Annotated in this window: 85 protein-coding genes; 53 read left to right on the top strand and 32 right to left on the bottom strand. The window is 45.4% G+C overall.

Going from position 1 to position 97,019, the window contains the following annotated elements; genetic code table 11:
- Both ABDV94_RS18980 and ABDV94_RS18975 read left to right on the top strand, forming a co-directional pair.
- A partial coding sequence (locus tag ABDV94_RS18980; RefSeq protein WP_343748802.1) for a hypothetical protein occupies positions 1–953 on the top strand: 953 nt, incomplete at its 5' end.
- Complete coding sequence (locus ABDV94_RS18975) at positions 937–2,700, top strand: hypothetical protein (RefSeq protein WP_343748801.1); 1,764 nt, start codon at positions 937–939, stop codon at positions 2,698–2,700. The genes ABDV94_RS18980 and ABDV94_RS18975, both read left to right, overlap by 17 nt.
- Positions 2,701–2,759: 59 nt before the next feature.
- Here ABDV94_RS18975 and ABDV94_RS18970 read toward each other — a convergent pair whose 3' ends face one another.
- The 6 genes from ABDV94_RS18970 to ileS all read right to left on the bottom strand — a co-directional run bounded on the left by ABDV94_RS18970 (position 2,760) and on the right by ileS (position 13,081).
- A complete protein-coding gene (locus ABDV94_RS18970) occupies positions 2,760–3,197 on the bottom strand; it encodes an SUKH-3 domain-containing protein (protein ID WP_343748800.1) in 438 nt (145 codons plus the stop codon).
- Positions 3,198–3,358: 161 nt separating this feature from the next.
- Complete coding sequence (locus ABDV94_RS18965) at positions 3,359–4,237, bottom strand: exopolyphosphatase (RefSeq protein ID WP_343748799.1); 879 nt, start codon at positions 4,235–4,237, stop codon at positions 3,359–3,361.
- Positions 4,238–4,348: 111 nt separating this feature from the next.
- Positions 4,349–6,907, bottom strand: coding sequence for a T9SS type A sorting domain-containing protein (locus ABDV94_RS18960; protein WP_343748798.1), 2,559 nt, complete (start codon positions 6,905–6,907; stop codon positions 4,349–4,351).
- 4 nt (positions 6,908–6,911) lie between these two features.
- Positions 6,912–7,226 (bottom strand): hypothetical protein, encoded by a 315-nt coding sequence (locus ABDV94_RS18955; RefSeq protein ID WP_343748797.1) that lies wholly within the window; start codon positions 7,224–7,226, stop codon positions 6,912–6,914.
- A gap of 179 nt (positions 7,227–7,405) precedes the next feature.
- Positions 7,406–9,430: a recombinase gene (locus ABDV94_RS18950; protein ID WP_343748796.1), complete on the bottom strand. Its 2,025-nt coding sequence runs from the start codon at positions 9,428–9,430 to the stop codon at positions 7,406–7,408.
- Between the two features lie 156 nt (positions 9,431–9,586).
- Positions 9,587–13,081 carry an isoleucine--tRNA ligase gene (gene ileS, locus ABDV94_RS18945; protein ID WP_343748795.1) on the bottom strand — a complete coding sequence of 1,165 codons (3,495 nt, stop codon included), beginning with the start codon at positions 13,079–13,081 and terminating at the stop codon, positions 9,587–9,589.
- A gap of 299 nt (positions 13,082–13,380) precedes the next feature.
- Between ileS and ABDV94_RS18940 the strand changes: the two genes are divergently transcribed.
- The 6 genes from ABDV94_RS18940 (at position 13,381) to ABDV94_RS18915 (ending at position 19,999) form a co-directional block, all read left to right on the top strand.
- Complete coding sequence (locus tag ABDV94_RS18940; RefSeq protein WP_343748794.1) at positions 13,381–13,935, top strand: sigma-70 family RNA polymerase sigma factor; 555 nt, start codon at positions 13,381–13,383, stop codon at positions 13,933–13,935.
- Positions 13,926–14,783, top strand: a complete 858-nt coding sequence (locus tag ABDV94_RS18935) for an anti-sigma factor (RefSeq protein ID WP_343748793.1) — start codon at positions 13,926–13,928, stop codon at positions 14,781–14,783. The genes ABDV94_RS18940 and ABDV94_RS18935 overlap by 10 nt, the downstream gene beginning before the upstream one ends.
- 218 nt (positions 14,784–15,001) lie before the next feature.
- Positions 15,002–15,895 (top strand): LD-carboxypeptidase, encoded by an 894-nt coding sequence (locus ABDV94_RS18930; RefSeq protein ID WP_343748792.1) that lies wholly within the window; start codon positions 15,002–15,004, stop codon positions 15,893–15,895.
- A 69-nt stretch (positions 15,896–15,964) separates the two neighbouring features.
- The gene (locus tag ABDV94_RS18925; protein ID WP_343748791.1) at positions 15,965–16,624 is read left to right on the top strand and encodes a hypothetical protein; all 660 of its coding nucleotides are present in this window, start codon (positions 15,965–15,967) and stop codon (positions 16,622–16,624) included.
- Positions 16,625–16,756: 132 nt separating this feature from the next.
- Positions 16,757–18,652: a hypothetical protein gene (locus ABDV94_RS18920; RefSeq protein ID WP_343748790.1), complete on the top strand. Its 1,896-nt coding sequence runs from the start codon at positions 16,757–16,759 to the stop codon at positions 18,650–18,652.
- Positions 18,653–19,999 (top strand): hypothetical protein, encoded by a 1,347-nt coding sequence (locus tag ABDV94_RS18915; RefSeq protein WP_343748789.1) that lies wholly within the window; start codon positions 18,653–18,655, stop codon positions 19,997–19,999.
- 139 nt (positions 20,000–20,138) lie between these two features.
- Here the strand turns inward: ABDV94_RS18915 and ABDV94_RS18910 are convergent, their stop codons facing one another.
- The 5 genes from ABDV94_RS18910 to ABDV94_RS18890 all read right to left on the bottom strand — a co-directional run bounded on the left by ABDV94_RS18910 (position 20,139) and on the right by ABDV94_RS18890 (position 27,308).
- The gene (locus ABDV94_RS18910; protein WP_343748788.1) at positions 20,139–21,581 is read right to left on the bottom strand and encodes an aldehyde dehydrogenase; all 1,443 of its coding nucleotides are present in this window, start codon (positions 21,579–21,581) and stop codon (positions 20,139–20,141) included.
- Between the two features lie 234 nt (positions 21,582–21,815).
- Complete coding sequence (locus ABDV94_RS18905) at positions 21,816–23,390, bottom strand: OmpA family protein (RefSeq protein ID WP_343748787.1); 1,575 nt, start codon at positions 23,388–23,390, stop codon at positions 21,816–21,818.
- Positions 23,391–23,470: 80 nt separating this feature from the next.
- Entirely contained in the window at positions 23,471–24,163 is a 693-nt protein-coding gene (locus tag ABDV94_RS18900; protein ID WP_343748786.1) for a response regulator transcription factor, read from the bottom strand.
- A gap of 2 nt (positions 24,164–24,165) precedes the next feature.
- Positions 24,166–25,782 (bottom strand): HAMP domain-containing sensor histidine kinase, encoded by a 1,617-nt coding sequence (locus ABDV94_RS18895; protein WP_343748785.1) that lies wholly within the window; start codon positions 25,780–25,782, stop codon positions 24,166–24,168.
- Between the two features lie 194 nt (positions 25,783–25,976).
- Complete coding sequence (locus ABDV94_RS18890; protein WP_343748784.1) at positions 25,977–27,308, bottom strand: DEAD/DEAH box helicase; 1,332 nt, start codon at positions 27,306–27,308, stop codon at positions 25,977–25,979.
- 266 nt (positions 27,309–27,574) lie between these two features.
- Between ABDV94_RS18890 and ABDV94_RS18885 the strand changes: the two genes are divergently transcribed.
- Positions 27,575–29,815: a T9SS type A sorting domain-containing protein gene (locus tag ABDV94_RS18885; RefSeq protein ID WP_343748783.1), complete on the top strand. Its 2,241-nt coding sequence runs from the start codon at positions 27,575–27,577 to the stop codon at positions 29,813–29,815.
- Between the two features lie 103 nt (positions 29,816–29,918).
- On the top strand, positions 29,919–31,289 hold the full coding sequence (locus ABDV94_RS18880; protein ID WP_343748782.1) for a hypothetical protein: 1,371 nt from the start codon (positions 29,919–29,921) through the stop codon (positions 31,287–31,289).
- 97 nt (positions 31,290–31,386) lie between these two features.
- Here ABDV94_RS18880 and ABDV94_RS18875 read toward each other — a convergent pair whose 3' ends face one another.
- The 9 genes from ABDV94_RS18875 to ABDV94_RS18835 all read right to left on the bottom strand — a co-directional run bounded on the left by ABDV94_RS18875 (position 31,387) and on the right by ABDV94_RS18835 (position 42,100).
- Positions 31,387–31,941, bottom strand: coding sequence for a fasciclin domain-containing protein (locus ABDV94_RS18875; protein WP_343748781.1), 555 nt, complete (start codon positions 31,939–31,941; stop codon positions 31,387–31,389).
- A gap of 256 nt (positions 31,942–32,197) precedes the next feature.
- Complete coding sequence (gene mgtE / locus ABDV94_RS18870) at positions 32,198–33,547, bottom strand: magnesium transporter (protein ID WP_343748780.1); 1,350 nt, start codon at positions 33,545–33,547, stop codon at positions 32,198–32,200.
- 158 nt (positions 33,548–33,705) lie between these two features.
- Complete coding sequence (locus ABDV94_RS18865; RefSeq protein ID WP_343748779.1) at positions 33,706–35,247, bottom strand: O-antigen ligase family protein; 1,542 nt, start codon at positions 35,245–35,247, stop codon at positions 33,706–33,708.
- Positions 35,248–35,330: 83 nt separating this feature from the next.
- Positions 35,331–36,968 carry a S41 family peptidase gene (locus ABDV94_RS18860; RefSeq protein ID WP_343748778.1) on the bottom strand — a complete coding sequence of 546 codons (1,638 nt, stop codon included), beginning with the start codon at positions 36,966–36,968 and terminating at the stop codon, positions 35,331–35,333.
- A gap of 281 nt (positions 36,969–37,249) precedes the next feature.
- Complete coding sequence (rnpA, locus tag ABDV94_RS18855) at positions 37,250–37,636, bottom strand: ribonuclease P protein component (RefSeq protein WP_343748777.1); 387 nt, start codon at positions 37,634–37,636, stop codon at positions 37,250–37,252.
- 87 nt (positions 37,637–37,723) lie between these two features.
- A complete protein-coding gene (cysS, locus tag ABDV94_RS18850) occupies positions 37,724–39,193 on the bottom strand; it encodes a cysteine--tRNA ligase (protein ID WP_343748776.1) in 1,470 nt (489 codons plus the stop codon).
- 230 nt (positions 39,194–39,423) lie between these two features.
- A complete protein-coding gene (locus ABDV94_RS18845; RefSeq protein ID WP_343748775.1) occupies positions 39,424–39,852 on the bottom strand; it encodes a hypothetical protein in 429 nt (142 codons plus the stop codon).
- 10 nt (positions 39,853–39,862) lie between these two features.
- Entirely contained in the window at positions 39,863–40,411 is a 549-nt protein-coding gene (locus ABDV94_RS18840) for a hypothetical protein (protein WP_343748774.1), read from the bottom strand.
- A 447-nt stretch (positions 40,412–40,858) separates the two neighbouring features.
- Positions 40,859–42,100 carry a cystathionine gamma-synthase family protein gene (locus tag ABDV94_RS18835; protein WP_343748773.1) on the bottom strand — a complete coding sequence of 414 codons (1,242 nt, stop codon included), beginning with the start codon at positions 42,098–42,100 and terminating at the stop codon, positions 40,859–40,861.
- Positions 42,101–42,263: 163 nt separating this feature from the next.
- Between ABDV94_RS18835 and ABDV94_RS18830 the strand changes: the two genes are divergently transcribed.
- From ABDV94_RS18830 to ABDV94_RS18810, 5 genes are all read left to right on the top strand, one after another.
- Entirely contained in the window at positions 42,264–42,704 is a 441-nt protein-coding gene (locus tag ABDV94_RS18830; RefSeq protein ID WP_343748772.1) for an Lrp/AsnC family transcriptional regulator, read from the top strand.
- A gap of 290 nt (positions 42,705–42,994) precedes the next feature.
- Entirely contained in the window at positions 42,995–43,324 is a 330-nt protein-coding gene (locus tag ABDV94_RS18825; RefSeq protein WP_343748771.1) for a YtxH domain-containing protein, read from the top strand.
- Position 43,325: 1 nt separating this feature from the next.
- Entirely contained in the window at positions 43,326–43,676 is a 351-nt protein-coding gene (locus ABDV94_RS18820) for a competence protein (RefSeq protein WP_343748770.1), read from the top strand.
- Positions 43,676–43,915: a DUF6327 family protein gene (locus ABDV94_RS18815; RefSeq protein ID WP_343748769.1), complete on the top strand. Its 240-nt coding sequence runs from the start codon at positions 43,676–43,678 to the stop codon at positions 43,913–43,915. Before ABDV94_RS18820 ends, ABDV94_RS18815 begins: the two co-directional genes overlap by 1 nt.
- A 30-nt stretch (positions 43,916–43,945) precedes the next feature.
- Positions 43,946–44,914: an NAD(P)-dependent oxidoreductase gene (locus ABDV94_RS18810; RefSeq protein ID WP_343748768.1), complete on the top strand. Its 969-nt coding sequence runs from the start codon at positions 43,946–43,948 to the stop codon at positions 44,912–44,914.
- Positions 44,915–44,979: 65 nt separating this feature from the next.
- Here ABDV94_RS18810 and ABDV94_RS18805 read toward each other — a convergent pair whose 3' ends face one another.
- Entirely contained in the window at positions 44,980–45,528 is a 549-nt protein-coding gene (locus ABDV94_RS18805; RefSeq protein ID WP_343748767.1) for a 4'-phosphopantetheinyl transferase superfamily protein, read from the bottom strand.
- 74 nt (positions 45,529–45,602) lie between these two features.
- On the opposite strand from ABDV94_RS18805, the gene ABDV94_RS18800 reads away from it, so the two are divergent.
- On the top strand, positions 45,603–47,267 hold the full coding sequence (locus ABDV94_RS18800; protein ID WP_343748766.1) for a C45 family peptidase: 1,665 nt from the start codon (positions 45,603–45,605) through the stop codon (positions 47,265–47,267).
- On the top strand, positions 47,255–48,508 hold the full coding sequence (locus ABDV94_RS18795; RefSeq protein ID WP_343748765.1) for an AMP-binding protein: 1,254 nt from the start codon (positions 47,255–47,257) through the stop codon (positions 48,506–48,508). Before ABDV94_RS18800 ends, ABDV94_RS18795 begins: the two co-directional genes overlap by 13 nt.
- A gap of 399 nt (positions 48,509–48,907) precedes the next feature.
- Here the strand turns inward: ABDV94_RS18795 and ABDV94_RS18790 are convergent, their stop codons facing one another.
- The 4 genes from ABDV94_RS18790 to ABDV94_RS18775 all read right to left on the bottom strand — a co-directional run bounded on the left by ABDV94_RS18790 (position 48,908) and on the right by ABDV94_RS18775 (position 57,109).
- Positions 48,908–50,128 carry an NAD(P)/FAD-dependent oxidoreductase gene (locus ABDV94_RS18790; RefSeq protein WP_343748764.1) on the bottom strand — a complete coding sequence of 407 codons (1,221 nt, stop codon included), beginning with the start codon at positions 50,126–50,128 and terminating at the stop codon, positions 48,908–48,910.
- Complete coding sequence (locus ABDV94_RS18785; protein ID WP_343748763.1) at positions 50,121–51,644, bottom strand: NAD(P)/FAD-dependent oxidoreductase; 1,524 nt, start codon at positions 51,642–51,644, stop codon at positions 50,121–50,123. The genes ABDV94_RS18790 and ABDV94_RS18785 overlap by 8 nt, the downstream gene beginning before the upstream one ends.
- A gap of 3 nt (positions 51,645–51,647) precedes the next feature.
- Positions 51,648–55,427 carry a 1-acyl-sn-glycerol-3-phosphate acyltransferase gene (locus tag ABDV94_RS18780; RefSeq protein WP_343748762.1) on the bottom strand — a complete coding sequence of 1,260 codons (3,780 nt, stop codon included), beginning with the start codon at positions 55,425–55,427 and terminating at the stop codon, positions 51,648–51,650.
- An 80-nt stretch (positions 55,428–55,507) separates the two neighbouring features.
- Complete coding sequence (locus ABDV94_RS18775) at positions 55,508–57,109, bottom strand: NAD(P)/FAD-dependent oxidoreductase (RefSeq protein WP_343748761.1); 1,602 nt, start codon at positions 57,107–57,109, stop codon at positions 55,508–55,510.
- 419 nt (positions 57,110–57,528) lie between these two features.
- Here ABDV94_RS18775 and ABDV94_RS18770 point away from each other — a divergent pair, with 419 nt between their 5' ends.
- The 16 genes from ABDV94_RS18770 to ABDV94_RS18695 are packed head-to-tail and all read left to right on the top strand — an operon-like array spanning position 57,529 to position 69,803.
- A complete protein-coding gene (locus tag ABDV94_RS18770) occupies positions 57,529–58,578 on the top strand; it encodes a methyltransferase (RefSeq protein WP_343748760.1) in 1,050 nt (349 codons plus the stop codon).
- Between the two features lie 27 nt (positions 58,579–58,605).
- Complete coding sequence (locus ABDV94_RS18765; protein ID WP_343748759.1) at positions 58,606–60,135, top strand: aromatic amino acid ammonia-lyase; 1,530 nt, start codon at positions 58,606–58,608, stop codon at positions 60,133–60,135.
- Positions 60,132–60,863, top strand: a complete 732-nt coding sequence (gene fabG, locus ABDV94_RS18760; protein WP_343748758.1) for a 3-oxoacyl-ACP reductase FabG — start codon at positions 60,132–60,134, stop codon at positions 60,861–60,863. Before ABDV94_RS18765 ends, fabG begins: the two co-directional genes overlap by 4 nt.
- A 3-nt stretch (positions 60,864–60,866) precedes the next feature.
- Positions 60,867–62,090, top strand: a complete 1,224-nt coding sequence (locus ABDV94_RS18755; protein WP_343748757.1) for a beta-ketoacyl-[acyl-carrier-protein] synthase family protein — start codon at positions 60,867–60,869, stop codon at positions 62,088–62,090.
- Between the two features lie 18 nt (positions 62,091–62,108).
- A complete protein-coding gene (locus ABDV94_RS18750) occupies positions 62,109–62,354 on the top strand; it encodes a phosphopantetheine-binding protein (RefSeq protein WP_343748756.1) in 246 nt (81 codons plus the stop codon).
- 6 nt (positions 62,355–62,360) lie between these two features.
- Positions 62,361–63,233 carry a lipid A biosynthesis acyltransferase gene (locus ABDV94_RS18745; protein WP_343748755.1) on the top strand — a complete coding sequence of 291 codons (873 nt, stop codon included), beginning with the start codon at positions 62,361–62,363 and terminating at the stop codon, positions 63,231–63,233.
- Entirely contained in the window at positions 63,223–63,642 is a 420-nt protein-coding gene (locus tag ABDV94_RS18740) for a hypothetical protein (RefSeq protein WP_343748754.1), read from the top strand. The genes ABDV94_RS18745 and ABDV94_RS18740 overlap by 11 nt, the downstream gene beginning before the upstream one ends.
- Positions 63,639–64,067, top strand: coding sequence for an acyl-CoA thioesterase (locus ABDV94_RS18735; protein WP_343748753.1), 429 nt, complete (start codon positions 63,639–63,641; stop codon positions 64,065–64,067). The genes ABDV94_RS18740 and ABDV94_RS18735 overlap by 4 nt, the downstream gene beginning before the upstream one ends.
- Positions 64,060–65,124 carry a beta-ketoacyl synthase N-terminal-like domain-containing protein gene (locus ABDV94_RS18730; RefSeq protein WP_343748752.1) on the top strand — a complete coding sequence of 355 codons (1,065 nt, stop codon included), beginning with the start codon at positions 64,060–64,062 and terminating at the stop codon, positions 65,122–65,124. Before ABDV94_RS18735 ends, ABDV94_RS18730 begins: the two co-directional genes overlap by 8 nt.
- Positions 65,121–65,729 (top strand): 3-oxoacyl-ACP synthase, encoded by a 609-nt coding sequence (locus ABDV94_RS18725; protein WP_343748751.1) that lies wholly within the window; start codon positions 65,121–65,123, stop codon positions 65,727–65,729. The genes ABDV94_RS18730 and ABDV94_RS18725 overlap by 4 nt, the downstream gene beginning before the upstream one ends.
- A complete protein-coding gene (locus ABDV94_RS18720; RefSeq protein WP_343748750.1) occupies positions 65,722–65,976 on the top strand; it encodes a phosphopantetheine-binding protein in 255 nt (84 codons plus the stop codon). Before ABDV94_RS18725 ends, ABDV94_RS18720 begins: the two co-directional genes overlap by 8 nt.
- Entirely contained in the window at positions 65,977–67,152 is a 1,176-nt protein-coding gene (locus tag ABDV94_RS18715) for a beta-ketoacyl-[acyl-carrier-protein] synthase family protein (RefSeq protein WP_343748749.1), read from the top strand.
- 1 nt (position 67,153) lies between these two features.
- On the top strand, positions 67,154–68,074 hold the full coding sequence (locus tag ABDV94_RS18710; protein ID WP_343748748.1) for a beta-ketoacyl synthase chain length factor: 921 nt from the start codon (positions 67,154–67,156) through the stop codon (positions 68,072–68,074).
- Complete coding sequence (locus ABDV94_RS18705; protein WP_343748747.1) at positions 68,064–68,831, top strand: polysaccharide deacetylase family protein; 768 nt, start codon at positions 68,064–68,066, stop codon at positions 68,829–68,831. Before ABDV94_RS18710 ends, ABDV94_RS18705 begins: the two co-directional genes overlap by 11 nt.
- Complete coding sequence (locus tag ABDV94_RS18700; RefSeq protein ID WP_343748746.1) at positions 68,815–69,438, top strand: outer membrane lipoprotein carrier protein LolA; 624 nt, start codon at positions 68,815–68,817, stop codon at positions 69,436–69,438. Before ABDV94_RS18705 ends, ABDV94_RS18700 begins: the two co-directional genes overlap by 17 nt.
- Positions 69,438–69,803 (top strand): hypothetical protein, encoded by a 366-nt coding sequence (locus tag ABDV94_RS18695; RefSeq protein ID WP_343748745.1) that lies wholly within the window; start codon positions 69,438–69,440, stop codon positions 69,801–69,803. The genes ABDV94_RS18700 and ABDV94_RS18695 overlap by 1 nt, the downstream gene beginning before the upstream one ends.
- Positions 69,804–69,929: 126 nt before the next feature.
- On the opposite strand, the gene ABDV94_RS18690 is transcribed toward ABDV94_RS18695, so the two are convergent.
- Positions 69,930–71,108, bottom strand: a complete 1,179-nt coding sequence (locus tag ABDV94_RS18690) for a DUF2062 domain-containing protein (RefSeq protein WP_343748744.1) — start codon at positions 71,106–71,108, stop codon at positions 69,930–69,932.
- A gap of 152 nt (positions 71,109–71,260) precedes the next feature.
- Here ABDV94_RS18690 and ABDV94_RS18685 point away from each other — a divergent pair, with 152 nt between their 5' ends.
- From ABDV94_RS18685 to ABDV94_RS18645, 9 genes are read left to right on the top strand one after another with little or no spacing between them, the layout of a single operon-like run.
- Positions 71,261–72,172: a hypothetical protein gene (locus ABDV94_RS18685; protein WP_343748743.1), complete on the top strand. Its 912-nt coding sequence runs from the start codon at positions 71,261–71,263 to the stop codon at positions 72,170–72,172.
- Positions 72,173–72,175: 3 nt separating this feature from the next.
- Positions 72,176–73,324, top strand: coding sequence for a beta-ketoacyl-ACP synthase III (locus tag ABDV94_RS18680; protein WP_343748742.1), 1,149 nt, complete (start codon positions 72,176–72,178; stop codon positions 73,322–73,324).
- The gene (locus ABDV94_RS18675; protein WP_343748741.1) at positions 73,325–73,723 is read left to right on the top strand and encodes a hypothetical protein; all 399 of its coding nucleotides are present in this window, start codon (positions 73,325–73,327) and stop codon (positions 73,721–73,723) included. It abuts the gene before it with no gap.
- Positions 73,723–74,730 (top strand): BtrH N-terminal domain-containing protein, encoded by a 1,008-nt coding sequence (locus ABDV94_RS18670; protein ID WP_343748740.1) that lies wholly within the window; start codon positions 73,723–73,725, stop codon positions 74,728–74,730. Before ABDV94_RS18675 ends, ABDV94_RS18670 begins: the two co-directional genes overlap by 1 nt.
- 4 nt (positions 74,731–74,734) lie before the next feature.
- Positions 74,735–75,478, top strand: coding sequence for an ABC transporter ATP-binding protein (locus tag ABDV94_RS18665; protein ID WP_343748739.1), 744 nt, complete (start codon positions 74,735–74,737; stop codon positions 75,476–75,478).
- Entirely contained in the window at positions 75,478–76,755 is a 1,278-nt protein-coding gene (locus ABDV94_RS18660) for an ABC transporter permease (RefSeq protein ID WP_343748738.1), read from the top strand. The genes ABDV94_RS18665 and ABDV94_RS18660 overlap by 1 nt, the downstream gene beginning before the upstream one ends.
- A gap of 3 nt (positions 76,756–76,758) precedes the next feature.
- Positions 76,759–77,028, top strand: coding sequence for a phosphopantetheine-binding protein (locus ABDV94_RS18655; RefSeq protein ID WP_343748737.1), 270 nt, complete (start codon positions 76,759–76,761; stop codon positions 77,026–77,028).
- A 4-nt stretch (positions 77,029–77,032) separates the two neighbouring features.
- Entirely contained in the window at positions 77,033–78,232 is a 1,200-nt protein-coding gene (locus ABDV94_RS18650; RefSeq protein WP_343748736.1) for a beta-ketoacyl-[acyl-carrier-protein] synthase family protein, read from the top strand.
- On the top strand, positions 78,223–79,263 hold the full coding sequence (locus tag ABDV94_RS18645; RefSeq protein ID WP_343748735.1) for a beta-ketoacyl synthase chain length factor: 1,041 nt from the start codon (positions 78,223–78,225) through the stop codon (positions 79,261–79,263). The genes ABDV94_RS18650 and ABDV94_RS18645 overlap by 10 nt, the downstream gene beginning before the upstream one ends.
- A 292-nt stretch (positions 79,264–79,555) precedes the next feature.
- Here the strand turns inward: ABDV94_RS18645 and ABDV94_RS18640 are convergent, their stop codons facing one another.
- The 5 genes from ABDV94_RS18640 to ABDV94_RS18620 all read right to left on the bottom strand — a co-directional run bounded on the left by ABDV94_RS18640 (position 79,556) and on the right by ABDV94_RS18620 (position 84,388).
- Positions 79,556–80,218: a sterol desaturase family protein gene (locus ABDV94_RS18640; protein ID WP_343748734.1), complete on the bottom strand. Its 663-nt coding sequence runs from the start codon at positions 80,216–80,218 to the stop codon at positions 79,556–79,558.
- A 155-nt stretch (positions 80,219–80,373) separates the two neighbouring features.
- Positions 80,374–81,048 (bottom strand): uroporphyrinogen-III synthase, encoded by a 675-nt coding sequence (locus ABDV94_RS18635; RefSeq protein WP_343748733.1) that lies wholly within the window; start codon positions 81,046–81,048, stop codon positions 80,374–80,376.
- Positions 81,023–81,934: a hydroxymethylbilane synthase gene (gene hemC / locus ABDV94_RS18630; protein ID WP_343748732.1), complete on the bottom strand. Its 912-nt coding sequence runs from the start codon at positions 81,932–81,934 to the stop codon at positions 81,023–81,025. The genes ABDV94_RS18635 and hemC overlap by 26 nt, the downstream gene beginning before the upstream one ends.
- A 9-nt stretch (positions 81,935–81,943) precedes the next feature.
- A complete protein-coding gene (gene hemA / locus ABDV94_RS18625; protein ID WP_343748731.1) occupies positions 81,944–83,170 on the bottom strand; it encodes a glutamyl-tRNA reductase in 1,227 nt (408 codons plus the stop codon).
- A gap of 459 nt (positions 83,171–83,629) precedes the next feature.
- The gene (locus ABDV94_RS18620; RefSeq protein ID WP_343748730.1) at positions 83,630–84,388 is read right to left on the bottom strand and encodes a membrane metalloprotease; all 759 of its coding nucleotides are present in this window, start codon (positions 84,386–84,388) and stop codon (positions 83,630–83,632) included.
- 255 nt (positions 84,389–84,643) lie between these two features.
- Between ABDV94_RS18620 and ABDV94_RS18615 the strand changes: the two genes are divergently transcribed.
- Both ABDV94_RS18615 and ABDV94_RS18610 read left to right on the top strand, forming a co-directional pair.
- The gene (locus ABDV94_RS18615; protein WP_343748729.1) at positions 84,644–86,188 is read left to right on the top strand and encodes an acyl-CoA carboxylase subunit beta; all 1,545 of its coding nucleotides are present in this window, start codon (positions 84,644–84,646) and stop codon (positions 86,186–86,188) included.
- A gap of 141 nt (positions 86,189–86,329) precedes the next feature.
- Positions 86,330–87,052 carry a hypothetical protein gene (locus ABDV94_RS18610; RefSeq protein ID WP_343748728.1) on the top strand — a complete coding sequence of 241 codons (723 nt, stop codon included), beginning with the start codon at positions 86,330–86,332 and terminating at the stop codon, positions 87,050–87,052.
- A 34-nt stretch (positions 87,053–87,086) separates the two neighbouring features.
- Here ABDV94_RS18610 and recJ read toward each other — a convergent pair whose 3' ends face one another.
- The gene (gene recJ, locus ABDV94_RS18605) at positions 87,087–88,811 is read right to left on the bottom strand and encodes a single-stranded-DNA-specific exonuclease RecJ (RefSeq protein WP_343748727.1); all 1,725 of its coding nucleotides are present in this window, start codon (positions 88,809–88,811) and stop codon (positions 87,087–87,089) included.
- Positions 88,812–88,900: 89 nt separating this feature from the next.
- On the opposite strand from recJ, the gene ABDV94_RS18600 reads away from it, so the two are divergent.
- The 9 genes from ABDV94_RS18600 to pgk form a co-directional block, all read left to right on the top strand.
- Positions 88,901–89,545, top strand: coding sequence for a hypothetical protein (locus tag ABDV94_RS18600; protein WP_343748726.1), 645 nt, complete (start codon positions 88,901–88,903; stop codon positions 89,543–89,545).
- Between the two features lie 297 nt (positions 89,546–89,842).
- Positions 89,843–90,013 (top strand): twin-arginine translocase TatA/TatE family subunit, encoded by a 171-nt coding sequence (tatA, locus tag ABDV94_RS18595; RefSeq protein ID WP_343748725.1) that lies wholly within the window; start codon positions 89,843–89,845, stop codon positions 90,011–90,013.
- Between the two features lie 15 nt (positions 90,014–90,028).
- Entirely contained in the window at positions 90,029–91,435 is a 1,407-nt protein-coding gene (gene gatA, locus ABDV94_RS18590; protein WP_343748724.1) for an Asp-tRNA(Asn)/Glu-tRNA(Gln) amidotransferase subunit GatA, read from the top strand.
- 15 nt (positions 91,436–91,450) lie between these two features.
- Complete coding sequence (locus ABDV94_RS18585) at positions 91,451–93,049, top strand: LysM peptidoglycan-binding domain-containing protein (protein WP_343748723.1); 1,599 nt, start codon at positions 91,451–91,453, stop codon at positions 93,047–93,049.
- Positions 93,050–93,057: 8 nt separating this feature from the next.
- The gene (locus tag ABDV94_RS18580) at positions 93,058–93,813 is read left to right on the top strand and encodes a glycosyltransferase family 2 protein (protein ID WP_343748722.1); all 756 of its coding nucleotides are present in this window, start codon (positions 93,058–93,060) and stop codon (positions 93,811–93,813) included.
- A complete protein-coding gene (locus ABDV94_RS18575) occupies positions 93,800–94,819 on the top strand; it encodes a glycosyltransferase family 9 protein (protein WP_343748721.1) in 1,020 nt (339 codons plus the stop codon). The genes ABDV94_RS18580 and ABDV94_RS18575 overlap by 14 nt, the downstream gene beginning before the upstream one ends.
- Positions 94,820–94,901: 82 nt before the next feature.
- Positions 94,902–95,630, top strand: a complete 729-nt coding sequence (locus tag ABDV94_RS18570) for a hypothetical protein (protein WP_343748720.1) — start codon at positions 94,902–94,904, stop codon at positions 95,628–95,630.
- Positions 95,631–95,734: 104 nt separating this feature from the next.
- The gene (locus ABDV94_RS18565) at positions 95,735–96,538 is read left to right on the top strand and encodes a hypothetical protein (protein ID WP_343748719.1); all 804 of its coding nucleotides are present in this window, start codon (positions 95,735–95,737) and stop codon (positions 96,536–96,538) included.
- Positions 96,539–96,674: 136 nt separating this feature from the next.
- On the top strand, positions 96,675–97,019 hold a 345-nt coding region (gene pgk, locus ABDV94_RS18560; protein WP_343748718.1), incomplete at its 3' end, for a phosphoglycerate kinase.

Raw genomic sequence — 97,019 nt, 5'->3', positions numbered from 1 at the left:
CACATGAAGTCATTCCTTCTTCGGACGGTCAAAAATGCTTCCTGCTTTCCAAAAACCAGATGCTTTTCCGCTACCACCGGGAATTGAACCCGAACGTTCCGGCAGAAACGATTATCAAAGGCTGGGAATTGGTTCACAACAACATTCCATTCCGGGGAGACGCCGCTGTCGGGATCAACAGCCGGGGAGATTCTGTTTTTGCGTTGTACAATTACGACATGAACAAAGGGTATTTGCTCAACACAATCAGCGGCGAAGAAAAAACCTTCTTTTTTGACAAGAACAGCACGAAACATGGACAATTGGGCTTCAAAAACGGAAAGTTCGTTTTCGCGAATTACGGAACGACCTGGTACATCGACCCAACCAGTGCAGAAGTTTCCACCCAAAGCGGACTGGTAGAGGGCAATTTTGAGGTAGACCCCGCTACTGGTGTTGTCAAACAGGTCAATAAAGCTGATGAGGTAAGCATTTACCAACTGACCAATATGCGAAGTGCACTCTTGCAAAAAATGCCGAAGTTCTCCGACTCGCGAACCATTCTGAAAAACATTTCAGCAGTCTTCGTCAATGAAGCCGGAAACCTGGTCTTTAACAAGCACGAGTTTACCTGCACTACTGCGGGCAATTTCAAACTGAGTCACAGACGGGTTATGAAAGAACGGATCAGTGCACACAGACAAAGCGACCAGGAATTTATTTTTACAGACGGAAGTTCAATAGAAGTAAACCCCGCTGGAATGTTGATCTTGAAAAGCAGCAACCCGGAAATTCCGTTTGTGTTTATTCCCACGACGCTTGAAACCAGTTTGGGAGTGGCTACAGAAGGTACATTTTCCGGAAATCCCTTTTACCAGCGTGGTTACGGAAACGTTATTCCTGCAAAGCAATTTTACGAACAGCATGTTCAACCTTTCATCACAACGATTTTAACGTATGGAACTTCGTCTTAAACCTTCGGAACGCAATCAGTATGAACTGAAAGGAATCCTGATCAAAGGTGATTCCGTTAAAACGTGGCTGCCGGAATTGCAGCGCATGAAACTCGATTACCGGCAGGTTTCACTTTACCCTGTTCCGGGATCAGTTCCCAATACACTCTGGGCTTGCCTGGTGTTGTTCCGTCAGGCTCCGGATCCGGCCCTGATCGGGAAAAATGAATGGTGTCAGCAATTGTCATCTTCGTTCTTCATCGCCGAAAGATCACAGGTTTTCCCTGCTATGACGGTTCCCGAAATGGAACAGTTGTTCAAAGACGCGGTTTGGCTCATGCACCCTGAAACCGGGTTGATAGCACTCACCGAAGTGCTTCCGCTGAAGCAATTGCTCGTGCTTCCGGAGAAAGCTCCCGTTGATCCGGTTACACCCATGCAGTCGTTTATTCCTTCGGAGATCAAAAGTTTTCAGCTGGCTCCCGTAAAAGCCGAAGAAGCCTTGCAGAAACTGGAGGAAAGTTTCCCGAAGACTGAAAAAATGGAAGATAAGCCGCTTTCACTGTTGGAAAAAGCACGGCTTTCCTTTTACAAAGCACTTTTCACAAAACCGGGACTAACCGGTAAAAGCGCCGGAGAATCCGATCCCGAAACTCCACGCGAAGAAAGTGCTTTCGGAAACCTGGTGAACTTCATAACCCAACCTTTCATGAAGGGAGGAAAAGACTTCTCTGATCGGGTAGAACCCGATTTAGAGGAATTACAACGCCGCAACCAGAAGCAGATCGACAAATTGCTCGACATGTTGAAGAACAACCCGGAGGAAGCCTTGAAATACGCCATTCCGCTGGATCAGGAAGGCAGTTCACGCGGAACGAATAAAGGAAGCCTGGATTTGTCTCAACGAAGAACGGATTTTTCCTTGTTCTCCAATTCCGGACGTATCGGAGGCGGTGGCGGTGGCTCCGTTGATATCGGCGAGCATTTTTACACCCTGGAACAGCAGTATCGTCAAACGGCAGAACAACTGATCCGGAACGGCAATTTTGAAAAAGCAGCTTTCATCTATATGAAACTACTCAAACTACCACGCGTGGCTGCTCAAACACTGGAAGAGGGAAAATACTATGCCGATGCTGCTTCCATTTACCTGAAGTTTGCCAACGACAAGCACAAAGCTGCGGAGTGCTACGAAAAAGGAAATCTGCATGCCAATGCCATTGAGCTGTATAAAGAACTGAAGAACTACGAGCGCGTGGGCGATCTTTACATACTTATGAACCAGAAAAAAGAAGCTGAGAAGTATTACGAAATAACGGCCGATAACTTGATTCAAAGCAATCAATACATTTCCGCTTCTACTGTTTACCGGAACAAAATGGGCGACGCACCGAGAGCGAATAACCTTTTATTGAAAGGATGGCGGGAAAACAAAGATGGAGCCGGATGTTTGAAAGTTTATTTCACACAGGTTCCCGATCCGGATAAACTCGGTGAAGAATTACAGCAGTTGTATCAGCACGACGTAAACAAACACAACCAGTTGCAATTCCTCCAGGTGTTGAAATCGGATTCGTTAAAACTCCCCGAACTGGAAGAACAGAAACGGGAAATGGCCTTTGAGATCATTGCAGACGGGATTCATCACAATCCGTCTTTGGTAAAGGAACTGCATTTCTTCAACCCGGAAAACAAAGGCTTGCCCAAAGATACCAGCAGATTTGTGATCGGGCAGGCAAAATCGCAGCGAAAGGGCAACAAGCAATAAAGTTAGTCGGGATCAAAAAGCACGACTTTTTTCAATTTTGACTTTTCAATTTTGACTTTTCAATTTTCAATTGAAAAAATTTTCATCATCGGTCTCTGAAAATAAACCGTTTCACAAGCCTCTTCAAAAGAATCCCCGAGTTTGTATATTTCTCCGTCTGCGAGCATGTAACATTTTCCACTGAAAGAAATCAGGAGGCCGGCAAGATCTTCCTGCACACTTCCTACCGGCAGCAAGGGTTCTCCCACAAGTTGTTCCAAAATAGGTAAATCTTCCACATCAATGTATTGCACACCTACATCTGTATTGATACAAATATCGGCGTACAAACCGTCTGGGGTCTTGAATGCGATTCTCAGGTTTCCGAATTCACGGAGAAAATCGGCTATCAACTGATTGGGAGTCTGAAAACCCAGTTGTTTCAAATCCCGGATCATGTATTCAATATCGATTTCCCGATGTGCATACCAACCTGCTTCTTCCAGGAAAGGGGTCATGAGTTCTTGTTTCGGATTTTTATGGTTCAAAGCCGTTTTTTAATGATCGTACATATCAAGCGAGTCCAGCCTGTCCCGATTTCTTGGGGATTAGGCGAGCTAAAATTCGTGCAGTGTTCGACTGAGTTCACTCCGAAGTCCGTGGCAAAGAATATACGGTACTACATTTTCTTCTTATGCAGATCGTAAATGATTCCGTCCGACAAACCGATCTTCGGGACATACATTTCTTTGCACTTGAGTACGTTCATGCAGAAGCGGAAAATTTCAAGTGCCGGAACGATGACATCGGCACGATCGGGCTTCAATTGAAACTGATCCATCCGCTGCCCCACGCTTAACGGTTCCAGCTCAGCATACAGTTGATTCATGGCTCTCAAGGTAACCGGAGCTTTTTCCTTCACACCAAGAATTTTGTGAATTTTATTGATGTTTCCACCCGTTGCATACACCAGGTGCGGATTGTCCTCCACGTGTTCCCTGATCCAAAGCTTCATTTCCTTCCACTGTTTTTTATCGACCTTGTCTTTCAGCATCCGGACGGTTCCGATATCAAAACTCTTGGCTCCTACCCGTTTTCCGTGTTCAAAAACGTTGATTTCGGTAGAACCACCACCCACATCAATGACCAGGTAAGGCTTGCTTCGTTCGATATCCAACAGGGCAAACGTTCCGAAGATCAGCCGGGCTTCTTCATCACCCGAAATGATTTCGATCTGGATTCCCGTACTTCGCTGGATCTGCTGAATGATTTCCGCACTGTTTCGCGCATCCCGCATGGCGCTGGTTGCACAGGCACGAATGGCCGACACGTTAAAAATATCCGCAATCAGCCGGAAAGCTTTGATCGTTTTGATAAAATCATCCGCTTTTCTGATACTGATTTCTCCCGAATCAAACACCTCTTCACCCAGACGCAAAGGCAAACGGGTATAGGAGATTTTTTTCACATACGGATGACCGTTTTCCTTGGAAATTTCTCCGATCAGCAAGCGCGCGGCATTGGATCCGATATCTATGGCAGCGTATCTTTTAGGCATATACTCAATTGCTCCGAAATTAACGAATAAAGCATTAACTCGGTTATTCTCCGGAACAAAAAATGCCGTTCAACAGGTGTCGAACGGCATTTGATGAATGAGTGGGTCTGTTTATTTTACGATTACTTTTTGCACCAGGGATCCCTGAGCGCTGTTAAAGTGAAGGAAATACATTCCTTTTGCCAGGTGTGAAACCTGCAATTGTGTTTCAGAGTTCATGCTCAATGAAGCAAGCGGGTAAACCACTTTTCCATCTTCAGAAATCATCGAGAATGTGACGTCTTTTCCAGCTTTAATTGTCAGGGCTGTAGTAGCAGGATTCGGGTAAATTTCCAGTCCGAAATCAACTGCTTCCTTGATTCCTGCACAGTCTTCTACTACAATGTTCTGAGAAGCCGTTGCTGTACATCCGTTTGCAGTTACCGAATACGTAATCGACTGAGTTCCTTCTCCAGCTGTTGCCGGGTTGAAGTTTCCTCCGCTCACACCTGTTCCGGAATACGTTCCGCCTGTAGGTAAACCACCGGTCAATCCGAATGCGGCAGATTGGATACACACATCTTCAAATGTTCCCAAAGTCACGTTCGGAGCGGCATTCAATGTGAATGTAGAATTCGCCGTTCCGGAACAACCGTTTCCGTCTGTATACGTGTAAGTCAGGGTAATGGAACCAGCTGTCAAACCGGCTGGATCAAATGTTGTTCCTGAAACGCCTGTTGATCCGGAGAAATTACCTCCCGCAGGAGTTCCTACCAGGTTTACCGGAGTTGCATTGCTACACAGATTTGCTACCTGCGTGAACGTTACTGTCGGGTTGGTATTGAAGGTTACTGTTGCAGAACCTGTTCCTGTATTGGAACATCCGCTCATGCTGACATTCGAAACGGTGTATGTTCCGTTGGAAGTTGCATTCACCGTATACGGAGAAGAAGTAATAGCATTTACCGTTGTCGAAGTTGTCCCGTCCGAATACGTGATATCCCAAGGGCCTGAACCGGATAAAGCAACAGATACCGGGATTGTTCCCGTTCCGCACAATTGTCCGCCTCCGGAAACTGTTGCAGTTGGTGCGGCACTAATCGTTACGTCAAATGTTTCTGAAGCAGCCGGACAAGACCCGGTAGCAGCGATCACGTTTGTTACGGTATATGTTCCCGGCGTACTTGCACCCAGGTCAATCACCCCCGTAGAAGCGTTGATCGACAAACCAGTGGTAGAAGTGAAAGCTCCCGCACTTGCACCCGTTCCGAAAACCGGACTTGGGTCAGCAGCGGAAGAACAGTAACTTGCCTGTGCATACGTAAATGACGCATCAGGAGCTCCCGAAATCACAATCGTTTGTGTGGAAGTGTTCGGACAAGACCCGGAAGTGGTGTATGTTACAGAGTAAGATCCGGTAGTACTTCCCGCAACGTTGATTTCACCCGTACTTGCACTTACGAAAGACAAACCAGCCGGTGTCGCAGCGAATGTTCCCGCAACCGAAGTGGTAGGCGTTTGGTTCGGCGATGCATCACAAATCGAGTTGGTCGGGTATGTGAACGCCGCATTATCCAATGGATTTGCCGTAACAGCAATCGTATTGGAAAGCGATTTACATCCGTTGGCATCCGTTAACTGGACATTGTAGCTTCCGGAAGCAGAAGCAGTATAGGAAGAAGCGGTTGCTCCACCGATCGGAGAAGCACCGTTATTCCACGCAAATGTTCCTGTTCCCGTAGAACTCAGGTTCACCGATCCCGGAGTACAGAATGTGGTTGCACCTCCTGCAGAAATAACCGGCGCAGTTGTTGTCATGGTCAATGTTGCCGAATAGTCGTTGTATGTTCCACAAGGATATCCCTGGAACATACTCGGGGCAACGAATGCAACATATGTTCCCGGAGTTGTGAAATTATACGAAAGCACTTTCGGAGCACATCCGTCCGTTAAAGCACTTGTAATGACAGTCGGGCTGGCACAGTTGCTGATGTTTACGAAAAGTAGTGCCGCTGGCATTTCGGAAGCCACCGTCCAGTTTACTGTTGTCGGAGTTGTCACCGTAAAGCGGTACCAGTCTGTATCTCTTGACCCGCCATTTGCCCACAAAGAACCCCAAACGGTTGTTCCGCAGGTAATATCCTGGTAAGCCGGCGAAGGTGTTGCGTTACATCCCGCGTTGGTATTGCTTCCGCAAGCTTCGGTTTCTGCAACAGAACCCGCAGGCTGTGTCAACGTACCGCACGGAGCTGTAATACACAATGAGAATGTCAATGCAGACGGAGGCGAGCTGTAATAATCATAAAGACGCAGGTAGTATGTCTGTCCGACTACCAAACCTGAAACACTTGTAGATTCTTCTTCTCCATCAGCCGTGTTATCCTCACATACCAGTGAAGTCAATGCTCCGCATGTTCCTGAAAACACCTGGAAAACCATATCGAAGTCGCCGTCTCCGATTGCATAAATGTTTGCAACGGTAGAAGTAGCCACAAAACGGTACCACACATCGTCATCAGCGGTTCCGACACATCCGGTCATACTTTGGGTTGCCCCGGCGGTAGTTCCGTAGGTTGCCGTACAGGTGGTTCCCTGTGTAATCAATGGAGCTGTAGCACAGTCATTTCCCTGTGCGAATGCCGCAAGCCCGATCAACGAACTTGACAAGCAAGAAAGTAATAACTTTTTCATCGGGTTATTTGATTAGGGTTTTTCTGCGTTCTTTTAACTCCGCAATTCGGTTGTTTACTGCATTTCTGTCAAATGCCCGATCGTCTTTGTTAATGATCAGCACGTTTTCCAAAACCTGGATTTCCTGGTCAATGGATTCAATGGTATTCAGTGGATTTTGAGAGAGTTTTCCGGGGACCTGCGATTGGCGCGCAACAGTACCTCTTGATTTAGTTGATTCCTTAGTTAACTGTGTTGAGGAGATCTGAGATTCTTGTGCATAAGAAACTGCAGACAACAAGAAAGCAAAGGAACACAGAATGAGTGCTCTTTTTTTCATAGTAAGTTGTTAAATAATTAATGCGAGACGAAAATAGTAAATCGTCCCTTCATTTCTGAACTATTTAACAATTCGGACACCTGTTGTTGAATATTTATGCAATTCCATTGAGCATTTTCGAACCGCTGTCGAGCAACAAACCGGATCAAAACCGCTTTTTCAAGCAAAAACACTTGATTTTACTGGTCTTTCACCGGGAAAAAGAAAGAAACGGGCTTGTATTTGAAGTAGAGCCAAACAGAATGAAAGAGGTACTTCACTTCCGAAAGCGGGATATCACGCGAACGCAGAGCCAGCCAAAGTGATAACGAAAAGCTGACAATGAAGTTGAAAAACCCGATCAACCCGATTCCGATGATTCCCATCAAAATCGTGTACCAGCCAGTTTGGAAGTGTTCCCCAAACAAGCCAATCGCCAGGTTTCCGGCTGCAAAGGTAATGTGCCGGATATCCAGGTTCAAACCGATAAAAATCCCGATAGAAGCGGTCGAACCCATAAAAACACCGAACCAGAAATTGGAAGCTACTCCTGCCCATTTCTCTTCGATCCAGGTTGCAAAACGTTTCGTATTTTCTTTTCCCAGCGAGCGTTTCAAAACCGGATGCTCCTTGATGCGGTTATATACTTTCTGGTGCTTGATCTTGTTTGAAATCGATCCGGAAATGATTCCCGACAAGAACAAAAATACCCCGGCAATCGAAGCATGCAGAATCGCCATCGATGCAACCGGGCTCAAATCTGTGAGCAGCACTTCGCTTTTATGCGCATCCACGATGGGGAATCCTGCCAGTCCCTGCAGTGACCAGATCAGCAGCAGTGCCACCGGAAATGCCACAAATACGTTTCCTACGAAAGCAATAAACTGCGAACGGAACAATTGCGCAAACAACCTGGCGAACGAACGGTGCCGGTCGGCTTCGTCAACAGCTCCCGACATGCCTGCTTCGATGGATTTCACAATCGCGGCGGCAGTCATGGCGGGCTGTTTGGTTGCAAGCGTAAAGCCCAATAAGTAAATCAGGATGAACCCGAAGGCATAATTCAAACTATACAGGAATGCATGTCCGAAATCGCTGACGTGAAACTTTCCAAGCAGTACTTTGAACAAGCATAAAAATCCAACGACCAGTCCCCCGCCCATCGCGGTGAAGAGCATGTGGTAATATTCCTTTTTGGAATGCGTGATGTAATGTTCACCCGTTTTCGCTGTGTGCTGGGTTACTTCGTATGCAATGGCCTGCGTGCTGTCGAGCATCAGGCGGCGGATGTTGTTTTTCTTACAATTGTATTTGATCAGCTTAACGGCGAGGTAAATGGTATTTTCCTGTTTATCGCGATCCGTATCTGCCGCCAGTAGAGGCAAAAGCGCCCCGATGCGGTAGAGTTGCTGACGGATTCGCAGTAAACTTTGATTCACGCGGATCGAGATTCCGAATTTGGCGCTGTTATTAAACGCGGCGTTGATCATTTCATGACAGCTATCCAAAACAGTGAGCAATTCCCGGTAATCCGGATCGGAAAGCGAAAGGGAATAATCATTCTCGCGGATGATTTTGGACACCACCACATCGAGTTTTTTCTCGAACAACTCGAAAGGACTTTGCACATTTTCGTATTCCGGAACCATGATCAGCACATCTTGCTCCAAAGCGCGTCCGCTAATTCGTTGAATCAGCAAACTGATGCCGTTGACCACTTCCGTGATCGCAAAGTTGGTTTCTTCTTCCTCATACATGCTTGGAAGATCAAGCAACGTCACCAACTCGTTGATTTCATCCAGCGAAATCAACTGCACCCATTCAATGTCTTTCTGCTTGTAAAAAATCTGGTTTAGCAAAAACTGCATGGTATCGGGCTCCGGTTGTTCGGGAAGGATTTTAGAGGCCAGTCGTTCCCGCACTTCCCGGATGAAATAAGCATCGCGGATAATCCCCGAATCCGTTAAAATCGATGTGAATTTGCGATTATGAAGCATATTTCCCAGGTAAACCGTCATCGCGTAACGCTTTACGGGGTATTCTTTCAGGTAGTCAATCAATTCGCGGATGCTGACCGGCTGTTCCTTGCCGATCTCTTCCGGGCGGAAATATGCTACCAGGTCGACCAGGAATTCCAGGTTATCGGAAGTGTAATCAGCTGCATGATAGAAATCTTCAAACAACTCATTCAACTGCTTCTTTTTGGCTCTTCTGAATAACTGCATACCTGTTCTGATCTCACGTTTGCCTAAAAATAAGAAGACCTGCCCAAAAAGAAGGACAAAATCTTCGAAAAAGTCCCGTTTCCAACAAAAAACGCCGGGAAATCCCGGCGTTTTCTTCAGTTATTTCAGCAGGCTGAGCGGAGTCGAAGCCTGCTCTTATACTTTCTCTACTTTGATCACCGTATCGGCATCTGCTTCGATATCGGTCGTCAATCCTTCGAACGGCTCTGAGCTGAATTTCAAATCGGAAGCGAGCACTTCTTCACAGATAAACTGTTTGTTTGCTTCGGCAGCGAGTTGAATGAACTCAGAAGATTTCAAGGTCAAATGGATGCGGTCGGTTACTTCCAATCCGGAATCCTTTCTCAGGTTCTGGATTCGATTCACCAATTCGCGCGCCACACCTTCCATGCGCAGACTTTCGGAAATGGTACTGTCTAACGCAACCGTCAAACCGTTTTCAGAAGCCACCAACCAGCCCGGGATATCTTCTGCGCGGATTTCGAAATCGTTCAGTTCCAGAACCACCTCTTCCCCATCCACAACGCCAGTCCAGCCCTGGTTTTTCTCGATTTCAGCAATTGCGTTCTGATCCAATTGTGCAAATAATGCGGCAATTGCTTTCATCTGTTTTCCGTATTTCGGCCCGATCGTTTTGAAATTCGGTTTGATCGATTTCACAAATACCGTGTTGGACGCATCCAGCAATTCCAGTTCTTTCACGTTCACTTCCGAAAGAATCAAATCCTGAACATGCTGGATATTGGTTGCAAAACGCTCATCCAATACCGGAACCATGATCTTCTGCAATGGCTGTCTTACGCGGATTTTCTCCTTTTTACGCAAAGCAAGCACCAGTGAAGAAACATTTTGTGCGATCTCCATTTGTGCTTCCAGCTCTGTATCGATCAATGCCGCATCGGATTTCGGGAACAGCGCCAAATGCACGGAGTTCACCTGGTGACGACCTGAAATGCTGTTCAAATCGGTAAACAACTGATCCAAATAGAACGGTGCAATCGGTGATCCCATGACAGCAACTGCTTTCAAACAGGTATACAGGGTCTGGTAAGCAGAAATTTTATCTGAGGTGTAATCCCCTTTCCAGAAACGTCTGCGGCACAAACGCACGTACCAGTTCGACAACTGATCTGTTACAAAATCCTGGATCAAACGTCCTGCACGTGTCGGTTCGAAAGAAGCATATGCTTCATCTACCTGTGCAATCAATGAGTTCAGTTTCGACAAAATCCAGCGGTCAATTTCCGGACGTTCATTCAGCGGAATGTCTGCTTCCGCATAAGAGAACCCGTCGATGTTTGCATAAAGCGCAAAGAACGAATACGTATTGTAGAGCGTTCCGAAGAACTTGCGCTGTACTTCCGTGATTCCGTCCACGTCAAATTTCAGGTTATCCCACGGCTGTGCATTCGTGATCATGTACCAGCGCGTAGCATCCGGGCCGTATTTCGCCAATGTTTCGAATGGATCAACAGCATTTCCAAGTCTTTTCGACATCTTCTGGCCGTTTTTATCCAATACCAATCCGTTCGATACGACATTTTTGTATGCCACCGAGTCAAAACACATCGTCGCGATGGCATGCAATGTGTAGAACCAACCGCGTGTTTGATCCACTCCTTCCGCGATGAAATCTGCCGGGTAGGATTGATGATTGTCGATCAATTCTTTGTTCTCAAACGGGTAATGCCACTGTGCATACGGCATCGATCCTGAATCAAACCACACGTCGATCAGGTCGCTTTCGCGCTTCATCGGCTTCCCGGAATCCGAAACCAGGATGATTTCATCCACGTAATTTTTATGCAGGTCGATCTGTCCGTAGTTTTCTTTCGAAAAGTCGTTCGGAACAAATGCTTTCAGCGGGTTTTCAGTCATCAGTCCGGCTGCAACAGCTTTGTCGCACTCAGCTTTCAACTGCTCCACCGAAGAGATGCAGATACGCTCGTCGTTGTCTTCCGTAGACCAGATCGGAATCGGAATTCCCCAGTAGCGGGAACGCGACAGGTTCCAGTCGTTTGCATTTTTCAACCATTCACCGAAACGTCCGCTTCCCGTAGAAGCCGGCTTCCAGTTGATGGTATTATTCAGTTCGATCATGCGCTCCTTCACATTGGTCACCTTGATGAACCAGGAATCCAGCGGATAATACAGTACCGGTTTATCTGTTCTCCAGCAATGCGGGTAGCTGTGTTCGTATTTCTCGATTTTGAACGCGCGGTTTTCGATCTTCAGTTTCAGCGTGATGCGCTCATCTGCCGACATGTATCCTTTCAGATCCGGGATGATCGCTTTCAGACTTTCGTGTTGCTTCGCGAATTCCGCTTGTTTCTCTTCTTCACTCAGGTAATCCGCTTTCACGAATTCGCCTCCCAGTCCGAAAACCGGATCGGAAACCTCCATGCGGAAACGCCCGCGCAGGTCCACCAACGGAACCGGGTTTCCCTTGTCGTCCAGTACGAGCATTGCAGGAACACCGGATTCTGCTGCTACGCGCGCATCATCGGCACCAAAAGTCGGCGCAATGTGTACGATTCCCGTACCATCCGAAGTGGTTACAAAATCTCCGGAGATGACACGGAATGCCTGATCCGCGTTTTCGTATGGCAAAGCGCCTTTCAACAGTTGTTCGTAACGGATTCCGACCAGGTCAGAACCTTTGCACGACCCCAGAACCACAAACGGAATGTTTTTCCCTGATTTGTCGTAATCTGCCAAAGCTGCTTCGCTTTCCACTGCTACAAACCCTTTCCCGAAATGGTTTTTCACCAGATCTTTCGCCAGCACCACCTGGATTGCTTCGTGCGTGTACTGGTTGAAAGTCGATACGAGCACGTACTCGATATTCGGTCCCACACACAACGCGGTGTTGGAAGAAAGTGTCCACGGAGTGGTTGTCCAGGCAAGGAAGTAGACTTCGGCTCCGCTCAGTCTTCCTTCAAGGCCAAATTTCTGCAAAGTTGATTGAGCGGAGTCGAAATCAACTTTAAACTGTGCCACCACGGTGGTGTCTTTCACGTCGCGGTAAGCTCCCGGCTGATTTAATTCGTGGGACGAAAGTCCGGTTCCGGCAGCAGGTGAATACGGCTGGATGGTGTATCCTTTGTAGAGCAAATCTTTGTTATACAACTGACCCAAGAGCCACCAAACAGATTCCATGTATTTCGGGTCGTACGTGATGTACGGATCTTCCATGTCCACCCAATATCCCATTTCTTCTGTCAAACGGTTCCAGATATCGGTGTAGCGCATCACCGCTTCGCGGCACGCTCTGTTGTAGTCTTCCACGGAAATTTTCTTCCCGATATCTTCCTTGGTGATCCCAAGTTCTTTTTCAACACCCAATTCCACAGGCAATCCGTGCGTATCCCATCCGGCTTTACGCTTCACCTGTTTTCCTTTCAATGTTTGATAGCGGCAGAAAATATCTTTAATCGAACGAGCCATTACGTGGTGAATACCCGGCAATCCATTCGCTGATGGAGGCCCTTCAAAGAAAACAAACGGCTCAGCCCCTTCACGTGATGTGATGGAAGCCTCGAAAACACGCTCATTTTTCCACTTTTCCAGAACTGCCTGCGCGACATTCGGCAGATTCAGTCCTGAATATTCGTTGTATTTCTGACTCATTCGTCTGGTATTTAAGTGTTTTTTGAACTTACAAAAAGACTGCAAATTTAAGCTTTATAAGTGAGAAGTAAAAAGGTAAAAGGGAGAACTTTCAGAATTGACTACCGAACCGATCAAAGTCCGTAAAAAGGGTGATTTTAAATCGGTTCAACAGAGGAATAACGATCAATCATTTCTTCCCGTCTCTGCACACATTTCGATTTTACAGCGCTAATTCAAACTGAAAAATTCAAAACCCAATCCACGATAAATTTCACATTTTGATTTTTGAATTCATTTAATTTGCTACATTCGTTTCGTTGGATTCATTGAACAGCATAGAAATTACAGACCTCGTTCACAAGGTAAAAGCAGGAAATCAAAGCGCTTTCGGCGAAGTCTATGATCGCTACTGTGGCGCTATTAACAGTGTGATCGGGCGGTTTATCATTGATGAGGATCTTGCCCAGGATGTACTCCAGGACACCTTTATCAAAGTCTGGAAAAACATTCAGATGTACGATGATTCAAAAGGGAGTTTTTTCACCTGGATGCTGAATATTGCGCGCAATACATCGATTGATGCGCTGAGAAAAACGAAAAAAGAATCCAAATCCGAAATCCAAATCCTGGAAACAACCGTAAGTAGTTCAACAACAGTTCAGCAGAATGTTGGAACGATCGGGTTGAAACAACTGGTGGAACAACTTCCTGCCGAACAGCAGACAATGATTGAATACTTATACTTCAAAGGGTATACGCAGCAAGAAGTAGCAGATGAGCTGGATATTCCGCTCGGTACTGTGAAAACCCGCTCGCGCATGGCCATGACGGAGTTAAGAAAATGGTTTACACTTTTGATATTGTGGATATAAACGAATACATAGCGTCAGGAATTTTGGAGTCGGTAACACTCGGACTAGCTTCCCAGCAGGAAGTTCAGGAAGTAGCATGCCTTTCCAAAATCTACCCGGAAATCCGAGAGGAATTTGTCCGCGTGCAAAAACGCTGTGAAGAATTGATGCTGGAAAACGCACAGGCTCCGAATCCGGCAGTCCGGGCTTCGGTACTGGATGCCATTTCGCGCATTCCGCAGGAAAAACCAGCTGCTTCCGATAATTCGGAAACGAAACCCGAAGCGAAAATCATCGCCATGAACACTGCTCCGGAGATCAAGGGTGTGAGTCCGTTGTGGAAAGTAATGGCTGCCGCATCTCTGATCCTGACTTTGGGAATCGGGGCGCTTTGGTTTGTTTCGAACAGCGAAGTAAAACGCATGGATTCAGCACTGGCTTCCATGGAGAAAGATCAACTGGAAAATGAACAAGTTCTGCAGGCTGCAATTCTTGAAAAAGAGCATTTACGCGAAGTTCAGAAAGTATTGACCGAACAAAGCGTGCGCACTGTGATGATGAACGGAACCGCCATGGAACCAACTGCTTCTGTGAAAGTGATGTGGAGCCAGGACATGAAGAAAGCAGTGATGCATGCCGAAAAAATCACTCCGCCACCTGCAAATATGCAGTATCAGCTTTGGGTAATCGCTGACGGAAAACCGGTTTCAGTAGGTCTCTTCAACTACGACGAAGTGGAACAAATGACCGATCCCTTTGATGTAAACGCCAAAAACATTACCGCCTTTGCCATCACGCTTGAAAAAATGGGTGGAAGCCCGACTCCGACCATGGAAAAAATGGTAGTGATGGGACCGATTAACGGATAATTGAAAAGTTAAAATGGAAAAGTATAGAGTCGAGACCTGACTTTTTGGAGTCAGGACTGATCGCGACTCTTATCTCTTAATCTCTCATAAGATGGAAAAGGTAGAGAGCAGACTTTCCGATTCATGACTATTGCCTCTTGATCTCCTGAACATTTCTTTTCAATTCTCATTGCTCCATTTTGAATTTTGAATTCTCCATTTTCAATTACCTTTAGGGCATGATACGTCCTCCCAAACTGGTTCCCGGTGACACCATTGCATTGGTTTCTCCTGCAAAGGCCATTGAAGCTTCTTACATCGATTTTGCCAAAAGTTATTTCGAACAACAGGGATTTGTGGTGCTCATTGGCGCACATGCGGCAGGCGAATACCGTTATTTTTCCGGAACGGATGAGCAACGAGCCGGCGACATGCAGTGGGCGGTAGATCACCCGGAGGTGAAAGCCATTGTGTGCAACCGCGGCGGCTATGGCGCGATCCGTTTGTTTGATACAGTTAATTGGGCCAACCTGCTCCGCGAACCGAAATGGATTCTCGGATTTTCAGACATTACCAATTTCAACTGCCTTGGACTCCGGCTCGGAATCGAAACAGCACATACTACGATGCCACTCAATTTCCGGGAAAATACGCCGGAAGCACTGGAATCCATGTTACACGTATTGCAGGGAACAGAAAACGAATATACCTGGCAGCCCCATCCGGCCAACAAGCCCGGAACGGCAAGCGGAATGGTCGTCGGAGGAAATCTGTCGATTCTTTATTCCCTGCTCGGAACCCCGTACTGTCCGAATTTTGAGAACGCTATTTTATTCATCGAAGATATCGGCGAACAAATCTACCACATCGACCGGATGCTGAGCGCTTTCAGGCTGGCTGGTGTTTTCGACCACATTTCGGGACTGATCATCGGAGGAATGACCGATCTCAAAGATACCGCTAATGCTACCGAATGGACCGTGGAAGAGCTTGTTCTGAAACATACCCGTTTCCGGTCACTTCCGATAGCATTCCAGGCTCCCGTAGGACATATCAATGATAACCGGGCCTTTATCTGCGGTCGTTCGGCCACATTAACCGTCACGGAAAATCACGCTTATTTCGTCCAATAGCAAATAAATATTGTTCTGGTACTGTTTTTGATTCGGGTAGTTCCGTATTTTTGTACCAGAATTTGACATATGCGTATCCTTCTAATTGGTTTCCTGATGCTTACACTGTCCTCTTGTGTAGACATCTTTGACGAAATTATTCTTCATCCTGACGGAAGCGGAACTTACAAGTACACCGTGAACATGAGCGCCAGCAAAGTGAAGATTAATTCCATACTCGCCCTCGACAGCGTGGACGGAAAACGCGTTCCGAAACTTCCCGAAATCAAAGAGAAAATTGAGCTGTACCGCAGTAAACTCGAAGAGAAAGAAGGAATTTCCAACGTAAAAGTAGAGGCCAACTACGACGATTTTATTTTCAAGATCTCCTGCAATTTTGACAACGTAGCAGACCTTCAAAATGGAATCCGCGAAATCGTAAAGGAAGAAAGCAAGGACAAAAACGATCCTGCTTTTGACGAAAACTGGCTAAGCTGGGACGGAAAAATCCTGACGCGTATTACGCCTAATTTCCAAAGCTTCATTCACAAACTGAAGGCTGAAGACCAGGAAAAACTGAAGGAAGGAAAATACATCTCGGTTTCCCGTTTTGACAAACCGGTTTCCAAATGCGATAACGGACAGGCACAAATTTCGCCAACGAAAACTGCAGTTTTAATCAAATCCAGCACCTATTCTGTCGGAACGAATCCTTCCGTACTGAAAAACACCATCACAATTTCCAATTAATAGCCCGAACACAGCGATTTTACTGTATTTTAACACAAGTTATCAACCAAATGCCGGTTGATAAACGAAATAGCCGGTTCAATTCAAAAAATGATTTTTACTTTCGTGTAGAATCCGTTCATTCATTCCTCTATGAAAATTAAAGTTTTAATTCCGATAACCCTGCTTGGAATGGTTTCCTGGGGGCAGAAATCCGAAGATGTTATTCCCAAGGATGCCGTGACGGTATTCAGCCTGAATAATATTTCCATCCTCCAGAAGGTATCGATGGATGAATTGGTTTCTTATGATTTCATGACTGAGTTGCAATCGGAGCTTTTCGATGGGTCTACCCAGGGGAAAACGCTAAAGGATGCCGGGATTGATTTCAACCAGAAAATGAATATTTTCTACGGGAAGAATACGGAATTTGAAATCTCCGGGTTCACGTTCGGAATTACCGACAAGAGCAAGCTGTTCGATGTATTCGATGATTTTGACCGCATGGAAAGCCTGGTTCCCGGAACGGAATATTACAACAACTATTTCAACCACCTGATGATCCAGGGGAATGTAGGTTTACTGATCCGTGTAGATACAGACCAGGAAAAACTCACTGAAATTACAGATTCCATCTGGATTGCGCGCGGTTTCGAACTCCCGTGGTCTTCGGAAGACGAATACTACGACGAGGAAATGGACCAGTACGATGACGAAATTCCGATTGATGATCCGACGATGAACGAAGACGGGGACGAAGTGGAAGAAATCATTGAGGAAGATGTAGAAGACACTCCGGTAGCGGTAGACGAAATGAACGATCTGTTCAAGAATTACTACGAATTGCGCGACAGCATCGAATCGGAATATTCCCGCAGACGCCTGTTTTTGATCACCGAAGAACTCTTCGTGAAAAAGCAGAACCTGAAGGCGATCGATTCACGTTTGGCTAATCAGCTGACACATACTTCTGACGGTATTTTCTACCTCGACAACAGCCGGAACTTTAAGAATACGAACAGTTTGTTCTACCTGCAGGCCATGTTCCCGGACTTGTACCGCGATCTGAACGAGCTGTATACCGGAAACGTCATGCTTGGAGATATTGTTCTGAACCAGAAATCAATTGATCTGAAAATAGAGGCAAATTACGGCGAAGGGCTCGGAAGCATTTACCAGGAACTCAACAGCGCTAAATTCGACAAGAATGTGCTGAAATACATCCCGAAAAACAATACGGGTTTCTTTACGTACCAAATTGACCTGAAAAAGGGATACGAAAAGGCTTACCAGGTGATCATGCCGATCCTGAGCGAAGAGAAAAACGCGCGCATTTCCGCGAATGTACTGACGATCGAATTACTGAATGATTTCATCAATACGGACGAAGTATTCAACACCTACAAGGGAAGTATGTTCGGTACCTTTAACGGAATCAAACGCGTAAAAACCAAACGCATCGAGTTTTTCTACGACGAAGAAACCTTCGAATACGGGGAAAAAGAAATCGAAGCGGAAGAAGATATGCCAATCTTTACTTTAGGGTTTACAACGGCTCGTCCGGATATCCCGAACAAGATTTTGAAGCACATGTCGCGCATCACTTCGCAATTCAAAAACATGGGTGATTACTGGGTATACGAGGAAGCAATCCTGAACTCGGTTCCGCTCTACATGATCAACAAAAACGGCTTGTTCATTTTCACCAATGACGAAGATCTGGCGAAAAACCACTCCAATGGTTACGGTTCGGATGCATTGACGGGAAAACTGGCGAAAAACGCAGCGAAAAGCGGTTCCATTTACGGATATATGAACCTCGGGGACATGATTAACCGTCTTCCGGAATCCATCCTGAATGACCACCGTTTCAATGTGCTTGCTTCAATGCGCGGTAAAAAAGGTGAAATGGAGGTAACTTCTTCCAAAACGAGCCGCCAGAAAACAACGTACAACCTGACTTACAGTTTTGACGGAACATTTGACAATGCAGGAAAATACCTGCTTGATCTCGTAAATACAGCCTATTTGGTGTCTACAAAGCGTTAAATGAAAGCAGAAGGAGTTGGAAATAAGGTCGTATTGATTACATTGCTGTGCGCTGCACTGGCTTTGTTTCTCTATATCCGTCCGCGTTTGTTTGCTCCTGAGCCGCCACCCAGCCTGCTCGACCGTTTACCCGAAAGTGAGATCGTAGGCCGTTACAACCTGCTCGATATTGCCCGGGAAACAAATTCCCTGATGTTTAAGAACAAGGTTCCTTTCCGCGAGTACCTGACGTATGATTTCCTGCTCAGCCAGGCAAAAGGAATCGGGATTGATATCCAGAGCACCGGTTATTTCTTCTCAAACGGAAAAGACGAGTGGGGAACGTTTATGAGCGTTCTCGACAGTTCCAAGATTCAGATCGGATTCAACCGGCTGGAGCAATACATTCATGTTTCCGATACGGTAGTCTACAACCGGAAGGTCAAAAAAATCAAGGATTTGGGATTGTATATCTTTTACGACAAGGATTACATGCTCATTTACAAAGGGTCGAAAGTGAGACGGCGCATTGGGAAGGCTATTTTTGCACGCGAAGGAGATATTGAAAGTTCCTGGGAAAAATTCCTGAAAAAGAAATTATTCCAGGATGAAAAGATCGTGCTTTACTCGAATTCTCCACGCCTCAAAAAGTTTGGTTTCGATTACGCGATGTTTGCGCACGACAGCGACTCGCTGAATGTGAAGCTGAAAACGTACCTGCATTCCAACAAAAACTTAAAGATCAAGGAAAAAGAAGCCGGGATTACGTTCGAACGCAACAAGATTTCTACCAAGGCACTGGAAATCCACCTGGATGTTTCGGAATTCAAAAAAGACAAGGACAATCCGCTTTACCAATGGATTGCTTCACTGGCAAAAAAAGTGAGTTTCCCGACCGCTGCGTTTTTTGATGCCTGGGAAGGAGATCTCTGTTTCCAGGAAGGTGGCACACAACTCATCAACGAAGAAGTGGTGGAAATGAGTTACGACGAAGAATTCAACCGCGTAGAGGTTCGAAAAATCAATCAAGTGGCTGTTCCTGCATATTCGTTGATGTTCTCTGTCAATGAAAACGGGAATAAGCTCGTTTCGGCGCTGTTTGCGAAAGGAATTATTACCAAGCAGGGGAAATACTACCACTTCCTGTTTTCACCGCCTCTGAACTTAAATATTCTACCTACGAGCATCGGCGCGTATACGTACGGAAAGCCTCCGAAAGTAACCACCGGAAATACCTGCAACGGTTTGTGGAAATACAAAGGAACGGATGTGTTCTTCCACATTGATTCCCTGAAGAAAAAAGAAGTCTACGGCTCACTCGAATTCGAAGTTGCGAGTTTGATTAAACGGGGGAAAATCAAGAGATAAATTGAATTGATGCTTCGACTCCACTCAGCATGATATATCAAAATTGAAAAGAAATGTTTAGGACATCAAGAGGCAAGAGCCATGACTCAAAAAGTCTGGTCTTTACCTTTTCAATGCTCCATTTTACATTTTCAATTACTTAGTACGGAATAAACACATTCTTCGCTTCAGTAAAGAAACGCAGGGCTTCCCAGCCGCCTTCTCTTCCCACTCCGGATGCTTTTACTCCTCCGAATGGTGTGCGCAGGTCGCGTACGAGCCAGGAGTTAATCCAAACGATTCCCGCCTGTACTTTATCTGCCGTACGGTGTGCTCTTTTCAAGTCGGAAGTCCAGATGGTAGCGCTCAAACCATATTGCGTGCTGTTTGCCATCATCAATACTTCTTCTTCGGTATCAAACGGTGTTAAGGTAACAACCGGCCCGAAGATTTCTTCCTGGTTCGTTCTGCAATCGTAGGAAAGTCCTTCGATCACAGTCGGAGCAATGTAATATCCTTCGTGGTACGGAGCGTCCAGAACCACACGGTTTCCGCCTGTCAGAATCGTTCCGCCTTCTTCTTTCGCCAGTTCAATGTAAGAAAGCACTTTTTCCATGTGCGGTTTGGAGACCACTGCTCCCATTTTCGCATTCGGATCGGAAGGATTGGAAACGGTGAGTTTTTCCACGCGCTCAATGAAAGCGGTTTTGAAACGATCGTAAATACTGCGTTCGATGAAAATGCGTGATCCGCACAAACAAATCTGTCCCTGGTTTGCAAACGAAGAACGCACTGTTGTTTTGATCATTTCATCGAAATCGCAATCGGCAAAAATGATGTTCGGGTTTTTACCTCCCAATTCCAGGGAAAGCTTTTTGAACATCGGTCCGGCAGTACGTGCAATGTATTCCCCGGTTTTTGTTCCACCGGTAAAAGAAATCGCTTTGATTTTCGGATGTTTCACGATGGCATCTCCGGCAGATTGTCCCAAACCGTGTACAATATTCAGTACTCCGGCAGGCATACCGCTTTCACGCACCACTTCACTCAGCAAATAAGCCGTGTAAGGCGTGATTTCGGATGGTTTTGCCACCACGCAGTTTCCGGAAGCCAGTGCAGGTGCAATTTTCCATGAAAACAAGTAGAGCGGCAAATTCCAGGGAGAAATACATCCCACCACACCGATCGGTTTACGGGTGGTGTAGTTGATTCCCATTCCTTCCATGTAATGCGATTCGGAAGCGTAATGTTCTACTGCCGTTGCGAAAAAATGAAAGTTGGAAACAGCTCTCGGAATATCAACGTGTGCCGCCAGTGAAAGCGGTTTTCCGTTGTCGCGCGATTCTGCAGCCACAAATTCATCCATGCGTTTTTCAATTCCCAGGCTGATCCGCATCATGATTGCACCACGTTCTTCATTCGTCATACCTGACCAAACAGGAAATGCCTTTTCTGCAGCAGCAACCGCCAGCTCCACGTCTTCTTCCGTCGAATCCGGGATTTCTCCGTATACTTTTCCTGTTGCAGGCTCGTAGTTATCGATGTATTTTCCTTTAACCGGAGCAACCAATTCACCGTTGATCAAATTTTGAATGCGTATCATGGATTTTGTTTTTCAATTACAAAGATAGTAATAGTAATTACGTCCGCCGCAGCGGAATGAATGCCGAATTACGAATTGATTCAATCGATCTTTCAAATTTTAAGCTTAACTCTCACGTGCAGATACAAGTGAAAACGCAGCAAACATCCATTGCAGAATAGCATCCTTGCACTCTGAACGCTTATCACATATGAATCTGAGTCTGCATTACTGGCCGGATTCGCGGGCAATCGCTTAGATTTTAAACTTCACTCCTACTTGCAGATACAGGTGGAAACGCAGTCCGTTTGGACGCAAATAATCGGTGGAAACACCGAAATTGGTATACAATCGATCCAATCCGAAGGAAATGGAGTTATTCCGGTAAGCCGCTCCGAGGTAAACGGCATGAAACAAACCTGAATCCGGGTGCTTGCCGATAAAACTCAGATTACTTCCCACATAAGCTGCCAGCGTGGGGTGAAAATCATGAATCATGGAACGGTTTGCATTTCCGATAACCGTTTGCTTGAAGGGATCGAACGAAAAGAACACATAATCAGCCCGGATTGCTCCGATGAACCGTGCTTTCAGATCAATTCCCACATTGATTCCGTATTCTGCACGCGTTCCGGAGTATTGAAGGTAAGCTGTTGCATATCCTACTCGTTCTGCGATATTCAGATACCCGATATCCAGTCCGTATTCCAAAGCATTCACCCCGCCGCGCGATTCGGGGAAACAAACATGTGCCGACATCGTGTCTACCGGGTAAGCGATCTTCACGGAATCTCCCGAAGGTGTGCAGATAGAACGGTTGGAGTAGATATTCCAGTCTGGTCGCTGCAAGTACACCGCCGGAACTTCAGCAAAACAATACGGTCTGTTCCGCACTCCGAATTCGGTTCGCCAGGTTACCGGGAGGTCGTAATTCCGGTCAAAATAATAGCTTTTGCTCTCTGAAACATAAGTTCCCGGCACCAGCAGCAGGTATTCGTCTGTGAGTAATTTTTTCCGAAACTGCAGGTTTTGCATGATATACGTTTCGGGCAGGAGTTCCGATTCCAGCTTCATCGGTGCATTCATGTCCTTGTCGCAAACTACGCAATCGTTGTCATCTTCGCGGATTTGCTTTTTGGTCAATACTCCGTAAGCTTCAAAATCGGCTTCTTTGATGCGGGCCCGGTAACGTTCGTGCTGCCACCAGCCTTCACCGCTTACTTCCAGCTTCCACTTGATGATTTTGGCATACTGTGAGTTCTTCGTAAGCGTATAATACGTTTGGTTTTTCGAAAACAAGTGCGGTTCCATTTCCAGGATCACGTAATTGCTGCGCCCGTCACTGACCCGGATGATGTTGCAGTTCTTCATGACCGAATCCGAAAGCACGAAGCACACTTTGGTATTTCCGAAATACTCGTATTGGTCGGTAGTGTCTTCTGCCAGGCGTTTTCCCGCATAAAACAAGTGAATTTCAACTCTCCGGTGATTTTCATCCGGGTTCCGGAAGCCGTTTTCTTCTCCTTTTGCGTAGCTCGAAACCGGAGTTTTTGCCGGCAGGATTTTTTCCAGGTAGGCTTTCACGCGATCTGCCCGCTTTTGCGAAAGCCGGAAATTGAGCTTTTTCTTCCCGGTCGAATCTGCAAAACCGATGACCTGTAAACTGTCGATTTTCTTCAGGTTGTGCGAAAAGATATAGCGTTGAATCTGCTGTTTATTTTCTTCCTGCAACTTGGAATCACCACTTGGATAATAGACCGAAAACACTTCCTGCGCCGATGCACGCATACTTCCAAACAACAGGAGTAAAAGCAAGAGGCTGGTTTTCATATAGGGTATAAACAAAAAAAGACCCGTCAGCAGACGAGTCCTTTGGTTCTTTTTCCGCATCACAAGAGCGAATATAAAGCTTATTCGTGAACAATGAGTTTAAATCCTTTTCCGTGGATATTCAAAATCTCAATGCGCTCATCTTCTTTCAACAGTTTACGCAGTTTTGCAATATACACGTCCATTGAACGACCGTTGAAGTAATTATCGTCTCCCCAAATAGCGCGCAGTGCCGCTTGTCTGTCCAGGACTTCGTTGCGGTTTTTACACAGTAAATGAAGCAGCTGACCTTCTTTGGTTGTCAATTTCTTTTGTTCTTCCTTCAAATGAAGAATGCGCGAAACCGGTTCGTATTGAATTGTTCCGATCTGCTGCATTTCATTGTCATCATTTTCGATCGTTCCGGTTCTTCTCAAAATTGCTTCGATGCGTGCCACGAGTTCTTCCATCGTAAATGGTTTCGTCATGTAATCGTCAGCTCCGCTTTCAAAACCTTCCAGTTTGTCTTCCTTCATTGCCTTCGCAGTCAGGAATAGAATAGGAACCTTCGGATCGATCAGACGCACCTCTTTGGCCAATGTAAACCCATCCATTTCCGGCATCATCACATCAAAAATACAGAAGTCGAAATGTCCGTCCGTGTATTTTTCATATGCGTGTTTTCCATTGCGCGCAAGCTCAACCTGATACCCCTTCGCCTTCAAGAAAGTCTGTAATAACTGACCCAGGTTATCATCATCTTCTGCTAATAAAATTGATTTTTGCTTAGCCATAATTATCTTTTTATTGTTACACGAAATTCTGAACCTTCTCCTACCTGACTGGTTACATGAAGACTCCACCCGAACATGTCGGCGAGAGCTTTCACATAACTCAATCCCAGACCGAAGCCCTTCACGTTATGAACATTTCCGGTCGGAACACGGTACAATTTATCAAATATTTTCGAGATATGTTCACGTTTAATACCAATTCCTTTATCGATCACGGACAATTCGAGGCGTTCCGGAAATACTTCCAGTTTCACCGTCACATGAATCTTGTCCTTGCTGTATTTTATCGCATTGTCAACCAGGTTGTTTACCATGTTGGTAAAGTGCATGCGGTCTCCCTGGATGTAAATTTCTTCTTTCGGAAGCTGCAGAATTAATTCGCCATCCGAACCTGCAATCCGGAAGGAAGCGGTTTTGGCAACAGACTGGATCACCTCAAGCACCGGCACTTTTTCCATCTTCACCTTCAGTTCTCCCCGATCGATCACCGCGCTTTGCAGAATGGCTTCAACGAGCACACCCAAACGCTTGTTTTCTTCCTGGATCATCTTCACGAACGGAGCCGCGGTTTCCGTTTGTCCCCCCATCATTCCGGGATCGTGCATGGCCTCACAAGCCAATGAAATCGTTGAAATAGGTGTCTTAAACTCGTGGGTCATGTTCGAAATGAAGTCGTTTTTCAGTTCGTATAACTTCTTTTGAGTTAAAATGGTACGGAACATGTACGAAATGGTGATGATGATCATGACTGCCAGCACCAAACTGACAATCAGTAAACTTCCCATCGATTTCAAGACGAAGAAACGGCTGTGCGGGAAATTCAGGTGCAGGGTCAGTTTGTCTTCCAGGATTTTATTCGGGAACAGCATCGTAACCTGAGTTTTCGTTGTATCGAGCTGACTATCATAATCGCTGATACTCTTCTTGAATTTAACCGGTTCGTTGTTTTCCTCAATCACCACGAATTTGAATTCATCCGGCAGTTTATCTGCAATGAGTTCTTTCCGGATAATGGAATCCAGGATGTGAAGGTCGATCCGTTTTTCCGGATCCAGGTACATGTTATCGCGGAAGGTTTCCACCATCAGTTCGTTGATGTACTTCGCTTTCTTGACGATTTTGTGCATCACACGCTGATCGAGGTGATATGCTGCTCTGACGGAATCTTTGTGAAACAGGCTCGGGTTTGATCCGTCGAACAATTCGTGAATTTGGCGAACGTCGCGTGCCAGTACTTCCTGTTTGGAATACAACCCGGAAATCGAGTCGTAACTGTTTCCCGTTACAATCAGGTAATTTTCCAGTTTCCCGTTCAGCGTCAAAACCGTATCGCGGATGGAAATCGATTCTTTGACTTCGAATAAGTTTTGGAATTCTTCTTTCAGCACGTCTTTGTACTGACCCGAAACATCTTTGCTCATCAGGGAAGAATATCTTCTCAGGTCTTCGACTTTCTCATAGCGAATCGCAATCCGCTCCATTGCAGTGTTTACCTTGCTTTTGAAGTCATCTGATTTGCGGTCGTAGAGCTGTAACGTCTGGAAGATTTGAATCAACAAAAGAGCCAGCATGGCAATCCATACTGCAGTAATTACGAGATTGATCCGAATCTTAATCATATGCAAATAACGAATGTAGGCGAAATGTTAAAATTAACGATTCGCTTAACGTTTTTTAGCAGAAATCGGAAAAAATTAAGCCTGTAAAAATGAATACTCTAAACATCAGGAGGCAAGAGACCAGACTTTTGGAGTCAGGATCAATTCAAAATGCAAAAGGAGTTGTTTTTGAATTATCAATTTTACATTTTGAATTATTTCTTCTTACTTCCGCGCTTTTTCGGCTTGCCGTATTTCTCCTGCATGGCCTTTTTGTGATTGTAGCGCACGTTGACCTTTTTGTTTTTTTCCTTCTTTTCGTGGAATGCCGGCCCAGCCTGATCTTTCGGAGGCAGTTTCACCAGCACGTTTTTCATCGCTACCTGTGGTTTCTCAAAATCGAGTACCAATTCGGAAAGTTCTACTTCTTCCGGGAAATCCTGAACAGGAACGCGCTTATCCATGAATTGTTCAATGCGGCCGAAGAACTCGAGGTCTTTCTCTGCCAGGAACGTGATGGCATGTCCTTCCTTATCCTGGCGTCCCGTTCTACCGATGCGGTGGATATAATTCTCCGGGTTGTCCGGAATATCGAAGTTGATCACATGCGAAACGTCTGTTACGTCGATTCCGCGGGCAATCAGATCCGTAGCCACCAAAATGCGGTAAATTCCATTCTGGAAATGGCTCACGGCATTGAAACGGTAGTTCTGTGCTTTGTTGGAGTGAATCACACCGATCTCTACATTGAAAGTCGGTTCCAGTTCTTCAAACACTTTATCAGCCAGTACGCGTGAAGAAACAAAGACCAGCACGCGGCTCATGTCCTGGCCATCTTCCAGCAAGTGTTTCAATAAGTTGATCTTCGAAGTGAAGTTGGGTGCTGCAACCGCTTCCTGCTTGATTTTTTCAAGCGGTGTTCCTGCTCTGGCAGCTTCTACTTTCTCCGGGTTTTCAAAATACGTTTCAATAAATGAAGCTACTTCTTCGGAAAGCGTTGCCGAAAACAGCAGGTTTTGTCTTTTCGCCGGAAGCAGTTCGAAAATGCGCATCAATTGCGGGCGGAATCCCAGGTTCAGGGTTTCATCCACCTCATCGATCACCACTTTCTTAGCGTGTTTCAACTGCAGAGACCCGTTGGCAGCAAGGTCAAAAATCCGGCCGGGAGTTCCCACCAAAATATCCAGACCCTGGAGTACCATTGCAGACTGCGTGTTGATATTCGCTCCTCCGTATACACCGCCCACTGCTACGTTCATGTAAGGAGTGAGTTTTTCTACTTCGCGCACTACCTGCACCACCAATTCCCGGGTGGGAACAATGATCAGGATTTGCGGATGCGGTTCTTTGGAGAATTTCCACATAGACAAACACGGCAGCAGGTAAGCCAGGGTTTTTCCCGTTCCGGTTTGTGCCAGCCCGATGACATCTTTTCCGGACATCATCACGGAGAATCCAGCCGACTGGATTGTTGTAGGAGTTGTATATCCCAACTCATCCAGCGCGGTTAAAATCGGTTTTTTGATATTCAGATCGTGAAATGTCATGCGGAAATTTTTCACAAAGGTAGTGATTCCATTTTTGACGGGCTTGCGTTCCCAACGACTTTCTTTCAGACTCCGGTTTGGTACTGTACTAAACTTCAACTAAAAAATTGATACATCAATGAATTTGAAATCAGACTGTTAAAATCCATATTCTAATCAAAAATTAATTTCACACCCGCAAAAAAGCCCTATATTTGAACCGCGTAAAGCAAAATTACACTACAATTTTAGGTCTACACGGCCTTGAAACCTACAATACTCTTGCTATGTTGAAGTACCTGTCTACTGCACTACTTGCATTCCCTTTATCTGTACAATTAACCGCCCAGGTCACCGTTTTCGACCCAATGTCTTCACAAATCGAATTCATTTCACAGCGAACGTATTCCGCAGATGCCGGAAAAAAATACAATTCGCCGGTCTTCTACAATCACCCCGACTTCGGGAAATTGACGTTTGATGCTCCGTTCGGGAAAAACGTGGTAGAAGATTTGAGCAAACGAACAGATGATTCGCGCTATTACGTGGACCTGGACAAACCGACTTTTTTCTACATCCAGAAATCAAGCGGTGCAATTAATTTGTATCAAAACGGAACCTGGCGTGCCATCGATCCCACCCTGCATCCTGTTTCTGCACAAGTGTATGAATCGGGAATACAGCACTGGCCCACCAAGCTGGATTTGGCGAACAAACTTACTTCGTTCCGGTTAAACGGATCTGAATTCAAGTTCAATCATTATGCACTGAAAGTGATTCACAACGACAATTCACAGACGATGCACCAGGCAAACTGGTCCCAGGCGCGCGTCGGAAACGAAGGCGCTTATATCACGGACATTTTTCCGGGGATTGACATGAAAATCATCTTTTCAGAAGGAAAGATCAAATCCGATTTCATTATCCGGGAAAACCTGCATGTCAAACGATTGATTTTCACGGATCAACTTGAGGTACCGGCTCATTTAAACGGGTTCGTGTACACCGATGAATTTATCTCTCACGGACCGGTTATTTTCGAAGACATTCACACCGGGGAAGCTGTTATCAAGTTCAACAGTGCGCGCTGTTATGATGCATCTGCAAACAAACAATCCTGGCTCAATCCGTATACCCTGCAGGGAAATGCCCTTGAGATTCTGTGTGATTCGGCGCAGTTGAATGATCCGTCCAAAGTGTACCCGATCACAATCGACCCTTTGGTTACTGTCGTTGGCCCTGTGAACTCAGCAGCAAATATCATCGGTTCACGACCAACTCCTGCTTCCTGTACCAATACCATCAATGTGACCTTTCCGGGTGGAACCACTCCGTGGGATGTCTCTGCAGGCTGGGTGGTTGTTACGGATTACTGCTACCTGACTTCTTACCCGTTCTGGGGAATTTACGACGACTGCTGGCGTTCCGAAGCACGAATCTGGATTACTTCTTCCTGTGGGGGAGGCACTCCGGCTGGATTTCCAGGCACCATCTGGACGTGCAGCGGTTGTAACAGTATCGGAACCTGGAATCCGGTCCTTCCTTTTGCCAGTTCGGGAACTCAAACCCTGGCGCAATGCTATACACCTTCCTGCTCCAATCAAACATTGAGCTTTACGATTAACAGCAACCGCACGTATTGTGCCGGAAACGGAACGTATGACAATTGTAACTGGGCAACGAACTACTGTAATTACATGAATTCCTGGAACGTCACTGTTCAGGGAAGAAACGCTGAAACACTTGCCAATACAACTACCGGAAACGGTTCTACGACGATTGCAGCAGCAACCTGTGCATCGGGAACCACCACATTGAATCCGGCGGCGTTGTATGGAGTTCCGGGATACAACTATGCATGGAATACCGGAGCCACATCCAATACGCTGACGGTTGCAAACGGACCGGCTACCTATACCGCTACAGTAACAGATGCCTGCGGAACGGTGAGAACAGCAACATTTATCATCACGTGTCCACTTGCGCTGGAACTCGGAACCTTTGAAGCCGCTCATTCCGGAGGTGATGTGCAGCTGAGCTGGCAGACCAATTTTGAGAAGGAAAATCACCATTTTTCGATTCTCCGGGCAGGAAGTGATCTGCAGTTTGAAGAAATCGGGCAGGTTCCGGGACTGGGAGATTCTCAATCGCCGCAATTCTACTCGTTCATGGATCGTGATCCGTTGAATGGCATCAGTTACTATCAGCTTGCAAGTGTCGATATCAACGGACTCGTTACGCTTTCCGATATTCGTTCCATTGAAACCAAGCTTTCCGAAAAACCGGTTTCTGTTTCACCGAATCCGAACAGCGGTAGCTTCAGTCTGGAACTGAATGTACCTAAAAGCGGAAGTTACCTCGTTCAGATCGTTTCTTCAGACGGACGGATTGTGTACCAAAGCAACCACCAATTGCAAAAGGGACACCACGTACTTCCGATGAATAAAGTGGCGCTGCAAAAAGGAACGTACCACGTACGTGCAATCAATGAAAAAACGGAATTGCAGGAGAAATTTGTCGTGGAATAAAAAGCCTTACTTCCCGTTGACTAAAGTTTATTAGTTTTAAAGAAAATACTCTGTTCTTTAAACGATGAACCCCTTTTTCAAAACTGTTTGTTTCCTTGTTTGTGTGCTGTTAGCTCATCTGGAATTGTTTTCCCAGAGTGAAGTGGGGTATATTTCATATGACCCGCCGATCCGGAAACCTATCGGGGTAAAAATCATTGACCGGAACGAAGCCAATTATCAAGCTTTGTTTAATCCGGCCAATCCCCAAAGTTTGCTTGGAATCCTGGTTCAAAATGTCATCCCAAGTCCGCAATTTGCAAGTAAGCAGACGATCAATCGCATTCGCCAGGCTGAACCCGGACTTGTTTTCTACGAGCACGAGGGCCGGCAGTCAACAGATCGTTTGAAAAAAAGACAACCGGATTCGTTTGGGAACTTTGCAGATTCCATGATTCAAATCGATGGCGTTTCCACTTACGTTTATCCGCCGACACCCAAAGACTATTACGAACTGAGTAACATTTCCCGCCTGGTTCTTTATCTGGACACGGTTCAAAATGAAGAAACTCAGGAAAAATACATCGGAATTTCCCGGATCGGTTTAGCCAAAAAATATTCCGGTTCCGACAAGTATGACATCATCCTTTCTTTTTCATTTCCGGCATTTGCGCGCATGGGCCAATACGAATTGATCGTCAAGGCAAATCCGCTTCTAACCGCAAAACTCACGGATTCTAATAGCTATTACCGGAATGGATTCAAAGATTCTTGTTTACAGATCCGGACGGAAAATCTGGATGGTCATGATCCGGGCTACTGGTTTTTTCCGGGTTATTATACTCCACGAAGTCATGATCCGGTTGTTTTCTTAGGAACACCTGCTGTGGAGCATTTATTCGGCTACGGATCATCCGGGTTTGGAATTTATGGATTAAACTTTGAGTTTTCAGACTCTAAAAAAGACACTTTAAAGCACTATTTTGATGAGTTGAAAATCATCCCGGGTCCTGAAAGCTCTTTACCGCTTGTCAACCAATACGGTGAAGATTCTACGGTGATCTATCCCGATGGAACGATTTGTTTCATTTACCCGCCACGAGATTCTGTTGTTACATGGGCCGAAGCAAAAAATATCCAGGTCTATCTTCATTATTCCATGGAATACGGTGGGCTGGGTCAAAAGTATTTTGATTTAAAAAATTATTACTTCACAACGGAAGTAAACGGGTACAGAATCCCTTTTCTGGGTTTCCGGCTGGAAATCAACCGGGCTCTGAACCTCCAGATGGGATGGGGGGACTTTTATCCCGATATGCTTGCATTCAAAATTCCGGTTTCAGAAATGAGCTGGCTTCAAGCTCTTCAAGCTGAAGTACCTGTTTTAAAAACCCATGTTAAGAAAGATATCCAATCGCTCTTTGAACAGTTTAACCTGGAAACGGACGGAAACAACTTGTTAAACCTTCCTGTTTATTCAAAGAAAAAACCCTGACATCCACCTTCCGGTGAAGCCAGGGTTCGCCTTGCTATAGGTTGGTACGTAATCCCGGACACTGTAGTATGGAGCCGAAATTATTTCCCGTGAAAATTTACATTTTCGGCATCAACACTTTGTCTACCACGTGGATCACTCCGTTTGACTGGTACACATCGTATGTGGAGATGTTTGCAACGTTTCCTGCTTCGTCTTTGATCGTAATGTTGTGGTCTCCGTTCATCATTGCCCACAATTTTCCTCCTGAAACAGTTGTCATTTCGGCTTTACCGCCTCCTTTTTTGATCGCTGCAGCAATCGTGTTGAAATCCATTTTTCCAGGAACAACGTGGTAAGTCAATACTTTCACCAATGTTGCCTTGTTTTCTGGTTTCAAAAGCGTCTCCACTGTTCCTGCCGGAAGATTTTCAAACGCATCGTTTACCGGGGCAAAAACCGTGAAAGGTCCTTTTCCTTTGAGTGTTTCAACCAAATCTCCTGCTTTCACCGCCGCAACAAGCGTTGTGTGATCTTTTGAGTTAACTGCGTTTTCCACAATGTTCTTTGCCGGATACATGGCCTCACCACCTACCATCACTGTTTGTGCAAATGAAGCTGAAAAACATACTGCCGAAACAGCAAATGCGAATGTTACTAATCCCTTTTTCATAATCGTCAAGTTTTGAATTAAAAATTTGACTCAGTTACGACCGGAAAAAAGGTTTGGATTTTTTTTGAATGAAAAAAATTGAAATAAAAATGATAACTTATTAAAAATGAAACAAATAAAGGACGGCTATTTTACAAAAAAATGAAAAAGTAACAGTCTGCCATAATGAAAAGACGAAGCATATTCCGCAGATATGGGCGTTCCGCAGGTACAAAAATCACAAGATTTTAAGACCGGGTAAGTAGAAACCGGAACTTTAGCTCAATACCAGGAGACCTACGGTGAAGTAGATAAACAGTCCGAGGACATCGTTCGTAGTGGTAACGAACGGACCGGTTGCCAGTGCAGGATCAATTTTATAGCGGTTCAGGATCAACGGGATCATGGTTCCGAAAATGGCTGCAAAAATAGTAACCGTCAACAGGGAGATACTGACGACAAACGCCAGGCGGTAATCATTGAAGAAATAGGCAATTCCAAAGATCAAAGAGGAACATAGCAAACCGTTTACGATTCCGACAATGGCTTCTTTCCCGACTTTCGAAAAGATACTGTCGAAAGGATCGTTTCCACGTGCCAGTGACTGCACCACAATGGCCGAAGATTGTACTCCCACGTTTCCACCCATCGCCGTAATCAGCGGGATGAAAAAGGCCAAAGCCGGAAGGTGTGTGATATTGGTTTCAAAACGCGAAATCACCTGCGCGCTCAGGATTCCACCGAGCATCCCGATCAAAAGCCACGGAAGACGTGCTCTTGAAATGCGGAAGACACTGGAATTCGATTCTACTTTTTCGGAGATCCCGGAAGCCAGCTGGAAATCTTTGTCTGCTTCTTCCTTGATGACATCTACCACGTCGTCGATGGTAATACGCCCCACCAATTTTCCCTGAAGGTCGACTACCGGAACGGAAACCATGTCATATTTCTCCATCACTTTCGCCACCTTTTCGGATGAATCGCTGGTGGTAACGAAAATGAGGTTTTTTCCTTCGTACAGATCACGGATCGGGGTTTTCGGGCTGGCAAACAGCAAGCGCTTCAGTGACAGCACTCCGACCAGTTTGTTGAGATCATCGACCACATAAATGGTATAGACTTGCTCCACATCTTCTGCCTGCCGGCGCAATTCGACCAATGCACGGTTTACCGGCCAGTCAAGTCTTGCCTGGATGAACTCTTTCTGCATGAGTCCCCCCGCCGTATCTTCGTCGTAATTGAGCAGGTCTACGATGTCATCAGCTGCATCGTCATCCTCCATCTGGGAGATTACCTCCTGGATTTTCTCATCCGGAAGTTCTCCAAGGATATCCGCCGCATCATCGGAGTCAAGATTCTCCAACTGTTCGGCCATTTCTTTGGGAGACAAAGAAGACAGGAAGCGGTCTCGAACCTCTTCCTCCAATTCCATCAAAACGTCTGCCTGAAGCTCTTCATCGAGCTGATAGTAGAGGTATTTTGCCTGTTCCATCGACAATTCGTCCATGATTTCGGCAATATCCGCAAAGTGCAGGTCGGTGATGTGTTCTTTGATCCACAGATTATCCTCCGACACGATTGCCTGCCGGATGCGTTCAAGAAAGTCTTTGGTCAGCTCAAAACGCATGGATTCTCAATTTGTGTGCAAAGGTAGGAAAAAGTAAAAATTGAACAGGTAAAACTGAGAAGTTATATTCGATGTGAGTTGGGCGGGTTCATTTTATGGCGCTAATGAATTCATTATCAATGAGCTAATTATAAAATTGTCAAGAATGAACCTCGTGGCTATTTCGCCAACTGGTACTCCTTTTCTGTTCGGTCAGGATACAGGATGTTTTTCCCGGTGACGAAGTACACAAAGAAAAAGGCAACAAACGTAACACCTGTCTGTGTTTGAAGCGTATCTTCGATGAGGAAGGAAAGCATGGTAATCACCAGGAAACCGGTCCATTCGAATGCATTGATTTTCAAGGCAACGGCCAATTGCACAAACCAACACAAGACAAAAGCAAGGAAGCAGAAAATACCACCCACCACCCAGCTGGTGAGGTATTGATTGTGTGTTAAATGCTGATTTTCAAGTGTCAGCTTGGTATGATTCAACCGGTAGGTTTCATGAAATGCATCTTTGATGTCTCCTACTCCTACTCCCAGTATGGGATGTTGTTTCACGATCGTCAAACCCGCTTTGTTTGACTCCACTTTCTCCAAAAGCGATTTCCCGTTCGGATCTTCCGCGTTGTTCAGCTGATTCCGCATCCGGTAGATTTGCGCCGAGATTCCTCCTTTTGCCATTTCAACCGAAGCAAATCCGCGCTCCACATTCCGGATATCGGTTTCGGTGAGCTGCTGAAAATCCACCGAGTCTTTTCGAAGTCCTTTGGAAGTCATGTAGCGCTGCAAAATATTCCGGATCGGGTTTCCTTTCAGATCGGTTCCGTTGACATATGAAATGTCGGACACTTTCGCCCACTCTTTTTCAAGTTCTTCATCGGACACAAAGTACTGAACCGGATAGCCATTTTCCCAGATCATGTTTTCCGGGTTGTCGAAGGTGTACAAGTTTCCGTTTACAGTTCGTTTGCCGTAATCTTCCATAACGATTTCCCGCTTGTGCGGGATCGGCTGCAACTTCACAACAATGAATGCGATAGAAGCCAGGATACACGCTGCAAAAAAGGCAATCAGGCTTCGTTTTACCCAGATTTTCTTTACCGATTTCACCTTGAAGCAGAACATCGTGAAAACCACCCCGGAGAATGTTACGTAACCCATTCCGATCTGCGACAGGTTGATGTAAAACACAAACCAACAAGCCAGAAGGAGCGCAATCCAGCGATAGGGGAATTTCCGGATCCACCAGGCCGCACAGAACACCAATGCCAGAACGATCATCATCGCAAAGCGCAAGTGCGAAATAAAGAGTGACATGCTTCGGATATCGTCGTATACTTTTGATCCCCACCAGTGGAAATACGTTCCGACATTAATGAAACTCGTAATGAACACAGCAACCAGGAAGCCCAGTGCAACCCACATATAATGTTTGAATCGGGTAAGCGGAATAGCTGCAATAGCAAGCGGAATGGTGTACAGGGGCATTTCCTTGCGAATCATGTCAAGCGCCTCCGTTTGGTTATGTGACCACAAAATGGAAAGCATTTCGGTTCCGATATAGGCAAAAAGCAACCAGAGCCATTTGTTGGAAATCCAGTTTTTCCATACTGTTTTCCAGTCCCAGAGCAGGATAACATTCAAGCCCAAAAGCATCGTCCCAAGTGACAACGGAATTTTACTATAGGGCAACCCGGCGGCAATTCCTATCATTGCAACCAGTTGAACAAAGTAATGCACGGGCTTACCGGTCAGTTTATCCAGCATAAGTCATTGCTATATAAAACCGATAACGTTTATTTCCCGAGAATAGTATTCCATTGTTTGATATCGGAGAGGATCTCCAGCGCCTTCACCACGTCTTTATCAGCCTGGAATGCCTGTTCAGCACGACCATTCTGATAATAGTAACGCGATACGATCTCACTGGAAAGCACGTCGTTAATCTCATCCTTGAACTTATCCAGATCGCGTTCTTTGGATGGAGTTACTTTTGACAATAACTGGTCATAATCCGCCTTGATGTCTTCAAAATATCCTTCTTCTTCTGCTGTTTTTTTCATTTTCTCCAGCTGTTCTTCCGAAGCTGTGGAGTAGGTAAACGTTTGTTTCAGCGCATATGCTTTAAACGCATCGTATTCTTCGGGTGTCAGCTTGAATGTTTTCGCCGGACCGATTGTCGGGTGCGAGTGCTTAAAGTCTGTTGCATAATTGAAGATCACGTTGTTACTTACCAGCATGATCAGTAAGCGGGAATAATCGTTTTGGTCTACTTCAATATCCGGTTCGATCCCACGTCCGTCGATCACTTTGCGGCCATTCACCGTTTTGAAACTTTTCAGCAGTGAATCGGCAATGGCTTTCGGTTTCTCACCCAATTCTTTGTCGTAGTACTCCAAACGCTGCACGCAACGACCGGAAGGAGTATAGTATTTCGAAATCGTCAATTTAATTTTTGATCCGTATTTCAGGTCGAAGGTGCGCTGTACCAATCCTTTTCCGAAGGAATTCGTTCCGATGATGACTGCACGATCCAAATCCTGCAAACTTCCGGCAACAATCTCCGAAGCTGACGCGGATCCGCCGTCTACCAAAACCACCAAAGGAATATTCAAATCGATTGGTTCGGCAGGAGTTGCATAGGTTCTGTTCTCATCCGGAATGCGGCCTTTGGTAGTAACCACCGTTTGTCCCTTTTTCACGAACAGGTTCACGATCTTCACTGCTTCAAACAGTAAACCTCCCCCGTTTCCACGCAAATCCAGGATCAGTGAAGTCATTCCCTGCTGCTTGAGTTTTCCGAATGCCGAAGTCACTTCTGCGGAAGCTGTTTGCGTAAAGCTATTCAGTTTGATATATCCTGTTCCATTGCTCAACATTCCGAAATACGGAACATCTGCCAGTTTGATTTCGTCTCTGGTAATGGAGATTGTTTTTTCCTGGCCGTCGCGTTCTACTTTCAACTGGATGGTTGAACCTTTGGGGCCACGAAGCGCATCAGAAACGTCATCGCTTGCTTTGCCTTTCATGTCTTTTCCGTCGATAGACAGGATTTTATCACCCGCCGATGCACCTGCCAACTGAGCCGGTTTTCCTTCGTAAGGTTCTGCGATGTAGGTATAATCACCCATTTTACGAATCAATGCCCCGATTCCACCGTATTGTCCGGTCGTCATCATGCGGTAGTCTTCCATGTTCGACTCGTGGTAGTAAACCGTGTACGGATCGAGCTGTCTCAACATCGCGTCGATAGCGGTTTTGCTCATTTCACCGGGTTTGATCTCATCCACGTAGTTCATTTCCAGTTGCTGGAAAATGAGGTCCATCAATTCCATTGATTTGATTTCTTCAAATCCGTTGGATTGTGCTTTTGACGGAGAACTGAAACCGATAACAAGGGTTAACAGGACGAAAACATGCAGGAACTGCTTCATATTTATTCTTTTTCTTTGAACTGCGTCGCCTACTTGATTTCCATCAAAAGCTTCGCTTAATTTTAACTATGCTAACACGTGTTCCTTCGCTTGAAGCAATTCATCATTGCTTTGCTCAGTCTTCACCAGCATTTCTGCCGGCTCTTATCGAAAGCAGTGCTTTCTCTTATTTGGTGCTATTCAAAAACCGTTCCGTGAAACCGCTTTTGGGTGGATAAAAATACCGAAAGATTGGAAACGTTCCCTGATTTTTTAGCTTTTTTGACGAAGGATTGTGAGAATCAGGTGTTCTCCGACAGTTCTGCCATTAACCGCGTTACCAATTTCCGAACGGATTTCTCCAATTCCGGGTACGTAATGATTTCTTTGTTGGTATACACAATCATCAGCGCCAACTGCTTTTCCCGCTCATTCAGGAAGTCTTCCAAAGGCTGTTTTTCTCTCCGGAGGATTTCTTTCAACAGGCGTTTGACGTAATTGCGGTCGTGGGCACGTTTGAACTGGCGTTTCGGCGCAGACAAAACCACCTGGAACGGAGTTTTCTGATCCGCTTCACTTTCGAGGTAATACACTTTCAACGGAAAGGCACGCACCTGCCCGCCCTCCTTGAAGAGCCTGCCGATGGTTTTGCGGCTGCAGAGTTTGTATGGTTTTCCGAACTTTTCCATTTTAAAGACTTAAAGACATCAGACTAAAGACGCAGGACTTAAATACCTTCTTTGGTCTTAAGTCTTGCCTCTTCTGTCTTTTAAAGTCTATTTAACAGTCCACGTTGCGCCTTCCTTTCCGTCTTTCACCAAAATTCCGGCTTCTGTCAAACGATCCCTGATTTTATCGGAGGTGCTCCAATCTTTGTTTTCACGTGCCGATTTACGCATGTCCAGTACCAGATCCATGGCAGCTGTCAGGGCTTTATCCGAAGATGCTTTTTCAATTGACAGACCAAGTACGTCGAAGACAAACCCGGTAAACTCTTTGGTCAGCAATTCCAGGTCAGCAGCAGAAATCGTTGCTTTTCCTTCGGAAATGGTATTGATGTATTTCACGGCTTCAAACAACCCTGCAACCAGCATCGGCGCGTTGAAATCGTCGTTCATTGCTTTGTAGAATGAATCCACAAGTGCCTGAACATCGGTAGAAGAACTGTCTTTCGTTTCCAGTGATCCCAGTTTCTCGTATGCTTCCGACAAACGTGCAAATCCTTTTTCAGCAGCGTTCAATGAATCTGCCGTAAAGTCAAGTGTACTGCGGTAGTGCGCCTGCATCATGCAGAAACGGATCACCTGCGGGGAGTACGGTTTATCAAAAACGGTCGTGGTTCCTTCCACGATTTCCTTCGGCAGGAAGTAATTCCCCAGCGATTTGGACATTTTTTGTCCGTTTACGTTGAGCATATTGGCATGCAGCCAGTAGTTCGCCGGGTTGCAGCCAACCGAACCGCAACTTTGTGCAATTTCGTCTTCGTGATGCGGGAATTTGAGATCCAACCCTCCTCCGTGGATATCGAACTGATCTCCGAGGTATTTGGTGCTCATCGCTGTACATTCAATGTGCCATCCCGGGTTTCCGTCGCCCCACGGTGAACGCCAGATCTGCATGTCTTCCGGGTGTGCTTTTTTCCACAAGGCAAAATCCGCAAAGAATTTCTTTTCGTCCTGTGCATTCAATTCGCGTGTTTCCTCTGCCAGCTCATCTACTTTGCGTCCACTCAGGATCCCGTACTCAAACTTTTCGCTGTATGAACGCACATCGAAGTAAACAGAACCATTTACTACGTAAGCAAATCCGTTCTCGATGATTTTCTCAATGATTTCGATCTGTTCCTGGATGTGTCCCGTTGCTGTTGGCTCGATGGATGGAGGAAGCAGGTTGTAAATGCGCTGCAATTCCTGGAACTTGACGTTGTATTTGTATACGATTTCCAATGACTGTACCTGCTCCAGGCGTGCCGCTTTCCCGATGGAATCGACCGCTTCTCCGGCAGAATTGGTAATGTGACCGGCATCCGTGATGTTGCGGACGTATTTTACCTGGTAACCCAAATGCAGGAAATAACGGTAAATCAAATCAAAATTGATGAAGGTGCGCATGTTTCCCATGTGCGGTTCGCTGTAGAGCGTAGGTCCGCAGACATACATTCCAACTTTTCCGGGAATGATGGGCTGAAAGTTTTCTTTTTCACCACTTAAACTATTGTAAATCGCTAATGCCTGTGTCGGATTCATTTGGAAAAAAAATATCAATTTGTTAGAAAGCACGAAGATAGGGAGAATTTGGAAGAGGGTTCAACGGAGAATTGAAAAGTTTTTTGGTTTACTTCATGCAAGCATTCAGGCTGGCGCAAGAGGCTACGGAAGACGAAAGACCTCTGAAGCTCAATGAAATTGTGTGTCTGGCATAACTTTCTACTATGCTGAGAAGAGGAGAGGCGGTATGGGAGTCGAACCGGAATGATTTAGATTTCTGAGATTTTCAACTGAGTTTTACTATTCCATAAATCAATTCTCATCTTTTGTGCCGAAATTATATAATTCTCTCTTGAAGGATCATTTAAAAAAGACTTAAATGCCCTCATAACATCATCAGAGGCATATAAAAGGGATTGAAAATAGTATTCATTCAATTTAGAGGTAGAATATTCTCGAATATCGTTTTCTGTTGTCAATGAATACAAAATATTGTCATTTAGCACAAAATGATCTTTATTCCTTGGATTCAAAATAATACTCATATAAATTAGTACTGTTCGGTATTTCTCCTCATTGATAGCTTTCAATTTAATTTTTAATTCAGATTTTTTGTCTAGAAAGTGTTTAACCACTATGCCCAAAATTCCACCTATTCCAAGACCTCCTATTAGTGGAAGTAAATCATTTAATGTCATTGAACTGAAATTAGTTTAGTCTTTTTGATTTGTAATCATTCCGAACTTTTTTAAATCGCCAATTATAGTATGCTAAAATCCAAAGGTCATAAAATCTTGGCGATCTTCCTCTTATATAGCACTGCCTTACACATTTGTCAATTTTATTTCCAAATCGACCACCCCTCTTAACTACTTTAGTAGCTACATTAATATCTTCAAGTGTATAGAGAGTGTAGTCTGGAAGTCTTGTTAAACTGAGCAGGTATCTTTCAAGGCCCCAAAGCGAATATCTGGTTTTTGGCCTTATCTCTTTAAGTTTTTCTTTGGCATTTGACGCTTTATTTGCCCAGTTAAGTCTACTAGTTTCCGATTTGTTCTTAAGTAGAATGGTACTTGTTGCAAGTATTTGGTGAATTGAGTCTGAAATATCATGAATGTATGGTTCAAGTGCTTGCCGGTTCGCAGAACGCATTTCAGCGGGTTTTACAGCTAAAAGTGTAAATAATGAAAGTAAGGCTGCAATGATTGCCGCAAGCATAGTTGCAAACCCTTCGTCGATTTTAATTTCGAGAATCATATTTTCTAAATTCGATTTCGTGTGGACGCTTTTCCAGCAAATAGTTCAAATATTATATTTTCAATACTACCAAAAAAATCTGAAATACAACACTTTCCGAGCAAAAGGGAATCGAACCGCTGTGAGTTTTAGGAACCGGAATGAAAACAGTACTTGCGAAAGATTTGGGTCTTGCCATCCTCCTCGGTCCTCCTTCAAAGGAGGAGACAAAATCTCAGCTTCGAACCACCATCCCACACTCAGTTCTCACACTCACACTGAAAAAGAAAAAAGCCCGGAAAGAGTGATCGTGAATATTGAGAGACTATAAAACCAAATTCCCCGGCCGACCTTTGCCAGCAGGGGAATTTGCAGTAGTAATTTAGATTGTGGTGTAATCGGAGTATTTGTCTTGTAATAAATCAACTAAAACTCCCACTTTCTCCTGATTATGACGGAGAAAATCATTTAAACGTTGTTTAACGCTTGTGAAATATCTGAAATAATATCTTCGTAGTGTTCAACACCAACGGATAAACGAACTAATGACGAAGATATTTTCATAGCTTCTTTTACATCCGAAGGCACGTCTGCATGCGTCATGGTTGCCGGGTGTTCCGCCAAACTTTCCGTACTCCCCAAACTTACCGCCAGTTTGATCAGTTTAAGATTATTGAGGAATGTGAACGCTTCCTTCTCTCCCCCGACCACATCAAAAGCGATCATTGCTCCGCTGGACGTATATTGTTCCGCATAAATGCGTTTCTCGTTTTCACTTCCCTGTTCCGGGATAAAGCCCAAATAGTATACACGACTCACTTTCGGGTGCGAACGCAGGAATTTTGCCACTTCCACTGCGTTTTTAGCCTGCTCTTCCATGCGCACTTTCAGGGTTTCCAAACTACGCATCAGCAACCAACCAGTCCACGGACCAGCCATGTTTCCGAGAAAGGTGCGCAATCCCTTGATACGTGCCATCAATGCTTTGGAACCCAGACACGCCCCGGCAATCACATCCGAGTGCCCGCCGATGTACTTGGTTGCGGAATACAACACCAAATCTGCTCCGTGTTTCAGCGGATGCTGCCACAATGGTCCCATGTAGGTATTGTCGACAGACAGAATCACTTCTGCATCTGGAGTTGAAAAACGTTCTTTGATCGCAACACACATCCGGATATCGATCAGTGCATTGGTCGGATTGGCAGGTGTTTCGATATGAATCATGCGCAGACGATCCGCCTTTCCGGTGGCTTCAATCCGGGCAACAATCGTATCAAAATCTTCATCTGCCCGAAAACCAATCGAATCGATGTTCAGTTTTTTCAGGAAATGGTTGATGAAATGATCGGTTCCACCGTAAACAGGACGCGAATACAGCAACAGATCTCCCGGAGCCAAAAACTCCATCAGGGCCGTTGAAATCGCCGACATACCGCTTTCGAATACGGCGCAATCTTCTGCTTCGTCCCACAAACACAAACGATTTTCGAGAATTTCCAGGTCCGGGTTGTTCAATCGCGAATAAATCAATCCCAGCTCCTCATTTTCTCCTTTTTCACGAATACCATAAGCTACTTCAAAAAATGCTTTTCCTTCTTCCGCCGTATTGAACACAAAGGTCGAAGTCTGGAAAATAGGGCATTTAATAGCACCTTCAGAAAGAGAAGGTTTGTACCCGTAGCTCATCATTAAACTTTCCGGTCTCATTAGAATTTTATACGTTAATACTTCCACTAAGAAAAAGGAAATTTTACCATGCTATCAATTCAAAGAACATTATTCTATATTTTTGGAGAATTGTGTTTTTCCATTCTGATATTTAACATTTGATCTGTTAAAAGCAGAATTATTTTCTCAAAAAATCAACGCTATGGCGACTTTAGATGCAATTGACCGGCAAATCATTGCTTTACTGCAGGCAAACGGCAAAATGAACAACAAAGAAGTAGCGAATAAAATCGGGCTTTCGGTGACGCCTACTTTTGAACGGATCAAGCGCCTGGAACGGATCGGGGTCATTGAAGGCTACACTGCATTGATCAACCGGAAAGCCATCGGCAGGGATTTGAAGGTCGTCTGCCAGGTAAGTTTGAAAAGCCACCAGAAAGAAGGGATCGATGTGTTTGAAAGCGCCATCAGGGAATTACCGGAAGTCAGTCATGCCTACCACGTGGCCGGGGCAACCGACTATATGCTGATCATCGAAGTAGCAAATATGGAGGTTTACCAGGATTTCCTGAAGAACCGGTTGGCACGCATCCCGCATATCGGGCAGGTGAATAGCAGCTTTGTGATGTCAGAACTGAAATAATTACGAATGCCTAATGCCTAATGCCTAATGCCTAATGCCTAATGCCTAATGCCTAATGCCTAATGCCTAATGCCTAATGCCTAATGCCTAATGCCTAATGCCTAATGCCTAATGCCTAATGCAAAAATAAATCTTCTCGCATTCGGAATGCAGCATTCGGAACTCGTAATTCACGAATTCGTGGCTCTCCCCTTCCGGGAAAAATCAGAATTAACGTTAAATCCCTGATTGCTTGCCGTGTAATCTGACTTTTATTTCTATATTTATTAGGAACACAAAAACTTAAGATTATGTCTAGTAACACAGGAAACATCGTTTTAGCACTTGTAGCAGGTGCAGTGGTTGGTGCAGGAATTGGAATTTTATTGGCCCCGGACAAAGGATCCGCGACACGCCAAAAAATCAGAGAGGGTGTAGGCAAATCGAAAGATGATCTGATCGACAAGTATCACGAGCTGGCACAACTCCTGCATCGCAAAGCGGAAAACGTAGGTGAAAACCTAAGTGATTTCATTGATAAGGCTATTGACAGCGGGAATCACGAGAAAGACGAGTTGATCGCATTGCTGGAAGCAAAACTGGATTTATTGAAAACTCCGGTGAAGAAAACAGCAAAGTAAGATGGCGTTTGACGAACTAAAAGAAAATACGCAGCAAATTCAGGAAGAAGCGAAAGCCTATTTAGAAAGCACCATTCAATATTACAAATTGTGGGGCTTCAAGATCATGATGAAATCCACCAAAATGGTCGTGAAGGTGTTTTTGCTTTCCTTCTTTCTGATGATGTTCCTGATTTTTGGATCCGTTTCGGCCGCACTGGCAATCGGAGAAGCGTTGCAAAGCATGTGGCTCGGATTCCTGATCGTAGCAGGAGTTTATCTTGTACTGATTCTCCTGTTGTTATTTGTGCGCTCAAAAATCATCGAACGGCAGATTTTGCGTAAGTGTTCCACTATTTTTCTCAACGATTGATGAGCCGGAATCCCCCAAAATATAACTCCTTCGAAGAAATCGACCTGGACTTGAAGATCCTGAAACTGGAGCGTGAAATTCATGCGCAGAAGTTTAAACGCGGGCTTCAAGGAGCCAAACAAAACCTCCGTCCGGCCAATCTGCTCGAAGAAACACTCGGCGGAATAAGCGAACCCTCTTTCATTGAACGCATCGTTTCCACGATTTTACATTTCGTACTGAAATCTTTCAAAGAATAAGAAGTAACTTCGGAGTATTAAAATGACCCCATGAAGAAAGTCGTCTTTTTAGATACGGTGCACCCTGTTTTGGCGGAGCGCCTGACTCAAAGCGGAGAATACGAATGCATCGAAGCCCATGAATGGACACGCGAAGTATGTGAGGAACGCTTAGGCGACGTACATGGAATTGTAATCCGCTCCCGCTTTACCATGGATGAATCGTTCCTGCAATTCGCACCGAACCTGGAATTTATTGCGCGTTCCGGAGCCGGTATGGAAAACATCGACGAGGCATACTGCACACAGCGGGGAATTACCTTGTATAATGCACCCGAAGGGAACCGGAATGCAGTTGGCGAACATGCTTTGGGCATGCTCCTTTCCATGATGAACAAGATTCACACTTCAAACAGAGACGTTAAAAACGGAATCTGGGAACGGGAAGGAAACCGCGGCGTGGAACTGGATGGAAAAACGGTTGGAATCATCGGTTATGGGAACAACGGAAAAGCTTTTGCGCAAAAATTGCGCGGGTTCGATGTCACCCTGCTGGCTTACGACAAGTATAAAACCGGTTTCGGAGACGAATTCGTCATTGAGGCAACACTGGAAGCTGTGCTCCGCAAATCGGATGTGATTTCTTTTCACATTCCGCAAAACGACGAAACCATTTACTTTGCAGACCAGGAATTTTTCGATGCGCTCGGAAAACCAATCTACCTGCTCAACTTATCGAGAGGAAAAATAGTTGAAACTAAATCATTAATTGATTCCATTCAAAAGGGAACAACCATTGCAGCTGGTTTGGACGTGAATGAGTTTGAGAAAAAATCGTTTGAAAATTTCTTTGAAAGTGAGCAGAACGAAGCCTTGAAATTCCTGCTCCATTCCGATAAAATTTTGCTCACTCCGCATATCGGTGGTTGGACACATGAAAGCTACTACAAACTTAGTTACGTGTTGGCCGATAAAATTCTTGGAATTGATTTATTTGACTCACAATCTCATCTGTATTAAATCATTACGAGCACTTAATTAAATCACATATTTAAGTAAAAACAACTTATTGTTTAGTTTTAAAATCACCCGGAAATAAACACCAAAAACGCCTTTTCAAAAGACCTGTAATTCAAAGAATACCGGTTTTCAGCATAATCTGCAAGCACTGTATCTTCATTGATTTCAATCACCGAAAAGTCTTCCTTCAAATCAGCTATTTCACCTTCTTTCCATTTATAAAATGCTTCTTTGGCACACCAGATCAGGTGCAGGGCTTGTTCATCGTTTTCAAAAGCAATTTCCCGGTCATTCCGGAAATAATCCTGTCCAGCCTGCAGCCTTTCCGAATAGATCTGGATATCCACACCAACCGGAACCGTTCCGACCATTACTGCAAACCACCCTTTTGAATGGGAAACGGATAAATACAGTTCCGGGCTCTCCTGAAGATAGGGCTGCCCCGAAGTTTTATAACCGACCGACAAGCCGGCATACCCCAGTTCATCCAGCAATCGCTTGACTCCTTCCCGCTCCAATTCACGTTTATCAGAGCCGCTTTTCAGCAGCGCCTCATAGTTCTCCTGACGGAAATACGCCACCGTGGAGCCGGGATTGTTAATAATGCTAATCATTGCCTGCACGGACTTGAATTTACTCAGATTCAGCTCAAAAATAGCGTATATTTGTAGTCAATTTATTTGAAAACGTGTTAAGAACCTTATTCAAGTACCTTTTCCGTCTGATCTGGATTCCTACGGAATTGGTTTTCGCCTTTGTCTTCGTTCTGTTTACGATCGTTCTGTTCAACGCCCAGATCGACACACCGGATGTGCCATCTATTGAAGTGGGTGAACGCAAACAGGTCGGGAAAGATCATTACGTGCTCGGGAATTCTTACCTGAAGAAAAACGAATTCGGCGTCTGGGAAATGTACCTCGAAGGCGAACCGTATGAAAGAGGGGTGATCTACGGAAAACTGGCCAAAGAACTGATCCAGGGACAGGAAGACATTTTTGTAGGCGAAATCAACAAATTTCTTCCGAACAGGTTGTGGAGACACGTCATCAAACTGATGGTCGGGTTTTTCAACAGCGATCTCCCGGAAAACATTCCGTTGGAAAACCAGCAGGAGATTTACGGTATTTCCCAGTCGTTTTCGGATGATTACAATTACATCGCATCGAAATACACCCGCATTCTGAATTATCACGCCGCTCATGACATCGGTCACGCACTGAACGATTACAGCATGGTTGGCTGTACTTCGTTTGTAGTCAAAGGTTCCAAAAGCGAAAACCAACAATTGCTGGTGGGAAGAAACTTCGATTTCTACGTAGGCGATGATTTTGCGAAAAACAAACTGGTCATTTTTGTCAATCCGAGTAAAGGCTACAAATTTACGTCGTATTCCTGGGCAGGTTTTACAGGCGTGGCTTCCGGGATGAATGAAAAAGGGCTCACGGTGACCATCAATGCCTCAAAATCCGATCTGCCGACGAGTTCTAAAATGCCGATCTCATTGCTCGCACGCGAGATTCTGCAATACGCCAAAAATAGTGACGAAGCCATTGCCATCGCCAAAAAACGACACACGTTCGTTTCCGAAACGCTGATGATTTCTTCCGCAGTAGACGGAAAAGCGGTTCTGATCGAGAAGTCGCCGGGAAAACTGGGCGTTTACGAAAGCAAAACAGATGTATTGGTTTGTGCCAACCATTACCAGTCCGAAACGTTTAAAAAAGACCCGGAAAACATGAAAAACATCGCGGAAAGCGATTCGAAATACCGTTTTGACCGGATGAACCAACTCCTGGAAAAATCACCGGCATTGAATCCAGCTGTTGCAGCATCTATTCTGCGGAATCAGAACGGCTGGAGCAACGATACTCTTGGAATGGGAAATCCGCGCGCATTGAACCAGTTATTGGCTCACCACAGCGTGGTCATGCAGCCGGAAAGCCGTTTGTATTTCATTTCAAGTTCTGATTTCCAGTTGGGAACTTACCTCGGGTACGACCTGAAAAAGACCTTTCAAACCAAGCACATCCAGTTGGTTGATTCCATTCCGCATGATCCGTTTGTGAACTCGGTTTCCTATCAAAAATTCAAGGATTACAAACGGGTGAAGCAGGAAATTACCGCCTATCTGATGTTTGATAAAAATCTTGATTTGAGCGAACCGCAAATTGCTGCTTTCATAGCTAACAATTCGGAATTATACATCACCTACGAGCAATTAGGGAAGTATTTCCAGAAAAAAGGCAACAAAAAAAGGGCTGTTTTGTATTTTCAAACAGCATTGACAAAACGCGTTGCTGCGCCACAGGTAGAACAGGAACTCAAAAATTTAATCAAAGCATGTCAGAAGTAATCGAAAACACGATCGGATTTCAACAGGTTCTCCAAACACTGGAATATGCTTTGAATCGTTCTCCGTTCTATCAAAAGCATTTTTCAGGAGTGATCCCGGAAAACATGACGCCTGAAGCGTTCCGCAAACTTCCTTTTACCGGAAAAGAAGATCTTTCGCTCAATAACCGCGATTTTTTGTGCGTGCCGCAGCATCAGATTGCAGAATATGTGACGACTTCCGGAACATCAGGAAAACCGGTGACGATTTACCTCACTAAAAATGATTTGCTTCGACTCGCCAAGAACGAAAAGGAATCGTTTGAACTAACCGGTGCAAAATCGGACGATCTGTTCCAGCTTATGACCACGATCGACAAGCAGTTCATGGCAGGGTTGGCGTATTATCTGGGTGTGCAGGAGCTCAACGCGGGGATGATCCGCATTGGCCCGGGAGTACCGGCATTGCAATGGAATTCAATCCTGGAAAACAAACCGACGATCCTGATTGCTGTTCCGAGTTTCCTGATCAACCTGATCGACTATGCGAAGCAAAATGGCATTGATATGAACCAAACGTCTGTTCGTTCGGTGATCTGCATCGGCGAACCGATCCGCGAAGATGATTTATCGGAAAATATACTGGCGCGCCGCATCCACAACGATTGGAACCTGGAATTGTTCTCCACCTATGCTTCTACCGAAATGGGGGCTGCCTTCACGGAATGTAAAGCACATCAGGGCGGGCATTTAAACGAGGAATTGATTTACCTCGAAGTGCTGGATGAAGACGGAAACGAAGTACCGCACGGCGAAAAAGGGGAAATTGTGATCAGCACTATCGGAACGGAAGGAACTCCACTCATCCGCTACAAAACCGGAGACGTGGCCCGCGTTTACAGGGAAGCGTGCAGTTGCGGAAGAAGTTCCGTTCGCCTCGGCCCGATCCTGGGACGCAAAAACCAAATGATCAAATTCAAGGGAACAACTATTTTCCCACCTTCCATCTATGAAATCTTCGACAGCCACTCGGAAGTGAGCTGCTACAAGATTGAAGTATCAAAGGATTACCTGGGTCACGACACCATTACTATTCTGTTGGAAAACAAGATTGAACATGCGCCGGTGATGCATGATATCATTGAGGAATGCAAGGCAAAACTGCGGGTGGTTCCACATTTCGTTTTCCTTGAAACAGATTACCTGCGCAGCCAGGTGTTCAAAAACCACATGCGCAAACCGGAGAAAATTGTGTTTAAATAGAACTCCCGCGAATCTCGCAGATAGCGCAGATTAGGATTATTACAGGGACCTTATTCTTCCCGCAGAGAACATTACACAAATTACAACACACTATTTATTTCCCGCAGAAGTATCGAGGTATATGTACTATTCACACCCAAACCCTTTCTAGAATGCTATAGTAATATATTTTACCGCAAATGCACAAATATTGGAGGCGCTTACCAGTCGCCTCTTTACTTTGTAAACACTGAAAAATCTGTGTTTATCTGGTTCAAAAGCGAGTGCAGCCTGTCCCGATTTCTTTCGGGAGTAGCCGAGCTGAAAATTTGCGCATTTGTGGGAATAATTATATTTGGGTGTCAATTGTGATTAATTCCCGATGCATCGCGTCCATTCTTTATTTTCCTTTCATATCAATTACATCTTCACGATATGCGCAACGGCATTCACTAACGTGCTGTGTTTCTTCACGAATGGATTGGTTTCATCCCAAACATATCCTGCCAAAACGGAACAAATCTGCTGGCGGATCTGATCGTCGACCTTCTCGCTGAAGAAAATATCTCCCAAAGTCCCTTCGTACCACGCCAATACATAGGTTCGGAACACATCGATTCCTTTTTTCAGAACCACACTGTAATCCTTTTCCCAGTCAACGGATTCCCCGTTCAATTGTTTGGCAACCAACGCCGCCGCCTTGTAGCCGGAAGAAATCGCCAGGGTTACTCCTGAACTGAAGATCGGATCGAGGAATTCGGTGCTGTTTCCACAAAGCACATAGCCTTCTCCGTAAACTTGTTTCACAGAAACGGCATAATTGACAATCAAACGCGGTTCGAACATGTATTCTACGCCGTCGTAGCGTCCTTCCAGACCCGGAAACTCTGCCACGCGCTGTTTATAGAGTTTTCCTCCGTCGGCATAGCATTCTTCGATGAAATCCTTGTTTCCAACAATTCCAACGGAAGCGGTTCCGTCTGAGAACGGAATGGACCAAATCCAGGCAGTATTATCATTGAAAGCGTGAACGAAGATGTTTCGTCCGGCTTCCGGTGTTCTTTTTCGGTCATCGATGTGTGCGAAAACAGCTCCGCGCGGTGGTGTAGAAACCGGCACTTCCAGGTCGAACATTTGTGGAAGTACACGTCCGTAACCGCTTGCATCCATCACAAAACGACATTGAACCACGTGTGTATCTCCGTTCTGATCGCGGTAAGTCACCACTTGTTTATCCGGGGAAGTCTGCACATCCGTTACTTCAGCCTGGAAAACCACTTCAGCACCTTGTTTCTCCGCTTCTTTGATCAAAGCGTGGTCAAAATCTGCCCGTTTTACCTGGAAAGTATAAGACCATCCTTCGGAAAACTGGTTTTCAAACAAGAAATCACAGCGTTCTCCGTCATGATAAAAGCAAGCTCCGGTTTTCACCTGGAACTTCAAAGCCTCAATCGCAGGAAGCAGCCCCAACTCATCCATGTAGTCCATGCTGTGAGGTAATAAACTCTCCCCGATTACGAATCTCGGGAACTGCATTTTCTCCAAAACCAAAACTGTTAAGCCTTCTTTTATCAGTTTAGATGAAGCCACGGAACCCGCTGGTCCTGCACCAATTACTACTACATCAACTTCTTTAGTCATACATTTTGATTTTTTCTACGATTCGCTTATTATCTACAAAATTAAAAGATGTTACAAGAGCACCAATAGTCGCACCTAAAATTCCATGAAAAATGATATTTTGCCCCGTCAGAAACAGGTTCGGAACATGGGTTTTGGTGTTGATCTGCGTCCGGTGAATGTGGTTGAAATCCTTCTGAATTCCATACATCGAGCCGTCCGGAGTAGAAATGTAATCGCGGTAAGTAATGGGGGTGGAAGCGTATACATGTTTAATTTTCGACCGGATTCCGGGGAAACGTTCTTCCAAACGGTCAATCACCCGGTTTTCACAGATCTTTTTGAAAGATTCATACCCTTCCTCCCGCGCTCCTTCTTTCACAACGGTGCGAACAGAATCTTCCCACTGTTTGAATTCATTGAAATCCATGTAGCACATCACCGAAACCGAATCGGCAAACTTATCGGTGTATTTGGAAACCTGCGCAGACGTGAAAGTCATCTGAGGCCACTCACTTGAAAAACGAAATTCTTCGTCCCAGATGTTATCCGTGAAGTAGTCGTAATAGTTTGAATTCGAATATGGAAACGCATTTTCATGAAAGGAAAGGTAGAGCATAAAAGATGCGATCGTATTCGGAACGTTAGAAACACGGTTCACGAAAGCATTTTTAAAATGTTCCCTTCCCAATATCCGGATGGTTTCTTTGGGATGCAAGTTTGAAATCACGTAATCACAGGGAAAAACCGAGCCGTCGGAACAATGCAATGCAGTGATTGAACCTGATTCATCGTATACGGCTGCATCCACTTCTTTCCGCCTCAAAACTGCTCCCCCGTGCTCTGCAATCCGCTTCATCAGCAACTTGGCAATCTGTGAGCCCCCGTTTACAAAACGGTAACTTCCCTTGATGAAACTGTTGAGAATCAGTGCCACCACATAAAAAGGCGTCACTCCTTTGATTCCGGCATACAAAGGTCCCGAACCAAGGATAACCTTAATCAAATCTTCGTTGCTTGTCAGTGTTGCCAAATGCTCCCAGGCTCCCACCTGGAGTACTTCCGGGTGATTGACGTAGTTCCTCTCCGAATCCAGTTCGAGGTTATACAAGGGGAAACAGGTGCAAAATTCGCGGATCTCCGCACAAATGGTGTCAATGTCAGCGTGATTGTCCGGGAAACTAATCTTCAACTGCTTTTTGAAGCGCTCATACCCCATTCCGTGATTGACGGAAAGGCCGTTTGCCAGTCGAATGACATCAAAGGCATCTTCATCCAGGCGTTTCATTTCCAGGCCGTCGAAAATCTCCAGGTATTTGAAGATTCGATAGAGGTTTTCGCCTTTATCCAAGCCTCCGACGTAATGCACGCCCGTATCAAAAATCTGTTTATCACGGCTGAAAACCTGCAGGGAACCACCGATCTGGTGATTTTTCTCCAAGACCTGAACGCGGTAACCGTTTTTTGCCAGGACCAAGGCGCAAACCAGTCCGCCGATTCCGCTTCCGATCACCACTATGTTCTTTCCCTGCTCCACGTTCTAAATCCGTTTAAGAATCATCAGTACATTCGACGTTTTGGACGAATGTTCGATCAACTCAAAGTTGAAACCGTGCTCCTGTGCAAAACGTTCGATTTCTGTTGCAGACAGGAACGACAGATCATTCGTTGTTTTATTGAATTTAAACCATTTCGTGGAAAGTTCCTCCGTGAGTTTGGTATTTTTCAAACGATCCTGCAATTCGGTAATTCCGTCGCGGATGACGATGATTCCGTCTTTACCCAGTTTTTCGTTGGTTCTGTGCAGCAAATTGAGTTGTTCTTCCGGACGCAGGTAGTGGATCACGTCATTGAAGAAATACACATCGGATTCCGGCAAGTCCCATTCACGGATATCGGCATGCTCAAAACGGAGCTTATCTGATTTCCGGATGCAGTTTGCTCCAACAGCTACTTTATCCTCATCGTAATCCATTCCAACTATTTCTCTCGTTGAATCGAAATAATGCAGGAACACCGACAAATATCCATAGCCGCAACCTACATCCACGATGCGCTTCCGGTCTCCAATCAGGTGGTTATAGGAATCAAAGTTTTTGCGTTCCATGCGCCATTTCACGCGCACGTACCATTCCAGAACCGGCCCTTTCAACAGGTAATTCTCCAGCACTTTGCGCGAGTAGAAAGCTGTTCCGGCGTATTCTTTCCGGAATGCGTGCATTTCTTCCCGCATGATCCGGACGGCTCTTTTGGAAAACGCACTATACGATTCTTCTTCTGAAGCATACAAGCGATCCAGCGGTTTCACGAGAATTTGTCCCTGGTTGATGATCAAATCATTCTTCGGGTTCACTTCGTGATTCCCCAAAATCAACAAGGGCTGTACCGGCAAATTCAATTCTTTGGCAATGTAAAACGCTCCTTTGTGGAAACGCTTGATTTCACCGTCGCGGCTCCGGGTTCCTTCCGGGAAAATAACGAGTGAATAGCCTTCTGAAACGCGCTTGCGGATTTCGTCCAGGTTTCCTTCCGCTCCTTCTTCGGCAAACAAATACCCGCCGTAACGAATAAACGGTGCAAAAATCGGGGAATTGTATACCCATTTCTTCACCATGATCACCGTTTTCGGATGCAGCATCAACACGACGAGAATATCCAGGAAAGACGTATGATTGGCAATGATGACACTCGGGTTTTTATAATCCAGCTTTTCCCGGTCAACTATTTTCTTCTTCACATGAACCCCGGCGTACAAGGTCGATTTCGCCAGTTTTGAAATCAGGTAATTCAACACCTGCTGTTTGTGAATCCGCTTCATCGGGGTCGGGATCAAAATGAACAACAGGAAGATGTTTACAATCAAACTTCCGACGAAGAAATAGAAGAACAGCAGTAAGCTGTAAATAAAATAGAAGAAGGTAATCGGGCCGAGACCTTTTTCGGTGCGGTTAAAGACAAAGAAACGGTAAACCCGCGGCTGCACATACAAGGTGATCAGCATAATCGACCCGATTCCGATCACACTGATTGCGGCAATGGAATGAATGGCCGGATGGCGGGCAAAAATAAGTACTCCGGTTCCGATAATCGTTGCAATTCCGGAAAGCACAATCCCGGATTGCGTGGATTTAATGGAATTGACTCCGGTTCGCGCCTGCTGGATCAATCCATCGGTGGTGAAAATACTGTAATCGTCGCCCAACCCGAAAATGAAGGTGGCAACGATGATATTGATAAAGTTAAACGGAATATCGAAAATGCTTGCCAGGCCGAGAATCCAGATCCAGGCCAGAACCATTGGAAAAAAGGCAAATAACGTCAGTTCGATACGCCCATAAATCACCAGGATTGAAAAGAAGACCAGCATCGACGAGAACAGGAACAGGTAATCAAAATCCTGTTTCACCACGCTCAGCATCGATTTGGCCATTTCGGAAATATCAAGCACAAACACATGATCGATCGCCGCCAGTTTTTCTTTGACTGCTTCCTGTTTGTTTTTCTTCACGGTGATGGAAGTCACATAGGAATAATGTCCGGCATCTTCCGACACAAATTTGTTCAAGCCGATCTGTTCCACCAGGCTCACACCTTCTTCGCGGTCGAATACCGGTTTTTCCATCAGGCTGAAAAACGGTTTGAAACCTTCCCCGTTTAGTCCGTATTCCGGCGAGAAATCGATAATCTGCTGTTTCACTCCCGGGTGTTTCTTCCAGAAGGAAATCCAGTTTTCATCCGATTGCTTCAAGGTCGTATTGGAAGGCAGGTAAGGAGAAAGAGATACAAATTCCGAAATTCCGAAGGATTCTTTGGAGGAAACAAATGTATTGTAAACCGCATCGTTGGAAATCCGTGCCTTTTCCATTGTTCCTGCAGAAGAGAAAACAAAGAGTTTTTTGTCCGTATTCGGGTTGATACCGGTATAGAATTTCTCCTTCCGTTTCAGCTCTTCCGTATGGAACGACAGGTTGTTCATGTCGGAATCAAAGCCCACATTTGAGGACTTGTAAAGGAAGACCATCGATACCAGTGCGATGAGCAAAAAGGAGACCCGAACAAACGATTTTCTTAGTTTGAAACTAAATTTATAAGTGTTTTTTTCTTTGATATTGATGCGAAGCGATTGCACGATCACCGGCAGGAACAGTAAGGTAAAGAGTACCGATCCGGAAAGCGTGCACAAGGCAATCAATCCGAAATTCTGAAGCACCACCGAGTTGGTAAACAACAACGCCGACAAAGCCACAATGGTGGTAAAACTTCCCAGCATCATGGGCGAACTGATGTCCTTCACCGTTTTCACCACACTACCAACGTGTTTCAGATGCGTAAAGAAATGGAAGGAATAATCGAGCACGATTCCCAGCAAAACGGAAGAGGTTGCAAATGAAATGGCCGAAATATCCGGATGCAGGTAGCCGACCAATCCCGCACCGCTCAGAATCCCGAAAAACCCGGGAAGCAGGAAATAAAGCGGAGCCAGCACACTGCGGTAATACAAAATCAACAGCAACAAAATAGCCGAAATACTGAGCATGGATGTCAGGAATGCATCAAACTTGACTTGTTTGGCATTTTCCACTGCTACTTGGAAGGTTCCGAAATAATCAAATCCGAGTTTTTGCTCCTGTGCTTTCTCCTGTTTGAAGTCTTCCAGCCGGTTTGCAAATGATTCCAGCTTTTTGGTGTCTTTCTGGTTCAGTTCAATCGTACCGAAGAAGAAAGCGTATTGCTCGTCGCGCGAGTAAACAACGCCGTCTTTCACGACATAATTTCCCGAATCCGCCGATGGGTTCAATGCTTTTAAGTTTCCGTAGAACAATCCCAGCGGATCATTGGCTGCCAAACGGCTCACAAAAAAGGCATTCGGGCCTTTCAACATCCCGGAAGTGCGTTTCAGCGCTTTTCGAATCGAATCCGGCGCCAGTTTGGAATCCATGTTCCGGAAATCTGCTTCTGTGAGGTTTCGAACGGCGCTTTTCTGCAGGAAACCAATCAGTGCTCCTTCATCCACGGATTTGACAATTTCAAGATCACTTAGTTCTCCTTTGAAGCGTTTTTGAAGCTCGGCCTGCAATTCTTCCAGCTTTTCCAGCGTCTCCATTTCGTCTTCCTGGCTTTTAACGGAAAACACCACCTGCTTGTTGAGCTTGTTTTTCTGAACAATGCTGTTGAATTTCTTAAACTCCTTGCCCTGCGGGAAAATCGCATACAAATCCTGGTTGACCCGCAGCTTGGAAAGGCCAACAACCAATGTTGCAACGACTAAGAGGAAAACACTCCAGAATATGAATCTTTTACGGAGAAAAAATTCAACCATTCGAGCGCAGAACTGACCGATCATTCGTGTGTGTTTCTTGAGGTAGGAGACATAAAAACGGACAAAGCTACAAAAATATCTTATGAATTGAGTTTCACCCCTTTTTTGTATGCGTAGAGCAACTTTTGAAACTTCATTTTATCCCATTTTTTGAGGACAATTAACGAGGAATTGAAGGCCGTTTTTACCGCAATCGGAACACCTCCTCCCAACTCGGCCCACTGACCTCCGATAATCAGATTTTGAATGGGTGTGCGGTAATGTGCAATTTTGCTCTGCATGTTCTTTTTTCCGGGGCGCGTTCCCATCATCGTGCCATTTTTATTCCCGGTGTAACGGTAATAGGTTATCGGCGTGGCTACTTCATAAAACAAGATGTGTTCCCGCAGGTTCGGACACATTTTTTCCGAAACGCGATCCAGGATCACTTGTGCAAACGCGTCTTTGAGCTTTTTATAGGCCTCTGTGCGGACAAAATCACCTTTGGCGTTCTTCTCCGTTTGCCAGTTATTCATGTAATCCATCCAAGCCGGAACATACAACGTGAGTGTTCCTTTACCTTCCGGGCTCAGCGTGTGATCACGCACCGTGGGTGCCAAAACGGAAATAGCGGATTTATGCGGATCTCCCGAGCTGTGTTCATCGCGGGTGCTGGATTCTTCGCAGATCAAAGTCAATTCATGTCCGAAGCCCAATTCTTCTGCCGGACAATCGAGTGCCACGGAAATCGTGACAGAAGAACTGTACATTTCGGATTCGTTGAGTGTTTCGAAGAATTTTTTGGGAACGAATTCCGCCGGAACCAATTTCCGGTAGAGCATGTCCACATCGCAAGCAGCAATGACGTATTTCGTTTTCACCTGGTATTCCTTTCCCCGGTTTTTATAACGCACCCCGGTAATCCGGTCTCCGTCCATGTCAAAACCCACCACTTCCGAACTTAAACGGATGTCGCACTTTTCCGCAACGGTTTGTTTCTCCAGCCAGGCAGGAATCACCTGACTCCCACCGATCGGCGGGTTCTGGTAATCGGAATTATATGCCCAGGCAATCGGGAAAATACAGGAGAGCAAATCTCTTTCCGTACAAAACAACTCCTGCAGCTCCGGGTCTTTGAAAAATTTGCTCAATCCTTTTTTTACCCCTTCATTACCACCATACATGGCATAGGGAATCAGCGGGTAAATGATCCCCAGCTGTTTCATCCGGAAAAACGGAATTTCGAGGGGAGATTTGGTTTCAACCGACTGGAAAAACGCTGGAAACTTCAGGGAAACTTTAGCGATGCGCTTTGCGACGTTAAAAAAGCGTTCTATTCCAGCTTTTTCATGTGGAAAATCCTGAATCAGCTGGTCTCTGAGTTCATCCGGGTTATCCGTCAGTAAATAATCGTGATTGGTTGAAATGTGACGTTGAATGCGTTTCATCGGCTGGGGCTTCGGAAAATCCTCCGCCAGCATTTTAAAAACGCGCGTAACCGTTCCTTCCTCGTTGTATTGATTCAGCCAGTGAATGGCCGTATCAAAAATAAAGTCCTTGCGCTCAAATCCCTGCAGGTATCCACCGATCAGGTAGTGTTTTTCCAGCACCAGTACTTTCATACCCGATCTGGACAGCAAGGCCGCTGAAAGTAAACCACTTACGCCCGAACCAATGATGGTGACGTCAAATTCTTCGCTCATTTCGAATTCAAAATTAATGAAATAGTGCTTCAAAGAGAAATTGTTGGCACGCGATGTATCGGGAATTAATCACAATGAGCACCCTGTTTTATTTTTTACCGCAAATGCACAAATTTTTGGAGGCGCTTACCAGTCGCCTCTTTTTCTTATAAACTAGCAAAACTCCTAATTTCGATAAAAAAAGCGAGTGCAGCCTGTCCCGATTTCTTTCGGGAGTAGCCGAGCTATCCATTTGCGCATTTGCGGGAAATTACATTTGGCTTTGTATCAAAAATGAGTCGGGTAGGAATAATACATATATCCCGATACATCGCGCGCCAACAATTCAACATTTTTTTTTCTAACTTTGACGCCACATTTTGAAAACCTTAATCGAACTTTAAATAACTAAAAACCCAAACTTCGCATTTATAGACCATATGAAAGCAATTAATTCATTGTACGAGGCCCAGAAAATCGCCTTCAGCCCTTTTGTATTCCAAACGGTGTATACGATGTCCAGCCTTGGAATCATGGACGAACTTTATGAGGAGAAAAACGGCCTTACCATTGAAGAAATTGCAGCGCGAAAAAACGTCAGCGAATACGGTGTGCGGGTGTTGGTTGAAATGGCGAAAGCAGCCGATATCCTGGAACTGAACGACGATAAATACACCTTGTCCAAGATCGGATATTTCCTGACCCGCGACGAGATGACCAGAGTCAACATGATGTTTACCCAGGACATCTGCTACAAAGGCTTGTTTTACCTGAAAGATTCCATTCTGAACGGAAAACCGGAAGGATTGAAAGAATTGGGGCCGTGGAAGACCATTTACGAAGGACTTTCCATTCTGCCTGAACCATTGAAAACATCCTGGTTCGATTTCGACCATCATTATTCCGACAACTCGTTCGGGGAGGCCTTGAAGATCATTTTCAAAAACCAGCCGAAACATATTTACGACATCGGTGGAAACACCGGTAAATGGGCCGTTGCAAGTACGAAGCACGATCCGGAAGTACGCGTAAGTATTTTTGACCTCCCGGTGCAGTTGAAAGTGGCGAAAGCCAATATCGAAGCCATTCCGGAAATCAAAGACCGCGTAGACTATAACGAACGCGATATGCTGGATCCGCATTCGGAAATCCCGGCCGGAGCCGATGTGTACTGGATGAGCCAGTTCCTGGATTGCTTCAGCGAACAGGAAATCGAAGCCATTTTGCTGAAGATTAAGAAAAATATGAAGCCGGATGCTACGATCTTCATCATGGAGACGTTCATCGACGATCAGCGTTTTCCTGCGGCAGAGTTCAGTTTGATTGCAACTTCCCTGTATTTTACCGCTTTGGCAAACGGAAACAGCAAAATGTATTCTTCTTCTGCCATGAAATACATCATTGAAAAGGCAGGGTTTGAAACGGTTGAAGAGCACAGACTCCACCTCGACCGCTTCCACACGATTCTTGAAGTTAAATTACCGAAATAATTATTCTCTCCACTTCCGTATCAGTACATGAACAAACTCGATCTAAAACAAATAGAAGCTTACAGCCTTGACAAAAAGGAATATGTCATTTCAGACGATGTTCGCCTGGGACTGGAAAAATCATTTTCCTTTCTGCAGGATTTTTCCAGCGATAAGATCATTTACGGGATCAACACCGGATTCGGGCCGATGGCTCAATTCAAAATTGACGAAGACAAACTCAATCAGTTACAGTATAACCTGATCAGAAGCCACTCTTCCGGAACCGGAAATGTATTGGACGCTGAATCGGCAAGAGCGGTGGTGTTATCGCGTTTGACCAATTTCATGCAAGGAAACTCGGGCGTGAGCTACGGAGTGATCGAAAAACTGGTTCAATTCCTGAATCACGACATCATTCCGGAGATTTACGAACACGGCGGAGTAGGTGCGAGCGGAGACCTCGTTCAATTGGCGCACCTGGCCTTGAACCTGATCGGCGAAGGATATGTATACATCAACGGGGAGAGACGAAAAACAGCGGAAGTACTCGCTGAAAAAAATATTGCTCCGCTCAAGGTGAAACTGCGCGACGGATTGGGCTTGATGAACGGAACTTCCTGCATGTCTGGAATCGGAGCCGTGAACCTGATTTATGCGTACCGACTGCTCGATTGGGCAATCGCATCTTCCACGATGATCAACGAAATCGTGGAGGCGTATGACGATTCATTCTCCGTGGGACTCAACGAAGTGAAACTACATCCGGGGCAGCAGGCTATTGCTCAGTCCATGCGGGAATTCCTGAAGGACAGTACGCTGATCAAAAAACGCGAAGAGTTGTTCACCGACGATAAGGTAGCGGAGACAACCGAATTCAAAAAGAAAATCCAGGAGTACTACTCCATCCGTTGTATTCCACAAATTCTGGGGCCGGTAAAAGATACGCTGGACTATGCCAGAACGATTGTGGAAAGTGAAATCAATTCGACCAACGACAACCCGGTGGTGAGCCTGGATCGCGGAAACGTGTTCCACGGCGGAAACTTCCACGGAGATTACGTTTCGTTGGAAATGGATAAAATCAAACTCGTGATCACCAAGCTGACCATGCTGGCAGAACGTCAGTTGAATTTCATCCTGAACAGCAAAATCAACGGATTATTTCCTCCATTCCTGAATACGCAGACTTTGGGTCTGAACTTCGGAATCCAGGGAATGCAGTTTACGGCCACTTCCACAACGGCAGAGAGCCAGATGCTTTCCAATTCCATGTACGTGCACAGCATTTCCAACAACAACGACAACCAGGACATTGTGAGCATGGGAACCAACAGTGCCGTGATCACGAAAAAAGTGATCGAAAACGGATTCCAGGTCATGGCAATTCACCTGATGTCTGTATGCCAGGCAATCGATTTACTGGAGGAAACCAAGAAAAATAAGCTTTCATCGAAAACAAGAGAAATTTATGCTCAAATTCGTGGAATTGCTCCGACGATCAACGAGGACGTTCCGCAATTTGAACATATCCGAAACATCACAAACACCCTTAAGCAAACAACTCTGAACCTATGAAATGTGCTCTCGTAACAGGTGCTTCCAGAGGAATTGGTCGTGCAATCGCGATTCAATTGGCCCAGGATCTGAACCTTCATATTCTGATCAACTACGCTTCCAATAAAGCGGCTGCGGAGGAAACATTGCAGGTGATTCAGCAGGCAGGCGGAAGCGGGGAACTGCTTCATTTTGACGTAAAAAACGGTGCTTTGGTGAAAGAAGTGATCGAAAACTGGTATTCCAATAACCCCGAAGCAGTGATTCATGTATTGGTAAACAATGCCGGAATTACAAAAGACAACCTGTTTCCGTGGGTAACAGAAGAAGATTGGGATGCGGTTTTGAACACTTCGCTAAAAGGAATGTACAATTGCACGCAGGCAGTCATCCAGCGCATGCTGAGACAACGCAGCGGACGCATCATCAACATCGCTTCTTTGAGCGGGTTGAAGGGAGTTCCGGGACAAACCAATTATTCTGCCGCAAAAGGTGGCATGATTGCTGCAACAAAAGCACTTTCCCAGGAAATCGCTAAACGGAATATCACCGTAAATGCCATTGCTCCCGGGTTCATTGAGTCTGACATGACCAGTGACCTGGATATGAATGAATTAAAACGAATGGTTCCGGCAAACCGCTTTGGAAAAGTGGAGGAAGTGGCGTATCTTGCAAGTTTTTTGGCGTCTGAAAAGGCGGCTTATATTACGGGAGAAGTGATTAATATTAACGGAGGAATTTACGCTTAAGCAATGGAACATCGCGTAGTCATTACTGGAATTGGTGCTTACTCGTGCCTGGGTGAAGACCTGGACACAGTTCTGGAGTCTTTACGACTCGGGCGCAGCGGTGTCATTTACGACGAAGAACGCAAAGAATTCGGGTACCGTTCCTGTTTCACCGGAATGGTGGCAGAACCGGATCTGAATCCGTTTTTATCCCGCCGCCAGCGGATCGGGATGCACCAGCCGGCGCGCTTTGCTTTCATGTCGACCAAACAAGCCATGGAAAGTTCCGGGCTGGATGCAGATTTCCTGGAAAAAACAGAAACCGGGATCATCTTCGGAAACGACTCTACAGCAGGTGCAATCGTGGAAACAAACGATAAAGTGCGCCTGAAAAAAAATACCACATTGATCGGAAGCGGTGATATCTTCCAGAATATGAACTCTACGGTGAACATGAACCTTTCAACGATTTACAAGCTGAAAGGAATGAACTTCACCATTTCTGCCGCTTGTTCTTCCGGTTCTCATTCCATCGGGATGGGTTACCTGCTGATTAAACAAGGGTTGCAGGATCGCGTGGTGTGCGGTGGTGCACAGGAAATCAATGTGTACGCCATGAGCAGTTTTGACGGACTGGGAGCTTTCTCTGTCCGCGACGACCATGCTTCCAAGGCAAGCCGTCCGTTCGACAGAGACCGTGATGGGTTGGTGCCTTCAGGCGGTGCGGCAACGGTGATCATCGAATCATTGGAATCTGCACTGAAACGCAATGCGCCGATTTTCGGTGAAATCGTTGGTTTCGGGTTTTCTTCCAACGGAGATCACATTTCCAATCCGAATTTCGACGGGCAGTTCCGCTCCCTGAATATGGCATTGAAACAAGCCCATTTAACGCCGGCAGATATCGATTACGTGAATGCGCATGCAACATCTACTCCAATCGGAGATTCTACCGAAGCAGAAGCGATTTACAGCGTACTGGGATCAAAAGTTCCGGTAAGTTCTACCAAAAGCATGACCGGACACGAATGCTGGATGGCCGGAGCAAGCGAACTGGTGTATTCGCTCCTGATGATGAACAACGATTTCGTAGCACCGAATATCAATTTTGAAAACCCGGACGAACATTCGGCTAAAATCAATATCATCCCGAATTACATGGAACACAAAATCGACTGTTTCCTGTCCAATTCATTCGGATTCGGAGGAACCAACTCCTCCCTTATTATTAAAAAGTTTAAAAAATAGGCGAAGCCCCACACAAATATGAAAAGAGAAGACATCATTCTTACAACAAAACAATTCCTTTCGGAGGAATTTGAGGTTGATGCTGCATTGATTTTACCTGAAAACAACCTGCAACAAACCCTCGATCTGGATAGCCTGGACTACGTGGATTTGGTTGTGGTGATTGAAGAAAACTTAGGAATCAAACCAACCGCTGAAGATTTCAAAAGCATCGAAACTTTTAACGATTTCTACGATTTAGTTGAACAACGTTTGAACGCTTAAGCGCGAATGGAGCAAAAATGGGACGGCAAAACCCGGGGTTCACTTTGGGGGTATAAATTTTTCATCTACTCCATCCGGTTTTTGGGAGTCCGGTTTGCTTACTTCTTTTGTATCGGGGTTTCCGGTTATTTTCTGCTCTTTTCACGAAAACCGCGAAAAGCACTGCTTTCGTTTTACCAGAAAGGATTTCATTACACGAAATGGCAGGCAACCAAGGCTACGGCACGTAACCTTTATATCTTCGGACAAACACTCATTGACCGCATTGCGCTGAAAACGCCCCGCAAGAAGCTATTCACGTTCCGCTTCAACAACGAAGAAGCGTTGATCCGCATGAACGAAGCAGGAAAAGGAGGTTTTCTCTTCTCTGCACACCTTGGAAACTGGGAAAATGCGGGCAACCTGCTCGGAGAACGCATCACTCTGAAGATCAACATCCTGATGCTGGATGCCGAAGTGCAGAAAATCAAGGCGTATATCGAAGACGCTGCCGGGAAATCACAATACAAACTGATTCCCATCAAAGACGATCTTTCACACCTCATCCTGATTCACCAGGCATTGAAACGCAACGAACTGATTGCCCTGCATGCCGACCGGACGAGCCCCGGGCAGAAAAACTTTCGTTTGCCCTTCCTCAACGGAATAGCGGAATTTCCGGCCGGACCGTTCATTATGGCACATAAATTCAAAGTTCCGCTTACCTTTGTATATGCTGTAAAATCAGGGAGCACGCACTACGAACTGAGCGCAACGGATCCGCTGACCGAGTTCGAATCTCCGGAGAAAATTGCAGCGTTGTACGTGAAACACCTGGAAGAGCAGGTCAAGGCCAGCCCGACTCAATGGTTTAACTTTTTTGAATACTATGTTGATTAACAAAGAAAATATCACATCCATCATTCCGCAAAAGGCTCCTTTTGTGATGATCGATGCGCTTGTGAGCGCTGATCCGAATGGTTTTCAGAGCACTTTCACCATTGCTTCAAATAACCTGTTCCTCGAGAATGGTGTTTTATCTGAATCAGCATTGATTGAAAATATTGCACAAACCTGTGCTGCAGGATTCGGCTACCTGAACAGCCTGGAAGAAGATGGTGAACCGAAAATCGGGTTCATCGGTGCGGTAACACAGGTTCAGAACCAAATTCCGGCAAAAGAAAATGACCTGATCGAAACATCGGTGCAGATTCTGAGCACCTTCGACACGATTCATCTGATCGAAGGAACGGCGAAATCCAACGGAGAAGTGTTGTTGAGTTGTCAAATGAAAATCGTTCTGGCATGAAAGTCCTGAAATCGTCCATTCTCATTCCTGTCCGCTTCAGTGAAACGGATGCAATGGGTGTTGTGTGGCACGGAAATTACCTCAAGTTTTTCGAAGATGCCCGCGAACATTTCGGGAAGGAGTACGGAATCGAATACCTCGATGTACACGCAAAAGGGTATTTCATCCCCATCGTAAAGTCGGAAATTTCGCACAAAGCCTCCATTTTTTACGGCGAACAGGCTTTGGTGAATGTCATCCTCGAACAACACGATTCAGCCAAGATCGTATTCCGTTACGAAGTGATTAACAACAACACGAACCAGGTTGCTGCAACGGGAATGACCATGCAGGTGTTCATGTTCACTTCCGACCGCACGCTCGAATTAATCAAACCTGAATTTTACCGCATCTGGGAAGAAGCACAAAACTGGACGGATGAATAAATCCGTTTACATACACTACCTTTCGCTGGTTACTCCGCTGGGGAACACCGTCGAACAGCACCTGGAAGCGTTCAAAACAGGAACCTCCGGAATCCGCATGACCGAACATGCCGGTTTCCAGGGAACGCGTCTTCCACTTGCAAAACGCACGGAAATCACAGCAAATCGTTACGACAACCTGCTTCGCGAAGCACTGGAAAATGTACACATCACTTTGACCGGAAAAACGGCAGTGATTGTGAGCTCCACCAAAGGAAACCTGGATCTGTTGCCCGGAGATACGTTCTCGAGCACCCATGCCATCATCAACCAATTTTTCCCGGAAGCACCGGTAGTCATTATTTCCAATGCCTGCATTTCCGGGGTCATTGCCATCAATACAGCGGCAGATTACCTGCTGTCAGATACGTATGACCAGGTGCTTGTCATCGGGATTGATGCGGTTTCGGAATTCGTTTCCTACGGTTTTCAAAGCCTCTTTGCCCTGAGCGGAGAAGCCTGCAAACCGTTCGACAAAAACCGTAATGGAACCACCCTGGGTGAAGGTTGCGGGATCGTACTCGTTTCCAACCAAAAATTGCACGACCACGCGGTTGTGTACAAAGGCGGTTCGTCTTCCAATGACGCCAACCACATTTCCGGGCCGTCGCGCACGGGAGAAGGTTTGGTGCGATCGATTGAGAAAACATTCAAAAGAAGCGGCTTGAACGCTTCAGATATTGATTTCATTTCCGCACACGGAACAGCAACCGTTTTCAACGACGAAATGGAAAGCATTGCCTTTGGCAGAACCCAACTTAACGAGGTTCCGCTCAACAGCATGAAAGGCTACTTCGGGCACACGCTCGGAGCAGCGGGAATTCTCGAAACCATTATGAGCATCGTATCGATGGAGGAAAACCTCTTGTTCCCGAATATCGGTTTCAGCGAAACTGGAACATCCGTTCCGTTGAACATCATTCAGAAGCTGGAGTCGAAGGAATTGAAAACCGTGCTGAAAACGGCTTCCGGATTCGGCGGCGGCAACGCAAGTTTAATCTTACAAAAAGAAGGATGAAGGTATTAGCACATAGTTACGTTTGTCCAAAGGGAGTGAAACTAAACGGAGAGCCGGTTTTTGACACGCAGGCGGAAGAAAATCCGTTGAAATCGGCCTACCAGCAGCTGGGTGTGGAATACCCGAAGTTCTATAAGATGGACGTGCTGTCTAAAATGGCTTTTATCGGAACGGAATTGCTCCTTCCTTTTTTCCCGGCAGGAACAGACCTGGAAAATGACTTGTCGTTGATCTTCGCAAATACCTCTTCCAGCCAGCACACGGATAACCTGTTTGTGGATTCGTATGAGAAACTGAACAATCCGAGTCCTTCCCTCTTTGTTTACACCTTGCCCAATATCGTAACGGGTGAATTATGCATTCGCCACAAATGGTACGGAGAAAACTGTTTTTTCATTGAAGAGCAGTTCAACCCGAAAAATTATGCGGCATGGGCACAAAGCGGTTTCAGCAAGGGAAATGCACTTTGCCTGTGTGGATGGGTAGAGGCAAAAACGAACGGCGAACAAGAATGTTTCCTATTTTTGCTTTCTCCTTCGGATAAAACCGAACACACAATCGAAATCGAACTTTCAACGCTAATTAAACAATATAGAAATGAGTGACTTAAAAGAAAACCTGAAGGCTCAAATCATTGAGCAGCTCAACCTGGAAGATTTAACTCCGGCAGATATTCAGGATGATGCTCCGTTGTTCGGAGATCAGGGACTTGGACTGGATTCCATCGATGCGTTGGAGTTCATCGTATTGCTGGATTCAAACTACGGAATCAAGATAACTGATCCAAGCCAGGGAAAAGAAATTTTTCAATCCGTGAACACACTGGCGGATTTCATTTCTAAAAATCAATAAATGCGCATTTACGTTACTGGATACGGTGTGATTTCTTCCATCGGTGAAAACGTGGAAGAGACCCTGATTTCCCTGCGTTCCGAAAAAACGGGAATCCGCCAGGGACAGAAGACCTATACAGAACGGTTCAAAGTGGGAGAAATCCGCTGGTCGAATGACGAGCTGGTGGAGCGTTTCTCACTGACACAACATGCATCACGCACCGCTTTGCTGGGAATGATTGCCGCAAAAGAAGCTTTCAAAGGCCACGAATTGCTGGCGGATGTGAAAACGGGATTGATCTCCGGAACATCTGTCGGCGGAATGGACGTGAGCGAAATCGCGTACAAAGATTTCCTGAACGGCGAAACGGACGATCTGAACGTCTACCGCAATCATCCGAGCGGAACTACCAGCGAACAAATTGCCAAAGAACTGGGAATCGACGGCTATGTGAATACCATTTCCACCGCTTGTTCTTCAGCGGCGAATTCCATGATGCTCGGAGCCCGAATGCTCCTGAACGGACAATTGGATCGCGCGGTAGTGGGCGGAACGGACGGACTTTCGCAATTTACCATCTCGGGATTCCGTTCCCTGATGATCTTTGACGATGAGTGGTGCCGTCCTTTTGACGAAACCCGGAAAGGATTGAATCTCGGCGAAGGAGCAGGATTCCTGGTCCTGGAAACCGAAGAAACGATCCAAAAAACAGGCAAAAAACCCCTGGCGGTTCTTTCCGGCTGGAGCAATGCTTCGGATGCGTATCACCAAACGGCTTCTTCACCGGAAGGTTTGGGAGCAACCCTATCCATGAAAGGCGCACTCAGCATAGCTGGTTTGAAGCCGGAAGACATTGATTACATCAACGCACACGGAACTGCCACTCCAAACAATGATTTGTCCGAATCTCACGGAATTAAAAACGTGTTCGGAAACACCGTTCCTCCTTTCAGTTCCACGAAAGCCTACACGGGTCACACGCTGGCAGCATCGGGTGGAATCGAAGCGGTTTTCGGCATCCTGGCACTCAACAACGGAAGTTTGCTTCCGAACCTGAATTTCAGCCAGGCCATTGAAGAAACGGGACTTACCCCGGTCAAAAACTATTCGGAAGGAAATGACGTGAAACACATTCTTTCCAATTCCTTTGGTTTCGGCGGAAACAACTCAACAATTATCTTAAGCAAGGTATAGCATGTATTTCATTCAACATATCGAGTCGATCACACACCAGGATTCTTTTCAAAAGGAAAACCTGTGGAGCATTCTGAAACCACTCGAAGCGGATCATGCACTCATTTCACCGGATTACAAAACGTATATTCCCGCGGCGGCTTTACGTCGCCTGAGCACAATTCTGCGTATGGGAATTGCCGCTTCCAAAGCATGCCAGGAAAAAGTGGCGCTTGAGTTCGATTCCATTTCTGTGGGAACAGGACTCGGATGTTTGACGGATACGGAGAAATTCCTTGTGACCATCAATACCGTTAGCGGAGATATTCTTTCGCCGACTGCTTTTATTCAAAGCACGCACAATACCATTTCGGGGCAGATTTCCCTGGACCTGAAAAACCATGCGTACAACATGACGCATACGCAGAATGCTGTTTCGTTCGAAGTAGCGCTGATGGATGCGATGCTGTGTGTAGACGAAGGCAAAAAATCCGTGCTTGCCGGAGCGGCCGATGAAGCCATTCCATTTTTGGATCGCTTGCGCGGTTCGTTGATCGAAACGACGCATCCTTTTACATCCGGAGCGACTTTTGCGGTCATTTCATCCGATAAAAACCAAAGTATTGCGCACATTCGGGCGTGTCAGGTGATCTTCTCCGGTGACAATCCGGAAGCGGCTGTTTCAGCCTTTCTGAAAGCACGGCAGACAGAATTGACCGATTCGGACTTGATTCTCGAAGCCGGTGAACAGTTTGCTTCGTTCGGAGCGAAACACCACCATTTCCTGGATTATTCCGGGTACTACCAAAGCGCTTCTGCTTTTGCGCTTCACCTGGCACACGACTGGTTCCTGGAAAACCCGGAAGCTAAAAATGCATTGATCATAAACAACCAGGAAACCGGGAAACTGGGATTAACACTTGTAAGCCGCAATGAAGCATAAACTCAATAGCGTTATTGGGTGTTTGTCGCTTCTGCTCTGCTTTCTTCTCTTTCGGGAAAGTCCGCACTTTTGGACGATTGTTATTGCTATCGTTGTGCTTTTTTGTGTGATTCTATCCTGCGGGATTTTGTTTCTCCGCTTCGAATATTTCTATCCGGCGATCTATAAAAATACCCGGGAGGCGGTTATTCTCACCTTTGACGACGGGCCTGATCCGGTTCACACTCCGAAAGTACTGGACATTCTCCAAAAGCATCAAATCAAGGCACTTTTCTTCCTGATCGGAAAAAAAGCACAGGAAAACCCGGAACTCGTTCGGCGCATCATGGATGAAGGGCACGAAATCGGCAATCACACCCAAAACCACCCGATTTTCTTTGCGCTATACAGCCGGAAGAAAATTGCGGCAGAAATTGACCACGCGGAAAATACCCTGAAAATCCTGACACAGCGAAACGTTTCACTTTTCCGTCCGCCGATCGGATACATGAATCCAAGTATTGCGAGTGTGCTTCGAAAACGAAACCTGAAAATCATCGGCTGGAACGTACGTTCTTACGATTCATTCAAATCCGAAGAACAGTTGCTGAAACGCCTGGTTCGATTGACCCAAAAAAGCAGCATTGTACTCCTTCACGACAACCGCGAACATACTGCTTCCGTTTTGGAAGCATATATTCAACGGGCGCAAGCGAATGGTATTATCTTTGCAAAGCAAGAACAATTGAAAAAATTCATTCATGAAATGCACCATTAGTTTCTTTTTCCTCCTGTTAGGATCAAGTCTGTTCGCACAGGAATACACCAAAATTTCCGATCCGAAAGCCTGTAAAGCTGCGTTGGAAAAACAACACAAGGAAACGAAATCCATCCAGGCCGATTTTACGGAAACGGCTTCCTCTTCCCTGCTGAACACTCCTCAGAAAGGAAGCGGGAAAATGTGGTACAAGAAGGAAAACAAGATCCGCTGGGAAAAAAACAAACCGGACAGCCAGATTATCCTCATCAACGGAAAGGAGGTAAAACTCCAGGAAAAAGGAAAGGAAGTAAGTAGTGCTTCGTCCAAAATGGTAGTGAAAAAAATTCAGCAATTGATGGTTCAGATGATGACCGGAGAATTTCTGAATGAAAAAGATTTTAAGATCACGTACTACGAAAACAAATCCAACTACAAGTTGATCCTGGTTCCGAAAAGCGATAAAATGAAACGTTATGTAGCTGAAATCTCCCTGATTTTCGGGAAAGAGGAGCTCTTGCTAAAAGAACTCACGATGAAGCAAAACGATACCGACAAACTGGTTTACAGCTTCAGCAATATGCAACAAAACGGAACCATTAACGATAGCAAATTCACGACATTCTAATGATACTCAAAGACAGTTTTTACCGCATCCATTCATTGAATTTTACGGAAAACGTGCTTGAAGCACAGGTTTCAATCGATCCGAAACACGCTATTTTCGACGGACACTTCCCGGGAAATCCGGTTACTCCGGGTGTGGTGCAGCTGGAAATGGTCAAGGAAATCCTGGGAACCCATTTCAACAGACCGATCCAATTAAAAACATTGGCAAACAGCAAATTTCTCGCAGTGCTAAACCCGGAAAACACGGCTGATGCGACTTTCAAAATGACCATTGCGGAGCAGGAGGATCAAAGCTTGAAGGTTTCCGGACAGATCAGCACTTCGGAGGGAATTTGTTTGAAGTTTTCAGGAATTTATCAATAATGACACCTATTTGTTTGGAACCACATAGTGCACATAAAGCACAATAGGTAGAACATTATCCTGAATGCTTGTTAAATAAACCGAATGAATTGCACTTAGCCGTGAAGCATCAAAAATCTATGCGAGCTATGTATCTATGTGGTTTGGTTCTTTGCGGAACAACTTCAGTAATCCGAAGCTCAACAGGAAAACCGCAACAAAAGCAACGGTTGCAAAAACGCAGGCTCCAACTACGTATTGATATGCATTGGACTGAATGGCCTCTAAACTCAGATCAGTCAATTGTAACGCATTCGTTTCTCCTGTCAGAAACAGCTGTCCGCTCAGGAAACTTCCGTAAATAATGAACGGAATCATCGGTGGGATCGAAATATTCGCCGCAGCGATAAACAACACTTTATTCATCCGGAACAAAACCGCCAGCGGAATCCCGATCAATAACTGGAATCCCCAAATCGGAACAATTCCCATAAAAACGCCGAAACCGATCGAAAGCGCTTTCTTAACGTTCGATTCCTCCGGTTTGATCGCTTCGTGTTTGATCACGTTCCAGGTCCGAATGGAAAACAATTTCCGCGGGTAATACCAAATCAGGGCCGTAAGCACCAAAAAGGTATTCAAAATGCTGATGCGTGTAAAATCCCGCGCAGGCCGGAAATGTGAAACGCGCTCATCCGGATCGTATTTCACCCGGATCGGAACGGCAATGAACGGAACAAACCGCCAGGCCAGTTTCACAATCACCTCAATCTCCAGCTCAAACTTGTTGGTAAACAGCCAGATCTTCTTCATCGGCTTCAAAGGATAGATCCGAAAACCGGTTTGCGTATCGGGTAGCGTAATCCATGTTTCTACTTTGAACCAGAAATTGGAGAACTTATTCCCGAAGGAACTTTTCTGCGGAACACCTTCCTGTTCCATATTCCGCGAGCCCATGATCACTGCTCCGGGATTCAAAACGGATTGCTCCAGCAGTAAGGGGATATCACTCGGATAATGCTGTCCGTCCGAATCAATCGTCAGGGCATGTTCATATCCTTTTTCCAGGGCATGCTTGAATGCTTTCCGAAGTGAATACCCTTTCCCCCGATTGGGCTCGTTGACCAAAATAGTGATTGCATCTTTGAACCGATCCAGGATATCGGGTGTAGTATCGGTAGAACCGTCATTGACAACGATCACATGCTCGGCCGGAACATATTCCAACACCCCGCGAAGCACCCGCTCCAGCGTGCGCTCATTGTTGTAGGTGGGAATAATAACACAGCCGGAAATGCTGCTGATTGATGCCTGACTTGATTCCATGAAGGACAAAACTAATGATAACTTTAAAGAATTGAATATGAAACTGGAATGATTCTTGTTTCAAAACGGCACAAAAAGTAGTTTGGAAACAAAACCTTGCTAAATTTGTACTGGTGAAAAGTGAAATCCTTTCACCCAGACCCCAATTAACTATGGCACAGAACATCTTAGTTATACATTATTCGCAGTCGGGACAGCTTACGGAAATTCTTGAAAATTTCTGCAAACCATTCGTTGACAGCACAATAGAATGGGTAAAAGTCGAGCCTGTCACACCTTTTCCTTTCCCCTGGAACGGCCCGGCATTTTTTGATGCGATGCCTGAAACCGTTCTCGAAAAACCGATCCCGATCAAGGAACTTTCGTTTGCCAGAGAGCAGTATGACCTGATCATTTTCGGGTATCAGCCGTGGTTTCTTTCACCCTCTTTACCAGCATCTTCGATCCTGCAAAACGAGGGGTTCCGGAAATTGATGAAAGACACACCGGTCGTTTCCGTTCTTGGTTGCCGGAATATGTGGATCAACTCCCAGGAAGCGGTCAAAAAACAGGTTGCTTCTGCCGGAGGAAAACTGATTGGAAATGTGCCGTTAATTGATAAGACAAGTAACCTGGTGAGTGTTGTGACCATTTTACACTGGATGCTGACCGGACAGAAAACCAAAAAATGGGGAATTTTCCCCAAACCAGGTGTTTCCGATGAAGACATTGCAGGCGTGAGTCAGTTCGGAGCATTATTGAAAGAAAAGTTGGCCGCTAACCAGGAAGAAAGCTTCCAGGATGCCCTCATTGCGAAGGGCGGCGTCATAATTCCGATATCCATTTTATTCATTGAATCCAGAGCTAAAAAGCTTTTTTTAATCTGGGCGAACCTGATTACCAGTAAGACAGAAAAAGGCGGAAACCGCAAGTTCTGGGTGAACTTTTTTAAGTATTACCTGATCTTTGCTTTATTTATTGTTTCGCCGATTGTTTTAACGATATATCATATCTTTGTACGCCCTTTTACAGGAAAACACATTAAACGCGAATTAGCTTATTACAGAGGCACTCAATTGAGATAAAGAATGAGTTTGAAAGAAGTATATATCACACGTACGGCATCTTTTTTACCGAATGATCCCATTTCGAATGATGAGATGGAAGACTATTTGGGGTTGATCAACGACCGCGCATCTAAATCACGCAGAATCGTTTTACGTAATAACGGGATTAAAAGCCGTCATTATGCCATCGACAAAAACGGTCAGGCAACACATACCAATGCTCAAATGGTAGCGCTTGCTATCCGTAAATTAGTTGAAAACAAACCGGAAGAACTGAAAGAAGTAGATTTGATCAGTTGCGGAACATCTTCTCCGGAGCAAATGATGCCTTCACATGGTGTCATGGTTCACGGGTGGCTGCCTGAATCCGGAAATATTGAAGTGGTTTCCCCGGCAGGAGTTTGCTGCTCCGGGATGCACGCTATGAAATATGCTTATATGTCTATTCTTTCGGGAATGAGCAAAAAAGCCATTTCATCGGGTTCTGAGCGTTTATCCCGCGTGTTGCGTTCGGATCAGTTCGAACTGGAAATCCAGAAATTGATCGAATTGGAAGAAAATCCGTTCCTGTCTTTCGATAAAGACTTCCTCCGCTGGATGCTTTCTGACGGAGCCGGAGTGTTCATGCTGGAAGACCAGAAAAGCAAAGACGGCATTTCACTGCGCATCGACTGGATGGAAGGAATTTCCTTCGCCAACCAGGTAGAAGCATGTATGTACATGGCTTCAGAGAAACGCAGTGACGGAACGCTGAAAAGCTACATGGATTTCGAGCCGCAGGAAATGATCGAAAAGTCCATCCTCAGTATCAAGCAGGATGTGAAATTGCTGGATCAGCACATCGTGAAACTCGGATTCAAGCGCATGTACGATATCCTGCAGGAGAAAAATATTCAAAAAGAAGACATTACCTGGTTTTTACCACACATGTCGAGCTACTTCTTCGCAGATAAAATCTACGATGAGTTGCTGGCATACGATTACGAAATTCCGAAAGAACGCTGGTTTACAAACCTGGAAACACGCGGAAACGTGGGTGCAGGTTCCATTTACCTGATGGTAGATGAATTGTTCAACAGCGGTAAACTGAAAACCGGAGACACCATTTTGCTGGCGGTTCCGGAAAGTTCCCGATTCTCATACGTATTTGCGTACTTAACTGTTTGTTAAATGAAAAAGTCTGACGTTCCACAGGATAAAAGTGCTCTTGAACATTTCACAAGGGAGGTTTGCTATGTGAAGAACGAAGACGGTCATTACGATACGGAACTGAGCACCGGCTGGGAAACCAAGAAGGTTGCCCTGGATGAGGCATGGAAGGAAATCGAACGAAGAACTTCCGATGCACGGGAAAAAATCAAACGTGGTGAAGCCAGCCCGATTCTGTTCTTCATGGAAGAAAAGTTGATGGATTACACCGTTTTGGCAGGTTATACCGGTATTTGGAAATTCAGAATCAAAAGACATTTGAAACCGGGTGTCTTCCGAAAACTAAACGATTCTGTACTTCAACGCTATGCAGATGCGTTTGAGGTTTCCGTTCACGAACTCAAAAATTTCAAAGCTTAGTGTCAGAATTTATTCATCACCAAACAGCGCATTGTGAAAATGGCGTAACAGTGAGCCTTTTAAAGCACCACGGTGTTGATTTCATTTCCGAGCCTTTGGCTTTCGGGATGGGTTCGGGATTGTTTTATATCCACATTCCGTTCATGACCGTGAACAACGGACCTGCTATTTCCTTCAGAACCATGCCGGGAGCTATTTTTAAGCGCACCTGCAAAGCGCTGGATGTGAAGGTTGAGCGCAAAAAATTCAAAGATTCCAAAGATGCGATGGCATTCCTCGATGCAAAACTGGCTCAGGGAATCCAGGTCGGATGCCAGGTCGGTGTGTTTCACCTGCCTTACTTTCCGAAAGAATACCGTTTTCACTTCAACGCCCACAACCTGATTGTTTTCGGGAAAGAGGGTGACCGCTACCTGGTGAGTGATCCCGTAATGGAAGTCACCACTTCGATCAGCGCGGAAGAACTCGAGAAAGTCCGTTTTGCAAAAGGTGCACTGGCTCCGAGAGGACATCTCTACTACCCGGTTGAGGTTCACAAAATCACGACAGAACAAATTCAAAACGGAATCCGGAAGGGAATCAAACGCAATTGCAGAGACATGCTGAATATTCCCGGATCGGTTGCCGGAGTAAAAGGAATTGTACATACTTCCAAGAAAATCAGGGGCTGGAGAGAAAAACTCGGACCGCGCCAGGCTGGTTTATACCTCGGGCAAATTGTCCGCATGCAGGAAGAAATCGGTACCGGTGGTGGCGGATTCCGTTTCCTCTATGCCGCATTCCTGGAAGAAGCCGCTGCTATTATGCAGAACGACGAATTGCTGCGCGTTTCCGAAAAAATGACCAAAGCCGGTGATTTGTGGAGAGACAGCGCCCTGCAAATGTCCGGAATCTACAAAGGCCGTTTGACGGAACAAAAAGATTTTGAAGCATGTGCAGATTTGCTCGTAGAAATCAGTGCCGTAGAAAAAGACGCTTTCAAAGATCTCTCGAAAATTAAACTTTAATGGAATGCAGGAGACGCTTTTGCATGTTTCAAAGGTTTACAAGTCCTACCATAAAAGCACTACTCCCAGTTTGGACGGAGTGGACTTTACCATCGCACGCGGTGAAATCGTAGGAATCTTCGGGCCGAACGGGGCAGGCAAAACAACCCTCATTTCGATTCTCTGCAGTATTCTTGATCCTACTTTGGGTTCGGTTACTTATTACCTGGACGGTGAGAAAAGTCCGCGCGAAATCCGGAGCAAACTCGGTTTTGTGCCTCAGGACTTTTCCTTTTTCCCGGAACTCACCGCCAATCAAAACCTGGAATACTTCGGAAGTTTATACGACATCAAACGAGCTGATTTAGCTCAAAAAATAGATGACTTATTGCAAAAAGTAGGGCTTTCGCATGTGAAAAACAGCAAAGTATCTACGTTTTCCGGTGGAATGAAGAGACGTTTAAACCTCATCATTTCACTGCTTCATGACCCGGTGATCTTATTCCTCGACGAACCAACCGTTGGAGTGGACGTTCAAAGTAAAATTGCCATCATGAACCTGCTGCAGGAACTCAACCGGCAGGGAACAACGATCATTTATACTTCGCACCATTTGAAGGAGGCGGAAGAGTTCTGCAACCAGATTATCCTGATTGATCACGGGAAAATGATTGCCTGCAACACGCTGGCAAACCTGCTTGCAACACATCAGGTGACAAACCTGGAAGATTTAATCCTCAAACTGACGGGAACCGTTTTACGCGACTAATGAGAAAACTGAGCGCATCCGTATGGAAAGAGATTTTGCTGGTACTTCACGATAAAGTGGGGCTGCTCTTGATGTATCTCATGCCGTTATTGCTGGTTTTCATCATTACGATCGTACAAAACAGTGCATTCCAGATCGTGAATGAAAACAAGCTGACCGTTCTCATTTCGAACCAGGACAAAGGTTCTTTGGGTGATTCGCTGGTCAAAGCGCTGGTTCATTCGGGGAGTTTTGACATCAAACGCAACAATTCCCTGGTGGAAGCGTCCGTCAAGCGACGCACCATCGATGAAGATGCCATGCTCGGGATTTACATTCCGGCAAATTTCAGCGAACGGCTGGGCGATAATGCAGACAACATTTCCAAGCTGATGCTGGAACAGATGGGCGTCATCGAAAAAGCGCCGAAAGTGAGTCCCAAAAAGCAGGAAATCGCCATTTACTTTGATCCGGTGGTTCAGGAAAATTTCCGGATCTCAGTTTTGAACGGAATCCAGGCAATTACGAATGGGATCGAGAACGAAGAAATGGTTTCCAAGTTATTCCAGGAAATGGGCTACGATTCCATTCCCGCAAATATCCGTCAAGCCATTATTAACCGCGAAACGAAACTAAAAACGGCCAATGCCAGTTTGAGCACGGTTGCGGAGTTAATCCCGAATTCGAGCCAGCACAACGTTCCGGCCTGGTCTATCTTTGCCATGTTCTTCATGGTTATTTCCCTGGGAGGAAACATTGTAAAAGAACGGCTTTCCGGAAGTTTCCTGCGTTTACAGACTATTCCGACCGCATTTGCACTCACGTTGGTTTCCAAATTCCTGGTATACCTGTTTGTTGCACTATCCCAACTCTTACTGCTATTCCTGATGGGAATTTACATTTTCCCACATATCGGGCTGCCGCAACTGGCCATGCCGAACGCATTTTTACCATTCCTGGTCGTAACCCTGCTTTCCGCCGTTTCTGCCATTTCCTATGCTGTTTTAGTTGGAACGTATGCCAAAACACAAGAACAGGCAAACGGTTTCGGAGCTATTTCGATCATTATTTTTGCGGCAATCGGTGGAATCTGGGTTCCGAATTTCATCATGCCGGACTACATGCAAACCATCGGAAATATCTCGCCATTGAAGTGGTGTCTGGAAGGTTATTACACCCTTTTCCTGAAAAATGGTGCGTGGAGTGAATTAATGGGAACTATATCTTTCTTATTTTTGTTTACTGTAATTTGTCAACTGCTGATATTCATTCGGTTGAGAATTCAAAACTATATTTAAAGTATGACTACAAACAGAGAAGAATTGATCGTGGAGTTCAAAGAACACCTGATCAAGTATTTGAATTTATTGGATTTAACTCCTGCAGATATTAAAAACGACGAAGTATTATTCGGTGGTGACCTCGGTTTGGATTCCATTGACTCCGTTGAATTAATTGTGTTGCTGGACCGCGAATACGGAATCAAAATCAAGAACCCGACCGAAGGAAGGCAAATTTTGATCGATGTAAATACCATCGTAGATTACATCATCGCGAACCGCACAAAATAACGCTATGAGTGAAATTGTTGTAACAGGAATGGGTGCAATCACGTCAATTGGTTTAACAATTGCTGAGAACCTCCGTTCCCTGCAACAAGAAAACTCAGGAATCAAAAAGGCAAAGCATTTCAAATCCCAGTATGCCGAATCGCTTGTTTTCGGAGAAATAGACCAAAGTGACGAAGAACTGCTCACAGAATTGGGATTGGAGAAAGGAAAGGGCTATACCCGCACCACACTGATTGCAGTAAAAGCATTCCGCGAAGCTGTTGCACATGCCGGGTTAAGCCCGGAAGAAATTGCTTCGGGCAGAACGGCATTTATCAGCTCCAGTACGGTTGGCGGTATGTGCTACACCGATGATCTGTACAGCGACGCCAACCTTCAGGGAACTCCCTCCGAGTATGTGAAAAACTACGAGGGTTCGGATCACGCGTTGCAGATCGTTCGTTTATACAACATGAAGGGAATCACAGACGTGATTAACACGGCCTGTTCTTCTTCCGCCAATGCCATTGCTTTAGGAGCACGCTTACTCGAAACAGGGAAAGCAGACCGCGTCATTGCCGGCGGAAGCGACTGTTTGGCGAAATTTACCGTCAATGGATTCAACTCGCTCCGTATTCTCAGCGAAGAACCCTGCAAACCGTTTGACACGAACCGGGAAGGACTCAGTTTAGGTGAAGCAGCTGCATATGTAGTACTGGAACGAAAAGAAGACGTCACAGATCCGGGGAAAATCCAGGCCGGATTTGCCGGATTCGGAATCTGCAATGATGCCTTCCACCCGTCTGCGACCTCAGATGATGCCCGCGGGCCGCGAATGGCCATGGAACTAGCCTTGAAGCGTGCAGCACTTACTCCTTCGGAAATCGATTACATCAATGCACACGGAACCGGTACTCCCAATAATGATCTAACGGAATCGGTTGCGTTTTCAAAGGTTTTCGAAACGGTTCCACCGTTCAGTTCCACGAAATCCTATGTAGGACACACATTAGCTGCTGCAGGCGTTATTGAAGCTATTTACAGCATCCTCGCCATCCGGAACCAGGAAATCTACCCGAGCCTGAGAGTTCAGGAACCCATCGCGGATTTCCCCTTCAAACCGGTACTCCACTATACACCCGGAACTGCAATCAAACATGTTCTTTCCAATTCCTTCGGTTTTGGTGGAAATTGCACTTCCCTAATCTTTTCAGCATGTATATAAAAGACTTGTATGCTATTTCACCACAGAAAACGCACGACCTTTCCTTTGAGCAGGGCGACTGGCAAGTCTTGAATCAATACATGTACACGGCTCTGGAGCCTTCCTACCAGGATTTAATCCCAAATGCGCAATTACGCCGCATGGGAAAAGCCGTACGTATGGGAATCGGGGTTTCCCTCCCGCTCCTCGCCCGAAATGCAAAACCGGATGGAATTATCTTCGGAACGGCAAACGGCGGACTGGAAGACTGCATCAAGTTCCTCAATCAAATTGTGGAATACAATGAAGGAACGCTCACCCCGACCAATTTTGTGCAAAGCACTCCGAATGCACTTGCAGGGCAAGTAGCACTGCTTTCCGAAAATCAGGGTTACAACATGACACATGTCAACGGATCACTGGCTTTCGAATCAGCCTTGCTGGATGCTTCCTTGTATTTCGATGAACATCAGAACACGCCAAAAAGCCTGTTGCTGGGAGCAGTAGAAGAGATTTCCGATTACAATTACAACATCGACCACCTGGGGAACCGCTTCAAGGAAGAATTGGTTTCCAATAATGATTTATTGCGCTCCCAAACAAATGGTTCGTATTGCGGTGAAGGTTCCGTACAATTTATCCTGAGCAGCAGCCCGGAAAACAGCCTCGCAAAATTCAGTGCATTCAACCAATCATCCAATCTTACGGAAGAAGAAATCACCGATTTTGTGCAATCCTTTCTTGCAGAGCAAAATCTCCAACCGGAGGATATCGACTGCCTGTTACTGGGGAAAAACGGAGATGTCCGCACAGATTCGTGGTACGACAAAGTTCAGACCTGTTTCGGAACTGAAATGCCGCTTGTATTTTTCAAAAAAGCCGTTGGGGAATACCGTACGGTGAGCGCCTTTGCCTCCTACCTTGCTGTTCGTTTACTGAACGGGCAGGCAGGCCATTTAATTGAAAATGGTACAACAGAAAATCCGCGCACCATTTTGATCTATAATCATTTCGACGCTGTAAGACACAGCCTCATCCTCATCCAAAAATGACTTTTTACCTGGCTTGTACCGGAATTTAGAAAACCCCGGTTTTTAAGAAGACTTATCCTGGAATTTGGTTGATATTTAAGTCAGGATCTCCTTTTGAGGTATTTTCACGCAAAAAAAAAAATCTTCGGGTGCTTCATGTGCCCCGTGGTAACAAACCCACTAAGAACACAAAGCACACGAAGATCTCATGTATTTTCCCTAATTAAATCTTGTCAGGCATCCCCGGTTTCAGATATCAAAGAAATCCATATATCCGTGAGACCATTTCCCCTTCGGAACGCAGAACAAGTATTTACTTTTTCAGGATTGTTATGGTTTTTCGTCCTTTTACCGGCATTGTTCTGAATACGATATCCCAGATCGGTGTAGAAACACCGAACGCTTTATCGTGCTGCTGGTAGTGGTGGATGTTGTGATGTCTCCACCAAAAATTGAAACGGGCAGGAGCCGGTTTGCTATGCACCATCCAGTGAATGGTAATATACACCAGGTAACCGATCAAAAATCCGGGCCCGAAAGCAAGTGCAGCACCTCCCATCATCAGGTAGAAAATCACAAGAAACAAACTTGCAATTGCCAAACCAGGCACAGGAGGAAGGATAATCCGATCCTCATCACTCGGATACTGATGGTGGATTCCGTGAAACACATACTGCATTCCCGTATCATACGATGCATCTTTGATTTTGTGATAAACAAAACGGTGCAGCACATATTCGCCCAACGTCCATGTAAAAAACCCAAGAAAGAACAATGAGATCAGGCTAATTGCCGTTCCTTGAAAATAGTACACATAAAACCAGAGCCAGAATGCTGCAAAAATGCTGTACAAAACAATGATGATCCAAAGCTTTGTTTTTGTTAAAACCTCGAGAATCGGGGACTTAAAGAGTTTAGGCGACTTTTCATCAGGATAAACGCGGAATTCATAATTTTCATTAGAAGTTGATTCCATAGAATAGAAATTAGTGAGTATTACTTTTTGAATTTTTCATGTCAATTTTGGCACTCGTTGTTCTATTAACAACACTGCAAAGTTAATCAACTTTAGTAGCGATTGGTTCTAAAACATAACTAAATTTAATCCTTTTAGTTAAAAAAATCTAATTTTTATCCGTTAATTTTTTTCAGAATCTCCAACAACTCGGAATAGGTCGAAGTCCTTAAAACGAATTCCGATTTACCCCCCTGATTTACAATTCGTTGATGTGTCATTTCTCCCCAGGAGATCACCATACCTGTTTCAGGAATTGCATTTATTGCGCTGAAACTATCATAATTTGAGGGACTTGTAAAGATGTAAACAGAAAACTCCTCCGTCAAACGGATCGGGGTTTCAATCGTCCGGTAAACAAGAAGGGGAACACGCTGCGATGGTGGAACAGCCTTTTCGATGGATTTATTGGATTTGGTCGACTGCGGAAAAAGGGCTGTCCGGGTTCCGAGCCACTGATTAAACAAAGCAGCAACTTCTTCCGGGTTTCCGGCATTTTCTCCGACGAAGGAAACGGAAAATCCGGCAGCTTCGATGTGCTTTTTAGTTTCCTCGCCGATACAGGCCAATTCCCGGCCGGGTTTCCAGTTTATTCCCCCGGAAAGGAAAAAATCGAAGGAGCGCGGAGAGGAAAAAAACACCACATCCCCTATTTCCGGCAAGACGAAAGGAACGGGTTCAAAAGAAATAAATGATTTCCGGAGGAAGGAGATCCCGTTTTCCTCACAAAAAGAAACGAAAGGAAGAGATGAGTTGCTTTCCGAACTAAGAAATATACTCTTGATCTTCATCTTCTTCTTCCAGCAATGCCTCCAGCACCACATCAACCATATCCAGGTCGTGCGGGCCTTCAAACTCGAACCACTGAGCCCCCTGCTCCCATTCATGAGCAAAAGCAACCAGCAATCGTCCTTCTTCCGGGCAATACGCTCCCAGCGGAAGCTGGCATCCTCCCTGAAGACGGTTCAGAACCGTTCTTTCCAATGCAATCTGCGACTGAATATCAATGTGGTTCATCGGTTGAATAAAATCGAACAATTCGTTGTCGTTTTCACGAATCTGCAAAGCCAAAACTCCCTGCGCCGGTGCCGGAATGAATTCTTCCGGATCCAGGATCTCTTCATGCATGCCTTTCAAATCGAGCTTCAGGCGGTCCAAGCCAGCCTTTGCCAGTAAAATAGCATCGTATTCGCCATCTACCAATTTTTGCAGACGGGTCGGGACATTTCCTCTCAAATCTTTGATTGCAACATCCGGCCGGAAAGCAACCAGCTGTGCTTTTCTTCTCGCAGAAGAAGTTCCCACAACAGCCTCTTTTTTGAGGTTCCAGAATGAACCGGAATCAACCGCATCCGGGTGAATCAGCAACACGTCTGCCGGGTTTTCCCGCTCGGAAACGGCTGCAATGATCAATCCTTTGGGTGTACTTGTTTCAAGATCTTTATGAGAATGTACCGCCAGGTCAATGGTTTCATCCAGCAAAGCCTGCTCGATCTCCTTGGTAAAGAATCCTTTTCCTTCCAGTTTATCGAAACTTAAATGCTGAATTTGGTCGCCCTGCGTTTTGATGATGGTAATACTTACCTCAGCACCAAGGTCTTCCAATTGTTTTTTAACGTGGTTTGCCTGCCAAAGTGCCAGATCACTTCCGCGTGAGCCGATACGAATTTTTCTCATGAAGTAAAATTACGATTTAAACATGATTTCTTTAGCCATAATCATCGGCATACTCATGTATTTTTTCTCCATGTAGCCCACTACCTTTTCCAGGATTTCCATGGAAGAAGGATCCAGCTGATCCAATTCGTTTTTGAAAATCTCATTGAATGCCGCAGCACGGATATCTTTCACCATCTGCGGAACCGGTCTCATTGCGATTTCAATAGCACGCAGTTTCGCGATATTGCGAAACTCATTGTTTGCTTCTTCGAGAATCTGCTCCACGTGCATCACTTCCTGTGAACGCTCTGCCAGGTGACTGTCTGAAATACGTTGAAGCACTTCGATGGAAATACTTCTTGTAGGAAATGTTGTATGAACATGCTCCGAAATATCATTCGGAAGTGCCAGGTCGATCGTAATTTTCGGATTGGTATCTCCGTTGAGCAATTGCCCGTACAGGTTTTCGTCTATGATCACTTCTTCCGATCCGGTACAGGAAACCAGGATGTCAAAACCACCTTTGTATGCCTGAAGTTCCGAAAGCGGGTATGCTTTTCCGCCAAGTTCCTCTGCTAAAGCAACGGCTTTTTCCAGGGTGCGGTTGAAAATCACAAAATCCGACATCCCATGCTTTTTCAAAAAGCGCAGCATCGCCGTATTGGTAACTCCCGCTCCGATTGCCAGTACACGGGCATTTTTCGGAGCATCCATTCCTACCAAACGCTGGTATGCAATGGAAACTACGGAAACCGGTTTTTGGGAAATTTTTGTTTCGGTATAAACGCGTTTGGCAGTTTCAATCGTGTGGCGGAACAAAATTCGGAGCGTATCTCCTGAAAGTCCCAAATCACGGGATTGCTCATAAGCCTGACGAACCTGCGTAATGATTTCACGCTCCCCGATCACCAGGGAATCAATGGATGCAGCCACGCGAAGTGCATGATTTACCGCTTCCATTTTCGAATAAACGAATGCATTTTCAGCGAAAAAATGCACCTGCTCCGATTCGAATTCCGGGTAAAGCGCTGTGAAAAAATCAAGTAAAAATGCTTCGGAAACCAGTTCATTGGTTACCAAAAAGAATTCAACCCGGTTACAGGTCGACAAGAACATGATTTCATCAATGTGCAACCGTTCTTTTACCACTTGAAAACGGTGCTGCACGGCATCTTGCTCCATATGCAGACGTCCGATTTTGGAAACCTCCAGGTTTCGGTGTGTAAATGCGATTGTGTGCAGTTCCTTAATCACGAATGGTAACTTTCTGGCGTTATATCCGCAAAATTGGGGAACGGGAAGTTCTGAATTGTCAGAAAACTGTCAGGATTGTTAATTTAGAATGGTTATAAACAGTAATCAAGCTAAAATTGAAAAGTGAGAAGTTAAAAAAGAAGGATTCGAGGGTTTTATAAACGGTTATTTTTTAGCATTTTAAATAGAAATTAAACCCGAAAAGAATGCGACGGAACAAGTTTATTGGATTGAATCAATACGAGGCTCTCTGCATGACGAATCTCTTCAATTAATGCGCATCCTCAGCACAATCATTATTACATCCAAAGCAACTCTTGAAAAGGAATCAGCTCGATAATTACTCATTATGAATTCCAAATTACAAGACTCAGATCATGCTTCGACTCCGCTCAGCATTCCTCTTAATTTCTCAATTGTAATTTCTCCCTTTTAACTTTTCAATTTTAACTTAAAAAGTCATTTCCCTCCATTCTCCTGCAGATCCTTGATACAATTTGCATCCAGCCCAGGAATCGGAGCGTTTCCAATCAAATTGGAGAAAATGGATCCGGTTTCTGCTTCCCAGTACATGAGGCAGTCCTGGTTATCGCAATGAGCACCGTGCGCAGAATCCTGGTGTGCATGATACATTGTGGAGCCGTTATTGACCAATCCGAGGATGTGTCCGAATTCGTGGTTGATCACCACCGTTTCGAGTTTGTACAATTCCGGTTCGCCGAATCCGCCCGAGTTATCCTGCAGCGATTTCTCATAAATCACCATGGAAGTGTTGTAATAAGCCTGGCCCACGACCATACTCGAGCCCTGGTTTTCGCTTGAAGGTCCGTCGAGGAACAAAAAGTACACTGCGAGGTCTTTTTTATACGTGAACTCCTGGCGCGTGTCGTCTTCAATCGCCCGGACATCACTGATCGAATAGGACGTTTTTCCCTGCGCGGCAATTTCATGATATGTAAATGTAATTCCATCCGGTTTGTTGCAGTACTGGTTGATCATTGCCTGCAGGTTGTTCATTGCGGCATCCGTCGGTTTGTAACCCGTCATGTAGACAATCTCAACGGTAATTGACTGATACTTCTTGTCCGACAAAATATCGTGAGCGGAAGACCCTACCTCCTGCCGGTGAAATTTTTCAATGCGGCGTTTGCTGTCTTTTTTACATCCAGAAAAGGCAACAAAAGCGGCAACTAACAGAAACAAATTAAAATGGCGCATAAACGATCGTTCTTTTGCCTAAGATAATATTTTCCGGATGAGTAAAACAAGAGCCGAAGCGAAATAAATCAACGAACTATAGTAAATTAGTAATTTCGTTGAAAACACCATTTAAACCACTGGTTATCAAATATAATTACAACATAAATCAACCCTGAAAACCGGGTTTTTACGCTGAGAATGCCTCTCTGCGTTATTGCGAAAAACTGATTTATGTCCCGAAAGTGTATCTTTGGTCTCCACAAACCTTTTTTCATGAAAGAAAAGAATGCTGAACTGATTCAAAAACGGGAAGCCGCTCATTTGGGTGGAGGACAGGCCCGCATTGATAAACAACATGCTCAGGGAAAATTGAGCGCACGTGAACGTATCACTTTATTATTGGACGAAGGCTCATTCCAGGAAATCGGGATGTTTGTGGAACACCGGGCAACTTCTTTCGGACTGGAAAAAACCAAAAGCCCGGGAGACGGTGTTGTAACCGGATTCGGAACCATCCACGGAAGAATTGTGTATGTATTCTCACAGGATTTCACCGTATTGGGAGGTTCTCTTTCCGAAACACACGCTCAGAAAATTTGCAAAGTACTGGATTTGGCGATGAAAAACGGTGCTCCTGTAATCGGGTTGAATGATTCCGGTGGTGCACGCATCCAGGAGGGAGTTGTTTCCCTAGCCGGTTATGCCGATATTTTCTACCGAAACACACGTGCTTCCGGAGCAATTCCGCAAATTTCAGTGATCATGGGACCCTGTGCCGGAGGAGCCGTTTATTCTCCTGCCCTGACGGATTTTGTTTTCATGGTGGAAGACACTTCCTACATGTTCGTAACCGGACCTAACGTCGTAAAAACGGTAACACACGAAGAAGTCAGTTCGGAAGACCTGGGTGGTGCAAAAGCTCACGCAGAAAAATCCGGGGTAACACACTTCACCGCAGCAAACGATGTAGAATGTCTGCGCAAGGTTCGCGAGTTGTTGACATACATGCCGCAAAATGCCATGGAACTGGCTCCGCAATTCGGTACGGCTTTGTTTGCAAAAGAAAAGCTGAACCGCATTCAGAACATTGTTCCGGAAAACTCCAACCTGCCATACGATATCCGCGAAGTCATCGATTGTTTGATTGACGACGATACCTTCCGCGAAGTACAACCGGATTTCGCAACAAATATTGTCGTTGGTTTTGCACGTCTGGACGGCAGATCAATCGGGATCATCGCGAACCAACCGTCATCCATGGCCGGAGTTTTGGATATCGATTCTTCCCGCAAAGGAGCACGTTTCGTACGTTTCTGTGATTCGTTCAATATTCCGTTACTGGTATTGGAAGACGTACCTGGATTCCTTCCGGGAACAGACCAGGAATGGCGCGGAATCATCACGCACGGAGCAAAATTGCTTTATGCATTCTCCGAAGCTACCGTTCCGAGAATCACGGTCATCACCCGTAAAGCATACGGAGGTGCATTCGACGTCATGAACTCCAAGAATATCGGTGCTGATTTGAACTACGCATGGCCGACAGCCGAAATCGCTGTAATGGGTGCAAAAGGAGCTGCGGAAATCATTTTCAAATCCGAGATTGCTGCTGCAGAAGACAAGGACGCAAAATGGAAAGAAAAAGAAGCGGAATATGCCGACATGTTCGCAAATCCATACCGCGCAGCTGAAAGAGGTTTCGTAGATGCAGTTATTCTTCCGGAAGAAACGCGCGCAACGCTGATTGCAGCATTCAAATCCCTGGAGAAAAAATCAGAGACGCTTCCGAAGAAAAAACACGGGAACATTCCTCTATAATTGAAAAGTTAAAAGTGAGAATGGAGAAGGAAAATCACCTTTTCGCTCAAACAAAATATCATTACTTTAGGGCTGGAATCAATTCCAGCCTTTTTGTTTTTTATGCGGCTACACAAATCACTTGTCATTCAAATTTTCCTGTTGGCTGTTCTGCTATTTTGGAACGTACTCATTGGTTTGCGCTCCGGTGGGAATTGGGTGACTGCGACGGCACTGTTTTCCGCTCTGGCACTCCTGATTTTAATTCCATTCGGAGCCGCAGCCAAAAACAAAGACGATTGGGATGATTTCTTTTCCGTATTCATCCTGGCTCTTTATCCGCTTCATTCTTATTACCTCATCAACGAATTACATTCCGGATTGCTTTATTCCTATCAAACAGACGTGATGATCTTCTTGTGGGTTCCGTATCTGTTTCAAAGTCTGATCGTAATAAATTACGTGTATGTATTTTTGACCGATTATTATCGTCAATACGCCTTTTACGGAATCACATCTCTTTCCGTATTGAATCATGGGTTGGTGATTGGTTCATTGACAGTGATCATCATAAACTCCATTCAATACCAGTCAGATAAATCACTTCTAAACGAATTGATTGCACGGGAAATCAAACCACAATCCATACATATTTCGGAATCTCCCAAAAATTTCTTCCCGCACCTGTCTGTCAACTATTCAACGATTGCTTTAAAACCAAATGGCTCCAAAGGGTTTCTCCTGCCGATCAGGGATCGGGTGATGATGGAATACCAGGGAGATCTCTTCGAATCAAACTCCATAGAAAAGAAAGCTTTCAGCAATGAACTGCTTTTCAAATCTCCGAAAGACACTTTCGTTGTGGAGATCATCCAATCGTTTTAACCTCCTTTTCAATTTTCACATTTTCAATGATCCATTAAAGTGTTTCCCGGATATCCCGCACCTGGATTTGAAGCGTTGTTTGATCGTTCCACGTATTGGTTTCCAGCGTAAATGCGCAGTCAAAGGCGCAACCTGAGGCAATTAAATCGGCCTTATCTGCCATACTGAACCCGATTGCCGACAGGCGGATGCCGCTTGCCGGATCAACCAGGTCAAATTTCACATGTGCTCCTTTCAAAATCCGTTGTTTATCCGCGTACACATTCCGGACGCAAAAGACCGGTTTGTCATTTCCCGGGCCAAACGGTTCCATTTGTTCCAGCATGCGATACAGTCTTGGAATCTGAAAAGCCGATTCTCCCGCCAGGAACAAATCCGAAGGCGCAATTTCCAGATCGATGACTAATTCGTCCAGCTCATCCAAAGGACGGATGTGTTTTTGCACGTAAGCATCAAAATGTTCTCTAAAGGGTACAACATTTTCCAACGGCAGGGACAATCCCGCAGCATGCTGGTGCCCCCCGAACTGCGTCAATAAATGCCCGCAGGCAGTAATCGCATCGTACACGTTGAAACCCTGAACGGAACGGGCTGAACCTGTTGCTTCGCCTTTGTTCTCCGTGAGCACGATCGTTGGGCGGTAATGATGTTCAATTAGTCGGGAAGCGACAATTCCGACGACTCCTTTGTGCCAGTCGGACTGAAACACCACGGTTGATTTCCGGCTTGAAAATAATTCGTCCTGCGCAATCAGTTCCAGTGCTTCTTCGGTTGTCTGCGCATCCAGCATGCGGCGCTCCGAATTGTATTCATCGATTTCTGCCGCAATTTTCTTCGCTTCTTGTTTCGTTTCTGCCAGCAAAAGCTCTACCGCCCTGGAACCGCTCTTCAAACGACCTGCCGCATTGATGCGTGGCGCAATGGTAAAAACCACGTTCGACAAATCCAGCGGAAATGAACGCTGTGCCTGTTCCACCAAAGCAGCTACCCCGATCCGCGGATTTTCATTCATGCGCTGAATGCCATGTTTGCACAAAACCCGGTTTTCTCCCGTTACCGGAACAATATCCGCCCCGATCGCGATCGCTGTCAGGTCGAGGTAATCAAACAATTCCTTTTCATTTCGACCGGTTTTCGCGTACCAGGCCTGCAACAGTTTAAAACCTACTCCACAACCGCACAGTTCCTTGAACGGATAGGTGCATGCTTCCTGTTTCGGGTCCAGGACAATGCAATCCGGGATTTCAGGCCCCGGAGTATGGTGATCACAAATAATAATATCCAGTCCCTTTTCTTTTGCATACCGCACTTTATCCACTTCTTTGATCCCGCAGTCGAGCGCAATCAGTAAACTGCAATCGTTATCCAACGCATAATCAATTCCCTTATACGACAAACCGTAGCCTTCCTCGTAGCGATCCGGAATATAGAAATCAATCGGTGCGAGGTCTTTCAAAACGCTGTAAACCAATGCCACGGAAGTGGTTCCGTCCACATCGTAATCCCCGAAAATCAATATCCGCTGTCCTTCCCGAACCGCCAAATCCAATCGTTCGACCGCAGCCTGCATGTTCAGCATCAAAAACGGATCGTGCAAACTGCTCAATTCCGGGGTAAAAAATGAACGAATCTGCGGAAGAGATGTAAGATTTCTTTGAATTAGCAGGGAAGCCATAATCGGACTCACTTTCAGATCGTTTACCAGATCGCGGATAGTCTCAGAAGTTGGTCTCTGTTTGATAAACCAGCGTTTTTGCATAAATTTTGTTTAAAATTGTAATACAGATGCTCTTGATAGCTTATTACTTCATTTGCTCTTATCAAAGCGTCACTTTTCTTATATAAGTTATGAAAAAAGTTCTTCTTCTTTTTACCCTTTTTGTTCATTTATCCGGATTTTCTCAAAAAACCGTTCAGTTTTCAGACCCGCTTCCTTTCGGAAGCGCTTCTCAGACCAGCACGGATAAAATTCACTTTGGAAAATACAAAAGTAGCGATTCACAAACGACTTATGTGATCGATGAAAAAGGGATTTCCATCGTAACGGTAGCGATTGCGAGCATCAGCCGGGAGCAGGTGCGCGAATCTTCCAAACTGCAGGTCAGAGGAAATTACCTCTTCGGAGTCAAAGCCAACGATTCACTTCCATGCGTGCTTGAAGGTGAAAATTACTATTACGGGATTGAGTCGAAGCTGATGATTGCCGGGGAAGGTTCACTGAACACGCTTACAAAACTCAGTGCAAACAAGTATGTGATCAATTTTCATGAAGGATCTTATTTCGAGCCGAGCCTGGTCACGTTTGCAGGTGGTACGATGACGATCATCCACAGCGAACTGAAGTATCAGCCGCTCTTTGAATCCATCCTGCAGGTGAGCACCATTACGCGGTACGGTTCGGAAGTGGCGATTCTCGCACCTACCTTCGAGCAATGGGAACGATTGGAAAAGGCTTTGTTTACGGGCACAAAACTGGTTTACACCCGGGAATAAGCAGCCGGATTCTTGCACGGTAATAATCGAAACAAGCAGTGTGACGATGCCTGTTTTCCATTGATTGGAAGAATAACAATTTAGCCTGTTCAAAAGTTCAAAAAGGTTCAATTGGAACTTTTCAACTTTTGAACTCTTTCAACTTGATCAGGAGAAACAAAACCTCCAAATCACCCGGATTTCCGGGCAAAACATTTGCCAAAAAACCTTAAGAATTTGGAGCAAAACCAGACGCCCTGCATTTTTAACAGAAAACATATCCGATATTTCCTTAATTTTGCCACAAATTAGGAAGTTATGAAATTAGGTGCAACAGAAATTATTTTAATCCTCGTAGTGGTTCTTTTATTGTTTGGTGGTAAAAAAATTCCCGAACTGATGAAAGGTCTTGGAAAAGGAATTAAGGAATTCAAAGATGCCAGCAAAGGCGAAGAGGGTTCTACTCCAACTACAGAAGAGAAAAAATAGTTCAATCCATTTTACATGTATAAAACATTTTCGGAAGTTAAAGTTGCACTCTCCGCAGGAAAGACTGTGGAGAGTATCGTACGTTCATACCTGGACCAGATCGAGAAACACAAAGATCTGAATGCCTTTTTGGAAGTCTTTTCAGAAAGTGTCATCAGTCAGGCACAGGCAGTGGATCAAAAACGTGCATCCGGAAATGCCGGCAGACTGGCAGGAATGGTTATCGGGTTAAAAGATAACATCTGCTATAAAGGTCATGCCGTGAGTGCCAGTTCCAAAATACTGGCTGGTTTTGAATCACTCTATTCGGCTACGGTTGTTGAACGACTGCTTGCCGAAGATGCGGTGATCATCGGTCGTTTGAATTGCGATGAATTTGCCATGGGAAGTTCCAATGAAAATTCCGCATTCGGACCGGTGAAAAACAACCTGCGTCCGACGCACGTTCCGGGAGGTTCTTCCGGAGGTTCTGCGGTGGCGGTTTCAGCAGGATTGTGTACCGTTGCGCTCGGATCCGACACAGGAGGTTCGATCAGACAACCGGCTTCCTTCACGGGAACGGTGGGTCTGAAACCGACTTACGGTCGTGTGAGCCGCTACGGATTGATCGCATATGCATCCTCTTTCGACCAGATCGGGCCTTTTGCCAATAACCTGGAAGATGCTGTTCTGGTCATGGAAATCATGGCCGGAAAAGATCCGAAAGACGGAACAAGTTCTTCCAAACCGCTTGGTTTCTCAACAGAGATTCCAGCTGCCGGCACCAAGAAGATCGCTTATCTGAATGAGGCGCTTGAAAATGAAAGCGTAGACCCGGAAGTACGCAGCATGATGGAAAAAACCATCGATGAACTGCGTTCCAAAGGACATACTGTTGAGGGAGTGAGTTTTCCATACCTGGAATACCTCGTTCCGACCTATTACGTTTTGACAACTGCGGAAGCATCTTCCAATCTTTCCCGGTTCGACGGTGTTCACTACGGCTATCAGTCTCCACAAGCCAAAGGTGTTGAAGAAACATACACCCTTTCCCGTTCCGAAGGTTTCGGAGAAGAAGTGAAAAGACGCATCATGGCCGGTACTTTCGTACTGTCTCACGGTTATTACGATGCATACTACACGAAGGGAATGAAGGTGAGACGCGTGTTGAAAAACAAAACCAAAGAGATTTTCAGCGCGTATGATCTGATGATCTTACCAACGACTCCATCTACCGCATTTGAATTCGGTTCCATCAATGACCCGATTCAGATGTATCTCCAGGATATTTTTACTGTTCATGCAAACTTGACAGGAAATCCGGCTATTTCTATTCCAAACGGAATGCACAGCAACGGACTTCCATTGAGCCTGCAGATCATGGCTGACGATTTCAATGAAGAAGCGCTTTTCTCATTGGCAGATCAGATCATGAACCATTAAAACCCTTATTTGCCTATGAAACGATTCGGATTAATCCTTCTGTTACTTTTTATTTGTTTGAATTCCGGAGCCTTATTTGCTCAACGCAAGCAAAAACCGCCCGTAAAAGACACCGTATCAGGAGAAGCGTTCATCCGAATTGTGGATCAAAGTCTGAATCTTTACTACACGGACTTTGCAAAGGGTTTAAACTACGATTCCATTATCGATGCATTGGATTACGAAGCGGGAACCGTTCCGGTTTTTACGGACGAAGATTACTGCAAGCAACTCGCAAAGCTGAATCAAACGTCTTCTTTCGGGTTCGACTGTAACAATGTTTCCCTTTCGACCATTAAATTCTTTGCTCAAAACCGTAGAAATTTTGCCCGCGTCGTATTGGGCCGTTCGCGTTTGTACTTCGACTTGTATGAAGAAAAACTGGCTGAATACGGGCTTCCACTCGAATTGAAATACCTTTCCGTGATTGAAAGCGGTTTGCGTCCGCAAGTGAAATCCCGCGCAGGAGCACTCGGTTTGTGGCAGTTCATGTACGCAACCGGAAAACAATACGGATTAAAAGAAGATTCGTATATCGACGAACGCATGGATCCGGTGAAAGCAACCGATGCGGCGTGCCGTTACCTGAAAAAACTCTATGACATTTACGGCGACTGGAATCTGGCTCTCGCGGCTTACAACGCAGGCCCGGGGAATGTCAACAAGGCTATCCGCCGCTCAGGAGGAAAAAGAACGTATTGGGAAGTAAGACCTTACCTTCCCCGGGAAACTCAAGGGTATGTTCCGAACTTCATTGCGGCGACTTACTTGTTGACCTATCATGCGGAGCACAACCTGCTTCCGGTTGAACCGAAAATTCATTATTACCAGCTCGACACCTTGTGTTTGAATCGCGGAATACACATGCAAACGATTGAAAAGATTGTTTCGTGGCCTGTGGAAGACATTCAGAGTCTGAATCCGGTGTATAAAACGTCTTACATTCCTCCTACGCTTCCACGACAGTGTTTGACCGGCCCGCTGGAAAAAATCGGTCTGCTGGTGAGCCTGGAAGATTCGCTTTATGCATTGGAACAACGGATTTATGGTTCCGGAGGATTTAAAAATCCGCTTCCGACCGATGTGGCTGTGGATGCCGAAAACGACCAGCTGGTCGTTTCTAACCCGGTAAACAGCAAAATCGACGTTCCTAAAACCAAGGTTGTCACGACCATCAACTACACCTATCACAAGGTGAAATCGGGGGAAAGCCTCGGAAGCATTGCCGCACAGTACAACGTGGCCATCCAGGACCTGATGAACTGGAACGATCTGACCAGTGCGCGCATTGTAGTTGGTGATCTGCTGAAAATCCAGACCAAGGTCAGCACCACGGTTGAAAATGAAGAGTATACTGAAGCCGTTAAGGACAGCGTTGAGAATGCCAATACGGTTAAAACACCAACTCCTGCACCTACTCCGGTAGTTGCAAAAAAATACTATACCATTCGCAGCGGAGATACGTTCTCCCGCATTGCATCGAAACACGGAGTGACGATCGGACAACTGCAACGCCTGAATCCGGGTGTTTCTGCAAGCCGTATTCGTGCCGGACAGCGCCTGCGCGTTAAATAAGATCCGCTATGAACTCGCTTGCGGTTGTCATCATTACCCTCAATGAGGAGCGAAACATCGAACGCTGCCTGAAATCCATCCGCGATCTGGCAGATGAAGTGATTGTGCTGGATGCTTTTTCAACGGACCGGACTCCGGAAATTTGTGCGACCTATTCCGTGCGTTTTGAACAACGCGCCTGGGAAGGATATGCCGCCAGTAAGAATTACCTCAACAGTCTCGCCACTTCCGATTACATCCTTTCCCTGGATGCCGACGAAGCATTGAGCACCGAACTTTACGAAGAAATCAAAGCGGAAAAAGCAGCCGGTTTTCAGGGAACGTATTGCGTGAACCGCCTGACGAACTACATGGGAAAATGGATCCGTCACAGCGGCTGGTTTCCCGATGTGAAACCGCGTCTGTTTCCCAAAGCAGGTTCCTACTGGTCGGGCGAATATGTGCACGAAGAATTGGTTTACCCGGCGTGTGAGCTCCAGACATTCAAAGGCGTTCTTGCCCATTATTCGTACTATTCCTACGAGGATCACCGGGCACGTGCCGACAAGTATTCCCTGCTGACTGCGAAGAAGTTTCACGCACGGGGGAAAAAAGTGGGGCCGCTGAAACCATATATCAGCGCCCTGGGTCGTTTTATTGCCATGTATTTTATTAAATTAGGGTTTCTGGATGGCTGGAAAGGGTTTAAGATTGCTCAAATCAGCGCACAATCCAACGTTTTAAAATACCAGGAACTAAGAAGACTGAATCGTGAAGGAAAATAAAGATTGGAACGGAAAACACATTGCAATCAGTCGTGCAGACAGCATCGGTGATGTACTACTCACCCTCCCCGTAACAGCCTGGCTGAAGGAACAGTTTCCATCCTGCCGGATTACCTTTTTTTGCAGAAGCTATACCGCTCCGATTGTCAAATATTACGCAGCGGTGGATGATATCGTGAAAACGGACGATTTATTCACACTTCCCAAAAAAGAGCAGGTTGATGCCATTGAAAATCTCGGAATTGATGCCGTTGTGCACGTTTTTCCGAAGAAAGAACTGGCAAAACTGTTTAAAAAAGCACTGGTTCCAACCCGAATCGGGACTTCTCACCGTTTGTTTCATTTAAATACCTGTAACATCCGTTTAGATTTTACACGGAAAAATTCTCCGCTTCACGAGGCTCAATTGAATTTTGAATTGATGAGACCCTTTGGTTTGCCGGAGATTCCTTCCTTTGAAGCAGTAAACCGCTATACTTCCGAATTCACGATTGAAAAACAGGAATTGCCAAAGGCTTTCGAAGCACTTTTAGCAGAAAAGTACATTATTCTGCATCCGAAATCCCAGGGAAGTGCCCGCGAGTGGCCAATTGAGAAATACTTCGACCTGGCAGAGCAATTAATCGTAAACGGTTACGATGTGATTTTCACCGGAACGGAAGCAGAAGGAAAACTCTTCCGGAAAAAAATTCCGGATCACGACAAATGCCACGATTCGACCGGGAAACTGAGCATCGACCAATTGATCTGGCTGATCAAAAATGCTTCGGGATTGGTTGCCTGCAGTACCGGCCCGCTTCACATCGCCGGATTTTTGGATGTCAAAGCCGTAGGTTTGTTTTCTCCCAGAATCCCGATTCATCCCGGAAGATGGAGACCGCTTGGAAATCATTCCACAACGCTTGTCTTCAACCCGGAATGCCCTATATGTAAAGCCAAAAAAGACTGTGACTGCATTTCCGACATTTCTGTAGAAGCAGTTCTTCAAACCCTCATTTCCCGTTGACATGAAGCAGGTTCTCCCACTGATATTGTACACAAATCTTTGGGTTGCCTCTTGTTTCGCGACACTGGTTTTCGGGGTTTGCATGCATTTTCACATAGCTCGTCCCTGGGAATATACCTGCTTCGGTTTCACCGGGATCCTGGCCGCCTACCAGTTGCACCGCTTTTTACGAATTCATCAATTCAAAACGCATATCAGTACCAACCGCCGTTTGGCATGGATGCTCAAAAACAAGCGGTTTCTGCAGGTTTTGTTCGTAATTTCCTCCCTTTCCTGCGGGTATTTGTTTTTAACACTCGCCACCAGTATCAAACACTGGATATTTGCCGGAATCTGCGGCCTCATCGTCCTACTCTATGCTTTTCCGCTTCCCGGAATCCACAAAGGCATCCGGAGCATTCCGTTTATCAAAATCCTCCTGATTTCCGCTACCTGGGCATTGATCTGTTATTTCCCGTTCATCAGCTCGCACCAGCCCGTTCCATGGTGGCTTATCCTGAGTATTGCGCTGACGACATTCATCCAGATCATTCCTTTCGACATCCGCGATCTTCCGGTAGACGACGCCTCTATGCATACCATTCCACAACTGCTTGGTGTACCTAAAAGCATAGTCCTCGGGATCGTTCTCATCACAGCACAGGCGTTATCTCTTCCCTTCAAATTAGGTTTTCATCCGTTTCTCCTGCTTTTCTGGGGCTCTTCCGTATTGGGATTTTTGATCCCGGTTTCCGGGAAAACACTGCTGTTCCTGGAGTTTTTATGGGAAATTCCTCTCCTGTTTATGGGCTTGTTTTTACTGGCCAGTTAATACTGGAAACCGGATGAATTTTCTTTTTTAATCATCATTTAACACATTCTTCGGAAACAAAATGGCCGGTTGAAGTACTTTTGGAAGGTAAAAAAAATTCCACTATGAAAAAATTAGCTACTTATGCAGCAGCACTTTTGCTGACAGGAATGAGCACTTCTTTTGCTCAAAACAACGCGCAACAGGATCTGGATAATGCGATCCAAACCGCCGAAAACATCCCGCAAGACGTTCAAAACGCTTCAAATGCAATCGACCGGCTTGTTTTTGAATTAAATATCAGCGGTACACCGGATGCGCAGGTGTTTTACAACGATTTGTTTGTGTTGGTGAACCACATTCAAAACAATGCAGACGACATCGACTACTTTGTAGGATTGGCTCAGAATGAAAGCACGGTTCCGTTTTCGACCACTTCCGTGAATCAGCTGACAGCGCAATTGGTTGTATTGAACGACGATGTGATCACCCTGACGAATGACATCAAAGATGCGGTAGTTGAAAACCGCTACAACGATGCGAATTCGCTGATTCCGGCACTCCGCGCTGCCATTGCAGGTCAGTCTGATGTTTCGGATAACATCCTCTCTGAAATCGAATCCATCAAGGGAATTACAACGATTTACAGCGTAGAAATCCGCCTGGTAGATGCTCAGGGACAACCGACTTCTACCAATGATTTGAACGGATATTATGCTTACAATCAGGCGACAGGAGAATACCTGTACCCGGCGGAAGATGGTCACGGTTACCCGACTGATGTGTTCTATTTACCGGCAGGAACTTACACCTTTGATTCATTCAACGGACACTGGAGCGGAACAAGTTCCAATACCGTAACGCTTTCCAATGCATTGGTGAACGAAGACGGAGTGATCATTGTTGATTTGGTTCTTTGGTCTGAATAAAAAACGGGGTTGATTCAAAATCGACCGGAAAAAGGCGACAGATTTCTGCCGCCTTTTTCATTTTTTAGCGGTCCGAATCCGAATTTGCCATTTCCGATCTTTAACCTAACTTTGCCTGCAAATTAAGATTCCATTAATGGCAACAATAGCAACTTACGATTTTCAAAACAAGCGCGCTTTGGTGCGTGTAGATTTCAATGTTCCGTTGAACAAGGAAACATTGGAAGTAACTGATGACACACGGATTCGCGCAGCATTACCGACAATCAAACACATTTTGGAGAATGGCGGAAGTGTGGTTTTGATGTCCCACCTCGGAAGACCGAAGGAAGGGCCGGAAGACAAGTATTCTTTGAGACACATTTCCGGGAGAATTGAAAGCCTGCTGGGGAAATCCATCAAATTTGCTTCTGACTGCATCGGTGCAAGTGCCTTTGAAATGAGTGCTAACCTGAAGCCGGGAGACTTGGATGCACACCAT

Origin of the sequence: Fluviicola sp., from assembly GCF_039596355.1 — a bacterium.
Classification (GTDB): domain Bacteria; phylum Bacteroidota; class Bacteroidia; order Flavobacteriales_D; family Crocinitomicaceae; genus Fluviicola.
Note: the sequence above shows the minus strand (reverse complement) of the source record. Positions and strands in the feature narration are given on the sequence as shown.

What these genes read in the sequence shown, in the direction of transcription:
- ABDV94_RS18975 (WP_343748801.1), top strand. Translation starts at nt 937, where the DNA reads ATGGAACTTCGTCTTAAACCTTCGGAACGCAATCAGTATGAACTGAAA.
- ABDV94_RS18970 (WP_343748800.1), bottom strand. Translation starts at nt 3,197, where the DNA reads ATGACCCCTTTCCTGGAAGAAGCAGGTTGGTATGCACATCGGGAAATC.
- ABDV94_RS18965 (WP_343748799.1), bottom strand. Translation starts at nt 4,237, where the DNA reads ATGCCTAAAAGATACGCTGCCATAGATATCGGATCCAATGCCGCGCGC.
- ABDV94_RS18960 (WP_343748798.1), bottom strand. Translation starts at nt 6,907, where the DNA reads ATGAAAAAGTTATTACTTTCTTGCTTGTCAAGTTCGTTGATCGGGCTT.
- ABDV94_RS18955 (WP_343748797.1), bottom strand. Translation starts at nt 7,226, where the DNA reads ATGAAAAAAAGAGCACTCATTCTGTGTTCCTTTGCTTTCTTGTTGTCT.
- ABDV94_RS18950 (WP_343748796.1), bottom strand. Translation starts at nt 9,430, where the DNA reads ATGCAGTTATTCAGAAGAGCCAAAAAGAAGCAGTTGAATGAGTTGTTT.
- ileS (WP_343748795.1), bottom strand. Translation starts at nt 13,081, where the DNA reads ATGAGTCAGAAATACAACGAATATTCAGGACTGAATCTGCCGAATGTC.
- ABDV94_RS18930 (WP_343748792.1), top strand. Translation starts at nt 15,002, where the DNA reads ATGATACGTCCTCCCAAACTGGTTCCCGGTGACACCATTGCATTGGTT.
- ABDV94_RS18925 (WP_343748791.1), top strand. Translation starts at nt 15,965, where the DNA reads ATGCGTATCCTTCTAATTGGTTTCCTGATGCTTACACTGTCCTCTTGT.
- ABDV94_RS18920 (WP_343748790.1), top strand. Translation starts at nt 16,757, where the DNA reads ATGAAAATTAAAGTTTTAATTCCGATAACCCTGCTTGGAATGGTTTCC.
- ABDV94_RS18915 (WP_343748789.1), top strand. Translation starts at nt 18,653, where the DNA reads ATGAAAGCAGAAGGAGTTGGAAATAAGGTCGTATTGATTACATTGCTG.
- ABDV94_RS18910 (WP_343748788.1), bottom strand. Translation starts at nt 21,581, where the DNA reads ATGATACGCATTCAAAATTTGATCAACGGTGAATTGGTTGCTCCGGTT.
- ABDV94_RS18905 (WP_343748787.1), bottom strand. Translation starts at nt 23,390, where the DNA reads ATGAAAACCAGCCTCTTGCTTTTACTCCTGTTGTTTGGAAGTATGCGT.
- ABDV94_RS18900 (WP_343748786.1), bottom strand. Translation starts at nt 24,163, where the DNA reads ATGGCTAAGCAAAAATCAATTTTATTAGCAGAAGATGATGATAACCTG.
- ABDV94_RS18895 (WP_343748785.1), bottom strand. Translation starts at nt 25,782, where the DNA reads ATGATTAAGATTCGGATCAATCTCGTAATTACTGCAGTATGGATTGCC.
- ABDV94_RS18890 (WP_343748784.1), bottom strand. Translation starts at nt 27,308, where the DNA reads ATGACATTTCACGATCTGAATATCAAAAAACCGATTTTAACCGCGCTG.
- ABDV94_RS18885 (WP_343748783.1), top strand. Translation starts at nt 27,575, where the DNA reads ATGTTGAAGTACCTGTCTACTGCACTACTTGCATTCCCTTTATCTGTA.
- ABDV94_RS18875 (WP_343748781.1), bottom strand. Translation starts at nt 31,941, where the DNA reads ATGAAAAAGGGATTAGTAACATTCGCATTTGCTGTTTCGGCAGTATGT.
- mgtE (WP_343748780.1), bottom strand. Translation starts at nt 33,547, where the DNA reads ATGCGTTTTGAGCTGACCAAAGACTTTCTTGAACGCATCCGGCAGGCA.
- ABDV94_RS18865 (WP_343748779.1), bottom strand. Translation starts at nt 35,247, where the DNA reads ATGATAGGAATTGCCGCCGGGTTGCCCTATAGTAAAATTCCGTTGTCA.
- ABDV94_RS18860 (WP_343748778.1), bottom strand. Translation starts at nt 36,968, where the DNA reads ATGAAGCAGTTCCTGCATGTTTTCGTCCTGTTAACCCTTGTTATCGGT.
- rnpA (WP_343748777.1), bottom strand. Translation starts at nt 37,636, where the DNA reads ATGGAAAAGTTCGGAAAACCATACAAACTCTGCAGCCGCAAAACCATC.
- cysS (WP_343748776.1), bottom strand. Translation starts at nt 39,193, where the DNA reads ATGAATCCGACACAGGCATTAGCGATTTACAATAGTTTAAGTGGTGAA.
- ABDV94_RS18845 (WP_343748775.1), bottom strand. Translation starts at nt 39,852, where the DNA reads ATGACATTAAATGATTTACTTCCACTAATAGGAGGTCTTGGAATAGGT.
- ABDV94_RS18840 (WP_343748774.1), bottom strand. Translation starts at nt 40,411, where the DNA reads ATGATTCTCGAAATTAAAATCGACGAAGGGTTTGCAACTATGCTTGCG.
- ABDV94_RS18835 (WP_343748773.1), bottom strand. Translation starts at nt 42,100, where the DNA reads ATGAGACCGGAAAGTTTAATGATGAGCTACGGGTACAAACCTTCTCTT.
- ABDV94_RS18830 (WP_343748772.1), top strand. Translation starts at nt 42,264, where the DNA reads ATGGCGACTTTAGATGCAATTGACCGGCAAATCATTGCTTTACTGCAG.
- ABDV94_RS18825 (WP_343748771.1), top strand. Translation starts at nt 42,995, where the DNA reads ATGTCTAGTAACACAGGAAACATCGTTTTAGCACTTGTAGCAGGTGCA.
- ABDV94_RS18820 (WP_343748770.1), top strand. Translation starts at nt 43,326, where the DNA reads ATGGCGTTTGACGAACTAAAAGAAAATACGCAGCAAATTCAGGAAGAA.
- ABDV94_RS18815 (WP_343748769.1), top strand. Translation starts at nt 43,676, where the DNA reads ATGAGCCGGAATCCCCCAAAATATAACTCCTTCGAAGAAATCGACCTG.
- ABDV94_RS18810 (WP_343748768.1), top strand. Translation starts at nt 43,946, where the DNA reads ATGAAGAAAGTCGTCTTTTTAGATACGGTGCACCCTGTTTTGGCGGAG.
- ABDV94_RS18805 (WP_343748767.1), bottom strand. Translation starts at nt 45,528, where the DNA reads ATGATTAGCATTATTAACAATCCCGGCTCCACGGTGGCGTATTTCCGT.
- ABDV94_RS18795 (WP_343748765.1), top strand. Translation starts at nt 47,255, where the DNA reads ATGTCAGAAGTAATCGAAAACACGATCGGATTTCAACAGGTTCTCCAA.
- ABDV94_RS18790 (WP_343748764.1), bottom strand. Translation starts at nt 50,128, where the DNA reads ATGACTAAAGAAGTTGATGTAGTAGTAATTGGTGCAGGACCAGCGGGT.
- ABDV94_RS18780 (WP_343748762.1), bottom strand. Translation starts at nt 55,427, where the DNA reads ATGGTTGAATTTTTTCTCCGTAAAAGATTCATATTCTGGAGTGTTTTC.
- ABDV94_RS18775 (WP_343748761.1), bottom strand. Translation starts at nt 57,109, where the DNA reads ATGAGCGAAGAATTTGACGTCACCATCATTGGTTCGGGCGTAAGTGGT.
- ABDV94_RS18770 (WP_343748760.1), top strand. Translation starts at nt 57,529, where the DNA reads ATGAAAGCAATTAATTCATTGTACGAGGCCCAGAAAATCGCCTTCAGC.
- ABDV94_RS18765 (WP_343748759.1), top strand. Translation starts at nt 58,606, where the DNA reads ATGAACAAACTCGATCTAAAACAAATAGAAGCTTACAGCCTTGACAAA.
- fabG (WP_343748758.1), top strand. Translation starts at nt 60,132, where the DNA reads ATGAAATGTGCTCTCGTAACAGGTGCTTCCAGAGGAATTGGTCGTGCA.
- ABDV94_RS18755 (WP_343748757.1), top strand. Translation starts at nt 60,867, where the DNA reads ATGGAACATCGCGTAGTCATTACTGGAATTGGTGCTTACTCGTGCCTG.
- ABDV94_RS18750 (WP_343748756.1), top strand. Translation starts at nt 62,109, where the DNA reads ATGAAAAGAGAAGACATCATTCTTACAACAAAACAATTCCTTTCGGAG.
- ABDV94_RS18745 (WP_343748755.1), top strand. Translation starts at nt 62,361, where the DNA reads ATGGAGCAAAAATGGGACGGCAAAACCCGGGGTTCACTTTGGGGGTAT.
- ABDV94_RS18740 (WP_343748754.1), top strand. Translation starts at nt 63,223, where the DNA reads ATGTTGATTAACAAAGAAAATATCACATCCATCATTCCGCAAAAGGCT.
- ABDV94_RS18735 (WP_343748753.1), top strand. Translation starts at nt 63,639, where the DNA reads ATGAAAGTCCTGAAATCGTCCATTCTCATTCCTGTCCGCTTCAGTGAA.
- ABDV94_RS18730 (WP_343748752.1), top strand. Translation starts at nt 64,060, where the DNA reads ATGAATAAATCCGTTTACATACACTACCTTTCGCTGGTTACTCCGCTG.
- ABDV94_RS18725 (WP_343748751.1), top strand. Translation starts at nt 65,121, where the DNA reads ATGAAGGTATTAGCACATAGTTACGTTTGTCCAAAGGGAGTGAAACTA.
- ABDV94_RS18720 (WP_343748750.1), top strand. Translation starts at nt 65,722, where the DNA reads ATGAGTGACTTAAAAGAAAACCTGAAGGCTCAAATCATTGAGCAGCTC.
- ABDV94_RS18715 (WP_343748749.1), top strand. Translation starts at nt 65,977, where the DNA reads ATGCGCATTTACGTTACTGGATACGGTGTGATTTCTTCCATCGGTGAA.
- ABDV94_RS18710 (WP_343748748.1), top strand. Translation starts at nt 67,154, where the DNA reads ATGTATTTCATTCAACATATCGAGTCGATCACACACCAGGATTCTTTT.
- ABDV94_RS18705 (WP_343748747.1), top strand. Translation starts at nt 68,064, where the DNA reads ATGAAGCATAAACTCAATAGCGTTATTGGGTGTTTGTCGCTTCTGCTC.
- ABDV94_RS18700 (WP_343748746.1), top strand. Translation starts at nt 68,815, where the DNA reads ATGAAATGCACCATTAGTTTCTTTTTCCTCCTGTTAGGATCAAGTCTG.
- ABDV94_RS18695 (WP_343748745.1), top strand. Translation starts at nt 69,438, where the DNA reads ATGATACTCAAAGACAGTTTTTACCGCATCCATTCATTGAATTTTACG.
- ABDV94_RS18690 (WP_343748744.1), bottom strand. Translation starts at nt 71,108, where the DNA reads ATGGAATCAAGTCAGGCATCAATCAGCAGCATTTCCGGCTGTGTTATT.
- ABDV94_RS18685 (WP_343748743.1), top strand. Translation starts at nt 71,261, where the DNA reads ATGGCACAGAACATCTTAGTTATACATTATTCGCAGTCGGGACAGCTT.
- ABDV94_RS18680 (WP_343748742.1), top strand. Translation starts at nt 72,176, where the DNA reads ATGAGTTTGAAAGAAGTATATATCACACGTACGGCATCTTTTTTACCG.
- ABDV94_RS18675 (WP_343748741.1), top strand. Translation starts at nt 73,325, where the DNA reads ATGAAAAAGTCTGACGTTCCACAGGATAAAAGTGCTCTTGAACATTTC.
- ABDV94_RS18665 (WP_343748739.1), top strand. Translation starts at nt 74,735, where the DNA reads ATGCAGGAGACGCTTTTGCATGTTTCAAAGGTTTACAAGTCCTACCAT.
- ABDV94_RS18660 (WP_343748738.1), top strand. Translation starts at nt 75,478, where the DNA reads ATGAGAAAACTGAGCGCATCCGTATGGAAAGAGATTTTGCTGGTACTT.
- ABDV94_RS18655 (WP_343748737.1), top strand. Translation starts at nt 76,759, where the DNA reads ATGACTACAAACAGAGAAGAATTGATCGTGGAGTTCAAAGAACACCTG.
- ABDV94_RS18650 (WP_343748736.1), top strand. Translation starts at nt 77,033, where the DNA reads ATGAGTGAAATTGTTGTAACAGGAATGGGTGCAATCACGTCAATTGGT.
- ABDV94_RS18645 (WP_343748735.1), top strand. Translation starts at nt 78,223, where the DNA reads ATGTATATAAAAGACTTGTATGCTATTTCACCACAGAAAACGCACGAC.
- ABDV94_RS18640 (WP_343748734.1), bottom strand. Translation starts at nt 80,218, where the DNA reads ATGGAATCAACTTCTAATGAAAATTATGAATTCCGCGTTTATCCTGAT.
- ABDV94_RS18635 (WP_343748733.1), bottom strand. Translation starts at nt 81,048, where the DNA reads ATGAAGATCAAGAGTATATTTCTTAGTTCGGAAAGCAACTCATCTCTT.
- hemC (WP_343748732.1), bottom strand. Translation starts at nt 81,934, where the DNA reads ATGAGAAAAATTCGTATCGGCTCACGCGGAAGTGATCTGGCACTTTGG.
- ABDV94_RS18620 (WP_343748730.1), bottom strand. Translation starts at nt 84,388, where the DNA reads ATGCGCCATTTTAATTTGTTTCTGTTAGTTGCCGCTTTTGTTGCCTTT.
- ABDV94_RS18615 (WP_343748729.1), top strand. Translation starts at nt 84,644, where the DNA reads ATGAAAGAAAAGAATGCTGAACTGATTCAAAAACGGGAAGCCGCTCAT.
- recJ (WP_343748727.1), bottom strand. Translation starts at nt 88,811, where the DNA reads ATGCAAAAACGCTGGTTTATCAAACAGAGACCAACTTCTGAGACTATC.
- ABDV94_RS18600 (WP_343748726.1), top strand. Translation starts at nt 88,901, where the DNA reads ATGAAAAAAGTTCTTCTTCTTTTTACCCTTTTTGTTCATTTATCCGGA.
- tatA (WP_343748725.1), top strand. Translation starts at nt 89,843, where the DNA reads ATGAAATTAGGTGCAACAGAAATTATTTTAATCCTCGTAGTGGTTCTT.
- gatA (WP_343748724.1), top strand. Translation starts at nt 90,029, where the DNA reads ATGTATAAAACATTTTCGGAAGTTAAAGTTGCACTCTCCGCAGGAAAG.
- ABDV94_RS18585 (WP_343748723.1), top strand. Translation starts at nt 91,451, where the DNA reads ATGAAACGATTCGGATTAATCCTTCTGTTACTTTTTATTTGTTTGAAT.
- ABDV94_RS18580 (WP_343748722.1), top strand. Translation starts at nt 93,058, where the DNA reads ATGAACTCGCTTGCGGTTGTCATCATTACCCTCAATGAGGAGCGAAAC.
- ABDV94_RS18570 (WP_343748720.1), top strand. Translation starts at nt 94,902, where the DNA reads ATGCATTTTCACATAGCTCGTCCCTGGGAATATACCTGCTTCGGTTTC.
- ABDV94_RS18565 (WP_343748719.1), top strand. Translation starts at nt 95,735, where the DNA reads ATGAAAAAATTAGCTACTTATGCAGCAGCACTTTTGCTGACAGGAATG.